The sequence below is a fragment of the Acinetobacter lanii genome, assembly GCF_011578285.1.
Lineage (GTDB): Bacteria > Pseudomonadota > Gammaproteobacteria > Pseudomonadales > Moraxellaceae > Acinetobacter > Acinetobacter lanii.
In genome coordinates, this window is record NZ_CP049916.1 from 1672256 (window position 1) to 1787598 (window position 115343).

The following is a 115343-nucleotide window of genomic DNA, read 5'->3' on the forward strand; positions in this document are numbered from 1 at the left end:
GGGGGGATCTACACACTCAGCTATATCTACGCATTTTAATACCAATCGATCTAAGATTATTCGACCTGCCAAAACGATACAAACTGAATCCACACAGTTGATTCAAAAACAAGCGGTATGGAATGTTTGGGATGGTAACCGAATACTACAAGATCACAATGGTAAGCATGTATTCACCACGGTGTATGAAACGGATAGTTTTATTCCATTGGCACGTCTCGTTTGGTTAGATGATCAGCTGACAAATGCAGCGAATGACGAAGCACCATCAACAGCCAGTATAGAAAAACTGAATCAACTCAAACAAATTGCACTGCAAAATATTGGAGAACTTAAAGGTTTAGATTTAAATCAAACTGAAATAGAACAAGCCAGTAACGACGAACTTCCGAAACCTAAACACAATCAACATCAAGTGTATTGGTATCAAAATGATCATTTGGGAACTCCACGAGAGTTAACTCAGCATAATGGTGAGATTGCATGGGAGGCGGTGTATCAGGCATGGGGCAATACAGTTACCGTTGAGTGGCAAGAGGTTATACAAGCTCAAGAGATAAATCCAATTCAACTGGATGCAGTAGAGCAAAGTTATTTACTGCAGCCACATCGTTTTCAAGGGCAAATCTACGACAACGAAACAGGTTTACATTATAACCGTTTCCGCTACTATGACCCTGATGCTGGGCGGTTTATCAGCCATGACCCGATTGGTTTGTTGGGTGGTGACAATCAGTTTCAGTATGCGCCGAATCCTGTTGAATGGGTAGATCCTTATGGATTAGCATGTTGTGAAAGTCTGACAGATGTAGATTGGACAAGTCATGGAAACAAACATGTACCAGCTAATATAAAATGGGATAAAGTTGTTGAGTCAACTAAAAAAGGTCCGGCTAAATATAAGCCTAATACTAATATTCAAGCCTTGGAAAGAGGAGTTTGGGCTTCTGGTATTGAGATTAATACACCTGGAAGTAAAAACTCTAAATGGAAAATTATGGATTTAGGAGAAATTATTGGTGCAAGTGAAGGTAAAGAAACTACATATATGAGAGTTGAATGTTCACAAGGTGTTATTCATGGTCATCCTATTTCAAAATCAGAATTTAATAAACTATTGAAGAGAAAAAAATAAAATGTTAGATAAAATTAATATCAAAGATGGCATAATTACATGTGATAATATTTCATGGTTAAAAGATAATAACCAAGCAAAATCCAATATTGATTTTTTAACTGAGGACTTACTTCAAATTTCATTTTATAAAAATGAATATATTATTGATGTAGGTTGGTATCCATCAGGTAGAGTAAAAGGTAGTTTTATTATACTGCTAATAAATAATGAAAACTGGTCCAAGCCTTTTTTTAAGGCTAAAACTCGAAATATAAATGAAGTATATAAATATATAGAAATTTGTATAAAAATAATTGATAAAAAATTACACCTAGAGAACTGAATTCGAAGTCTGGAAATATTTATTGGAAAGTGCTTTATTGGATAAAGAAGTATAGGGAATGCGCATGGATAAGAAAACAACGTTTTCCATGTAGTAAGACGAAGGCTAAGCCTGAGTGGTTACAGTTGAAGGGCTAGAGGTAGCTCAAGAAATAAATCCAATTCACTTGAATGCTACTGAGCAAAGCTATTTACTTCAACCGCATCGTTTTCAGGGGCAGATTTATGATGTTGAGACAGGTTTACACTATAACCGTTTTCGTTATTATGACCCTGATGCAGGGCGATTTATTAGTCATGATCCGATTGGATTAGCAGGAGGTGATAATCATTTTCAGTACGTGCCGAATCCTGTTGAGTGGACTGACCCGTGGGGATTGAAAAGCAGAGCTAAAAATAGGGGTTCATTAGATTGGAATAGTGTCAAAAGTCGTGGAGAAAGCCGACATGATCATATTATGAATGGTCATTTTAAAGTCAATCCTGAAAACATACTCAAACTTTATTTAATAAAAACCCTAAGAGTATTATTAATAAATTTTGGAAAAAAAGAATGAAAATTAAGCCTTGTCCTGATAATAAGGCTGAGCCAGGTGATAGAGATGAATATACGATCGAAACCAATAAAATAATTGGTTATGATAGAGATACTGGTGAACAATTGAGTAAATTATTCATAGTTGTTGAAAGAAATACTAATAAACTTGTTACAGCGTTTCCAATTAAATAGTGAGAAAAATATGAGTTTTTGGTATATGGTGTGTCCGAAATGTTATGGTCAGGGGCGTCTAGTTCTTACCGTTGATGAAACAAAAAATATCCCTTTTTTAAATTGTGATGAATGCGAAGCATCTTGGTATTCAGTATTAAGTATACAATCAGAACCTCCATTTTTAGGATATAAAATTAAAAATCATATTGCATCTCTAAGTGAAATCGAAAAATTTGGCTGGCATAAATTGGCTCTTCATGAATATAAAAAATGATTTAAGGGAATTCTTAGGATAGTACCTTAGTTGAACCTATTAACATAACATTCTCAATATGTTTGATTTTTAATTTAAAGATTGTAAGAAGGGATAATTATTGTAAGCGTCCGCTGAATCCCATGCCTATTTTTTAATTTTGGTCGGATTTCCAGCGGTGTGGCAGTAATTCTTCTATTTGGGTGACTTTATGCGTCGGCAGCCTTTTCAGCACATCACTTAAATAGGCATACGGATCCAGTCCATTCAGCTTTGCTGACTGGATTAAAGTCATGATATTGGCAGCTCGTTGGCCGCTGCGCAGCGAGCCAGCAAACAGCCAGTTCTTACGTCCCAACGCCCAGGGGCGCATCTGATTTTCAATCCAGTTATTATCTATAGGCAAATTGCCATCATCCAGATAGCGGCAGAGTGCCTGCCAACGTTTTAGGCTGTAATTGATCGCCTTGGCAGTTGGAGAACTCGATGGCACCGCCAGATAATGTTGGCTGAGCCATTCATACAGTTGTTGCATCACCGTTTGGCTATGCTGTTGCCGGTATTCGCGGCGATGTTCTGCTGTACCATCGGTCTTTTTCCTGAGTTCTGCTTCTATGGCATACAGTTTCTGAATCAGCACTAATGCCTGTTCAGCGATCTGACTTTTCCCGGTCACATACAGTTCATGGAATTTACGACGTGCATGTGCCATGCAGCCCACCTCAATGACCTGGCCTGATTTAAAGCGTGCTTTATAACCACTGTAATCATCACAGACCAGATGACCCTGCCAGCCATTCAGGAACGCTTCAGCATGCTGACCTGAACGACTATCCTGAAAGTCATAGATCACTGCCTGAACTGGATTGTACTGTGTAGTGGCATAGGCCCAGACATAACCTTTCTTCGGTTTTTTCTCATCATCACCCATCCGCATGATGGTGACCGGCGTTTCATCGGCATGGATCACCCGCTGTTGCAGCACCACCTGTTTTAAGGCATTGGCCAGAGGTTCCAGTTCCACACCGCAGCGACCAATCCAGTCAGATAAAGTAGATCTGGACAGATCAATGCCCGCCCGCTGATAGATCAGGCGCTGACGGTACAGCGGCAAATGATCGGCATACTTCGATACCAGCACATGGCTGAGCAATTCAGGTGAAGCAATGCCTTTATCAATCACATAGGCAGGCATCGCTTGCTGAGTCAGAGTGTCGCACTGATCACAGACCCATTTGCCACGGACATGCTGTTCCTTGTAGAACTGTGCCGGTCTGAAATGCAGTTTTTCACTGATATCTTCGCCGATACGACGTAACTGGCAGCCACAACTGCATTGGGTTGATGCAGGTTCATGCTCAATACGGATGGTGTGTAGATGATCTGGCAGCAGTCGACGTTTAGGTTTGTTGACTGTGGCTTTCTGTGTCACTGCATCGGTTTTATCTGCATTTAATCGTTCTAATTCTAGATCAACGGCTGCGATATCTTCTTCGACCGCTTCGTCCCATAGATGGATTTGTTTTGCGGTAAGATGTTCGTTTTTACTGCCGAATTTATGATTTTTAAACAGCGCCAGTTCATGCTCGTATTTTTGATTGAGAATAGAAAGATGCTGAACTTTGGCATCCAATTGCTGGTTTGATTTTTCTAATTCTTGATTTGATTGTGCCAGAGACTTATGCTGCATCGCCAACTGCCGGGTAAATTCCAGCAGTTGTTCATGGGTGAGTTGGCTTAAATCAGGCAGCATTTTCATGACCGCAGTATGCCTGAGGTCATGACGCAGAGGAAATAGAACGTTTGGAGAATAGCAGAATGTAGCAGCCTAGTTTAGAGCATTGTTACCACTTGCTGTCGTCCAATGCGCTGCCAGGGCAAACCCTGAATTAGTGCCTGTAACTGTTCTGGACTGAGAGCTACGTTTTCACCCTGGTGAACTTTAGCCCAGTGGAATTTTCCCTGTTCCAGCCGCCTGGCACACAGCCAGATGCCCAGTCCATCATGTACCAGCACTTTCATACGATGACCACGTTTATTACAGAACAGGTAGGCGCAATGCGGTTTGATTGAGCCAAAGGCTTTCATAATCTGCGCCATGGCCGTATCCATACCCGCACGCATGTCCATGGGCTGGGTAGACAACCAGATTTCATCGATACGGATCATTTGATCAAGCCCTGAAGTAAAAGCAGTAATTCAGTTGCAGACTCCACCGGCCATTCGATTTCGATCATCTGATCCCTTACGGAACCTTGTTCATCATGTAATGGAATCCTGATATGAGCGGTAGCTTTCTTCTCTGGCACAGGTGGCGGAGGTGCTTCTTGTTTGACTGGCGTCGGGTGAAGAATGACGGGAAGGAAGTCGGTCTGTGGAATGGATGAGATTGTTAATGATGGAACCATTGATCTGGACTGACGAATCCATTTATGCAACAGATTGGCATTGATCTGATGTTGCATTGCGACCTTAGCCACCGATGTATCTGGCTGCTGGCATTGCTGAATAAGTTGATGTTTAAATTCAGCCGTGAAGGTTCGACGGGGCTTTTTTAGCGTTGGTGCAGTGTCTATAACTGTCTTTAAATCCATAAATAGGTGTCCACTTAAATTTTAGTGGACACTATCGCGGTATTAATGAGTCAGGAAAAGTGGGGCTCAGCGGACGCTTACTAATTATTCATCACATCCTAAGTTACTCCAGTAAATGAAAAATTGATTCAGGTGAGAATGAGTAGAATCAGCTCAAAGCCTCAACCTCGACCAAGCCTGATGGTAGAGGTGGGCAAGAGATTATACAAACACAGTACTGTTATGATCCATTTGGACGACGGATAGCGAAACAGAGTCAAACCTATAAAAAAGAAATCATTACACAGCAAATTCAAGCAAAAATACAGCACGAAAAAGCTAACTCACAAAACTCAGAACCAACAGTGAACCATCAACTGGGTTCATCGATGAACTTAAGTTTAGGTGGATCTACACAATTAGCTGGATCATCAAACTTAAATACCAGTCGATCTAAGATTATTCGACCTGCCAAAACGATACAAACTGAATCCACACAGCTGGTTCAAAGACAAGCTGTATAGCTAAAAGTTTAAGATGAGCTACAATAGAAAAAACTTTAATCTTTAAGACCATGCCAAAAACATATTCTGTCGATTTACGCGAAAAAGCCATGCAGTTTTATAAAGAGTCAAAGCATAAATCTAAGACGTGCGAAATATTTAATATTGCCAGAACCACGCTCGATGATTGGATCCTGATCGAACAGCAGACTGGTCAACTCAAACAACCTAAGTCTCCAAATGTAGGACGTCCCTCAAAGATTCTGGACCTGCAAGCTTTTGAAGCATTTGTAAAAACAACGCCATTTACCCAAGCTAAAGATCTTATTCATTTGTTTGAACAGAAATTCGGTTATAGCGTTGGCTATCATGTCATTTTAAAAGCTCTAAATAAGATGGGTTGGACGCGTAAAAAAAGAGTTTTCTCTACAAACAAGCCTGCAAGTTAAGCCGTGCTGTATTTGAATGGTGTTTGCCTCAGTGGAAGCAGCAATATGGTGAAAATCACATTCTTTATATCGATGAATCAGGCATCAATACCAATGAAACCGCAGAATATGGTTGGTCTCCAAAAGGTCAACGTTGTCATGCATTTAAGTCAGGTGGGCATGGCACGAGACTCAGTATGATCAGTGCGGTCAGATCAAATGCACCATTCAAGTTTACTCAACCTTTAGTTTTTCACGGTTCGTGTGATCGGAATATTTTTGTCTGTTGGTTGGAATATTTGTTGCAGGATTTAAAGCAAAAGGATGATCAGACTAAGAGTTATTTGCTGATTCTAGATAATGCATCCATTCATAAAGGTCGAGTAATTGATGACTTGGCAGCACGATATCAGATAAGAATTGTTTATCTACCTGCATATAGTCCTGATCTAAATCCTATTGAGAGAGCATGGTCTGTCCTAAAAAGTAAAGTCAGACATATGGTTGCCCATAGCAATAAAACACTTCCCGACGCTTTGGATATTGCATTCAAGATGATGTAGCTTATATTCTATACTTAGCTATATGGAATGTTTGGGATGGGAATCGAATACTGCAAGACCATAATGGTAAGCATGTATTCACCACAGTATATGAAGCGGATAGTTTTATACCTTTGGCGCGTCTGGTTTGGTTAGATGATCAACTGACTCAAGCTGCAAATGATGAAACAGCTTCCAAAACAAATATAGAAAAACTGAATGAGCTTAAACAAATTGCACTACAAAATATTGGAGAGCTTGAGGGATTAGAGGAAGGGCAGACTTTACCACCAGTTGCGAATGATGAACCGCCAAAACATAGCCAACATCAGGTCTATTGGTATCAAAATGATCACTTGGGTACGCCAAGGGAACTGACTTCAAATCATGGTGATATTGCATGGGAGGCGGTGTATCAAGCGTGGGGCAATACGGTTAGCGTTGAGTGGCAAGAAGTTGCACAAGCTCAAGAGATAAAACCGATTCAACTGAATGCAGTAGAGCAGAGTTATTTACTACAGCCTCATCGTTTTCAGGGGCAGATTTATGATGTTGAGACGGGTTTACATTACAATCGTTTCCGATACTATGACCCTGATGCTGGACGTTTTATTAGTCATGATCCTATAGGTTTGTTGGGTGGGGATAATCATTTTCAGTATACGCCTAATCCTGTGGGGTGGGTTGATCCATATGGATTAGCGAAGAAAAAACTAGGGGATTGTGATGATGAATGCGAAGCTAATAAATCTAAAGAAATCGTACTTGAAGCAAAATCCTTTGAAAGCGCAAGAAATTTAGCATTGAAAAAAATTGGAACTTTAATCCCTGGTACGCGGAGCAAACAAATAGGGCGATTAGGTATGGGTAAAGGTAAGGTAACTGGATTTACAGGTACTACAAAAAATCATAATTTTGTTAGATTGAGACTAGATTATGATCCAATAAAAGGAACTCATTTTAACGTTGAGCTTGGAAAAGGCGAATGTGCTGAAAAATATGCAATTAAATTTCCCGGCGATGAAAAAAAATTTGCTACCTTATTAAAAAGGAATACTTGATGAAAAAGCCAACATTCGTAAGTTCAAATGAATTAGTCAAATTTGAAGAAACTGACCTTGAACTAGAATTAGAAAAAATAGGTTTAAAAATATTGAATTGGGGGGTTATTGATCGCAATTCATGTTTTCACATATTTACAAAAGAAGTAAATAGAAATGAACTAATTTCATTGATAAAAAAAAATTTACTAGATAGAGATTCTTCTGATTTATTTAAGATAACTTGGTCAAATATGGATACTTACTCAATAATCTGTGATTCAGACTATTTGATTAAAAATATTAACTCTATTATTGATGAAGATTGGGATTTTTGGATAATAAGTGTTAACAATAAAAAAGTTTTAGAGTACTACCATGAGGGAGAGTTGAGTTTTTATTTAATTGATTAAATTTTATTTAAATAAGAATGCGCTGTATTTCAAAAATGTATGAAGTGGCTAGTCTCATTCCTTTTGAGCTTCTCGTTAGGTTGTATGATCAACTTAAGTAAGTTGCCAATGATCATACCCAAAGGTTAACATTTCATTAGAGTTAATCAAACCAAAGGTATTTCACAGTTAGGTATATTAGTATGAAAAATAAAGATGCTTTAGTCCAAACAATTATTAACTTGGGTGTTTTAGACAAATATTTTTATGATTTTAGTATAAAAATGGGGGCAGAAAATATTGATGAAGAGAAAATTAGTAAAGATTTTTTTGAATTATTTTTAAAACTAAAAGCTGGTCAAATTATTTCTAATGCTATTTATGAATTAAAATATAATACTTGTCTTGATAATGATGATGTTATTCAAATTGAAAATAAAGTCATAAATATTTGAAAATAAATAAAATAATTGGATATTTATAATAATTCTTATATTTTTGATCTTAAGATAAAGTCAACTTAAAAATTGCATTACAAAATATTGGTGAACTTGAGGAATTAGATTCAGAGACAATTAAAGCAAACCATAAAATAATAGCGAATAATGATGAGATTTCTAAACATAGCACCATCAGGTGTATTGGTTTCAATATGATCATTTAGGTTTACGAGAGAGCTAACCTCAAAGACTGAGAATGTCGAGTGGGAATGAGCTATAAATTGGAACTTCAACATTACCAAAGGGATCAAAATGATTAGACAGAAGTTAGAAGCTAAAGATTACAGTATTTTACACGACATACAGACTTGGGAGGATTGGGCAGAAATTGAAGAATGTTATTCTAAATTATCATCTAACTTTTGTACGACAGATGAACAAAGTTATCAAAGGCAAGAAAACAGATTGAATGTGAATATTAATGGAACTACTTGGAAACCTATAACTAGAGAATACTCATGTGATCAAGATATTGATATAGAAGTTTTTTTCAATAACTTGAGAGATAAAGCATATGAGAAATTAGAAAATGTATCTTTAGAGGATCGTATAAAAGAGTTTGATGGATTTAATTTAAGTTGCTTTCATTGTGCAATACGTACTGAAAATTTGGCAATAAGATTATGTCCAATTTGTAATCGAAGATTAACCTCTTTTATTGTCAATTGGGAAAAGGATTGAAATAATTTGATTTAATTAATTTGAATATAGGTTAAATATTTGTTGTCAAGGTTATGTATGTCAGATTTCAATGAAATAGTAAGTAATATTAAATGTAAACAGGATTTCTTAAACTTCATTCAATTATTAATTGAGGATTTACACAAGAATCAATGGGGAAATAATACTTTATCGAGCTATTTGGAAGGAATGGAGGGATGGGTTGATGATATGGATGGATATTTCAAGAATATCCAAGATTATGAAACACTTAGAAGAATTAAAAACAATGAAGTTGATTGGAAAATTTTTGCTTCAATACTAATAGCTTCTTCTATGTACGAATGAATAATTTTATTTAAGGACTTAAAGATGTCCTTAATATAATAAAAATTGTTTTGCATTTAGCACATAAATTTATTGATGTGACAAATGTGCTATTTGCTAACACTTGAATTGAATTTTTGATGAGTAAAATGGTAGATGATAATTTTTGTAGTGTGATCAAAAGCATTTCAAATTTTAAGGTAAGAATGCATTTCGGCATATCCACCAACAATTAAGTATAGCTAAAAGTTTAAGATGAGCTACAATAGAAAAAACTTTAATCTTTAAGACCATGCCAAAAACATATTCTGTCGATTTACGCGGAAAAGCCATGCAGTTTTATAAACAGTCAAAGCATAAATCTAAGACGTGCGAAATATTTAATATTGCCAGAACCACGCTCGATGATTGGATCCTGATCGAACAGCAGACTGGTCAACTCAAACAACCTAAGTCTCCAAATGTAGGACGTCCCTCAAAGATTCTGGACCTGCAAGCTTTTGAAGCATTTGTAAAAACAACGCCATTTACCCAAGCTAAAGATCTTATTCCTTTGTTTGAACAGAAATTCGGTTATAGCGTTGGCTATCATGTCATTTTAAAAGCTCTAAATAAGATGGGTTGGACGCGTAAAAAAAGAGTTTTCTCTACAAACAAGCCTGCAAGTTAAGCCGTGCTGTATTTGAATGGTGTTTGCCTCAGTGGAAGCAGCAATATGGTGAAGATCACATTCTTTATATCGATGAATCAGGCATCAATACCAATGAAACCGCAGAATATGGTTGGTCTCCAAAAGGTCAACGTTGTCATGCATTTAAGTCAGGTGGGCATGGCACGAGACTCAGTATGATCAGTGCGGTCAGATCAAATGCGCCATTCAAGTTTACTCAACCTTTAGTTTTTCACGGTTCGTGTGATCGGAATATTTTTGTCTGTTGGTTGGAATATTTGTTGCAGGATTTAAAGCAAAAGGATGATTAGACTAAGAGTTATTTGCTGATTCTAGATAATGCATCCATTCATAAAGGTCGAGTAATTGATGACTTGGCAGCACGATATCAGATAAGAATTGTTTATCTACCTGCATATAGTCCTGATCTAAATCCTATTGAGAGAGCATGGTCTGTCCTAAAAAGTAAAGTCAGACATATGGTTGCCCATAGCAATAAAACACTTCCCGACGCTTTAGATATTGCATTTAAGATGATGTAGCTTATATTTTATACTTAGCTATAGCAATCACTTACTCAATCAATTCACGACACGTCAAATAGACTTGCAGTGGGATGAGCAAAATCAGCTTAAAGCCTCAACCTCGATGAAGCCCGATGGATGTGGTGGGCAAGAGATTATACAAACACAGTACTGTTATGATCCATTTGGTCGAAGGATAGCGAAGCAGAGTCAAACCTATAAAAAAGAAATCATTACACAGCAAATTCAAGCCAAAATACAGCACGAAAAAGCTAACTCACAAAACTCAAAACCAACAGTGAACCATCAACTGGGTTCGTCAATGAACTTAAGTTTGGGTGGATCTACACACTCAGCTATATCTACGCATTTAAATACCAATCGATCTAAGATTATTCGACCTGCCAAAACGATACAAACTGAGTCCACACAGTTGATTCAAAAACAAGCCGTGTGGAATGTTTGGGATGGTAATCGAATACTGCAAGACCACAATGGTAAGCATGTATTCACCACAGTATACGAAGCGGATAGCTTTGTACCATTGGCGCGTCTCGTTTGGTTAGATAATCAACTGACCCAAGCAGCGAATGATGAATCAACTTCCAAAACAAATATAGAAAAACTGGATCAACTGAAACATATTGCTCTACAGAATCTTGGTGAACTTGAAGGATTACATTTAAGTCAGACTCACATAAAACAAGCCAGTAACGATGAACCTCCGAAACCTAAACACAATCAACATCAATTGTATTGGTATCAAAATGATCACTTAGGTACACCAAGAGAATTGACTTCAAAGAATGGGAATATTGAGTGGGAGGCGGTGTACCAAGCGTGGGGCAATACGGTTACCGTTGAGTGGCAAGAGGTAGCACAAACTCAAGAGCTAAATCCAATTCAGTTGAATGCTACTGAGCAAAGTTATTTATTGCAACCGCATCGTTTTCAGGGACAGATTTATGATGTTGAAACAGGTTTACATTATAACCGTTTCCGCTATTATGACCCTGATGCTGGGCGGTTTATCAGCCATGATCCAATTGGATTAGCAGGGGGTGATAACAATTTTCAGTATGCGCCGAATCCTATTGGATGGATTGATATTCTAGGCTTATCATGTGAAAAAGCTTCTAAAATTGATTGGGGCAGAAAAGGGTTTAGTAAGGGTAAATTAAGTATACATTATCAAAAACATGTTATAGATCAGAAAGAATTTGGAGATATTACTCAAACTCAATATTTGGGAAAAGCTAAAGAATTTGCAAGAGCTTCAAGTGCAGAAATGCAAACAGCGTCAATAGGCAAAACCTTTTTTGTTAAGGCAAATAATGTTACGGGTGAAGTTTTAGTTGGACACATTAAATCTGGAGAAATTAGAACATATTATAAAAATGATGGAAGAAGTATTGATCCATTTCAAGATGCTATTGATCATGCTGTTGAAGAACAAAAAAGATTAGGTAATTGTCCTGATGTTGAAAAGTGTAAATGAGGAATAAATATGAATAGAAATGAAGCCTTTGAGTTGCTTGCAAGGGAAAATTTTTTAAATTTAAGTGAAAAAAATAAAATTGATATTTTAACTGATTTTTGGTTTATTTATGAGGATGATAATAACTATGATATTCAATTATTGACATATTTGAAACAACATTCTCCAGAAGATGTAGAAAAGTATAATAGTATTTTTGATCCAATTATAATTGATGGCTTAAAATTTAAGTATCGAATCTTTAATAATAAATATTTAGCTCAGCTTTTAAATATCGATATTGTCGTAGGAAATGAAAAAGAAGGGATTTTTAAATGTCCTTGTTGTAATTTTTACTCTTTAGATTCTCAAGAGGGTTATGATATATGTGCTATTTGCCTTTGGGAAGATGTAGGTTCAAATCAAAATAATTACTCTAGTGTAAATCGTAGTACATTAGATAATTATAGAATAAATTTTTTTAAAAAAAATAATAAAAAAGAACTTATGGATAAGTATATTCATGATGATTAGATGATTAGATGATTAGATGATTAGGGCTTTGTTGCACAAAGCTGTTCTTAAGGGCTTTTTCAGAAATATAATTTTCAGATGAAGAAACCTACACCTAAAATCTACCGTATAACAAATTGGTCTACATACAACCGAGTGATGTGGTTCTAGGATTTTAGACCACGCCTATAAGTGATAATCTACTCCCCAATAAGCATGGGAAATGCTTGTTTTTGGAGTCAACCATGACACGAAGAAAACGTCGTAATCATTCAGCAGAGTTTAAAGTTAAAGTTGCTCTCGCAGCAATTAAAGGCGACCACACACTCGCTGAACTTTCTACTCAATTCGATTTACATCAAAACCAAATCATCGATTGGAAAAATCAACTGCTTGAGCAATCAGTCAATATTTTTTCACGACCAACAGCACAACAAGAACCAGAGATTGACCTCAAAGCTCTACATGCCAAGATAGGACATCAGGCATTGCAAATTGATTTTTTAGAAGGTGCGCTCAGAAAAATAGGGCAGCTGAGCGGCAAAAAATGATCGATAAGACCCATCAACTTTCGGTACGACAACAATCGCAATTGATTCAAATCAATCGCAGTACGTTGTATTACAAGCCCAAAGAGATTTCATCAACTGATTTGAGTTGGATGCGTCTAATCGATGAAATTCATCTCGACTACCCATTTATGGGCAGTCGAATGATACGAGATATGCTACAGCGTCAAGGACATCAAATAGGTCGGCGTAAAGTCCGACGTTTAATGCGCTTGATGGGAATACATGCCTTGTATCCAAAACCCAATACCAGTAAGCCTAATCTTGCACACCGTATTTTCCCATATCTGTTGAAAAACATGGTCATCGATCACTCTAATCAAGTCTGGTGTACAGATATCACGTACATTCCTATGGCTAAAGGCTTTGTCTATCTGTGTGCAATTATAGATTGGCATAGTCGTAAAGTACTGGCTCATCGAGTATCGATCAGTATGGAAACAGACTTTTGCATAGATGCGTTGCAAGAAGCAATTGTGAAATATGGTTGTCCAGAGGTGTTTAATACAGACCAAGGCAGTCAATTCACAAGCGAGGCATTTTTGAATGAGTTAAAATTGCGAAATATCCGTATCAGTATGGATGGGAAAGGACGATGGATGGATAATGTGATGATTGAGCGTTTATGGCGCAGCGTGAAGCATGAGGAAGTCTATTTGAAGGCTTACGATACGGTTAAACAAGCGAAACAATCACTTGCTGAATATTTGGATTTTTATAACATGATACGTCCTCATTCAAGTTTGAATAAGGCAACACCGGATGAATTTTATGATGAACATTTACTAAAAGTAATGGCAGCATAATTTAAATATTTAGAGCGGATTTATCACTTATAAAACTGAATTGAGTGGTCTAATTAACGGAACCACATTATATGGTTCAATTAAAATTTAGAAGGAAATATATGCAAGGCTTACATTTATATATAAAACCTACAACTTCATTTGAAGCTTTTGTAGAAGTAGTTGGAGAAATTATAGGTTACCCTATTATAAATTATGAAACGGATCGTTATGATGAATATCCCGGTTATGAGATTGATTATGATGAAACTTTAATTACTATACTGGGAGTACCTCCAGATTTAGAAAACTTAAGAGAGATGTTCCCAGAAGAATTCGGCTTTGGTGAAAAAGCCGAAACTTACCAAGTATATATTCGTTTTAAAACATTACCTTTACAGATAAATGATATTTTAAACATTGATTATATATCAGATAAAGATTTTGGTGAAAATTTAATTCAACAATTAATCAACAAAGGTTTTGAGATATCTGACACTTACCCACCCTGTTATTTATCTGATGAAGATGAATAATTAAATATAGATTTTCAAAAATATGGAGTTGAGCTTCTAGATAAAGAATATCAACGGCTTTGTTGCACAAAGGTTTGAAAGGTAGAGCTACCCTAAGTGAACCAAATTTAAGTGGCAACTTGGGTATGAGGACGCCCTAATTCTGTAAATCTGTTGAGTACTGCTACACGTGCATGAATCTCGTTCACCTGACTCGGGAAACGCCTAGCCATTAATTTATCACCTAATAACTTGATGCAATGCATCTTGGTTTCCACCAAACTTCGACGATGATAACCCGACCACTTTTTCCAAAGAGATCTTCCTAGCCGTTTGACTGTTTTCAATAACTCATTGCGCTCTATAGATCTTGCTTGTTGATCTTTCCAGGGCTTTGCATTCCTCCTTGGTGGAATGACCGCATGTGCATCTCGATCTATAATGACTTGTCGGCAGTGCTTTGTGTCATAAGCACCATCTGTATAGACTGAATCAATTTTCTCATCCAATGGGATTTGAGCAAGTAAATCATCTAACACTTGTGAGTCGCTGACATTATTTGTAGTGAGCTGTACAGCACGTATTTGCAAGGTTTCGGCATCTATAGCAATATGAAGCTTACGCCATTGGCGACGATATTCAGGCCCATGTTTCTTACATTTCCATTCGCCTTCACCTAGAAACTTCAAACCAGTAGAATCCACGAGTAGATGGAGACCATCGCTACTTTTTTGATAGCTAATCGCAATATCAATATACTTTTGCCTTCTGCATATAGTTGAATAATCCGGTGCTGTCCAATCTAATCCACAGAGTTTGATGAGGCTCTGAACAAAACCTGTGACCATACGTAAAGAGATTCGGAATAGAGATTTGATCATTAAGCAGCACTGAATAGCTGTATCAGAATAGGTTTGATTTCTTCCGTGTTTACCCTGTTGTTGAGCATACCATTGAGTAGAGGGATCAAACCAAATGGAAATATTTCCACGATTTATTAGAGCACGGTTATATGAGGACCAATTTGTTGTACGATAGATTTTTTTTGGAGCAGGCTTTTTCATTAGGGAATTATATTGCTGAAAAAGCTTTCAGTGGTATGTTTGTGCAACAAAGCCAATATCAACTCCAAAACGGCTTTGTTACATGCATGTTTAAGTTATTCATCTTAATAAATTTTATTTTTGGTGGATAATTAATTACAACTTTTGAAATCATATGGTTATGAAAATTTCGGTAGTGTCTAAATGTGACGTGTTAACCACCTATCTTTCATGTCTTGATTGTATTTTAATAAAAATAGATGCAAGACAGCTTCATGATTTTCTTTCTTCTTCGAAAAGCTTAAAGTTTTCTGTGTAAAACGCCCTAAGCGATTTCTTAATGTGGCATTGAAACGCTCAACATGGTTGGTTAAACCTGTATGTTTACCTACAGAGCGATGGGTATCAGGATCAAATACCTCAGCATAACTTGACCAATAATCACTACAGGTTGCTAAATTAAAGTAGCTTGTGGGAATACGGCAACGTAAATCAGTACACGTTTTATCATTACGCTGACCACACATAAGCCACTACTTGGCGTGTACGATGGCAGAGTGCAATCCAAGTCCAAACCTTATGGCGACGGGCTTTTACGAAACTCCATAACTCATCAAGCTCAAGGACATCTGTTGGATGAGCATCAAGTAATTCGTCACTCAGTTTCCTGCTGTTTACTTTTTTTTATCCAGCCCATCAGTGTTTCAGGTGCAACACCGAATAGACGCTGCATGCCTCTCAAACTGCCTCGTTCAAGATAGGTACTGATAATGAGTTCTTTCTGTTCTTCGGTATATTTAATTTTGGGTTTGAGTACACTAGAGCGCCCACAATCTTTACATCTGAACTGTGCATTTCCACTTTTGTTGTGACCATTCTTATGGATATTGGGTGATTGGCAACGGGTGCAGACATAAGTTGTCTTTTCTATGATCATGTTAAAGGTTTATTGCTCAGACATTTTCACGTCTATTCTAAATTAAAACACGTTGTTTTTGTACACTACCAAAACTATAAATAGGAGACTCAGCTCCTATTTATAGTTGATTTTTAGCATTTAAATTGTAAATTAATGCGAGTGTCTTGGTAAGTTGTCTGGACGAATCACATTAAGATGCAAAGTTGCAGGCTCAAGACAGCCACCTGTAGAGAGTTGTCCGACCATGCTTCGGTAAATCTCTTGCCATGGCGTTTGCGATGGTGGAACATTTGGCGTCCATGCTGCACGGCGTTGCTGTAACTCTTCATCTGAAATCAATACATTTACAGAACGATTGTTGAGATCAATACGTAATTTGTCATTGGTTTTCAGAAGTGCAATACCACCACCTACAGCAGCCTCAGGTGACATATTTAAAATGGATGGACTTGCTGACGTTCCACTTTGACGACCGTCCCCTAAACAAGGGAGTGAATCGATGCCTTTCTTAATTAATTCAGTCGGTGGTGCCATGTTCACCACTTCAGCACTGCCTGGATAACCCACGGTGCCTGCACCACGAATCACCAAAATACAATGCTCATCAATATTCAATTCACCGTCATTGATGCGTGCATGATAATCCTCAGGTCCTTCAAACACGATGGCACGTGCTTCAAAGCTATTTTCTTCATTAGGATTAGACAAATAGGTTTTTCTAAAGGCTTCACCCACGACTGACATTTTCATAATGGCGCTGTCGAAGAAGTTTCCGCTTAAGACAATAAAACCTGCACCATGTTTTAATGGCTCATCATAGGAGAAAATCACGTCAGCATTTGAGGTTTGAGATTGACTGGCAATTTCACCCATGGTTTTACCACTGACAGATGCACAGTCTTCATGCAATACACCCGCTTTTTGCAATTCATGCATTACCGCAGGTACACCGCCAGCACGATGGAAACCTTCGCCTAAGTATTTTCCGGCAGGCATACAGTTTACAATCAATGGAATGTCTTCGCCCACACGTTGCCAATCATCTAGGGTCAGTTCAATTCCCATATGACGTGCAATCGCAATCAAATGAGGCGGGCAGTTACTTGAAGCACCTAAAGCTGATGCAACAGCAATGGCATTTTCAAAGGACTTTTTGGTCATGATTTTCGATGGTCTTAAGTCTTCTTTGACCATTTCACAAATACGTTTACCCGTGATATAAGCCATTTGACCCCGTTCACGGTATGGCGCAGGGATACTGGCACACGTCGGTAAAGACATCCCGAGTGCTTCTGCTAACGCATTCATAGACAGTGCAGTACCCATGGTGTTGCAGTGTCCCACTGAAGGGGATGCCGAAGTGGTCATTTCCATGAACCCTTCGTAGTCAATGTCACCTGCTGCCAACAAATTACGAGCATGCCAAATCACTGTGCCTGAACCGATCAGCTCACCTTTATAATGACCATCTAACATTGGGCCACCAGAGAGCACAATGGCAGGTAAGTCGGTGGTTGCAGCCGCCATGAGGCAAGCAGGGGTAGTCTTATCACAACCTGTTGTGAGGACAACGCCATCCAAAGGATAACCATGTAAAATTTCAACCAGACCCAAATATGCCAAATTACGGTCAAGTGCTGCAGTAGGGCGTCTAGATTGCTCAGCAATCGGATGCACTGGAAACTCCATCGGAATACCACCCGCATCACGGATGCCTGCTTTCACACGTTCTGCCAACTCTTTATGGTGACGGTTGCACGGGGTTAAATCGCTTCCCGTTTGTGCAATACCAATGATTGGACGTCCAGACTGTAGTTCTTCACGTGTCAAACCGTAGTTCATGTAACGTTCAACATAAAGTGCGGTCATGTCTGCATGGGAAGGGTCGTCAAACCATTCCTGACTACGTAAAAAAATCCGTTTACTTTGATCTGTCATGCTAAACCCTTCGATCTTGTTGATTTACAATGCGATATTTATTTGAATGCTGTCAGAGCAGAGCATAGGCGGTGTGACCTATGTCTGCTATTCCACTTAAGCCTAATAAAAGCTGAAATTTAAAGTAATTCGCGTTGTTTTAAATTACGAATCAAAGAGCTAATCCCAAAATTCCATGGTTTGGCTTTATCACTGGTCGTGACAGTATTGTACAAGGTGCCTAATTTTGGACTATGAATACGTACCACATCATCGACTTTATGGGTAAAACCACCGCCTAATTTTTCACGATCTTGGGTAGGCGCAAATAAAGTCCCTAAGAACAAGACAAAGCCATCTGGATATTGATGGTTTTCATTTAATGTTTGCTGTGCTAGATCTGCTGGATCACGGCTAATTTGTGACATTGAGCTGAGACCTTTCAACACAAAATCGTCTGTACCTTTAATCTCAAGTTCAACGTCACATGCACGTACATCATCAAGATTAAAGCTGTCGTCGAATAAACGAATAAATGGGCCAATTGCACATGATGCATTGTTATCTTTGGCTTTGCTGAGTAACAGTGCGCTACGTCCTTCGAAATCACGTAAATTAACGTCATTACCCAAGGTTGCCCCTAAGATTTTACCTTGGCTGTTAGCCACCAAAACCACTTCAGGTTCAGGGTTGTTCCATTCAGACTTCGGATGAATACCAATATTTTGACCCGTGCCTACCGCTGCCAAAACAGGGGCTTTAGTAAAAATTTCTGCATCTGTCCCAATACCCACTTCAAGGTACTGTGACCACATATTTTGTTCAATCAAATACTGTTTAAGTTCAAGCGCTTTGTCAGAACCTGGCTGAATTGATCTTAAGCTGTCGCCAATGACACTTTGCACCACTTGACGAATATTTTGTGCTTTGTCTGCATCGCCAGCGGCTTGTTCTTCAATCACACGCTCTAACATACTTGCTGCAAATGTTACCCCTGCAGCTTTAATCACTTGTAAGTCAATAGGCGCTAGGAAATAGGCTTGACTCGGATTTGGGTTGTCCGTTGTATTTGCCAGTAAATCATCAATCCGACCTACAGACGGTAGCTCAAGATTGGCCAGCACTTGAGCAGGATGATCAATTTCAAGCAATTCAGAAATGGTGCTAAATTCTGATGAAAGATCAAACACTTGATCGTCTTTTAACAAAACAGGCGAAGGTCCAGCGATATGGTGTGGAATCCATGCACGCCCAATCAAGCAACCTTGAGTACCGTCAGTTGGTAATGTGTTTTGAGAATTTAGTGTAAAGTTCATGTAAATCATCCATGTATTTCATAAATTGATAATAGGAGTTACAATCAATAAACACCAATGGTAATAATTTAGTTATCGATAGCTTAAAGTTATCAAAAAAAGGAATTTAGTGATGGGTGAATTAAGTTATTCAAGTTTGAATAATTGGCTTAAGTACAAGCACTTAGTGTTGTTGGAGACCTTATCTCGAACCAATAATATGCACTTAGCAGCTGAACAAATGAACTTAAGTCAGCCCGCAATCAGTAAAATGTTGAAAGAAATTGAAAGCCTATTGGGATTTCAAATTTTTGAGCGATTGCCACGCAGTATGCCTGTGACTGCATTGGGGCAACATGTGATTCAGTACGCACGACGTGTGCTCAATGATGCACGGCATTTTGTTGAAGATATTGAAATGATGCGTCAAGGCGGTCATGGCTTTTTAAAAATTGGCGGTATCTTTGCTGCCACTGCAGTGATTATCCCGAGTTCGATTATAGAAATTAAGAAAAAATGGCCGATGTTATCCATTGATGTGGTGGAGCAAACCAGTGATCATTTGATGGAAATGCTCAGTGAACATACCCTAGACCTTGCTATTGGTCGTTTAACCCAAGTGACGCAACAACAATTTTTTGACTTCCAGCCTTTGGGCCCTGAGCCATTTTGTATTGTGGTCAACAGCGAACACCCGTGTGCCCATAAGACGTTCTGTCAGTTGGAAGAACTGATGAAATGGCCGTGGTTGCTCTATCCTAAGGGAACCCCAATTCGAGAGCGTATGGAAGGGGCATTTACCCGTGCCAAAGTCAATATTCCCTTAAATACCATCAACACCATGTCCATGCAGACTTTCTTACAAATTTTGATGAGTGCACCGATGATTGCTATGTTGCCTGAAGCCATGGTGAGTCAGCAGGTCAAAGAAGGAAAATTAAGTATTTTGCAGACAGATTTGGTGTTAGACGCACAAGACTATGGGATTTTGACGCGTAAAGGCGAACCAATTTCAGAGATTGCTCAGACTTTTATTGATATTTTATTAAACAATGCCAATAAAACGCAGCTCAATACAGTTACTTAATAAAAAAAAGCCGATCTATCAGAATAAACCTGATAGATCGACCGAGTATAAAACCAAAATTCGTTTTAACCTTTAAATAAAGTCTCTGCCACCCCTTGAATGCCCAAACCATGAATGGCAAATACACTGCCACGCAATTGATTGTCACCTGGGAAACGAGGAAGCGGCGGTTGTGACATAGATGTCACATATAAAACATCTAGATTTTTTCCACCAAAAGCCATACTGGTGACTTTTTTCACCGGCATATCGATCACACGCTCAATTTCACCCTGAGGCGAGTAGCGTACAATTTTTCCTGAATAGACTTTTGCGCTCCAGATAAAACCTTCGCTGTCTACAGTAGCACCATCGGCAGAGCCACCATCTTGGGTGTCAATGGTACATAACACTTGTTTATTACTGAGACCTTCGTTCCCGCTGCTGTAGTCGTATGACCAAATTTCACCTTCCCATGTATCGGCAAAGTAAAATTTATCACCGCTTGGACTCCAGCAAACGCTATTCGACGTATTGATATTGCTTTCTAACTTTTCCAAGCTGAAATCCGTATTAAGACGATACAGGGAACCTGTCTTTTCATCTTCCATACGATTCATAGAACCAAAAACAAAACGTCCCTGACGGTCAACCCCACCATCATTCAAACGATTATATGGCATATCAGGTTCAGGGTTGGTAATGAAGGTCAGTTCACCCGTTTCAAAGTCTAGGCTATATAAGCCATCTTCAAGTGCAACAATCGCACCATTATGATTTTCTCTTAATGCATAAGAGCCGACTTTTTGATGGGTTTCCCAAGCACGTAAATTTGCACCCGACTCATCACAGGAAAATAAACGACCGTCAACAATATCGACCCAAAATAAACGTTGTCGAATCGGATCCCAAGTTGGGACTTCACCTAAACGTGTTTTAATGTCGACAAAGACTTTAATTTCCATATCTCAATTCCTGTTGCTTGCGTGCTAATCGCCTAATTTTTTAATTGAACTTTCATTAAAAATTAAATTCGCATGTTAGTCACCTGACCAATGAATACCAATGATTTAAAATGACTATACGATGAACTTAAGTTATCAGTCGAAATTCTAATTCAGGTCAAATCAGAAAAATATTCGACAAATGAATGATATAAAAATAATTTCAATATTAAGTTTGTCTAAATAATAATCACAGGTTATCGGTGTTTAGCGATATGTCATTGGTAATTATGCGCCAGCATGCTTATTTATACAGCATAGCGAAAGTGGATTCGCTCGTAACATATAAGAATGAAGGATGATCGATGAATATTTTAATCACAGGCGGTACTGGTTTTATCGGTAAACAAATTGCTCAGAAACTACTTGATCTCGGCACGATCCAGTTCGATGAGCAAGCCCCTGAACAGATCAAAAAAATCACGTTATTTGATGCTTTTTCAGGAGAAGATTTACCTCAAGACCCACGTATCCAAGTGGTCACAGGTGATATCACCGATCGTGAATTGGTGTCTCAATTGACTCAAGACATTGATGTGGTTTGGCATTTAGCAGCCGTGGTCAGTTCTGCAGCTGAGGCAGATTTTGATTTAGGTATGAACGTCAATTTATATGGTCTATTAAATCTACTCGATAGTATTCGTGCGCATGGCAATCAACCGCGTGTCATTTTTGCCAGTGGTTGTGCCGTATTTGGCGGAGATTTACCTGAAATCGTAACAGATAAGACTGTGGTGACACCGAAGTCGTCTTATGGCATGCAAAAAGCAGTAGGTGAACTTCTGGTCGCAGATTATTCACGTAAAGGCTTTATTGATGGTCGTGTACTGCGTTTACCGACCATCGTGGTTCGCCCAGGTAAGCCGAACAAAGCAGCGTCTACTTTCTTTAGTTCCATTATTCGTGAACCGTTAAAAGGTGAAACAGCCGTATGTCCTGTACAAGCAGATACGCCAGTGTTCATCACCTCACCACGTCGTTGTGTTGAGTCAATGATTCAAGCGGCAAGTTTGTCTCCTGAGCGTTTAGGCGACAATCGTATTATTCCACTGCCTGGTCTAACAGTCACTGTCCACGAGATGTTAGAGGCACTCAAACAAGTCGCAGGTCAATCAGCAGTTGATTTGGTGAAATGGGAAGAAGACAAAACCATTCAACGTATTGTACAAAGCTGGCCCGTTCAGGTTGAAGCTAAATACGCAGAATCTCTAGGTTTTAAAGCAGATAGCAACTTCGAAAGCATTATTCAAGCACATATCGAAGACACCAAAGAGTAATGGCGAGGATCGCCAATAACAGTGAGTTAATATTATGGAAAATACTCAAAACGTGTCTGCTTTAGAACAGCAGACCATTAAAAGGATTACGAAACGGATCATTCCTTTTTTGATCATTTTATTTGTGATGGCGTTTTTAGACAGAACCAATATTGGTTTTGCTGCCTTACATATGAATGAAGCGATTGGTATTACGCAAACCATATTTGGTTTAGGTGCGGGTATTTTTTTCTTAGGTTATTTCATTGCAGAAGTCCCAAGTAATGTCTTGCTTCATCGCTTTGGTGCACGTATTTGGATTGCCCGCATCATGATTACCTGGGGCATTATTGCGGCCCTGATGGGATTTATTCACACGGGCACGCAATTCATTGTCTTACGTTTCCTCTTGGGTATTGCTGAAGCCGGTTTTTTCCCAGGCGTTATTTTTTATCTGACACTGTGGTTTCCCGCACGCTACCGTGCACGTGTGTTTGCAACCTTTTATTTAGGTTTACCAATTGCTCAGATTATTGGTGCCCCTATTTCGGTCGGCTTAATGCAATGGGGTGACACACTTGGCTTTGAAGGTTGGCGTTTGATGTACATCCTTGAGGGCATTCCATCGGTCATTTTAGGTTTAATTTGTTTAAAATATTTGACCAATACACCAAGTGAAGCGAAATGGTTAACTGCAGATCAACGTCAGTGGCTCATGCAAACACTTGAAAAAGAAGAAAGTGAAAAAGAAGAATCTGCAGACGCACATTTAAGCAAAGGCGAACTGATTAAGCAGGTGTTTAAAAATCCGTTGGTATGGATTATGGCGCTGGTGTACTTCGGTATCACCTCAGGTTCCAATGCAATGTTCTTCTTTTTACCAAGTGTACTTGAATCATTCCGTAATACCTTTGGTATGGAAATCAGCTTAATTCAAAATGGTATGCTCACCGCTATTCCATATGCATTTGCTGCTGTGGGGATGATTTTATGGAGTCGTCGCTCCGATCGTAAACAAGAGCGTTATTTCCACGGTGCCAGTGCTGCATTAATGGCTGCGATTGCCATTGCCATCGCGTTGATTGTGAATCAACCATGGGCAATTATCGTGGGCTTTATTTTCCTTGCGATTGGTGTATTCAGTGCAATTAACATTTTCTGGACTTTACCGGGACAAACCTTAACAGGTGTAGGGGCAGCTGCAGGGATTGGCTTAATTAACTCAGTGGGTAACTTAAGTGGTTTCACAGGCCCATATTTAACCGGTTACCTCTATACAACCACAGGTAACTATACCATTGCCTTTATGGTGATCGCTGCATTTGTAGGTATGGGCGGTTTAGGGATGATTTTGTTGGCTAAACTCAAATCAAATGCATTGAAAAAAGAGCAACAACTCAATCCAAATGCTCAAGTTGTGGAGTTGAAATGATGATGCGTATTGGCTTCGTAGGTACGGGGATCATGGGGGCTCCCATGGTGCTTAACCTGCTTAAAGCTGGCTATAGCGTGAAAGTGTGGAATCGATCTGCTTCAAAAGCTGAAAAACTGAGAGCTGCTGGAGCTGAGCTGAGCCTACAACTTCAGGAGGTCGGTACCGACGTTGATGTTTTGATCTGTATGCTTAGCGATGGTAAAACCTGTGATGAGGTTTTATTTAGTGAAAATGGCGCAGTTTCAAAACTCAAGCAAAATACCTATGTGGTGGTGATGAGCTCTATTCCTGTAGAAACAGCGCAGGCACAGCAGCAAAAATGCCAAGCTCTGGGGCTGAACTATCTCGATGCACCTGTTTCTGGCGGTGAAAAAGGTGCGATTGAGGGGACGCTTGCCATTATGGCAGGAGGGGATCCTGAGCATTTTGAACAGGTCAAAGCCATGTTATCCAGCATGGGACGCCCAGTCTTGGTCGGACCTGCAGGTTGTGGTGAATTGTCGAAATTGGTCAATCAAATGATTGTGGCTTCCACCATTGCAACGGTCAGTGAAGGCTTGTTATTGGCCCAACAGGGTGGCGCAGATCCTGCAAAAGTCAAAGAAGCACTTTCAGGTGGTTTTGCTGATTCACCCATTTTGCAACAACACGGTCAACGCATGTTGAATGCACAATTCCAACCGGGCGGTGCGGCTAAAACGCAGTTAAAAGACACTCAGACTGCTGTGAACTATGCACAAAGTCTAGACTTAAATCTTCCGGTGATCAGCTTGGTCAATCAACTTTTTGCATATTTGGTTGAAGCAGGTGACGGAGATTTGGATCATTCTTCACTCATTCGACAGATCCAAAGGTTAAATCACCTAGAACTGTCTTAAACAAAAAAACTAGCTTCCGAGCTAGTTTTTTTTTACCTGAACTGATTGTTCTTATTTGTTATTGTACTTTTCACATATCGAATCAACTTAGCTGTATAACCTATTAGATAACTTTTAGTTATCAAATATTTGAAAAATATAATTGGTACTCATCAAATGCCCCCTCTATATTGCGTTGAGTGAAAAAGTCATGGCCTGCGAGTAATAGAATTTGCCATTGAATCGCTGATTCACTTACTCGAATGGATTCGACTTTTAGACGACTAAAATGTCATAAGGATATGGAATGAGTTTAAAGAAGGTACATAAGCACTCTTGGGTTTCCTTGGCTGTCTGTTGGGTGATATGGGTTGTGATTGCCTACGACCGCGAGTTGATCTTCCGTGCAGCCAATTCAATCTGTGAAGAGTTTACGCTCACTCCAACCGAATGGGGTTATACCATTGCCGCAATTACTTTAGCGCTGGCTTTGCTCGGTATTCCGATTAACGCATTCAGCGATAAACATGCCTCAGGCTGGAAAAGAGCGCTATTCCAATGGCCTTTAATTGTCGGTTTTACTTTCATCTCATTACTTTCAGGCATTACCTCACTCAGTAATTCTTTTTATAAGTTTGCTTCATTGCGTATCTTGGTTTCTTTAGGTTGTGGTGTTGCTGAACCTGTTGGGGTAAGTAACACAGCCGAATGGTGGCCAAAAGAACACCGCGGCTTCGCGATTGGTGCGCATCATGCCGGTTATCCTGTAGGTGCAATGCTCAGTGGTGTAGTGACAGCAGCGATCATCTATTACTTTGGTCCTGAAAATTGGCGCTATGCATTTTTTCTAGGCATTATGCTCGCTGTTCCAGCGTTGACCTTTTGGGTCTGGTATTCAACCAAACAACGTTATGCAGAATTTCATCAATCTTGCTTAGACAATGGCTTCACTCCACCAATGGAGTTGGAACAAGAAAAGCCAGCAATCGCAGCATCAACTGTGAAACAAAGCCCTTTAAAAAAGACACTGCGCTCACGTGGAATTTTGTTTACAGCAGGCAGCACCTTAATCACCCATGTGGTATATATTGGTTTTCTGACGATTTTTCCTGCTTATTTATATAATATTGTGGGTCTCGATTTAGCCAAGGCTGCAGGTTTAAGTGCTGTGTTCACTGTTACAGGTATTTTAGGCCAACTGTTTTGGCCGACGCTTTCCGATAAAATTGGTCGTCGAAAAACCTTGATTTTGTGTGGGATTTGGATGGCAATTGGGATTGCAAGCTTCTGTCTGACTCAAGGCATCGTTTCCGTAATCATTATTCAATTGGTCTTTGGATTCTCTGCCAATGCGATTTGGCCGATCTTTTATGCCACTGCTTCTGATTATGCTGATCAAGACTCAATGGGTACGGCGAACAGCATCATTACCTGTGCACTGTATGTAGGCGGTGCGATTGCGCCTATTTTGATGGGCTATTTATTGACTGAATTTGGTGGATGGCACAGTGCAACCGGTTACACTTGGTGTTTCTTACTGATGTCGGCTTGTGCAATGGTAGGCGTCGCACTACAAATTATTTTAAGTTTGATTGTCCGTAACGAAGAAAAACAACAGCGTTTGCTCGGTAATTAATACGGATTCATAAAGCGTCACTATTACGCCATTAAAATAACATAAAGACTCAATACGCCTTATACACACAAGACCCAGTCAAACTCAATTTGGCTGGGTCTTTTTTATGCTTATCTATGATATGTTGAATATATCAACACACCATCAGATTTACATATTTAAATATATAAATGTATAATGATTTTTTTTGAATTGTTTTTTAAACATGTCTGATCTTTTTTCTCCTGTACAGTTGGGTAACCTTCAACTGAAAAATCGTATTGTTCTCCCGCCTTTAACCCGTTGCCGTAGCAGTCAACCCGGCAATGTACCGAATGATTTAATGTGTGAATACTATACGCAACGTACTTCAGCCGGCTTTATGGTGACTGAAGGCACGCAAATTGAGCCACGTGGTCAGGGTTATGCATGGACACCGGGTATTCACAGCGCCGAGCAAATCGAAGGCTGGAAAAAAATCACCACATCTGTTCATGCCAATAATGGCATCATTTTCTGTCAACTATGGCATGTGGGTCGCGTTTCTCATGTGACTTTACAGCCAAATCAACAGGCACCGATTGCCCCTTCAGCCATTCCTGCCACCAGTGTGAATGTGTTTATTGAAACAGGTCCACAGCAAGGTGAGTTGACCAAACCGAGTATGCCGCGTGCTTTAAGCATTGAAGAAATTCAGGAAGTCGTTCAGTTATATAAAAAAGCAGCTGAAAACGCTAAAACAGCCGGCTTTGATGGGGTAGAACTACACTGTGCCAATGGCTACTTGGTCAATCAATTTATCTCAGCCCATAGTAATCAGCGTGATGACATCTATGGTGGCTCACTTGAAAATCGTCTCAGATTTTTAAAAGAAATCGTGATGGCTGTAAGTGAGGTTTTTGGTTCAGAACGTGTAGGTGTACGCTTTGCTCCATTATTTAGTTCAACCGATGAAGAACGTGTGTATTTGGGGTTGGTAGAAGAAGACCCACATCATACCTATATTGAAGCCTGTAAATTGTTGAACAGTTTAAATATTGGTTATCTATCGATTGCTGAAGCGGATTGGGACAATGCCCCTGATTTGCCTGAGCTTCCGTCAAGAACTTAGACAAGTCTTTACTGCGCCGATTATTTATTCAGGAAAATACACCTTAGAAAAAGCGCAATATATGCTCGATCAAGGTTGGGGGGATTTATTTGGATTCGGACGTGCATTTATTGCCAATCCAGATTTACCTGCACGACTGCAGCATCAATGGCCGTTAAACGAACTTGATCCAACTTCAATGTATGGTGGTACGGAAAAAGGGTATACTTCTTATCCTTATTATCGTTAATATTCGCTATGACACATGAGTATATCCACGGAAGAGTTTCTAAAAGTGATTTCCAACCCCACGCGAAAACTAGTGTTGGAGTGGCTTAAAAATCCAAGTGAATCTTTTCAGGACTATACGCAGTTGTACCCGTATGAACAATACGGGGTTTGTGCCAGCTTAATTCAACAGAAATTAGGGTTATCACAACCAGCAACCTCTTTGAGCATTAAGTTTTTGCAGGATAGTCAGCTCTTATTGGCCACTAAGGTGGGTAAATGGACCTATTATCGGAGAAATGAAGATTTAATCGATCTTGCACTGCAAAACTTATACTCAGAATTAAAGGCTGAACAATAGTTCAGCCTTTTTGATTTTCAATGTAACTTTTAACTCTCAATAATCCCGCTGACCCCATTGACAATCATATCAATCGCAATGGTACCAATCAGTAATGCGGCTACACGACCCACGATGTCGACGTATAAATCAATGTAATTGGAATGCTTGTGTTGCAAGTTATCATGCAAATATTTCATGAGCATCAATAAAGTACAGCTTAAAAACAGGGTAATGAAAATCACCAACATGGTTTGCATCAAATTGAGTTTAATCCCTGTCATCACTGCAGCAGAAACGGTTCCAGGTCCGATCATAAAGGGCATCGCAATGGTACCTGCCAAATGACTCGGTGCGCCTCGGGTTACCCCAATGGTATCTGCACCTTCAAACACATAACGATAACCAATCACGAGGAAAATAATCCCTCCAAAAATCTGGAAGGACTCAAAGCGGACATGCAGGACTTCATTAAAAAATGCTTCGCCTGTTTTGGCAAAGATAACAAACACGATAAAACTGATGAGACTGCCTTGAATCAAGGCCATATTAAACACTTTGGCATCCGAATTTCGGATGATGCCAAGCATATAGATGCTCATCAAGAAGGGATTTAACAGCGAAAAAAACAACGCGAATGCATGTAAACTTTCCGACATCACACTATATCCTTAGCATTAAAATGGGTGTTTTTTAATTTTCACGATCTGGAAAAAGCGGGCGTTTACCTGGGCTAATTCGGTTAATGTGCAAATACATCATATGACGTTCGTATTTATCCAAAATGTCATTGATGACTTGTTCTTTGCTATAACCGACCAAATCGTTGCCTTGAGAACCTTCAAATAAATAGCTTTCTAAACGGTAATAAAATAATCGGCTACTTTTACCGCGAGAACTGAACTGCGGTGCGGCATAACGAACAGGCCAAATGGCATACACAAAGTTTTCTTCTTCACCTAACACGATCTGCAAATCTAAATGATATAAATCAGCATCATCATCCAGTGGTTTTTCATTGACACTGACCTGTACGCCTTTACGATCCAATTCATCGGCAACCGCTTGCATGGCTGGTTTACAGACATCATCGAGCATGACTTTGGTTTGAGACACACTTGGATGTAACATCACACGGCTCAGTCGTTTCTTCCAATTGAAAATATCTACATTCCCTACCACAGGGGCAGCATTTAAACTGGTGCTTGCTTGTCTAAAATCTTCGAGTCGTAAAGACTTGTATAAGCCTGCCATCACAAAGAAAATAACGAAACTGAAGGGTAAACCCATAATAATCGTGGTGTTTTGAAGTGCTGTCACCCCATTTGCCATGAGCATAGCCAAGGTTAATAAACCAATGGCAATCGCCCAGAAGACACTGAGCCATCGCGGTGAATCTTCATCGATACTGCTGAATTTGGTGGTAAAGTTTCCGAGCACCAATGCACCCGAATCGGCGGAAGTGACATAGAACAAGAGACCGGTAATGGTGGCGACACCTGCTACAAAACTGAAGCCTGGATATTGTGCCAACAAGTCATAAAAACCATGCGCAGGGTTTTGTAGCACGGTTTCCGCCAATTGGGTATTGCCGTCAAAAATAACGCTGTATAAAGCACTGTTACCAAAAATCGAGAGCCAAGTCAGGGTAAAGAGCAAGGGAATAATCAGTGTACCCGCCACAAACTCACGGATGGTACGCCCACGTGAAATACGCGCGAGAAATAATCCCACAAAAGGTGACCATGCAATCCACCATGCCCAGAAGAACAATGTCCAACTGTTCATCCATTCTTTAGGTTGTTCAAATGGAAAACTGGTTAAAGAAAGCTTTGGAAATTGGCTAATATAATCACCAAAGTTTTGGATTAAAGCAGCCAATAAAAATTCGGTATTTCCCACCAATAAGATAAAGAGCAATAAGGCAATCGAGACATAAATATTAATTTCAGAGAGCACTCGAATGCCTTTATTGACACCGGCAGTCACTGAAATAATGGTGATGACCACTGCAACAGCAATTAATCCAGATTGAATCCATAAGTTTTCAGGTAAATCGAAGAGTACATGCAAACCATAATTTAGTTGCACCACCCCAATACCACACGTGGTCGCGATCCCGAAAATCGTCCCCAAAACAGCGGCTGTATCGACCGTATGACCAATCGGACCTTCAATTTTCTTACCAAAAATAGGGTACAGGGCTGAACGAATGGTCAATGGGAGATTATAACGATAACTAAAATAACCCAAGGCAACGCCCACTAAAGCGTACATACTCCAACCGGTTAAGCCATAATGGAACAAGGTCCAAACCATCGATTGTCGTGCAGCTTCAAAAGTTTCTGCTTGACCGACTGGGGGCGTCATATAGTGCGAAAGCGGCTCAGCCACTGAGAAGAACATCAGATCAATCCCGATGCCGGCAGAGAACAACATGGCTGACCAACTGAGTAGGCTAAATTCGGGTTTTGAATGTTTTGGCCCTAATTTAATTTCGCCGTATCGTGAACAGGCAATAAACACAATAAAGACAAAATAAACTGTTGCAGCAAGTAAGTAATACCAACTAAATGTTCGAGTGACCCAATTGAGAATATTGACGATCACTTGATTCGCTTGCTCGTTAAATAAAATCGTGACGATTGAAAAAAGTAGAATCAGTGTGGCTGAAAAATAAAACACCACATGATTCAGTCGCGTTGAATCAGAATCCTTTGTCTTATACATACCTGTAACCATTCTCAAAAGAAATGATCTACAGCGAAGTGTGTTTTATTGAATCCATCTTTGATTGATGAGTATTACAAACCTTTTCAAATCCCCAACAAACTGCGCTGTACATCAATAATGTTATCCGACTATAATTTTTATTAATTGAACGTTCAATTAAAATAACGTTTTTTAATGTTAACTTTAATTTACATCGATCTTAAACCGAGATCACGATGTTTTTTTAACCAGGTGTCTTTATGCCTAAAATTGGTATGCAACCGATTCGCCGTCAACAACTGATTGAAGCAACACTCAATTCAATCAATGAATTGGGCTTTGCTGAAACATCAATTCAGCAGATTGCCCAGCGGGCAGGTGTTTCCACTGGCATTATTAGCCATTATTTCAAAGGTAAAAATGGTTTGATTGAGGCCACGATGCGCTATTTGCTGCAACAGCTTGGCGAGAGTGTGAAGTTGAAAAAAGCACAAAGTGGCCCGACACCTGAACAGCGTCTTATGGCCATTGTGCATGCCAATTTTATGGCCCCTCAGACCGATCATGCAGCGATGAAGGTCTGGTTGGCTTTTTGGGCCAATAGTCTGCATCAACCTGAATTACACCGTTTACAGCAGGTCAACCACCACCGTTTGCATTCAAATCTGAAATACGAATTTTTAAAAATTTTAGATCAGGCTGAGGCTGAAAAAGCAGCACAAGGCTTAGCTGCATTGATTGATGGATTTTGGCTACGTGGGGCATTGATGAAAGAAGACATCAATGTCTCGATCGCGATTGAAATCTGTCAACACTATATCCAAACCCAGCTGAGATCATGGACGCACAACAAGGAACAACTCTGATGAATACTGAAATACTTAAACCTTATATCCATGGACAATATACCGATGCGATTGGTCAATCGACGTTTCAAAGCGTGAATCCAGCGACAGGTGAAGTGTTAGCCACCTTACAAGCATGTTCTGAAAAAGATATTCAACGTGCAGTCGCTTCCGCACAAAAAGGTCAAAAAATTTGGGCTGCCATGACAGCGATGCAACGTTCGAGAGTGTTATTTAAAGCTGTGGCACTTTTACGAGAGCGTAATGATGAGTTGGCACGACTTGAATCCTTAGACAGTGGTAAGGCTTTTTCTGAAACCTCAACCGTTGATATTGCGACGGGTGCCGATGTCTTAGAGTATTACGCGGGGATCTTACCGGCACTCGAAGGTCAGCAAATTCCGCTTCGTGAGAGTTCATTTGCTTATACCCGCCGTGAACCTTTGGGGGTGGTCGCAGGCATTGGTGCTTGGAACTATCCAATCCAAATTGCTTTATGGAAATCGGCACCTGCTTTGGCGGCTGGAAATGCCATGATTTTTAAAGCCAGTGAAATTACCCCACTCACGGCGCTTAAACTCGCGGAAATTTATACTGAAGCTGGACTTCCAGACGGTGTATTTAACGTGGTCACAGGCGGTGGCGACGTGGGACAGTACCTCACCACACATCCTGCCATTGCCAAAGTTTCATTCACAGGGGGCATTACGACCGGTAAGAAAGTCATGGCGCAAGCGGCTGAGTCTTCCTTAAAAGAAATTACCATGGAGTTGGGTGGAAAATCTCCTTTGATTATTTGCCCAGATGCAGATTTAGATTTGGCCGCAGATATTGCCATGATGGCGAATTTCTATAGTTCAGGCCAAGTCTGTACCAACGGGACGCGAGTCTTTATTCCACAGCATTTAAAAGCAGCGTTTGAGGCCAAAATATTAGAACGTATGCCTTATATTCGTATGGGAGATCCTTTAGATCCAAACACCAATTTCGGCCCTTTATCTAGCTTTCCGCATATGGAAAAAGTCTTACGTTATATCGAGCTGGGTAAAAAAGAAGGTGCCCGTGTATTGGCAGGAGGCGGGCGTGCTGAACAAGCGGCGTTGTCTCAGGGTGCTTATGTACAACCTACGGTATTTACCGATTGTCATGACAATATGGCCATTGTGCGTGATGAAATTTTCGGTCCTGTGATGAGCATTTTGTCCTACGAACATGAGCAAGAAGTCATTGAGCGTGCCAATAATACCGTCTATGGATTGGCAGCAGGCGTGGTCAGCGCCAATATCAGCACGGCGCACCGCATTATTCATCAAATTGAAGCCGGAATTTGCTGGATCAATACTTGGGGTGAATCGCCAGCAGAAATGCCTGTCGGTGGATATAAACATTCAGGCGTCGGTCGTGAAAATGGTTTAGTAACCTTGCAACATTATACCCAACTGAAATCTGTCCAAGTGGAGTTGAATGCATTTCAATCCGTATTTAGCGCTTAAAGGAGATGAGTATGCAGTATGACTACATTATTATTGGCGCAGGATCTGCAGGCAATGTTTTGGCTGCACGTTTAACTGAAGATCCTGAGGTCAAGGTACTGTTGTTGGAGGCTGGGGGGCCTGATTATCGTTTAGATTTTAGAACTCAGATGCCTGCGGCTTTGGCTTATCCTTTACAAGGCCGACGCTATAACTGGGCGTATTTAACCGACCCTGAACCCCATATGAATAATCGTCGTATGGAATGCGGTCGGGGTAAGGGCTTGGGTGGCTCTTCGTTGATTAATGGGATGTGCTACATCCGTGGTAATGCCATGGATTTAGAGCAATGGGCAAGCTTTAAAGGTTTAGAGCATTGGTCATACGCAGACTGTCTCCCTTATTATAAAAAAGCAGAAAGTCGTGATATTGGGGAAAATGATTACCATGGTGACAGTGGACCAGTGTCTGTCGCTACCCCCAAAACGGGCAATAATGAATTATTTCATGCCATGGTTGAAGCGGGCGTACAAGCCGGTTATCCACGTACCGATGATTTAAATGGCTACCAACAAGAAGGCTTTGGCCCGATGGATCGAACGGTGACACCTCAGGGTCGTCGTTCAAGTACGGCGCGTGGATACTTAGATATGGCCAAAGGTCGTCCTAATCTCACGATTGTGACGCATGCCACCACCAACCGCATTTTGTTTAAAGGGAAACAGGCCATTGGTGTTGAGTATATTAAAGGAATGAATCAGCAACAGCCCATTCAGGTGTATGCAGACAGGGAAGTGTTACTTTGTGCAGGGGCGATTGCATCACCACAAATTTTACAACGTTCTGGGGTAGGGGCGCAGACGCTTTTAAAAGCATTGGATATTCCAGTTGTCCATGATTTGCCGGGTGTTGGTGAAAATCTACAAGATCATTTGGAAATGTATCTCCAGTACCAATGCAAAAAACCGGTCAGTTTATATCCTGCACTGAAATGGTATAACCAACCTATGATTGGCGCTGAATGGTTATTTTTGGGTCAGGGGATTGGAGCAAGCAACCAATTTGAAGCAGGTGGATTTATCCGTTCTTCAGATGAGTTTGATTGGCCCAATATTCAGTATCATTTTTTACCGATTGCGATTAATTACAATGGTACCAATGCCATTCATGAACATGGTTTTCAAGCCCATGTCGGTTCTATGCGTTCACCTTCTCGTGGTCGGATTCGATTAAAATCAAAAGATCCATTTGAACATCCAAGTATCTTATTTAACTATATGAGCACGGAGCAGGATTGGCGTGAATTTAGAGATGCGATTCGAATTACCCGTGAAATTATGCATCAACCTGCTTTAGATCCATATCGGGGGGAAGAAATTAGTCCGGGTAAACATCTTCAAACCGATGCTGAAATCGACGAATTTGTTCGAAATCATGCTGAAACGGCTTACCATCCCTCATGTAGCTGTAAAATGGGTGAAGATGACATGGCGGTGGTCGATGGTTATGGACGCGTGCATGGACTTCAACAGTTACGCCTGATTGATGCTTCGATTATGCCACTGATTATCACGGGGAACTTAAATGCAACCACGATTATGATGGCGGAAAAATTGGCAGACCATATCCGGGATAAAGCGCCATTGCCTCAATCTACAGCACCTTACTATAAGGCGATTGCATGAAGCCCATGAAACCTGATCTTAAAATGTAAATAGCGGTGCATTAAAAAGATCATGTTGTGACACGAGACATACGATACAGGCATGATGTCGTATGTCTCACTTGATCGATACCTGATCAATCAGAGTGTAGGATTGACATGACAATGATAAAACCACCTAAAATCTCACCATGACAATGTCATGTTATGATTTTAATGACTGAACACGCATAAATCGTCATGATAGGTCATGCTCAACTGAATTTGCCACATTACTCTTATAAATAAAAAATAGCGCAATCGCCAATAAGATCAAAGCTGCAATTCTAGAGGGATCGAGTTCAATGATGGCGTTATCAAACCAACCAAAATGATCAATCAATAAACTCATCAGTAATTGTCCACTAATGACTGCGACTGTGGTCGCAGCAGCACCTAATCTAGGCATCGCAAATACGATGGTGAGCATATAAGCAACACCGAAGAACGCACCGATCAATTGCCAGCGTGGGGCAGTAAATAAATTCAGCTCGTATTGTGGTTCAAAAAAGAATGCAATCAGCAGGCTGACCATCGCCCCTAAGGTAAATGTGAGCCATGAACTTTCTAAGACCCCTACGGTAGAGCCCAAACGACCATTAATCGAAGATTGTGCGCATAAAACCGCACCGCTTAAAATGACCAGCAATAACATTATATAAAGCATGTTTTAGTCTTCCTTATTGAATCAGCCACAACGCAGCCAGAATGGCGATGAGTGCCCCAATACGATATTTATCGATTTTTCGTTTTTGGCTACCGAGTAATCCCCAGTGATCAATGATTAAACTGGTTGCTACTTGTCCCAATAAAATACCGACCATGGTAAGACCTACACCAATATGGGGTGTCGCGACCGTTAAACACACCACATAAATCGGGCCGAGTATGCCCCCTGTGAGTTGCCAACGCGGTTGTTGAAACATGAGGGATAATTTGGGACGACAAAAAATAAGCCCAAAAGTTAAAAGAAGGGAACCTAAAGCAAAAATTCCCAAGGTTGCCCAAATATGACCAATTTTTTCACCGAGAGGGCCAAGTAAACCCGCTTCAATAGATAAGCCCATTCCAGCCAGAACCACGAATGGGAAAATCCATAACTGCTTCATGATGTGATCCGATAAAAAAAGAGCACGAATTATAATTGTTTCTTTAAAAGCGATAATGCGTCATTTTTTCAAAACATAGTTGCTATAATCACAACAATAATCGTTTTTTAGGGGAAGCTGAGCATGCAGCTCAATGCATTACGATATTTTGTCATGGTGGCAACCACCGGCAGTTTCTCCGCAACAGCGAAACATTATCAGGTGCCGTCTTCCTCGGTATCTCGATTTATTTCGCAGCTTGAAAAAGAATTGGGACAACAGCTTTTTTATCGTAATACTCGTTCGGTACGCTTAACTGAAATGGGTGAAAAGTATTGTGTCCAAATCAAAGATGTCTTGGATACACTTGATCTAGCCAATGAAGAAATCGCAGGAAAAAATGCCAGTCTTCGCGGTGTGATTAAAATCAATACTGCCGTTGCCTTAGGCAGATCGCATCTTTCTCGCATCATCTATAAATTGCAGGAAGTTTATCCGGACATCTCTGTGGAGCTGATGTTAACGGATCGATTTATTGATTTGGTACAAGAAGGCGTGGATATTGCGATTCGGATTGGTCAACTACAAGATTCCGCCTTGATTGCACGAAAGATTTGCGAGCAACGTTATGTCTTATGTGCAAGTTCTGCTTATTTAGAAAAACAGGGTGTTCCTCAACATCCTCAAGAGATCGAACATCATGCATGTTTGGTTTATAAAGGGGGGGCGGGCAGTCAACTGTGGTATTTCCGCCAAACACTGGATGATAAGCCCATCATTATTGAGCCTCAAGGATCATTAAAAAGTAATAATGTTGAAGTCCTGGTCAATGCAGCCTTAGAAGGAAGAGGGTTGGTGTTATTTCCTACATGGATTTTCGAGCACAGCTATTTTAAAAATGCTGAGCTGATTCCTGTGTTGTCGAATTGGATCAGTAGTGTGGATACTCACTCGGTGGGAATTCATGTGGTGTCACCAGAAAATCGGATTCGCTCCCAAAAAGTCAGAACGGTGATTGATTTTATTTTAAATGAAATTGGTGATCCGCCGTATTGGGATAAATGGATTTAATTTTTATTCCTTCAACGATCATTGCTGTAGCTTTCAAGCTGAAGATTACAGCATCATGATCAAAAGCGTTTAAATCATTCAATCTCAATGTATCAGATTGAAAAATAATAAAAAACAAAGTCAACAAATAAGTAGTAAACGGTATTCGCCATGATTCTCAACGGGTGCTCGATGCACACAAGGTAAAACCTTTTGTTCCGGATGATCGACGGCCAACTTCCATATATGACCTTGCCCTAAATTAATCGGTTGAGCATGTGCTAAGGCTTGATAGTGCAGATCAAAATAATATTCGCTTAAAAAATTTTCAAAACCAGATTCTGGCCCATCATACAATGCCTGAAGTTGCTGTCGAATTTCAGGGATGAGAATTTTTTGTTGTACCTGATCATTGGCAATCAAGTCACTGGCTGCCCCATGATACGTACATAGAAAGGTATCTGTCGCAACAGGTGAACGATCTACATGAAAGGAATAGACATCTGTAGAAATAAAACCCAGTTCATCATCGCGTTCATAGCATTTTAATAAGTTTAAAACAGGTGAGGCACCATGATCTGTGAGTCGCTGTAGATCGTGCAAAATAATACTTCTGGCCTGTTGTCCTGCAACAGAAAGATCAAGCTGGATTAAATCCTCGATCGACACTTCAGTGATGTTGTCTTGCAGTTGCAGCTTGCTCACAATCTCGTTAAAGTCTCCCTGCAATTGTCTTTTCCAACATAAAGCATTGACTTGATCGTGGAATTTGGTAGAAAGCAGTTGATCAAAACTGCTCACAAGCTCAATATGAGGGCAACTTAAATAGATAGGATTCATAATAAAAACAAGAAAAATGACTCGGGAATCATACAAGGCTCTTTAGAAAAGAGAAAATATAAATTATAAAGTTTTAAGTAGTGTCATCATGAATGTTTGGATGAGTATCGAATCGATCCATCCTTTAATGTATGAATGTTCAAATCATTCATAGCATTGAATTGATACGCCCGCTTTTTAAAAATACGACCAGGTTCATCTTTCATGTGACGCCTGACATCATCATGACTTAAGGGATGATTTATATCATGTTTAACCATGTCCAGTTCATAGGCATATTTATGATCTTATTAGGATTAGCTGCCTGTACACCAAAGAAAGTGGATGAAGAACCTTTAACACCTGAGCGATTGGCTGCCCTTGAAAAGAGAGAAGCTGAGTTTATGCAAAAAAGGGAAGCCTATATCAAACAACATGGGCACCCTAAATTTGATCCCCGAAGATTTACTTCAAATATGACACCTATGCTGAAAGCACCCGAAAATCAAACTAAAACAAATCAATAAATTAAAACTACTGACAATAGAGGGCATAGAGTGTTTGCATCAAGGTAAGCACTTTAGTATCCGTTAATTGATAAAAGATTTGTTTACCTTCACGCCGTGTACTCACCATGTCATGTTTTCGTAGCACGGTCAGTTGTTGTGACAGCGTCGGTTGATGAATGTCAGTACAATCCTCAATTTGTTGCACATTAAGTTCACCATCTACCAAAACACATAAAATTTTTAAGCGATCTGGATTCGATAGCACTTTTAAGCAAGCTGTCACCAGATCGACTTGGGAAAAATCAATTTTTGCATGAGTCATGGCAGCGTTCATTTAAAAACCTGAGGTTATAGTGTTGAATCTATGAAGTTAAATCAAGCATAACATAATACAGCTTGAATAATATATTTTTTTATATAATATAAAAATAAATATTAATTTAGGAAAATATGCCCATGCATGATTTTCTCCGTGCTTTTCTTGGTGGTACGTTTTTAGGGATAGCTGTGGTTAGCTATTTGTATGTCAATGGTCGAATTGCAGGCATCAGTGGTTTAATTGCACAGGTATTGAATCCAAAGACGATCTTTAAGACACCTGCCATTTGGTTTTTGGCAGGCCTGATTATAACGCCATTTATTTATCGAATCGGGGCTAGCCCAGCTATAGAACTGAATGCGAGTCCTTTAATGATGATCATTGCCGGAATTTTAGTGGGTTTTGGTACACGTTTAGGCTCAGGTTGTACCAGTGGGCATGGCATTTGCGGTATGAGCCGCCTTTCAAAACGCTCCATCATTGCGACAATGACTTTTATGTTTGCGGGCTTTGTCATGGTGTATTTAATTCGTCATGTCGTAGGAGCATTTTAAGTGAAAAATCTATCTGCTTTATTGTTTGGTGCCTTGTTTTCAATCGGCTTAATGTTTTCCGGCATGTCGAATCCAAAAAAAGTACTCGATTTTCTTGATCTTTTTGGACAATGGGATGCAAGTCTTGCTTTTGTGATGATGGGCGCAATTGCGGTTGCATTCATTCCATTTCAGAAAGCCGTTCGGCAAGTAAAACCTCAGACACTTTTCCATGAGAGCATCGATTTGCCTAAAAACAACCCAATTGATCGAAAATTAATTTTAGGGGCGTTGATCTTTGGTGCTGGCTGGGGAATCGCAGGGATCTGTCCTGCACCGAGTTTTACACTGATCGGCTTAGGGCATTACCAAGCCTTATATTTTGTGCTTTCTATGTTGCTCGGCGTATATATCCATCAAAAATGGAGTGAGAGATCAAAATGATTAAGCGAAAACACAGCCTGATGTCTATCCAACATTTTTTCGATGAAAACACCCATACATTAAAGACATCGACTCTGCATGCGGATCATCTTTCTGCTGCACACTATCTGAAAACGCAGCTGGGCGGTAAAGTGGCGATGAGTCATAAGATTGTTGACGTTCAGGACACTTTTAGCAAAATTTATAATTTAGATATCAAAGCGTTTAACACGTCTCAACCTTTTGATTATCTATTTGATGATGAAGAAGTTTTCTACATTGGTCAGTTGAAGGCATATAACATTCCAACCCCAGGACATACGCCTGCTTGTCTAAGTTACGTGGTAGATGATGCAGTATTTGTGGGAGACACATTATTTATGCCGGATTATGGTACGGCACGCTGTGATTTTCCTAAAGGGAGTGCTGAAGATTTATATGAATCAATCCAACGGATCTATCAACTCCCTGAGGATACTCGCGTATTCTTATGCCACGACTATTTACCTGAGTCTCGACATGAATATCAATGTGCAAGCTCAGTGGGGCTACAAAAGAAACTCAATATTCATATTCATCAAGGCATCACGCAAAAAGCGTTTGTTATGATGCGTCAAGCACGTGATGCGACGCTATCTATGCCAAAACTCATGCTGCCTGCGATTCAAATCAATATGCATGCAGGCAAGTTACCTCAAGTTGAGGAGAATGGAATGGCGTATTTAAAAATACCGCTGAATTGGTTTTAATGCGTTGAACATCATTCATTTGATGATGCTCAACAAGATTTCTTAAATAGTGCTTAAATATTGCTTAACATGATCGAAAATAGAGGTTTGGCGCAACGTCTATTCAGCAAATGAGCAAATTACGCGTATTTCATACATTCAGTTTAAATGTGCTTTAACTTGTTGAAATTCACAGCATTTAACGCTGACCAAGATTGAAAATAGACTGTACCATCCCAAAATCGATTTTTAGGTTTTTAAGAGTGTAATCTACAGTTAATTCTACTGAAACCGTATGAAACATCAACATCGCTATAAAGAGTCTATACATTGAAGACTGATGGTGGCGCAAATTTTTAGCAAATCTTGGCTGAATCAAGCCCTTCTTTAAAATCATATTGATATAGATAAAAGGTACATACAATGAAAGCCGTGATCGTCAAAAAACCGGGTGGTTTTGATCAGTTAAACGTCGTTGAAAAAGCAGAATTGAATGCACCTCAAGCAGGTGAGATTCAAGTCGACATTCATGCCAACTCACTTAATTTCCATGATTTATTGGTGGCAAGAGGTGATTTTCCATCTGAAAATGGACGTGTCATTCTTTCTGATGGTGCAGGTGTGGTCACCGCCGTCGGTGAGGGTGTAACTGAATTTGCAGTCGGTGACCATGTGGTGTCATGTTTCTTCCCGACATGGCAAGATGGGCCTGCAACGCTATCTGACTTTGCAACTGTCCCTGGAGACGGCATTGATGGTTATGCGGTAGAAAGCGTCAATGCACCTGCAACGGCGTTTACCCATGCCCCTAAACACTACAACCATGAAGAAGCAGCCACATTAACAACCGCAGGTTTAACCGCATGGCGTGCTTTAGTGGTCGATGGTCATGTGAAAGCAGGGCAAACGGTACTGGTATTAGGTACAGGTGGTGTGTCAATTTTTGCTTTGCAAATGGCAAAGTCTATGGGGGCACGTGTCATCGCGACAACATCTTCAGAGTCTAAAAAAGCAAAACTTCTTGCACTAGGTGCAGATCAGGTCATTAACTACCGTGAAGACGCCCATTGGGGAGATAAAGTCCTTGAACTGACTCAAGGTCAGGGTGTAGATCTTGTGGTAGAAGTGGGTGGTCCTGCAACCTTAGCTCAATCGATTCGCGCAGCCAAAGTAGGTGGTCATATTGCCTTGATCGGTGTCTTAACAGGCTATGCCGGTGAAATTCCAACGGCAGAATTAATGGCTAAACAATTGTCACTGAAAGGCTTGATCGTGGGGAGTCGAACCCATCAAAAAGACATGATTCAGGCCCTTGAAACTTATGATTGGAAACCTGTGATTGATTCAGTATTCTCACAAGATCAAATCGCAGAAGCATTTCGCCATCAAGAATCCGGTCAGCACTTTGGTAAGATTTGTATTCGTCATAAACAAAGCTGATCTGATTGAAGTATAAAAGCCGAAGTTGACTTCGGCTTTTTTTTAAATTTTTTTAGTGCAAAATTTTGTGGGATTAGATAAGTTAGCAAAAGGATGGTGGAAAAATCAGATGAAATACGACACCATCAGGCGTATTTTCTACACCGACTTCTCCTTGATGCAACTGCATAATAGATTTCACAATGGCGAGTCCCAAACCACCGCTTTTTCCAGAGGCATGACGACTGGTCTCAATTTGGTAAAAGCGATCAAATAAATGAGGCAAATGAACCTCTTCAATCCTGACCTGAGGTGTTAACACTGAGATCATTAGCTTAGATAGTTGTGCTTTCACCTGAATTCTAATGTCACTGTTTTCATGGCCATAATCAATTGCATTGCTGATTAAATTCGCCACAGCCCGTTCAACCAAAATCGGGTGACCTTGAAGACTGAATCTTTGTTCAAGTCCATGCTCAAGATCAAGTTTAAAACCCATCTGTTTTTCTTCTGCCAAGAAACTAAAATACTCGATTAACTCATCCAACATTGGCTTAAGCTGTATGTATTGTTGATCCTGTACATATTCGCCATGCTCAAGATGTGCAATCAGCAGCATACTCTCAATCATCTGATTTAAACGTTCGTATTCCTCTAAATGCGAATACAGCAGATTTTCTAAATCTTGCTGTGTTCGAAAATGGGACAATACAATTTGCGTCTGTCCGACTAAGTTATTCAGCGGTGTGCGTAATTCATGTGCAATATCCGCTGAAAAACGCGCCATCTGTTGATAGCTGCTGTCTATGCGAGTCAGCATGGTATTCATCGCATAGGTGAGTTCATTAACTTCTTTACTCACAGACTGAATATCAAAACGTGAGCTGTGTTGATTTAAGTCAATTTGAGTGGAAGCATCAATCAATTGACGTATGGATCTTAAGAGATAATGTCCTGCAAGCCATGCTGTTAGCGTAGATAACAGCACACCGAATATACTGTACCCAATTAATTTTTGACGATATTGGGTCAGGGTCTGCTGACCTTCAAGCAATTGCTTGCCGGCAATGAGTTGATAGCGTTGACCCTGTATATTGAGTTGTTTCGATGCTAAGCGAGTTGAGGGTTGATCTGTTTGATTATTTTGAAATTTGAGTTCAGGTTGAAAGCTTAACTTCGGCATCTGAATATTCAAGGGATTGATCTCGATGATCACTTGGTCATTTCGACGCAATATCAGCAGATTGTCTTGCTGTCCCAACATATTTTCATACAGTCTAGGATGCTGAATCAGCAGTTCTAAACTGTCGCTGTCTTTTAGAAAAACTTCAATTCGTTCAATACGCGCAGTCAATGCCTGATCTTGCTGCGTTTGAATCATAGTTTGCATATTTCGGTCTGAAAGCAACCCAATGCCGATGAACACCACGCAAGAAATCATGCCGAAGGTCAGTGCCAATAAATGACTGAGTCGAAGACGAATACGGCGTTTCATGCTTGTTCATCGAGTTTATAACCCAAACCGCGAACGGTATGGATAAGTTTAGGGGCAAAATGATCATCGACCTTACTGCGTAAGCGGCGGATGGCAACATCAACCACATTGGTATCAGTATTGAAATTAATATTCCAGACTTTGGAGGCAATTTGACTGCGTGTCAGCACTTGCCCTGAGTGTTCCATCAACAGTTGCAATAAGAAAAATTCTTTTTGGCTTAAATCCAATTTTTGATCATCACGCCAAACTTCATGTTTCAAACGATCCAGTTTAAGATTGGCCATTTGATAACTATCTTGTTCGATACGTGGGCTACGTCTTAATAAACTTTTAATGCGCGCCAAGAGCTCAATATAAGAAAATGGTTTCACCAAATAATCGTCTGCACCCAGTTCTAAACCTTTCACCCGATCCAGCACATGATCTTTTGCTGTGAGCATCAGTACAGGAACTTGGCTCATGGTTCTTAAGGTTTGTAATATTTGCCACCCACCAAATGCTGGCAACATCACATCGAGTAATACCAAATCATAATCAGCTTGCTGTAAGCGTGTTAAAGCACCCAAACCATCATGACAGATAGAGGTCTGATAACCCGATTCTTGTAAACCCTTTGCCAAATATTGGCTAATCTTGACTTCGTCTTCAATAATTAAAATATGCATCTCAGTAGTTTACTGCCTTTTTAAACGACTTAGATGACAAATCCGTAATCTAATTGTCATGCACACAGATCCTTTTTCTTCTTAAGATAGCGCAACACTTAATCACCACATGTTGATGGTTTAAAAATGCACTTTATAAAAAAATCGATGCTCTTGATGATCACCACAACCTGTTGCAGCGCCGTATCTCATGCAGCGTTGAATCAACACTATGTGATGTCCTTAACACTCGCCAATCAACTCAATCAACAAGTGATGCAGCAATGTACACAAGATGCCAAACCTGCTGCGGTGGTGGTGCTTGATCAAGGGGGCAATGTGCTAAGCAGTCAGCGTCATGAGTCAGTGGGGATACATAATTTAATTGCAGCACAGCGCAAAGCATTTACGGCATATTCAACCAAAAGCAATAGCTTAGATTTTATGCGCAATGCCCAAAAGAACCCAGATGCTCAAAATTTAAATAGTTTGCCTGAATTATTGCTACTCGGGGGCGGCGTACCGGTGATTTATCAAGGTCAATTGTTGGGAGCTGTCGGTGTAGCAGGAGCGGGTGGTTCAGTGCAAGACCATCAATGTACTCAAAAGGGCATTGAAACCGTTTTAAAACAACTTTAAATGCAGTGATTTAATCTTTCTTCATTTTTATAGGAACTCAACGAATGAAAAAACTTTGTGTAGCAGCCGGCGGTGTTTTATTTTCAAGTCTTGTTATGGCTCAAAACCCTTTAAGTGTACATGTGCTGAACTTGGAAAATGGTTTACCTTCATCTCATGTGAAAGTCACCTTAGAAGAACAGAAAAATGGCAAATGGGTCAAAATCTCAGAAGCATCGACTAATGAACAAGGGCGTATTACTGCACTTTTCCCAGAGAATAAAAACTTCGATACAGCTATGTATAAAGTGACCTTTAAAACAGGCGATTGGTTTAAACAGCATCAGCAAAAAACATTCTTCCCAGAAGTTCCGGTGATTTTTGAAGTAGATGGTTCAGTCAAGCACTACCATATTCCGTTGCTACTTAGCCCTTATGGCTATTCAACTTATCGTGGAAATTAAAAACGTGTTGATAGACTTCTATTAAAACTTAGTTAAAAAATAAGTTGAGACATTTCAAACGTCTCAACTTATTTTTATTTTAACTTAATTCGATACATTCATCTCATATAGAAAATGATGCAGCGATCTGGTTAAAAGTATTTATTACTCAGGCAAACCATCAATAATAAAGACACGATATTTTGAACCTTTTTGACGATGTTTCATCGCATCTTGGTAAGCTGGGCTGTCATACCATGCACGCGCCGCCGCTTTATCGGGGAAGCGCAAAATAACCGCGCCTTCCATCGGATTACCTTCAAGTACTTCAAAATCGCCGTAGAATGCCAATGGTGTTAAATCATGACCAGGTCTTGCCTTCGGTGCTTTCTCTGCATATTGTGCAAGTTCATCTGGATCTGTGGTTTCTTCGCGGGTAAAGACAACATATGCAGACATAATCAATCACTCCTTAATTTAACAGTTTTAATAGGGCCTCTGCGGTTGCAGCAGATGAAGCCGGGTTTTGTCCGGTGACCAGTAGACCGTCGACTTCAACATGCACTTCCCAGTCTGATGTCTTGGAATAATGTGCACCGTGTTGTTTTAGCATATCTTCAACCAAAAAGGGCACAACTTCAGTCAAACCTACAGCTTCTTCTTCTGAATTACTAAAGCCTGTGACCGACTTACCTGTCACAAGTGCAGCACCATTCGGTGTTTTCACATGGCGTAAAATACCGGGTGCATGGCATACAGCAGCGACAGGTTTACCTGACGCAATACTGTCTTGAATAAGTTGAATGGAATGTGCGTCTTCGGCTAAATCCCAAAGCGGGCCATGCCCACCGGGATAAAACACAGCATCATAATCTGTAATTGAAATTTCACTCAGTTTATGGGTTTGTGCCAATACATGTTGTGCATGTTCATCAGATTGAAAGCGTCTGGTTGTTTCTGTCTGCGCATCTTCTGCATCACTTTTAGGATCAAGAGGCGGTTGTCCACCTTTTGGAGATGCTAAAGTGACTTCAGCACCTGCATCAATAAAGCTATAGTAGGGCGCGGTAAATTCTTCAAGCCAAAATCCTGTCTTTTCACCGGTATTGCCCAACTGATCATGCGATGTTAAAACCATTAAAATTTTCATTAATTCTCTCTTTCATCCGCTTCGAAAAGTGAGTTCAGATGATGAAACACTTCAATATACCCACCACAAGGGGGTATGAAAAGGATTCATGACGGAACACATACGTTTGAATAAAACACGTTTAAAGCTTTGAATCTGTGTCAGATTGTGTAATTCTCGTTATTTATTCTTATGTATCTGAGTGATGTGAGCATACTGTACACAGGTCTCTGAAAACTCAAATCATGATTACCAAAAGAAGAAGCAAACCATTCACTGATTGTTTTAATGTAAAGAAGCACTGTACATGCATCAATCAAATGCAAAGAGTGCTTTAAACGATGAGAGTACAAGTGTAACGCTCAATAGCTTAAGGTAAAGGCAAGTCTAGCGGATTAAACATGCTATTGGATGCGATGCCGATTAATCATCCTCACCTATAGATCAAATCATTGAGGCCAATTGTAATTCAGCTTGAGTTCACTTAATGCCGCAGGTTTTGCGAAATAAAAACCTTGGAAATAATTACAACCATGCGCTTGTAAAAACTCAGCTTGATCAATGGTTTCAATGCCCTCGGCAACCACTTCTAAGCCTAAAGTCTGCGCCATAACAATAATCGCAGCAATGATCGCGCAATCTTGTTTATTGTCGGGTAGATCCTCAATAAAACTGCGATCGAGTTTGATTTCATCCGCAGGTAAGGTGCGCAAATAACTCAGACTCGAATAGCCCGTCCCAAAGTCATCAACAGAGACTTTAATACCTAAATTACGAACTGCCTTAAGTATGTCTAATGAACGGTCAGCACCCTCAATTAACATGCCTTCAGTCACTTCAATTTTTAATAAGTCAGGAGCAAGTTGGGTCTTTTTTAAGGTTTCATTTAATTCATCTAAAAAACCAACACGTTTAAACTGTAAAGGGGATAAGTTCACTGCAACTCTAAGGTTGGAGTGATTTTCTTGATTCCACGCGACAATGTCCTGACATGCCTGTTGTAAAACCCATTGACCAATGGCAACAATCTGACCCGTTTCTTCGGCAAAAGGAATAAACTCAGCAGGAGAGATAAAACCTTTTTGCGGATGTTGCCAACGGATTAATGCTTCAACACTTTTTAATTCACCAGAGTGAGCGTCAACTAAAGGTTGGTAGACCACTTTAAATTGTTCTTGCTCTAGCGCGACCATCAGTTCGTGACGCATCAACACATAATCAACTTTTGGTGTATGAACAGCATTAATCTCATACCAATGCCATGTATTTCCACCTTGTTTTTTGGCTTCATTTACGGCATGTATTGCATAATGCAACAATTGGCTCGATTTTTCGATTTGATCACTATTATTTGCAATGCCGACGCTGGCACTGATGTGCACTTTACGACCATCAATATCGAAGGGGGCTGATAGACTTTTAATGATTTGCTCTGCAAGCATAACCACATGTTCCAAATCGTTATTATTTTTGAGTAAAATACCAAATTCATCCGCTGAAAAATGTGAAATAAGCTCTTCATCTTGAATGAGATGGCGTAAACGATCTGCAACAGCCACCAATACTTGGTCACCTAAGATGTAGCCTAAACTATGATTTAAGGGATTAAATCCATCTAACTCAATATATAGAACCACAGGTTCATACTGATTGAGCGACTTTGAGAAAGCATCCTCTAAACGTTTTTCAAAATGCAAATGATTAATCAGCCCAGTTAGACTATCGTGAGTCTGTTGACGGGCAATATATTCGCTGTCTGCAAGCTGTTGAGTAATATCTTGTTGAATGCCAATAAAATGCTTACAAATATTTTGATCATTAAATACAGGCCCTAAGATCAATTTATTCCAAAACTCTTGTCCATTTTTACGATAATTTTTGATGGTGGTCTGTATTTCAACTTGATTAGCCAAGGCTTCACGGATTTCTTCAATTGATTTTGGATCTGTATCAGGCCCTTGTAGAATGCGGCAGTTTTTTCCGAGCACTTCCTCTTTTCGATATCCGGTAATCTTTTCGAATGCAGGATTGACATATTCAATTTTAAGCTCTGAAGCATCGGTTAAGATGATTCCATGCGGGTTGGCATCCACACTTCTTTTGAGTAACCTCAGTGTATCTTCTGAATTTCTGCGTTCCGTAATATCTCGTACAATCCCAAATACACCCACGACCTGATCATTTTGCTTGATGGGTAAATAAGTCAAATCCAGCCAATAACTTTCATCTAAAGCATTACGACCTTGAATTTCTAGATGCTGGCTATTTCCTGCCATGGCTTGCTGAAAAGCTGTCTCAGTAACAGATTTAAATTCATCTGAAAGAAAACTTTGGTAATGTGTACCTATACACTCGAATGGTTTGAATTTGGTGACGGTCTCTGAGGCTAAGTTAGCATCAACAATTACACCTTCGAGATTGTGTTCAAATATTGCATCAGGATGATAGGTAAAGAAGGAACGATATTTATCATTGAGTGTGAGTCTTTGTTGCCTTTCGACATACAAATCCATACTCAGCGCAATTAAAGAAGCAGCATGACGAATGAGTTGAATATGAGTCGATGTTGGACGCTTATTCGATCGATAATAGGTACCAAAGGTTCCGTAAAGTTTACCTAAAGCATTTACAATAGGGGTAGACCAACAAGCATGGATATTTTCTTGTTTGACGTATTCACTGAAAAGTTGCCAGTTCGGATCGGTCTGTAAATTGTCACAAATCACCAGCTGTCTTTGAAATGCCGCTGCACCACACGCACCCACGTGTTGACCTATTTTAAGATCACTCAGGAGGGCTTGATAACTTGGAGAAAAATGTTTAGCACCACTGACAAGATTTAATGTCTGTTTTTCCTCAGAAAAAAGCATAATAGATACCATGGAATCAGGTATCTGGCTTTCAAGCCATTCACTAATGTTCTGAAAGATGAGTGATAAATCAGCATGTTGCCCAATTAAATCAAAAATTGACTGGGTATCTAAATAATTTGCTGATTGACTCATATGACATACCATCCTAAGGTCACGGTGAATATTTTATTGATTATGATAGCGCTCTGATCTAAAAAAAACGGAATCAAGACTTAGAACATTTATTTTCTGCAAATACAGATGGTTAATTATACTTAAATAAAACAATATTGATGCACAATTATTGTGCTAAATTTCAAAGTTTAGCTTTCGTTATGGACAACACATCCAATTATCTCTACCTGCTTTCATATCAATATCAAAGATGCAGGTAGGTCAGGGTAATTTATTATTCATCTCTCAGACTTCACTAATGCGTATACACACCAATTTATGTTCTTTCATAAACATCATTTTAACTAAAATCTAACCCTACGATTGATTTGAAACCATGTGATTAGATTGATGCGGTTCCTATATAGAGCCCCCCAAAATAAGCTTGATGAGATAAATTAAACTTATGTGTGTATTTGAATTAAAAATTTATATTTCAATAGCTTAAATAGATTCTTAAAAGAAAAATCACTTTAAAGATAAACTTTTACAATGAAGATTTCTGTTTTGCTTTCTGACGTAAAACATATAAGTATAAGCTTTCGACTTTTTCACGCGCCCATGGGGTGGTACGCAAAAATCGCAATGAAGATTTAACACTTGGGTCTATGCAAAAACATCTAATTTCAATTTTACGACTTAAGTCTTCAAACCCACCGTAGTAGTCTAATAATTCATCTAAAATGTCTGCAAGTTTTTTGCCATGTAAAGGGTCATTCGAGGTATTCATCATAGATCAACAATTTTTTGGGAGGAGACTATTATAGCCTGAGCTGATTTAAAAATTCGCATTATTCAATTTTGGATATTCGATTTTAGTCCTTGTTTAGTCATTTCACATATTCATTCTAAGACAAGTACATATATAGACACGTTGTCTGATATCCTATTTAACATAATATACATTATGCGAAGTCTTCTTGTAAGCCCAAAATAGAAATGTCCGGTTTCTCCAAAGTAAAAATGTCCGCTTTTAGAATATGCACTTTTGCAATTTTCTTAGCGGACGGTTTGATATGTTGGTGTCTATGTCGGATAAAGAACTTAAACGATTGTCGGTTTTGCAGGAAATCTGTGATCAACGCATAACTCAATCCCAGGCTGCTCAGCTACTTCATATCTCAGAACGTCAGATCAGACGCTTACTGCACAAATACAAAGCTCAAGGTCCCGCTGCATTAGCCCATGCCGGTCGTGGCCAAATCAGCAATTCCAAAATTCCTGAAGAAATCAGACTCAAGTGTCTCAATATTGTTTCTGACCAACTCCATGGTTTTGGACCCACTTTAGCGCATGAAAAGCTCACCACCGTACATGGATTCGATCTTTCAGTAGAAACCCTGCGTTCTTGGATGATTGCAGCCGATTTATGGATTCCTCGATCCAAGCGCCTGAAACGCCGGTATCAGCCTCGTTACAACCGGGATTGCTTTGGTGAACTGATCCAAATTGATGGCTCACACCATGACTGGTTTGAAGGACGCGCTGCTAAATGCTGTCTGCTGGTGTTTATCGATGATGCCACAGGTAAATTACAGCATTTACGCTTCTGTGAATCAGAATCAACCTTTGACTATATGATTTCGACACGTTTATATATCGAACAGCATGGTAAGCCATTGGCATTTTACAGTGACAAACATTCAGTTTTTAGGGTGAATCAAAGCAGCAAGAAAGACACCAAGATTACCCAGTTTGGACGTGTGCTGAGCACTCTCAATATCGATATCATCTTCGCTAACTCCCCTCAAGCCAAAGGTCGTGTAGAACGCGCCAATAGAACACTTCAAGACCGTTTGATTAAAGAAATGCGCCTGGAAGGTATTAGTTCGATTGAGCAAGCGAATGCCTGGCTGCCGTGCTTTATTAAGCAATTTAATCGTAAATTTGCCAAGATGGCCTTTAATCCCAAGGATCTGCATCGGACTGTCACTGAAACAGCCGAAGAATTAGATGATATTTTTACCTGGCGTGAACCCCGCAGGGTCACTAACAGCCTGACAATTACTTATGATAAATGCGTATATATGTTGGAAAACACAGAAGAAAATCAAAGTTTGATCGGCAAGTATCTTGAGTTCCTGGAATATCCGGATGGTACTGTAGCCATTGAATATCATGGAAGAAAAATCAGTTACAGCCTCTTCGATAAATTAAGTCAGCTCAATCAACGAGAGATCGTTGAGAATAAACGTTTGGGTTCTGTGCTGGCACATATTCAACAACAGCATGAACAACTGGAACAACAAAACAAACGCAATCGTTCTCAAAAGATGCCACGTAGACGAGCACAGAAAACAGCGATTGAACAACGAAATCTGAATCCTGTGCTTGACTTGGAAATTTCCATATAGGACATTTCTATTTGGTTATTAGGTAGGACATTTCTACTTGGGAATAACACCTTATAATTTAGGAAATCCTAGCTATATAGACGCTATCTAAGCCTGATAATTTTAAATATTGGATTCACATATATAGTATGTATAGAAGCCATTCACCAAAATCTCTTTAAGTCTAATCAACACTGGCTAAGCATTCATTTTAAAATGCTCAATGAACGCTGTATTTTTATATTCTTCATGAAAAGCTATACAAAATTTGAGATTTGTTGTTGGGCGACCTATATAGGCTTTAAATCAACAAGCCTTTTTCTTGAATAACACCCTTGATCAATCACCTTTTTTTTACTCATACACATTTGATTCATTTATAGGCTTATTTTTTATATGGGAATTTAGGTATTTGTTTAAGGTGATCCAATTTTTCTATATTTGCTTTGAAAGCTGTTTCATCATTCGCTGCTTGGGTGAGCTGATCATCTAACCAAACGAGATGCGCTAACGGTACTGAACCGTACCGGGTTTGTCGGAGACCAACTTTCTTGAGAGAATGTCCCAATGACAAAACCAAAATATACCCCTGAAATCAGAGAAAGAGCGGTTCAATTATTGATTGAATCTGAAAAAGATTATCCTTCTACTTGGGCTGCAATCACAGCAATTGCACCTAAGATTGGCTGTACTCCTGAAACACTACGTTCCTGGCATCAGAAGTATTTGAATCAACAGAATCCAATCAAAGTACAGCAGCTTTCAGACCAAGAACGCATTAAACAACTTGAACGCGAAAATAAAGAACTGCAACGAGCCAATGAAATTCTACGCAAAGCAGCCGCTTTTTTCGCCCAGGCGGAGCTCGACCGCCCACACAAATAATGGTGGATTTTATCCATAATAATAAAGAGCTGTACGGAGTCGAGGCGATTTGTAGAATTTTACCTATCGCACCTTCAACCTATTACCGAACTTTAGACCTCGCGGACAATCCAGAACATCGAGCGAAACGAGATTTACATGACTTGCATCATGCTGAACAAATTAAACGAATTTGGAAGGAAAGTTCAGGTCGATATGGTGTACGTAAAGTTTGGCAAAAACTGAAACGTGAAGGCTATATTATTGCGCGCTGTACAGTTGCTCGATTGATGCAAAAGCTAGGTATACAAGGTGTTTGGCGAGGTAAGAATAAACAAACGACCCGTAGCCGGGATGATCAAAAACGAGCAGATGACTTGGTGAAACGCAATTTTAGTGCTGATCAGCCTGACCAGCTGTGGGTCGCTGACTTCACGTATATTCAAACAAATTCAGGCTGGGTCTATACCGCCTTTATTATTGATGTGTTCTCACGAGCAATTGTTGGATGGAAAGTATCAACACGTATGAATACAGACATGGTGCTCGATGCACTGGAGCAAGCATTGCATGATCGAGGCATGCCAAAGAACGTGATTCATCATAGTGACAGAGGCGTGCAATATCTTTCCATTCGTTATACCAATCGTTTAGAAGCAGCAAATTTACGAGCATCAGTCGGTACGACCGGTGATTCATACGATAATGCTTTGGCTGAAACGATGAATGGCTTATACAAAACAGAGGTGATTGAATATTTAAAAGCAGATTGGCAAGGTTTAGCGGATGTACAACTTGCGACACTAAATTGGGTAGATTGGTTCAATAAAGAACGTGTACATAGTGCACTGGGTTATGTATCACCTTTTGATTTTGAAGTAATCTACTATGATAAGATTAACCCGTTAGGTCAGGTGGCCTAACTTAAATAAAAAGTCTCCGACAAACCCGGTACGGTTCAGTACAAAGCTATTGGCTTCATACACCGTGGTGAATACATGCTTACCATTATGGTCTTGCAGTATTCGATTGCCATCCCAAACATTCCACACGGCTTGTTTTTGAACCAACTGAGTGGATTTAGTTTGTATCGTTTTAGCCGGTCGAATAATCTTAGATCGGCTAGCATAGAAGTCAGAAGATCCAACTAATTGTGTTGATTCACCTAAACTTAAGTTCATCGATAAACCCAATTGATAGTTAACTGCATGTTCTGAGTTGTGTGAGTTAGCTTTTTCGTGCTGTATTTTTGCTTGAATTTGCTGAGTAATGATTTCTTTTTTATAAGTTTGACTCTGTTTCGCTATTCGTCGACCAAATGGATCATATAGCTAAATAAAAAACATAAGCTACATCATTTTAAAGACGATATCTAAAGCTTCCTGAAAGGTTTTATTATTCTGAGCAACCATATGTCTGACTTTACTTTTTAGGACAGACCATGCTCTCTCAATAGGATTTAGATCAGGACTATATGCAGGTAGATAAACAATTCTTATCTGATATCGTGCTGCCAAGTCATCAATTACTCGACCTTTATGAATGGATGCATTATCTAGAATCAGCAAATAACTCTTAGTCTGATCATCCTTTTGCTTTAAATCCTGCAACAAATATTCCAACCAACAGACAAAAATATTCCGATCACACGAACCGTGAAAAACTAAAGGTTGAGTAAACTTGAATGGTGCATTTGATCTGACCTCACTGATCATACTGAGTCTCGTGCCATGCCCACCTGACTTAAATGCATGACAACGTTGACCTTTTGGAGACCAACCATATTCTGCGGTTTCATTGGTATTGATGCCTGATTCATCGATATAAAGAATGTGATCTTCACCATATTGCTGCTTCCACTGAGGCAAACACCATTCAAATACAGCACGGCTTAACTTGCAGGCTTGTTTGTAGAGAAAACTCTTTTTTTACGCGTCCAACCCATCTTATTTAGAGCTTTTAAAATGACATGATAGCCAACGCTATAACCGAATTTCTGTTCAAACAAAGGAATAAGATCTTTAGCTTGGGTAAATGGCGTTGTTTTTACAAATGCTTCAAAAGCTTGCAGGTCCAGAATCTTTGAGGGACGTCCTACATTTGGAGACTTAGGTTGTTTGAGTTGACCAGTCTGCTGTTCGATCAGAATCCAATCATCGATCGTGGTTCTGGCAATATTAAATATTTCGCACGTCTTAGATTTATGCTTTGACTCTTTATAAAACTGCATGACTTTTTCACGTAGATCGACAGAATATGTTTTTGGCATAATTTTAAAGGTGAGTGTTTTTTCTATTGTAGCTCATCTTCTTAATTTAGCTATAAATACCAAAATTGACGAGAATAGATTTCAGCTTAGACCAGTGTTGATCCGTCAGCATTGTTCGAGGCATAGCGAGAAGTGAATTTGGTTTGGCGATTGAATTTTACTTTCTCGCTATTTTTTTGAACAGCAAATGTCAACAGACCCTATTAAAAGTAAAAAATAAAGTTAAACTCCTCCTGAAATAACATAAAAATAGTCATCATGATTGAGACACCTACTCCCATATAAATAATACTTTTATTATGTAATTTATGTGACATAGCAACTGTATGACCAAAAGGGACAGCCATTGCGAGAAGTTGATTTTTCTTATTCATTACCGACAGCACATTAAAATTATCTAGCACATCATCTTCATAGGCAACATATACATCATCGCCTTCTTCAAAAAACACACCTGTAAATGCAGCATATAAATCTATTTCATCTATTTGAAAGTGAATGTAATAGCCGGGGAACCCTGTAATCCCCCCTAAAGTTGCTGCTGCCCCTATCCCACCTGATTCTAAAAAAATAGATACTAAAGCGGTGCCTGCGGCTTGAGACTGTAATTTCGGGAGTTGCCCGACAATACCATCAACGTATTCAAGGTTTTTAACTTTTCCATGAATCACTTTCATTCTTTTATTGTTCTTCTATATCGACTAATGGTTGAGGATCATAATCTAAGAACTGAGTGTATTGATATACATCATCATACATTCTATTGATTTCATCAATATAGGCCTCGACACCTGCTTTTTCCAATGCGGTTAAGTCATTAACGCCCATTTTTTATAAATTTCCCCTGAATAGATTGTATATCCTCTAAATTGTTTTTTATATTTTGACTTATTCCAATCAAAAAAGTTAGACATTTTCAATGTGCAATTAGCTTATTAAAGTTTAAAAAAAAGACCAACATGTGTCGGTCTTTTTTTTTAAGATTTAACTTATAGCGCAGCTTTGCTCAGTTCACCATTGATCAGACGGTGAATATTCAGTGGATTTTCATCCTTAAGCGCATCTGGTAAGAGTGCTTGTGGGTAGTTTTGGTAGCATACTGGACGTAAGTAACGATCAATTGCTAAGGTACCCACTGAAGTACCACGTGCATCAGAAGTTGCTGGGTATGGTCCACCATGCACCATCGCATCACATACTTCAACACCTGTTGGGTAGCCGTTTAATAATAAACGCCCTGCTTTTTCTTCGAGTACAGGCACAACGTCTGCAAACTCAGTTAAATCCGCATCATCTGCAATCAAAGAGGCAGTCAATTGACCATTCATGCTGCTCAGCGCTTTAATTAATTCTGCTTTATCAGCCACTTCAATGATAATTGTGGTTGGGCCAAAAATTTCTTCTTGAAGCAATTGATCACCTGCAAGCAATAACGATACATCTGCTTTAAACAGTTGTGGTTGTGCTTGATCACCTTGTTGTTCCTGACCTGCTAAATGCTGAATACCCTGATGCCCTTTTAAGTGTGATAATCCAGAACTGTAGCTTTTTAGTGTGCCAGCATTCAACATGGTTTGAGCAGGTTTTGCACGCATGATTTCAGTCAATTTCTCAACCAATTGAGTAAATTCAGGCGATTGAATGCCCAAAATTAAACCTGGATTGGTACAGAACTGACCACAACCCATGACCACTGAATCTGCTAAATCTTGGGCAATTTGAGCACCACGATTTTTTAATGCTTCAGGCAACATCAACATTGGATTAATACTGCTCATTTCAGCAAAAACTGGAATCGGTTGTGGACGTGCAGCCGCCATATCACAAAGTGCGCGACCACCTTTTAATGAACCGGTGAAACCTACCGCTTGGATCAGTGGGTGTTTAACCAAAATCTCGCCGACACCATTACCATACACCATGTTGAATACGCCTTTTGGCATATTGGTTTTGATGACAGCACGTTCGATCGCTTGTGCAACTTGATCTGCAGTCGCCATATGACCACTGTGTGCTTTAACAACCACTGGACAACCTGCTGCCAATGCAGAAGCAGTATCACCACCTGCTGTTGAGAATGCCAATGGGAAGTTACTTGCACCAAAGACAGCGATTGGTCCTACACCAATTTTAATTTGACGTAAGTCGACACGCGGTAAAGGTTTACGATCAGGCATTGCTGTATCAATACGCGCACCCAAGAAATCACCGCGACGTAATACTTTCGCAAATAAACGCATTTGACCACTGGTACGACCACGTTCACCTTGTAAACGTGCCAATGGTAAAGCTGTTTCTTGAGAAATCACTTCAAGGAAATCTTGTCCTAATGCATCAAGCTCATCTGCAATTGCTTCAAGAAACTGAGCACGTTGTTCTGGAGACGTATGACGGAAGCTTTTAAATGCTTCACTTGCTGCTTCGCAAGCTTGGTTGACTTCTTGTTCTGTCGCTTGATAGAACTCGTATGCCAATGCTTCACCCGTGGTCGCATTAAAGCTTTGAAGTACTTTAGTACCTGCAGCGCTACGTTGACCTGCAATGAAGTTTTGTCCAATGATCATGGGATATTCCTTAGAGTGTAATAACTGAACCGATAGGTAACTCAGGTTGAGTGAGACCTAATTTATTTTTAAGTGGACGACCGAACTCTTTCATTTCGATTTCGAACTCATCACCGACTTGCGCCTGCATGCCATCCGCAAATGATAAAGTTGCCGTACCAAAGTAGTGAATATGAACATCACCTGGTTTTAAAAATTGCTGATATTTAAAATGGTGGTACTCAAGGTTACTTAAGCTATGACACATATTGTCTTCACCTGAAAGAAACTCTTTTTCCCAAATCACTTCGCCACCACGACGCAGACGACTTGTACCGACCAAATGTTTTGGTAATTCACCGGTACGAAGTTCTGGTCCATAGCTGCAAAAACGTAATTTAGAATGTGCTAGATAGAGATAGTTACGACGTTCCATAATGTGGTCTGAATATTCATTGCCTAATGCAAAACCAATACGATACGGTTTGCAATCTGGACCAATCACATATAGACCTGCAATTTCGGGTTCTTCGCCGCCATCTTCTGCAAATGGTGGTAAAGGTAAGTCCGTTCCAGGACGAACCACAATTGAACCATCGCCTTTATAGAACCATTCCGGTTGTGCACCGACCAAACCTTCTGCAGGTTTACCCTGTTCAATGCCCCATTGGAACATACGCATCGTATCTGTTACCGATGCTTCATCATTGAGGTTCTGTTGGTGCATTTTGTCACGTGCAGATGCAGAACCTAAATGCGTAAGCCCCGTACCTGATACGAAGCAGTGCGCTGTATCCGGATGATCTAAAGGAGCTAGAACCTTTAAATTTTCTAATAGGTCTTGGTAATTGTATTGGTCATCGGAAAAACCCAAGGCTTCAATTTGTTGCTCTAAGCTATTTTTGTTCTCAATTGCTAGTAGTGCTAAATCACGTACTGTGGTCACAGCATTGACACGTTTTACAACGTTATGTTCAACAACACCAACCGCACGCTGATCTTGAGTATGTTCAAATTGAATAATATTCATTCCAATTCCCTTTACGCTTTTTCACTAACATTAAATTTCTGTGTTTTATTTTTTTCAAACTTTGCGTACACAAAGTAAGTCAAAATCAAGCCGAAGACCATGACACAGGATAAGAAGTACAAACCTGCTGCCATATTTCCGGTATATTCTTTAAGCAGTCCAATACCAAATGGTCCTAAATAACCCCCTAAGTTACCAACCGAGTTGATCAGTGCAATACCCGCTGCTGCACTGGCACCTGTTAAGAAACGACCCGGTAAAGTCCAGAACACGGCTGTGGTGGAGAACAAACAAAATGCCACTGCAGACAGTGCAACCAACTGCATCACAGGTGAACTTAACCACGCACTGAAGAACATTGCACATGCACCGACTGCATACAGGAAACTTAAGTGACCATAACGATCATTCAGCTTGTCGGAGCTACGTGGAATAATCAGTAAGCCGATGATGCCGAATACATAAGGCACACTCGACAAGAAGCCCACTTGTAGGTCAGAACCGCCACTAAATTGTTTAATAATGGTTGGTAACCACAAATTTAGACCGTAAATACTTAAGGTCACAGGTAGATAATATAGAGCGAGGGTTAACACACGTTTATCTTTGAGTGCATGTAAAGGATTGGCGTGACGGGTTTGATCATATTCACTCTCATCTTTCACCAACTCATTTTTCAACCAATCTTTTTGTTGATTGCTCAACCATTTTACTTTTTTGTAATCATCTGGAAGATATAAGTACGTTGGCAAAGCTAACAGTACAGCCGGTAAACCAACCAGAATAAATAACCATTGCCAACCATGCATATTTGCAATGCCATCCATCCCCAACAATGCACCAGCTAGAGGTCCTGCGATCATCATTGCGATCGGTTGAGACAGTACAAACATGCCCATAATCTTGCCGCGATGTCGTACGGGATACCATTGCGTAATCAAATACAAAACACCTGGGAAAAATCCGGCTTCAGCCACACCCAAAAGAAAACGCAAAGCGTAAAAACTTTTGGGTCCCTCAATCAGCGCCATAGCCATGGTGATTAAACCCCACGTCAGCAAGATTCGAGCAAACCATTTTCGTGCGCCAAATTTATCTAGCATTAAATTGCTGGGTACTTCAAACAAGAAATAACCAATAAAGAATAATCCTGCACCTAAACCATAAGCTGCATCACCGATACCGACATCTGCGCCCATATGTAAGTGTGCAAATCCGACTGCGGCACGGTCAATATAGGCAACTAAATAGAGGATGACTAAAGCAGGGATTAATTTATAGGTGACTGTCCGTATTACATTCTTTTCGAAATCCATGTTCGACTCCAATTTCCATTTGATTCTTAGCTTCATGCTGTTGGAAATGTTTTATGTAAAATAAGATATAGTATTACTATTTAAATTACAAACCCTTTTAAAAAGTTTTTATTTGGTGTATTTTGCTCTCAAAATATTTGAATAGTAATACTATATAGGGATATAGAGATGGAACATAAAAAACCATTACGCTCTCAAGCATGGTTTGGTACCACAGACAAAAACGGGTTTATGTACCGCAGTTGGATGAAAAACCAAGGCATTCCTGATCATGAGTTTGATGGTCGTCCTGTGATTGGGATTTGTAATACTTGGTCGGAGCTCACGCCATGTAATGCGCATTTCCGTAAAATTGCAGAACATGTCAAAAAAGGCATTTTTGAAGCCGGTGGCTTCCCTGTTGAATTTCCAGTGTTTTCAAACGGTGAATCTAACTTGCGCCCGACTGCGATGCTGACACGCAACTTGGCGAGTATGGACGTGGAAGAAGCCATTCGTGGCAACCCAATCGATGGCGTTGTGCTCTTGACCGGTTGTGACAAAACCACACCTGCACTATTAATGGGTGCTGCAAGTTGTGATGTCCCTGCGATTGTGGTGACAGGCGGACCAATGCTGAATGGTAAACATAAAGGCAAAGACATTGGTGCAGGCACCATCGTTTGGCAAATGCATGAAGAATTAAAAGCAGGTAAAATTGATCTGAATGAATTCTTGTCGGCTGAAGCGGGCATGTCACGTTCTGCCGGTACATGTAACACCATGGGCACAGCATCTACCATGGCGTGCATGGCTGAAGCACTCGGTACGTCTTTACCGCACAATGCCGCAATTCCTGCTGTTGATTCACGTCGTTATGTATTGGCGCATTTGTCAGGCATGCGTATTGTCGACATGGTCAAAGAAGATTTAACCCTGTCTAAAATTTTGACCAAAGAAGCCTTTGAAAATGCCATTAAAGTGAATGCAGCCATTGGGGGTTCAACCAATGCCGTGATTCATTTAAAAGCCATTGCTGGTCGTATTGGGGTTGATTTAGAACTCGATGATTGGAACCGTGTTGGGCGTGCTATGCCGACTATCGTCGATTTACAACCTTCAGGTCGTTTCCTAATGGAAGAGTTTTATTATAGTGGTGGTTTACCTGCGGTGATTCGCCGTATGGGTGAACATAATCTATTGCCACATCCGAATGCACTGACTGTAAATGGTGAAAGCATTTGGGACAACTGCCAAAACTCGCCGATTTATAATGATGAAGTGATTCGTCAAATTGATAATCCACTACGCAAAGATGGTGGTATGTGTATTTTACGTGGCAACTTAGCCCCGAAAGGTGCTGTGCTAAAACCGTCTGCTGCATCACCTGAATTAATGCAACATCGTGGTCGAGCTGTGGTGTTTGAAAACTTTGACGACTATAAAGCACGCATTGCCGATCCTGATTTAGATGTCGATGAAACATGTGTATTGGTCTTAAAAAATGCAGGACCTAAAGGTTATCCAGGTATGGCTGAAGTCGGCAATATGGGTTTACCGCCTAAGATTTTAGAAAAAGGCATTACCGATATGGTGCGTATTTCTGATGCCCGTATGAGTGGTACAGCCTACGGCACGGTGGTGCTACATGTGGCGCCAGAAGCAATGGCGGGTGGTCCATTGGCAGCTGTTCAAAATGGTGACTTTATCGAGCTTGATGCCTATGCGGGTAAGTTACACCTTGATATTAGTGATGAGGAATTGCAACAACGTTTAGCAAACCTTGAAGCACCTCCTGCGCCGAATTTTATTGGTGGCTACCGTCAACTTTATGTAGATCATGTTCTTCAAGCCGACGAAGGTTGTGATTTTGACTTCTTGGTGGGACGTCGCGGTGCAGATGTACCCCGTCATTCGCATTAAACGAAGCGCAATAAATATGTGAAAATGGATGACCTTGTTTAATCACAAGGTCATCTATACCATACTAAAGGTTAATTGTGATGAATCGCCGAATATGAGTAAAGCTGACTACAAAAATCCTGTTCCAAGTAAAAGCCAACATGCGCTCATTGTTCAACAATTGGGTTTAAAAATCGTTTCTGGTGAGATTGCTGAAAACGAAAAAATTCCCTCTGAGCTTGAACTATGCGAGGAATTTCAGGTGAGTCGTCCTGTCTTTCGTGAAGCAATTCGTGTACTGAATGCCAAAGGTCTCACCTACTCACGCCCCAAAATTGGCACTGTGGTTCGTCCCCGCGATGAATGGTATATGTTGGATCCAGATGTGTTGTTTTGGCTGATCCAATCTACGCCTGAAAATGAGTTTTTTAAAACCCTGTCGACTGTACGTAAAGTGCTTGAACCTGAGTTGGCGTATATCGCAGCGAGTACTGCTACTGAACAAGATATTGAAAGCATTAAAACGGCTTATGATGGTATGGAAAAAGCCAGAACAGTGGCTGAATTCATTCAACCTGATATCGAATTCCATTTAGCCATTGCCAAAGCGACGCATAATGATTTGCTGGCATATATGTCTAAAATGTTGGTTCTTCCCTTACAGCATTCGATTCAAGCAACCAGCTTAAGACCCAATTTACAAAAGCATTCTTTACCACGACATAAAGCAATTATGACTGCGATCGAAAATAAAGATCCGCTGTCTGCTCGACATGCCTCTTTGGTGCAACTTGAAGATGCCAAGATGGCTTATGATTTAATCAAAAAGTAAGCCATAGGCTTATTCGAACAACGTTAGATGAATTTATGAAGACTTTAAAAATTACCTGTGTTGAGAAAGGCGTACTGATCAACAAAGCATTTCAATTTGATTTTCCAAATGAATATACCGAGTATGAACAACTGACTCAGCAAGAGTTTTATGACAAAGTTCACGATCAAGATGTATTGATCATTAGTGATTTAAAAGTCGATGCACGTGTTCTTGAGAATAACCCTAATTTAAAATTATTGGCATTGTGCTCAACCGGTTATGATCATGTAGATGTTGCTTTACTTAAAGCAAAAAACGTCAAAATTGCGAACATTCGAGGTTATGCAGGTGATGCAGTGGCTGAGCATGCCTTCATTTTGATGATGAACCTGATTAAGAACTTTGCGTCTCAAGTCAATGCTGTACAACAAGGTCAATGGTCCGAAGGTTCGGTGTCTTTTTACCTTGCTGCCCCGATTCGAGAATTAAAAAACAAAACTCTAGCGATTTTAGGTAAAGGTGAAATTGGCGCCTCATTGGCAGAAAAGGCAAAAGCCTTTGGCATGAATGTCATTTTCAGTGAACGTAAAAATGCAGTGACATGCCGTGACGGTTATGTACCTTTTGATCAAGCGATTCAGCAAGCCGATGTATTTTCATTACACTGTGAACTCAATGCTGAAACACGCGGTATGATCGATGCGGATGTACTCAGCAAAATGAAAAAAGACAGCATTTTGGTGAATGTTGGTCGAGGCGGATTGGTGAATAATCAGGCTGTTGTAGAAGCGCTTGAAAGTGGTCATCTGGGCGGTTTTGGTGCTGATGTGCTTGATCAAGAACCACCACCTAAAGATCATCCATTATTGAATGTAAAACACCCTAATGTGATGATTACAGCACACATTGCGTGGGCAACAGATGAAGCACAAGAGCGTCTGTTCTCCATTTTAGAAAGCAATGTGAATCAAAATATTCAAGGGCATGACCAAAACCTCGTTTGAGTTAAATGCGCTTTGTGATAATGCAAATAAAAAATGATCTTCATCTGAAGATCATTTTTTTTTGAATATAAAGTGCGTTTTGCATTCCAGCACTCTCATTCCTAGCTTAGTGCTCTATCAATATGCCCATTGAATCAACATTCTAAAAAATCCCGCAATGATGGCTAAGGTTAAAAATCCTCCTAACCATAACACAATAAACCAACCTGTCTGATTCAGCTTCATTTGTGCAACTCCTCAGTGATAACCTCGGTCTCCTACTCGTACTTTATCGCGGAACACCCAATAGGACAGTCCTGTATAAAACAGAATAATGGGAATGAGCACCAATGCACCAATTAAGGCAAACATTTGACTACTTTGCGGAGCGGCAGCCTGCCATATCGTCACTGATGGCGGAATAATATAAGGCCATAAACTGATTAAAAACCCGGTATAGGCCAAAACCACCAAAACTAGGGTATAGATAAATGGGGCAAATTCTTGTCGTTGTTTAAGTGCCCGGAAGATTAAAAATGTAAATAATGCCACCAATACTGGCACAGGACTAAAATAATATAGGTTCGGTGTACTAAACCAACGTTCTGCAATTTCAGCATGTGCCAAAGGTGTATATAGACTCACCGCACCAAATAATATAAATAAACAGACCGTCAGTTTGGGCATCAGCTTAAACATACGATCTTGTAATTCATGATCCGTTTTAAAGATCAGCCAACCACACCCGAGTGTGGCATACAATATGACCACTCCGAGTCCAGTGAATAAGGAAAATGGAGTCAACCAATCTAAGCCTCCTCCAGTATAAATTCCATTTGTGGTTTTGATACCCTGAATATAAGCACCTAAAATCACGCCTTGTAAGAAGGAGCTAACCATTGAACCACCAATAAAAGCTTTGTCCCACAAATGTTTGGTTCTTTTGGCCTTAAATCGAAATTCAAACGCTACACCTCGGAAAATTAATGCCACCACCATTAGAATAATCGGCATATACAATGCAGATAAAACAGTGGAATAGACCAATGGGAATGCAGCAAATAACCCTGCTCCACCTAATACCATCCAAGTTTCATTGCCATCCCAAACAGGTGCGACAGTATTCATCATCACATCACGTTCTTCAGCTGAGGAAATGAATGGAAATAGAATCCCAATTCCTAAATCAAAACCATCCAGAATCACATAGATGAGTACACCTACAGCGATTATCACGATCCAAATCATTGATAAATCAATCATCTTTACGCTCCTGAGGTTGAGAAGAAGATGGCGTTATAGCGTGATCATCATCGATCGTACTCAAAGGTCGATTTGAGGCTTGAATGACATCACGATCACTATGTGCAACTGAATGAATAAATTCCGGTCCTTTGTGCATCATTTTGAGCATGTAATAGATGCCAATTCCAAAAACAACGCAGTACACCAGTACGAAAATAATTAAGGTCAAACCCACTTGCTCTGCAGATACTGGAGATAATGCATCTTTGGTACGTAATACCCCATAGACCACCCAAGGTTGCCTACCGACCTCAGTGGTAAACCACCCTGCAAGTAATGCTATAAAACCTGAAGGTCCCATTAAAATTGCAAAACGATGTAACCATGAAGCATTATATAAACGCTGATTTTTTCTGAGCAATACACCTGACATTGCCAATAAAATCATGAGCACCCCCATCCCCACCATAATGCGGAAACTCCAAAACACCACCAATGAATTCGGGCGATCCTCTGGTGCAAACTCTTTTAGACCTTTGACTTGACCATCCAAAGTATGGGTCATAATCAGGCTACCGAGGTTTGGAATACCAATAGCATATTTGGTTTCTTCGGCTTGCATATCGGGGATACCAAACAGATAAAGTGGCATCCCTTCGTTGACGTTGGTTTCCCAATGTCCTTCAATCGCTGCGAGTTTTGCAGGCTGGTGTTTCAGTGTATTGAGACCATGCATATCTCCAACAAAAACTTGCAATGGTGCAAGAATAAGGATCATCCACATGGCCATAGAAAAGGACGTTTTAACTAATGCATCGCGTCGACCTTTAAGTAGATGCCATGCTGAAGTTGCTGCGACCAATAATCCTGAAACAAGAAAGGCTGCAATGGCCATATGCGCCAACCGATAAGGAAATGACGGATTAAATACGATTGCAAACCAGTCTTGCGGCACGATAATGCCATTTTCGATGCTAAAACCTTGGGGTGTTTGCATCCAGCTATTGGAAGACAAGATCCAGAACATGGAAATACACGTGCCAATTGCCACCATCAACGTGGCAAAGAAATGTGTCTTAGGACCAACACGTCCCCAGCCAAAGAGCATAATGCCTAAGAAACCTGCTTCTAAAAAGAAGGCACTCAAGACTTCATAGGAAAGTAATGGCCCTGTTACACCGCCAGCAATACGAGAAAATTCGCTCCAGTTGGTTCCAAACTGATAACTCATCACCACGCCAGAAACGACACCCATACCAAAGGCTAGAGCGAAAATTTTAATCCAAAACTGAAATAAATCTCGGTAAACAGGATCTTGAGTACGTAACCAACGCCATTCTAAAACGGCTAAGAAACTGGCTAGTCCTATTGAGATTGCAGGAAAAATAATATGAAACGAAACAGTAAATGCGAATTGGATTCGCGCCAATTCAAGTGCAGTAAAACCTAAATCCATATCTTCACCTTATTTATTGAAATTTGCGGGTGAGAAGCTTTGTTATGATTGAGATATGAATAAGATGATAGATAAAGTGTTTATACTTACAAGCTTAGATATGTAAGTACAGAACACCGCTTTTTGGTCGAGGAGCAAGCTTCATTTTTAAAGAAGCGGCTGTTTCAGTCTCCTAAATTCATAAAATTTTTAATTAATTTGGATACTCATGAGTGAGACATCAAAGGGTTGAATTGTTGACTTCTTTTTCTCTGCCAATCTCATCAATCCCGATGAGATTGGCTTAGCTCAATAACAAACTACCTTAGATTTTTTCTTAAAATCTTACCCACTGCAGATTTAGGTAACTGCTCAACAAACTCCACATATTTAGGCAATTTATAATTGGTCAAATGCTCTCTCAAATAAAGTTTAATATCCTCTTGCGTTAAACCATGATGTTGTTTCACTACAAATGCTTTAGGGACTTGTCCTGATTTTTCATCAGCAACCCCAATTACTGCACATTCAAGTACTTGAGGATGTTTAGAGAGTACACCTTCAACTTCATTGGGATAAACATTAAATCCAGACACCAAAACCATGTCTTTTTTACGATCGAGCAATGAAATATAGCCTTGCTCATTCATACAGCCAATATCACCCGTGAGAAAAAAGCCATCTGCGGTAAACACTTCTGCAGTTGCTTCAGGTTGTTTCCAATATCCTTTCATGACTTGAGGTCCACGAATAGCAATTTCTCCTGCTTGATTTAATTCAACGCTTTGACCTGATTCATCAAGAAGGACAATATCTGTACCGGGAAGTGGCAGTCCAATACTGCCACTGAAGCGTCGGCTCAAAGGCGGATTAAAGGTTACTGTTGGGGATGTCTCGGACAAACCATAGCCTTCATAAATATGACAGCCCGTAATTTCATACCACAATGCTGCGATATTTTTTAAAACGGCAGCACCCCCACCTGTGGTGGATTTTAAACGAGAATGATGGGCTGTTTTAAAACGTGGATGATGAATTAAGGCATTAAACAGTGTATTGACCCCTGGAAATACGGTAGGGGGATGTCGTTGATATTGGTCAATCAAAGCATCTAAATCACGAGGGTTGGCAATGAGGACATTGGCAAAACCGCGAAACAATCCATAGCTGAGTAAACAAATGGTAAAACCATAAATATGATACAGCGGTAAAGCACAAAAAATATATTCATCTGGTTCAGCGACACGATCACCAAAATGACTATTAAACACGGTGCTGTTTTGGGCGATATTAAACAGAATATTACGATGTGTCAGTTCAGCACCTTTCGAAATACCTGTTGTTCCTCCGGTATATTGCAGTAACGCAGTATCCTGTTGTGCCAATTCAGGTGACTGGATCTGAATATGCTCTACCTGATCGATCGCTGTTTTAAAATGAATGTGTCTTTGTTTTGCTTCAGTATTGGGTTCATCAAATGTACGGCTACCCTGTTCATTGTGCTGAGGCAAAATAAAATCGAAAGGATCAGTCGATAAAATATATTTCAGTGTTTCGCATTCTGTGAGCTGAGAAAATTGAGCCAAAGTATGATCAAGCAAAATTAAAACTTCTGCACCTGAATCTTTTAGCTGATGTAATAATTCTCTTTGGGTATACATTGGATTGACATTCACCAAAATATAACCCGCACGGAGAATCGCATAGATCGCAATCGGATATTGAATAATATTGGGTAACATCACCGCAATACGACTACCCTTCGCTACACCTAACTGCTGTAGAAATGTGGCTAACTTTTGGCTATAAATGTCAATCTGAGCATAACTAAAAGCATGATCTTCATAGAAAAATGCGGTGCGATCTTTAAATTTTTTTAAATTGTCATCAATCAGATGAACCAAAGTCGTCTCTGGGGCTGGTTCAACCAAATTTGGGTTGATATTCCATTTTTTATATTCTTCCATCCATGGCCGATGAATCATGTAATGCTCCATGTCTTTTGATCGATTTATTGTTTTTATAAAAAGACCCATAATCGAGGTGATCATGGGTCAATTTGTTTAATCAAATTTAAACTCTTCAGGGGTGAGCAAGAATAGACTCTCACCACCGGCCTGAATATTCGCAATATGCGTAGTCGTTCTTGGCAAAATTCGCGCAAAGAAGAATTGTGCTGTTTTGATTTTAGCGGCATAAAATGGATCTGAATCTCCTGCTTCAATTTTTTGCTGTGCTGTCACGGCCATTTTCAACCACAAATAAGCAGAGACGACATAGCCTGAGAAGAACAAGTAATCGACTGATGCAGCACCAATTTCATTGGCAGAGCTTTGAGCCTGTGCCTGAATGGTTTGAGTCAACGTCAACCATTGTTCAGTCAATTGGCGTACTTGTTCAACTTGCTGACTAAACTGAGCATGTTGCTGGTTTTCTTGCACATAGCCTTGAATTTCGTCAGTGAGCGCCGTGAGTAAACTTAATTTAGAACCGAGCACTTTACGGGCCAACAAATCGATGGATTGGATTTCGGTGGTACCTTCATATAGGCTGGCAATACGTGCATCACGAGCGATTTGCTCCATGCCATGTTCGGCAATATACCCATGACCACCGAACACTTGCATGCCATGTTTCGCGGCTTCTACGCCAGTTTCAGTCATCAAGGCTTTTGCAATAGGCGTTAACAATGCCAAACGGTTTTCAGCCGCTTTCTTCTCTTCAGGATTGTCCGTTGCTTCAGCTATATCTGCATAGGTTGCCAAGTAATAGGCTAAAGCACGTGAACCTTCTGCAAAAACTTTCTGTGTGAGCAACATATTACGTACTGCAGGATGCACAATAATCGGATCTGCAGGTTGATTCGGTGCTTGGGCTCCTTCTAGTGAACGCATGGCTAAACGGTCTTTGGCATAAGCCAAAGCCCCTTGATAGGATGACTCCGCTGCTGCTAAACCTTGAATAGCTGTACCAATACGTGCCGAATTCATGAAGGTAAACATGCAATTCAAACCACGATTTTCAGGCCCGATCAAGAAACCTTTGGCATTTTCGAAGTTCAATACACAGGTGGCATTACCATGGATCCCCATTTTATGTTCAATGGCACTACACACCACACCATTTCGAGATGCAACATTGCCCGCTTCATCTAAATTGTATTTCGGTACAATAAACAGTGAAATGCCTTTTGTGCCTGCTGGTGCATCAGGTAACCGCGCTAAAACGATGTGTACAATATTTTCAGCCAGATCATGTTCGCCTGCTGAAATAAAGATTTTTTCACCACTGATGCTATAACTACCATCGCTATTCGGCACAGCTTTGGTTCGAATTAAACCCAAATCTGAACCTGCATGTGATTCAGTTAAACACATCGTACCTGTCCAACGACCAGCAATCAGTGGGACAAGGAATTTTTGTTTTTGTTGATCTGTACCGTGATGCTCAAGCGTACGCATTGCGCCATGAGATAGCCCTGGATACATGCCCCAAGACCAGTTGGTCGCCGTGATAATTTCAGAAATCGCAATACGATAGAGTGTTGGGAATCCTTGACCGCCATATTGTTCATCGCCTGTGAGCGATGTAAAACCCAATTCAACATATTTGTCATATGCCGCTTTAAAACCATCTGGTGTGGTCACGACGCCATTTTCTAAACGACAGCCTTGTTCATCCCCAATGGCATTGATGGGCAATAATTCGTTTTGGCAGAAATCAGCAGCAACTTCTAAATATTGCTCCATTATGTCCATTGAAACTTTATCTGCAAACTTGGCATAGCCTTGATATTTTTGTTCAACATCAAGTAAGTCTTTTAGAACAAACTTCATATCTCTTAATGGCGCAATATAATTTCTCATCGTAATTCCCTTGTATGAGTTTTAATTGGTATATTTATGACAATAAATTTCATAATACGAAATTATGTTTTAAATCGAATATAATATAAGTTCAAGGATAAAATCTAGTCATTCTGTGAATTTTCTCATTCAAAAGCATCAATTCAGATATGAAAAAACCACAGATTCTTCTGTGGCATTTCATTGATCAATCGTTATATGATAAATTTTAATAAACAGAATGTTGTTTCATAAAGCGAAATATTTAATTAAGAGGAGTCATGATGACCACTGCACAAATGAATGGACTTGAATACTTAACTGCGATCAAAAATGGAGAACTCCCTGGTTCTGCCATGTCGCAGATCATTCCCATGCAACTCAGTGTGGTAAGAGAAAATTATGTGGAATATGAAGTCTTTCCGGATGAACGCCATTTCAATTTACAAGGTGGAATTCATGGTGGCTTCTGTGCAACTGTTTTAGATAGCACGACAGGTGCTGCTGTACATACAACCATTGAAGCTGGTGTGAGCTTTTCTACGATTGACTTAAATGTCAAAATGCTAAAAGCCATGAAAACGGGTGAACGCTATACCGCGATTGGTGAAGTGATTCGTGTCGGTCGAAATGTGCTGACTTCAGAGGGTCGTATCGTCGATCAAGACGGTAAAATCTATGCGTTTGGAACAGCAACTTTATTGGTCACAGGGCGCAAATAAAGCTTGATTAAAGCTTTAAAATCCTCGCTTATGCGGGGATTTTTGATGGATTAGACTATTCATTACTTCCAATCAAAAAGACCACAGATCTGTTTAGATCTGTGGTTTCTATCCTCCTGATGCTTACTTTATGCAGCAGGATTTTCAATGACCATGGCTAAACCTTGCCCCAAGCCGATACATAAGCTGATCACAGCATACTTTTTACCTGTACGTTGCAATTGACGTGCTACAGTTAAGGCTAAACGTGCTCCTGAGCACCCCAATGGATGACCAATGGCAATGGCACCACCATTTGGATTCACACGTGGGTCATCAAATGCAACATTTAGCCCTTTCAAGCAAGATAAAACTTGGCTCGCAAAGGCTTCGTTGATTTCGATAATATCCATATCATCCAAAGTCAAACCTGCACGATGAACTGCTTTTTTAATTGCTTCAATTGGGCCCGCACCCATGATGCGTGGCTCAATGCCAGCGGCTGCAGAAGACAGGATACGTGCTAAAGGTTTTAAGCCATACTGTTCCTGAACTTTTTCACTGCCGATAATCAGTGCTGCAGCGCCGTCATTGATTCCTGATGCATTACCTGCTGTTACCACACCGCCTTCAAACAACGGTTTAAGTTTAGACAATGCTTCAAAATTAGAAGATGCACGCGGATGTTCATCTTCTGTCACTTGTTTAGGTGGTAACTTACGACCTTGAGAAACCTCGATTGGCGTAATTTCACCCTCGTAAAATCCTGCTTCTTTTGCTGCTTGGTATTTGGCTTGTGATGATGCAGCAAACGTATCTGCCTGTTCACGCGTAATACCAAATTCTTCAGCAACATTATCACCGGTTTCTGGCATGCTGTGTCCACCAAACTGATCAGTAAACTTACGATTTGGGAAACGTGTACCAATGGTTGTGTCATAAATTTTTGCATCACGTGAATAAGCACTTTCGGCTTTACCCATCACAAATGGTGCGCGTGACATACTTTCGACACCACCTGCAATATAGAGATCACCTTCACCTGCAGTGATTGCGCGTGCAGAATCAATCACTGCACCTAAACCTGAAGCACACAAGCGATTAACTGTTTGACCTGGAACAGTGACTGGCATTCCTGCCAAAAGTGCAGCAAAACGTGCCACATTACGACTGTCTTCACCCGCTTGGTTGGTACTACCAAAAATCACATCTTCTACATCGGCAGCGGGAATGCCTGTTTTTTCAAGGAGATTTTTAATGACTGTCGCAGCCAAATCATCAGGACGTACACTCGCTAAGCTACCTGCATGACGACCGATTGGAGAACGTAAACCATCATAAATATAAGCATTTAACATTAAGGTTATTCCTTTAACTTTTCTTTAGTGTGTTGTTGTATGAATCAATGGAAGTCCAAGCTGTACGCGACGACGTAACCAAGGACTTGGACGGTAACGTGGATCGCGTGTGATCGCGGTCATACGGTCTAATGTTTTCAGAATTTTTTCAGCACCCAATACATCGCCCCATTCGATTGGGCCATACGGATAACCCAGACCTAATTTGACCGCGATATTGATATCTTCAACGGTAGCGACCCCTTGTTGGGCAATATCACAACCGAGATTGACAATCATGGCCAATGCACGTTGCGCCACAAAGCCTACACTTTCTTGGATGACGCTTGTGGTCACTCCATCTAGATTAAACATTGATTGAGCGGCTTGAACCAACGCTGGTCGAGTCACAAAGGTCGGCATTAAGGTCCGGTGCTTATTTAGACCATACAGAAGATCGATACAGACCACTTGTTGTGGTGCAACTTGATAACGCACTGCTGCTGACGTGGCATCCTCACCATAGGTTGCGATCAAAATCAGTGCATCCGTAGACGGGGTATCAGCTTGCTCAACTTGAATATTGAACTGCTGTAAATAGTGCTCCAATGCCTGACGGTCTTCGCTATATTCAGTACCCAGCCACACGCTATGATATTGATCTAACTTTTCAAGCAATGTTGGGGGCACATCGCCTTGTTTATTGCCCGAACTATAGTCATAAAACCCTTTACCTGTTTTACGACCTAACTGTTTGGCAATATAGCGTTGACGTGTAATGACACTTGGACGATAACGTGCTTCTTCATAATATTGGTGGTAGATCGATTCGCTCACGGGGTGTGACACATCCATACCAGTTAAATCACCCAATTCAAATGGCCCCATTTTGAAACCAATCCCGTCACGGTAAATACGATCAATATCGTAAAATGGGGTCACATTTTCATTCAGCATCGCATAGGCTTCACTACCAAATGCACGACCTGCATGATTAATAATAAATCCCGGTGTGTCTTTGGCTTTGACTGGACGATGCCCCATTTTAGTGGAAAGCTGAATCAGTGCATCCACAATGTCAGGATGCGTATTAAAACCTTCAATGACCTCAACCACTTTCATCAGCGGCACAGGGTTAAAAAAGTGATAGCCTGCAATCCGTTCAGGTTGGGTACAATTTGCCGCAATCGCACTGATCGACAAAGATGATGTATTCGATGCCAAAATAGCTTCAGGTTTAACAATCCCTTCGAGTTGCTGCATTAGCTTTTGTTTGATGTCTAGATTTTCAATAATGGCTTCAACAATCAAATCACAATCTTTGAGGTCTTCAATTTGCTCTGCAATCAACAAATGAGCCAAATCTTCAGCCGCTTTTTCATGGCTAAATTTACCTTTGTCTGCCAGTGTGGTTAAGGTTTTGGCTAACTTTTCTCGTGCTTGTTCAGCAGCGCCTGCTTTGGCATCAAAGAGCACCACATTATGTCCAGACTGAATCGCAATTTGCGCAATCCCCGCACCCATTCTCCCGACGCCAATAATGCCAATTTTTTGAATCTGAATCGTCATGCTTATCGTCCTTGATAATTCGGTTTACGTTTTTCAATAAAGGCTTGCATACCTTCCTTTTGATCTTGTGAAGAAAATAGCATCTGGAATGACTTACGCTCTAAAGCTAGCCCTGCATTCAGGGGGACATCTTCAGCCAATAGTGCGACTTCTTTAATTTGTTCTAACGCAATCGGCGGAAGCTTGGCTAAGCCTTCAGCCATTTTGATCGCTGTTACTAGGGTTTCAGCATCTTCAGTTACTTGTGACACTAGACCGATTTGATAGGCTTCAGGTGCAGGCACTAGACACCCTGTCATAATGATACGCATGGCGTGAAATTTACCCACTGCACGGAATAAACGTTGGGTTCCACCAGCACCTGGCATCACACCAACTTTCACTTCAGGCTGTCCAAACTGCGCACTTTTTCCTGCAATAATAATGTCGGCATGCATGGCCAACTCACAACCACCACCGAGCGCATAGCCATTGACTGCTGCAATCACCGGTTTTGAACATTGTGCTATCGCTTGCCAGTAACGTTCTGTACGACGTTGCATCATTTGAATAGATTCGGCTGTCGCCAATTCTTTGAGGTCAGCCCCTGCTGCAAAATCAGTTTCACCGCCCGTCAAAATAATGGCACGCACCTCAACATCATCATTGAGTTCTAAGAATGCAGCTGCAAGTTTTTGGCGTACTTCTGTATTTAAGGCATTTTTAGCCTCTGGACGGTGAATTTTAACCATCGCCACATGAGGCGAAATACGCTCGACCTGAACAACCTGCTCCATAAAAAACTCCATTTATTTTGTATAGCGAAATTTTATTTTATATAAACCTAAAGTTTCTGCTGCGACAAATCAAGCTTTTTTTGAACAATAAAATGGGAAAATAGCTTATTTATAAATTTAGAGTAAAAACTCTTGTCTGTTTGTGGGTTTTGTGATTAATTAATTTCGCAATACGGAATATAAATTTCTTTATATGATTTTATACTTCATTTAAGCAATGATTCATCACAATGCAAAATATAAGATCATCAATAAAGAACTTTAGGGTTATGTGAATCAGTGGATTTAACAACTTGAATAACTGTGAGAAAGAACAACACACTTTCCGAGAGGAATAGAAAGGGAATATCGAAATGGCACAGGAACGCTATTTCAAAAAATAGAGGATAGAAAAATGACCAGTGATACGCTAGTAACTGGGGCTGAAAAACCGGTAAATGCTCCCATAGATCAACCGGTTCAAGCACCAAAGCGCCTATGGATGACGGCTTTCGTTTTTGCGTTCTTAATTTTACTTTGTGATGGCGCAGATATTGGGATTTTGGCATTTAGTTTAACCAGTTTAAAAGCTGAATGGGGACTCAGCACTGTACAAGCAGGTGCATTGGGTAGTTATTCTTTATTGGGCATGGGAATCGGTGGTTTTGTCGGTGGCTGGGCATGTGATCGCTTTGGTCGCGTTCGTGTAATTGTACTCGCGACCATTGCCTTTTCTATTTTGTCTGCTTACTCAGGATTCGCACAATCTTATACAGAATTTGCGATTTTACGCACTTTATCTTGCCTCGGTTTGGGTTGTTTATATATCGCATGCAACACCTTAATGTCGGAATATGTACCCACCAAGTATCGTACCACGGTACTGGCGACATTAATGACCGGTTTTACATTAGGCTCATTAGTCATCACCATGATTTCAGGTTGGATTATTCCTGAATTTGGTTGGCGCATGCTGTATTGGCTTACCATCGCACCTTTAGCCTTAGGTATTTTAATGCACTTCATGGTGCCTGAACCCGAATCTTGGAAACATGTTCGTGCACTGAAAAAATCAGGTCAGATTGTGGATAATGATGCCAAGAAAGGCAATCCATATATCACGATTTTAAAAGACAAGACCCATGGCAAAATGTTTATCCTGTGGTCTTTTAGCTCAGGTTTTCTGTTATTTGGCTACTTCGGTGTAAGCAATTGGTTGCCAAGCTATTTAGAAGCTGAACTCGGGATTAAGTTTAAAGAAATGGCGTTGTATATGGTGGGCACATTTATCACCATGATGTTTGCCAAAATTATTGCCGGTTATGTCGCAGACAAAATTGGACGTCGTATTGTTTTTGCTTTTGGCACCATGGGGACTGCACTGTTTATCCCAGTTGTGGTGTATATGCATACTGCTGAAAATATTGGCATATTGATGCTGATTTTCGGTTTCTTATATGGGATTCCGTATGCCATTAATGCAACTTATCTGACAGAAAGCTTTCCTACGGCAGTACGGGGAACTGCCGTTGGCGGGGCATTTAATATCGGGCGTATTGGTGCGATTTTTGCCCCGATCACCATTGGATATTTAGCCATGCATGATTCGATCGGCACAGGCTTGATCGTCATGGGTGCGGCATATTTCTTGTGTGGTTTGATTCCAGCACTGTTTATTAAAGACCGTTTATACGATCCGCAAAAGGCGGAGTAATTTTAAGGAAGTCAGTATTGGCTTAGTGGATTAGCTTACTGGCTTCTTTTTATTTTTAAGATCACGTTTCCAAAAAATATGAATAGAAAGCGTTTAAATCAGGATTAGGAAATCATCTTTAGGGATAAAAGAATGAAAAAATTAATTTTGGCGAGTTTATGTGGACTTGCATCAGCGCATGTATTTTCAGCAGAAATTTCTGAAGAACGAATCCAGTTTTTAGAATCACAATTGCTTAAAATTCAAGCTGAATTAAATGAGCATAAGTTGGCTCAACAAGAAATCAAATCACAACAGCAAGAGCAACAGCAAGTTCAAGCGAAAGAATCAAAATCTTTAAGCAAACTCTTAGATAACGTTGATGTCTATGGCTTAATCCGTCTCGATGGTGCAGTCGATTTCAAAAGTACACCTGAAGCGCGTGGACGTACCATCAATCAGATTAATAAAGCCCCTTTTAAAGAAGCGGACTCGACACGCTCTGATTTTACAGCCGCAGCAAGCCGTATCGGATTTTTAGCCAAAGATCTTAAGGGCGATCCTAATATTTTTGCCCGTGTTGAAACCGATTTTTGGACCAATGCAGGTAAAGGTGATGGCGGACTTCGAATTCGTCATGCTCATCTTAAATACTATAACTGGACTATTGGTCAGGCATGGTCACTGATGTCTACGCCTGAGATCAGTACGCAAAGTGTGGATTACAGTTTATTATTGGGCGGATCTGTTTTAAGAACACCTCAAGTGAGCTATACATGGATTTTAAATAATCAAAACAGATTAAATGCAGGTATTGAATATATGGCTGGAGGAGATAGATCTTCGGCACTCCCCGCCTTTACCACGAAATTTGTGCATAACTCAGAGCACCTACACTTGCTTGCTCAAGGTTTTATTAATGAGAAACAAGCGCAAACCGCAGAGGGTGATATCAATAAAATGGGTTGGGGTGTTGGCGTAGGTGGACGCTATAGCTTTAATGATCGGCATTCAGTACAAGGGAATTACTTCCATATCGTGGGAGATCAGCGCATTGCATCTTTCTTAACACAAGGTTCAACCACGGATGGTAGTGCTTGGGGTGGTGATTTTTCAGTGGATAGCACCCAAAAACGTCTGCTGCTCAACTCATTTAACAGCTTAAATTTAGGCTATTCACATAAATTCAATCCTAAACTAAAAGCTAACCTTTCAGGCAGTGTGGTTGCATTTGATGACTCAAGTGATTATGCAAAAGCCAACCCAAGCAGTAATAAGATGTTAACCGACTATGTCGCCAATCTTATCTATTCACCAGCACCGAATATTAATTTAGGCTTGGAATATCATCAGGGTAAACGTGAAACTTTTGATCATCAGGAAGCTGATATATCTCGTCTAAATTTATCTGGAACCTATAGTTTTTAAAGCATATGAGACCTTAATACAGCTTTCAATTGCCATAATTGGGCTCATTTTTGTGAAAAATAATGTTGATGCAGTCATAAGTGCAGTCTGATTTATCCGTAAAATATCAAAACATTGAGTGATAAATCAAAACTGCCATCCTTCACGGACTACCGGATGAATGTCTATGTATTAATATCCTTGTTCAATTTCATGCAAGGTGTCTTCATAGGCATGTAATTGTTGATAGGTATTTGGATCTGAAGCACATGCAGTTAAGGTAAATAGCATCATCAGCATAACAGCCGCTTTTTTCATGGGAGACCTCAAAATCAAAGAGATAGACAATTAAGATGTGCAAATAATAATCTCTTATCTGTTTTTTTTATAATATATAAAAGGAATGATCATAATCGTTTTTTTATTTTTTATAATCTAATCATAATGTTAAGTCTTAGAAATGAAAAAAATCCAAACATAAATGAATATATTTGGATACTGATCTTGCACATTTGACTGATTTTCAACAAACATATTTGATCTTTATAAAACTTTATAAGTCACTCCTGCATAGACACCAAATCCATCCCCGGGCGTGAGTCTTGCCGCATCTCGACCTTGATCGTTAAAACCTGGGGTCACGGTTGACGCATATTTTTTATTGGCAATATTTCTAAAATCTAACCACGCCGAATAAGGTTGCTGGGCTTGCTGATAACCGAACGTTGCTCCCCAAATTTGGTAATGATCTGCATAATGCGTGTTGGCATAATCTATGGCTATTTTTGATGCATATTCGGTATTCAGCGCAGCATAAAATCCTTGCGGATGCTGGAACTGTAATTGTGCTTGATAGAAATGTTTTGGAATCCCTGCAAGCTCATTTTTATTAAAAATCGGATCATGTTTGTAGTGAAAATCACTCAAGGTATAACTTTGTTTTAATGAAACTTCACCATAATGATCATGACGCCATAATGATGAGTTTAGCCCAATTTCAAGCCCTTGATGAATCGTATCTGAGGCATTCGACTCAGCGATCACTTGATTGGGTACAGGCTGTAACTCTACTGCCAATAATTCATTTTGCACTTGGGAATAATAGTACGCAATATCCCAATCCCCTAACCATGATTGACCTCGTCCACCGAGTTCAAGCGTATGCGCAGATTGTGTATCAATATGAATTGGTTCACGTTGTCGTCCGATGGACGCTTCATGACCTGCATTATTACCTTCATTAAATTTCTGATCTGAACTCCAAATCATTGACCAAGGATGTGGCGCTTCTACGCTTCGGCTGATATTGGCAAACCATTGAGTCTGTGGCGTCATTTGATAGCGTAGACCGAGACTCGGTGCCCAATTCCATTCACTTAATTCTACTTTTTGGCTTTGCACTGGCCATGTGACTTGGCTTTGCCTTTGCATATAGGCAAGGTTGATACCACTTACCAGCCAAAATTCTGGGTTTAATTCAAACTCATGGTTAAAACTCAAGACATTGTCAGAACCTGTATGTTCAAAATGACGTGTTTCAGTACCTGCTTGAATATTATTTTGATTAACCCGATAACGTTCAATGATCTGTTGATCGCTTGGAATATCAGTGGTACTGCGCAGTCCGATCTTGAAACGATGTTCATGTCCTAACCAAGTTGCTTGTTTTTGGTAATTCATAAACGCCGTAATATCGTCATAATCGACCTGAGTACTGTATATGCCTTCTTGCAGATCCATCGGAAAATGATGGTAGGCCAAACCAAAGTCGAGTGTTCCCTGCTCATGTAAATTAATTTGTGTTTTATTGGCAAGCCACACACTGCCGGGTTGTGGTCGGTTGCTGTTATACAGCACATTATTGGGATTGGCTTGTTTAGGATCATCACTCAGTTGTGCTTTAGTGATTCTTCCCGGAGTTTGATGTTCTGTTTCCCGATAACGTAAATAACTACGGTTTAAAATATCCGGTGTGATTTGATAACCCACATTGGCGGCAATGCCTTTGGCCGAACTTGAAGAATGCTGTTGGAAACCATCGCTGTCGGCATGGGATAGCGATACAAAATAATCTAAATCGCCAATGTGTTGTCCTGAGCTGATGTGGCTGCGTTGATAACCAAAACTGCCCCGCTCATGGTGGATGGCAAGCTTGGCTGCATCTTGCCCTGTTGGTGTGGCAAAGTTAATAGCCCCACCTAAAGTTAAAGCGCCAACACGGTTACCATTGGCCCCCCGATAGACTTCGGCATGATCGACCCATGCAGCATCGAGCAATTCATAAGGTGTGCCACTTGGGCTGGTAAATGGAATGCCATCGAGTAAAACATAGGTACCTGAACCATGTGCGCCTGAACCTCGATTGATGCCCGAACCCCGGATTGAAAGTTTTACACCTTCATTGCCTGCGGATTTTGCATAGACCCCGGGTTGATAACCCAATACATCTTCATTGCTATTGAGTTTACGCTGACGTAACAGCTCTGCATCGATAAAATTGGTCGCGCCATTCACTTGTTGAAGTTGTTGTTTGGCGAGGGTTTTATTTTTTTGATCTGTAGCAGATTGGCTAAGCTGAATGACGGGTAATGTCGTCACTGTAGATTCAGTTTGCGACTCCGTATTTAACTGAATATTGTTCAGCTCAACAGCATGCACAGATGAGGAAAGAATCAGCCATAGACTGCTGAATAGAACAGTCGGTGGTGTTGCAACTTTTAGTATGAATGGCCTCATAACATTCCTTTGTCTTGTCTCTATGTTTTGTTTCTATGGTTTGTCGTTATTGCGCAGATTATTTAGGCTAATCAAAAGCGATAAAATGGCGTTTTATCCGCATCATGTTAAAAAATAATTTAAATAGCAAGCGGCTTTTATGCGCAAAAATAATGCGTTTTTAGATCATGATTCGATCTTTGGCGCTATTTCAAAATTTAGCCTTGATTGTCTGCGAACAGGCACAGTTATTTTTTTTCAATTTTCAAAAAATATTTAAATGAGTGCTAGAAAGAGTCGATTGATTGAGACGTGGCGAATCGCCTGATGCGTTTTAGAGTGCGAATTTGATTTAAAGTCTATTTGGCATTCATTTTGCTTAAAAGTATTACGTTTTATAAAAATAGTAATATTAGGCAGATTGCTTATGAGTTATATCGCACGAGAACTCACGCCCAGAACCAAAATTCTGTTTGGCTTCGGCTCCTTTTTGATTCCTATTTTACTGTGGTGCGCCGTGAGTTATTTGCCTTTTATTTGGCATCCACAAGTCCAAATCACTGACTCAGGCAGTGTGCCTTTTTTACAAGAAGGCAGCCGTGTAGACAAACAAGTCTTTTATAGCGAAGCGCAAACTGCGGTTAATCAAGGCGCCGCACCACCACAAGGAAAATTGGTCAATCCGATTTATTTGCCTGCACCGCATGAAGTGGCCAAAGCTTTAGTGACCGCCTTTAATACAGCACCTCAACAGGAAGGCGCACCGTGGTTCCATGAAAGCCTCTGGCACAGTATCAAATTGGTGTTTAGTGCTTTTATCTTGTCTTCAATTATCGGTGTTCCTTTAGGGATTTTGTGCGGTTTTTCCAACAAGCTTTCGCAATTGACTGAACCTTTTGTTGAATTTTTCCGTTATCTGCCTGCACCTGCTTTTGGGGCACTTGCCGTTGCCATTTTAGGGATCAATGATGCGCCAAAAATTGCCATTATTGTGATTGGAACCTTATTTCAACAAATTCTGATTATTGCCAATACCACACGCTTGGTTGATAAGAGCCTGATTGAAGCCGGTTTTACCCTCGGAACCAACAAACTCAAAAGCTTATTTCATGTGGTGATCCCTGCCGCACTACCAGAAATTTACCGTGATTTGCGTGTGCTACTGGGTTGGGCGTGGACCTATTTAATTGTGGCTGAACTGATCGGCAGTACTTCTGGAATCACGTGGTTCATTACCCAACAAGCGCGTTACCAAAATTTTGACAATGTCTTTGCTGCGATTCTGATTATTGGTGTCATTGGACTGGTCTGCGATGTAGTGCTGATGAAACTCGGACAACGTCTATTTAAATGGAAATTGGGAGCAAAATAATGAATCAAACATCACACCCTCAAGCTGAACCGACTCATGCACGTGTACAACCCGATTTCAACGCCCGTGAATATTTCGATCGGATTTACCAACGCCCTGTGATTTTGGAAGCCAAAAAACTCACGCAAACCTTCAAACATGGCAAAACGCAACGCACCATCTTAAATGCACTCGATTTGAAAATTCATAAACGTGAATTTATTTGTGTGATTGGCCCCTCAGGGTGTGGCAAATCGACTTTTAGCCGTGTGGTGGCTGGCTTAGACCCTTATACCGAGGGTGAAATTTTGGTGGATGGTCAGCCAATTCTAGGCCCAAGTCCTGAACGTGGCATGGTGTTTCAAGGCTATACCTTATTTCCATGGAAAACCGTAAAAGAAAATGTCATGTTTGGCCCACAAATGAAAGGTCAAAGCCATGCCAGTGCTGAAGCCCATGCGCGAGAGTGGATTAATATTATTGGTCTAGAGAAATATGAAAATCAGTACCCACACCAGCTTTCAGGCGGGATGAAGCAACGGGTTGCGATTGCACGCGCCTTGGTCAATGAGCCTAAAATTTTACTCATGGATGAACCTTTTGGTGCACTCGATCCCCATACCCGTCAAAAAATGCAGCGCCACTTGATGGATCTTTGGCAGAACATTGATATCACCATTATTTTTGTCACACATGATATGGATGAGGCAATTTTATTGGCTGATCGTATCGTTGCGTTAAAAGCCAATCCAGGTGAGATCAAAGAAATTATCGAAGTGGATTTACCACGTCCACGTTCGCCTGATGTGATACTCACGCCTGAGTTTAAAGCTTTAAGACAACGTGTTGATCAACTGGTGCATGCTCAAGAGGATGAACTCGACCCAGCATTGGCTGATTTACCGAGCATTCCACGAATGACGCAAGTCAGTCATCGCAAATGAGAGAGCAGCTATGTCGTATTTGTATTTACTCATTGCGGTGATTGCTGAAGTAATTGCCACGTCTGCCTTGAATGCATCCAAAGGCTTTACTCAAGTTGCCCCCACAGTCATAACCTGCATGGGTTATTTGATTGCCATATATTTTCTATCCCTCACCATGAAAAGTATTCCAATGGGCATCACATATGCATTGTGGTCAGGTGCAGGTATTGTCTTTATCTCCACCATTGGTTGGGTGGTGTTTAAACAGCATCTTGATGCCGCCGCGATGATTGGATTGGCTTTTATCTTGTTCGGCATTGTGATTATCAATGTCTTTTCCAAGAGTACCCATGTTTAATCCAGAGCTATCTAAAGTCGATTACTATTAATCCATTAAATCAAAGCCCAGTGAATGACGACTGGGCTTTGATTTATTTTATATGTAAAAGTTAGAACCAACTTTATTTAATGTCTTGCACTAAACTTGGATAAATCAATCCATCGGCATTTTGTTCAGTGGTATACACACCATTGATGACATTGAATTTATTGACATGATAAGTTGAACCATAAATCGACTCAAAACCATCAGCTTTAGTGAATATTTTTTTGTTGTCAGCTAAATTCAGTAAATGTGTCCCTTCAATAAATTGTTCATAGGCTTTTGGATCGACACCGACTTTATTGGCCATGATCTTTACTGCTTCATCATGGGTCGCAGGATCATTGATAAACTTCACCGTTTTGTCCCAGACTTGAATGATTTTTTTCCATTCTTCTTTATGTGCTGACAAATGGCTCATGTTGACGGTCAAAGTGTCATAAATCAGCCCGGGTTTGTCTTTTGAGCTATAAATGATTTTTGACCCTGCGACGGCCTTTAATGCTTGATTTGCCACAGGTTGCCATACTGCAATTGCTGATACATCAGGTGTATTAAACACTTGAGGTAATTCATTGGTCATCGAATTAATCAAGGTATATTGGTTGGGTTGAATTTTGGCATCGCTCATTGCAGTCGATAGTAATAAGTGATCGACCAAACCTTTTTCGACCGCAATTTTCTTGCCTTTTAACTCTTGAATATTGTTGATGCCATTTTTGGCAATAATCACATCATTGCCCGCAGAATAATCAGTCACCATAATCATGGCACCTTGGGTTCCACCTGAGGCAATCACCAAATTATCCCCATTGGTCACGGACAAAGCATCAAGTTGATTGGCTGCAAATGCATTAATGGAAGCTGAGTAATCAAACCACTTAAATTCAACATTGACGCCTGCTTCTTTAAAAAAGCCTTTTTCAATCGCCACTTGCCAAGCGACCCAACCTGGCCAATCACTATAACCAATCGTAATCGGTTTGGTATTCATACTCCCTGTTTCGTTTTTGGTTGGTTCAGGAATTTTGGCGGTATTGTCACACGCCGTAATGAAGAGGCTTAAACAGGTCGAGAGTGCTAAAACGGATTTTTTGATCATGGTGCAATTTCCCCTATGCCATTGCATTCAAATTTTGTATTACTCAGTTGTTTGGATTGAATATAGTCACGCCATCCGCCAAAGTGACTAATATCGGTGGCCTCGGCTAAAGCATATCCTTCACAAATGAAGCCTTTAACCCATGAGCCATCACTTAGCTCTACATTACCAATACCAAGGGGTGCAGGTACTTCCGCGACGATTTGACCAAATGTTGCCAATGGAATATCCCAAACCTCGACTTCAATAGCACGACCTTGAGGATTGAGTTGTAAGCCCGGTTTCGGTGGCTGGGTGTTTTTCAGTGCATATAAGCTGTAATGTGCTGCAGTCTTGGTTTTTTGCAGCAATGTCCCACCGCGTGTCGTTAATTGGAAATTCAAGGGCATTCCCGTCAAATGTGCACCGACCACCGCCAACTTGACACTATGGGCTGAACTGATCTGTGTTGAAGGTTGATACGTCTGCGAAGATGTTCCCAAATTTAAGCCCGTCGCGTGTTGCCATTTTTGTGCAAAATTCGCTAAGGCCTGATCCATCCATGCAGACGCTATAAAGGTCACGCCACTCGGTAAACCATCACCACGAATGGTGTTTGGCAGTGCGAATGCAGATAAATCAGCAAAATTAACAAAGTTGGTATAGGCACCCATATGGCTATTTTTTAGCAGAGGATCGGCTTTGACCTCTTCAATTTTATAAATGGTAGGTGCGGTGGGTACCATTAATGCATCATACGATGCTAAAGCAAGGTTAATTTTTCGTGCTAAATCTGCACGTTCATATTCGGCAGCCATACTGACGACTGCGTTAAATTGATCCGCTTGTGAAATGATTTGATGAATCACCGGATGAGTGACTTCTCTTTTCACCCGTTGTTCTACCGCATAGGTACGCTCTGCCACCCACGCTTTATTGTATAAGGCTGAAGCCAATTGGTTGAATACTGTAAAATCGATGGATTCAACTGTATAACCAAGTTGTTTCACCCGTTCGACTGCAAGTTGAAATGCCTGTTCAGATTCAGCGTCGCCGTAGAATTCAAGCTGGGCAGGAATTGCGATTTTTTGCTTAGAAAATTGTGTAGGTACGTTGCTCGGATGCTGACGTGAGTATTCATCTTTTTCATCATAACCTTGCATGATTTGTGCGACTTGCCATGCATCATCCGTGGTCAATGCAAAAATAGACACCACATCTAAAGTACGACATGCAGGAATCACTCCATAGGTTGAAAACCAGCCTTTGGTCGGTTTTAAGCCCACAATATTATTATGTCCTGCCGGTACACGACCTGAACCCGCCGTATCTGTGCCCAGTGAGAATGGAACCATTCCTTTTGCCACCACGACCGATGAACCTGAGCTTGAACCACCACTGATATACTCTGGGTTAAAGCTATTTTTGACAGCGCCATAAGGTGAACGTGTTCCGACTAACCCTGTGGCAAATTGATCGAGATTGGTTTTTCCCACCACGATTGCACCCGCTCCTTTGAGTTTTGCAACCACGGTGGCATCCTGAGTTGCCAAATATTCAGCTTCTTTACAGGCTGCCGTGGTATAGAACCCTGCAACATCAATATTGTCTTTGACTGCAAAAGGAACACCGTAAAGCGGAAGCTCATCTGCATTTTTGTTTTTTAACGACTCAATTTGAGCAGAAAGCTGTTGTTTTGATGAGATAGAGATCCATGCATGGTCATCATTTTGAATAGAAGCCACATAATTAAATAAATCATCCAATTGAATCTGTTGATGTCGATATGCATTTTTCCAATCGTGTATGGTCCATAAGGTCGTCATGATTGTTCTCCTTGTTCAATTTGATTTTGTGCAATAGGTGGCATCACAGCATCCATCAGTTCTAAGTGAACTTTGATCACCCCTTTTAGCGCAGTGAATTTTTGACTAATCATTTTCAAATCAATACTTTTGCCCTGAAGCAGCATCACTTCTAGAATTTTTTGATCATCGAGTTGAATATGCAGTGAGCTGACCACTTGAGCGATATATTGTTGTTGTAATTCAAAAAGTTGCTGTCTTAATGTTTTAGAGCTTAGGTCATATAAGAGTGTCAGTGTTCCGACCATGACTTCATTGCGTTTGGCTTGATCATCGATTAAATGTTTATTGATCATGTCGACGATGGCTTGCGAGCGACTTTCATAGTGTTGCTCGACGATTTTTTCATCCAAAGCGTTGAGTGTGGTTTCAGGCACAGTGATGCTAATGCGTGCCAATTTGGTTTTAGGCACGTTTTTTATCCTTATATGTGTGAGTTTGTGCTAAGTGAAATCCGGCACGTGACGTCAAAATTTCGATCAGAAAAATGATCAAAGGATGTTTTCTATGGGGAGTTTTTGCAGGTGTGGTCATGTGCATCTCCTAAATAATACTTTTTATAAATTTCGTATTACTAAAGAAATGCAGTATCTGTGCCAATAATTTTTATTGTTTAAATATCATGGTTTTTTAGATAGTGTAGCTAACTCAATCGCCTATAAAACAGCAAAAAAGCACAATTATTGTGCTTTGATTGAGGGAGTGGTTTTTATGATGGTTCAAATTAGCTTATCAAACGTTTTAAGTGCTGTTTTTTTGAATTCGAGCCCGTAGCTCGTCTAAAGTAAGCTTTATCTTTTTTTCACTTTTGGCTTGTACTGCTTGTTGCAATAGCCATTCATCTTCCGAAAGACAATCTTTCAAAATTTTTTTTGCATTTTTCAAGATTCGATTTTGACTTTCGGTACTACGTTGCATTAAGAGTTCTTCTAATTTTCTAGCCATCGTTGGTATTCTCTTTTGTTTTAGACATCCGAAAAACTTACTACAAAGCGTGAATGGACAATCTTGTTCAGTATCCTATATATGCAAACAATAATTAAATGATAGCCAATTTATAGACTTATTTAAAGCTCAGTTTTCTGCTGATTAATTAATAAAATTATATTTATCTTTTAATATATAAAACATAATGTTAGATTAAATTTGATTATTTTTTCAATCTACAACTTTTAACAAAAGAAATTTATTATCATGAAATTAATAGCAATTAAGTTAGAAAATTTTAGGGGTTATCAGGGTATAAATCTGATAAATATTGATTCTAACTTAACAGGAATTATTGGTAAAAATGATGCTGGTAAATCCACAATTTTAGAAGCTTTAGACGTTTTCTTTGAGAACTCATCTTTGGATAAGAATGATAAATGTGTAAGCTGTGCCGAAGAGGATAATGTTTCAATAACATGTATTTTTGATGACAATCCAACCTCTTTAATACTTGATGCTACATCTGTAACTACTTTACAAAATGAGTATTTATTAAATTCAGAAGGTTACTTAGAAATTAAAAAAACTTTTCGAATAAATCAGAAGGTATCAACTGACTTATGCCTGATTGCCAACTATCCAAATAATATTGGCTTAGATAATTTGATCATTTTGAAAAATGCAGAATTAAAAGCATTGATTAAGGCAAAAAATTTAGATATATCTCAAGTTCAAGACCAAAGATCTAATACATCGTTAAGACAATATTTATTCAAATCGGAAACTCTTACTTTTCATTCCAAAGAAATTCCATTAAATAAAGAAGATGCTAAAAATGTTTGGGATGCTTTAAAGAACTTCTTACCTATTTATGCATTATTTAAATCAGACCGCAATAGTAGCGATCAAGATAGTGAAGTCCAAGATCCAATGAAACTGGCAATTAGACACGCACTATCTGAAATTCAACCACAATTACAAGCCGTACAGGAACATATCAAAACAAAAGTTGAAGATGTAGCTGGAAGAACTTTAGAAAAATTATCAGAAATGGATTCAGCTCTAGCAAAAGATTTGATTCCGGATTTTTCAAAAGAACCTAAATGGGAGTCAATTTTTTCAATGGCTTTAGCCTCTGAACAAGGTATTCCTGTCAATAAAAGAGGAAGTGGTGTAAGAAGATTAATTCTTCTAAACTTTTTTAGAGCAGAAGCAGAGAAAAAATTTCGAGAAGCAGATGGTCGTTCAATTATTTATGCAATTGAAGAACCTGAAACTTCACAACATCCAGATTATCAGGAGATGTTGATAAAAGCTCTTTTAGATTTATCCATATTACCAAAAACTCAAATATTAGTAACCACTCATACCCCAGCCTTAGCAGGGCTAATGCCTATATCCAGTTTAAGATACATAACTAAAGATGAAACAAATCAACATGTAATTGCCCACGCTGATTGCAACGACATTTTAAAATCAATTAGTGAAGATTTAGGTATACATCCTTTCGGTAATATTTCTAATCCTCAATGTCGAGGATATATCTTCGTTGAGGGTGTTTCTGATGTTGTATTTTTAAAACATATATTTTCTAAATATGCTGAAAAAGGATTGATTCATAAAGATTACATTGCTGAATTGGATATACAGCTTCTTATTAGTGGTGGAAGTGATAACTTAAAACATTGGGTAAACTATAAACTTATAGAATCATTACAAAAACCTTGGGCAGTTTTTTTTGATTCTGACAACGATGGAAATGACTGTCAAAAATATCAACAAAACTTGGCTAGTCAGTCCAAATATTCCAACATAATTTTTCATTTAACTGCAAAAAGAGAGTGTGAGAATTATCTACATCCTAATGTCATCCTCAGAGTATCTAATAACAGACTTAGCTATACCCCTGACAATTTTTCCGATCAAAAAGTGATTTTAACTCCTCTTTTATCCGATTTTATCGCTATTAAAAAAAGTAATTTAATTGAAAAATTATGGGGAAATAGTACATGCGAGGAAATTATAGAAAGTTGCACAGATCAACAAGGAAATAATGAATTCCTTCAATTTATCAAGAGAATTGAGGGAAAGTTTGGTTTAACTGAACCAGAAAAAAAGACCGCCTAAGCGGTCTTTTTAATTATATTTCATCAAGCCACTGGTGCTAACGTAAACAACACTTGCCCCGTTTTCACCGTTTGCCCTTTTTCAATGGTAATAGCTTCAACTTTCATACGCTCAGGTGCAATAATTGGAATCTCAATCTTCATTGCTTCAATCACTGCAAGCGTTGCACCTTCTTCCACAATATCCCCGGACTGGCATTCAATTTTCCAAATTGAACCCGGCATATGCGACTCAACCGCACAACCGCCATTCGGAATTTCAACACCTGCGCCGTCATCCATAGCATCTAAACTTTCAGACACATATTCTGCAAGACCTGCTTCATGCCAGCGACGACGTTCTGCATCAAAGTTGGCTTGTTGTACAGACTTAAAGGCTGAAATGGATTCCTCATTTTCAATTAAGAAGTCGTTGTACTCTTTTAAGTTCAATATGCCTTCTTCAATACGAAGTTTTAAGCGACCTGCTTTAAAGTCCTCACGCATCTGCATCAGTTCAGTTTCAGAGACTTCATAGAATTTAATTTGGTCAAAGAAGCGCAGTAACCACGGTTTACCTTGCTCAAAGTCGGCATTTTTACGGTAGCGTGACCACATTTGCGTGGTACGACCAACAAACTGATAACCGCCCGGACCTTCCATACCATAGACACACATATAAGCACCGCCAATACCCACGGCATTTTCAGGGGTCCAAGTTCGTGCAGGGTTATATTTGGTGGTGACTAAACGCTGACGTGGATCAAGTGGAGTCGCGACAGGCGCACCGAGGTACACATCGCCTAAGCCCATGACCAAATAACTTGCATCATAGACCACATCTTTCACAGCTTGTTTGTCTTTTAAACCATTAATTCGACGGATAAATTCGATATTGTCCGGACACCATGGTGCATCTGGGCGCACAGTTTGCATATAGCGTTCCGTTGCCAATTGGGTTTGTGAATCTTCCCAAGCGAGTGGTAAATACACGGTACGAGATGGCACTTGCATCTCGGTCACATCAGGGAGTTCCGCTTCAGCGACTTGTAATAAACGCAATAAATTAATTTGATCAAGTTTGATTGAATCAAAATGGATTTGCAGTGAACGGATGCCCGGTGTCAGGTCGATAATGCCCTGAATATTTTGCTTTTGAACCCATTGCATCAAAGCGTGAATACGGAAACGTAAGTTTAGATCAAGTACTAACTCACCATATTCCACCAACATGTAGTTGTTACCCGCAGGACGATACACCACATCAGGCGCACCATTTTCACCTTTTAAGGTATCGAGAACCGCATTTTTTAATGTCGAAAGTTCAGGATAGAACGACTCATCAAATACGACAGCTTTTGTATCTGACGCTTCTACTTGTGCATGATATTTTTCATTGAGTAGTTTAGCTTGGTGATAGCTCACGGGGATAAATTTCACCTTGTCACCGGCTTTAAGCTGACCGAGTTTCCATAGTTCAGAGTTGATCACCACTGCAGGACAAACGAAACCACCGAGACTTGGACCATCGGGACCAAGAATAATTGGCATATCACCGGTGAAATCAATCGCCCCAATGGCATAGGCATTGTCATGAATATTGGATGGATGCAGACCGGCTTCACCACCATCCTCACGTGCCCATTCAGGTTTTGGACCAATCAAACGAATACCGGTACGGCTTGAGTTAAAGTGAATTTCAAAGGTATTGTCAAAGAAGGTATCAATGTCATTTTTGGTAAAGAAATCAGGCGCACCATGTGGGCCATACATCACCGCAATTTCCCATTCATGGCTAAATGACGGCACTTGTTCAGGTGCAAGAGCTTTAATTTCATCGCTTGTAAATGCGGTGATTGGCAGCATATCGCCAATCAGTAAGTTACGCCCTGCATGACCACCAAACTGACCTAAGGTAAAAGTTGATTGTGAACCTAGATATTCAGGCACATTCAAACCACCTTTGATGCCGATATAGGTACGGCAACCTGTGGCGATTTTGCCACATTTTAACACCTGACCTTTACGCACATTGATGGTTTGCCACATCGGTACAGACACACCATCCAATGTTGATGGCATATCACCACCAGCAAGCACGATTTGGCTGTCACAATGGAATTTTAACGTTGGACCTTGTAGCGTACATTCAAGCCCTGCGGTGTTATAGGCATTACCCAGCAATTGGTTTGCAACATTGAGAGATAATGGATCAATCGCACCTGATGGTGGTACCCCGACATCCCAGTAGCCTAAACGACCTGTGACATCTTGCACGGCAGTTTGAATACCGGCTTGCAGGACTTCAATCTTTTGGGTTTTCCATTCAAAAGTATTTAAGAAACGTGTGGTTTGCGTACCGGCTTTAAAGACTTCACCGTCGATGATGTTTTGCAGATATTCAAGATTGGTTTCAATACCGGCTACTGAGGTTTTAGCAAGTGTATCGGTCATCGCTTGAATGGCAGAGGCACGATCATCTGCTGTGACAATGATTTTCGCAATCATCGGGTCATAGAATGACGATACATTCGAGCCCGTTTCCACCCATGTTTCATTTCGGGCATTAGGATCAAACTCAACATATGTCAGTAAGCCAGCACTGGGTTGGAAGTTTTTAATTGGATCTTCAGCATATAAACGTACTTGAATCGAATGACCTTTTGATTCTAATGGTTCAGTTGGCGCAGTCCAATCACCGCTAGCCAAGGTGACCATCCATTCCACCAAGTCCACACCAAAGACTTGCTCGGTCACGCCATGTTCCACTTGTAGACGAGTATTCACTTCCAAGAAATAGAATTCTTGTGTGTCGGTATCCATCACAAATTCAACCGTACCCGCAGAACGGTACTTCACCGACTGCATCAATTGAATTGCGACATTTTGGATATAGGCACGCTGTTCGTCATTGATATGCGGTGCCGGTGTTTCCTCAATCACTTTTTGGTTACGACGTTGTACCGAGCAATCACGCTCACGGAGTGCAATGACATTGCCTTGACCATCGCCAAAAATTTGCACTTCAATATGACGCGCGTTTTGTACAAATTTCTCTAAGTACAACCCTGCATCTTTAAAATTGGCTTGGGCTAAATAGGATACGGTTGCATACGCATCTTTTAGTTCTGCTTCATTCCACACCAAGCGCATACCGATTCCGCCACCGCCGGCTGTACTTTTCAGCATTACTGGGTAACCGATACGCATCGCTTCTGTGAGTGCTTCTGCTTCATCCTTCAATAACTGACTACCTGGCAGTAAAGGTACATTGGCTTGAATGGCAAGTTCACGCGCCGTGTGCTTTAAACCAAAAGCACGCATTTGTGCAGAGTTTGGACCAATAAAAGCAATACCTTGTGACTCACATAAGTCACAGAATTCAGCATTTTCAGACAAGAATCCATAACCCGGATGAATCGCTTGTGCGCCGGTTTGTTTGGCCACCTCTAAAATTTTATCGATATTTAAATAGCTTTGACTCGCTGGTGCTTCACCGATATAGACCGCTTCATCCGCTAAAGTCACATGGAGTGAATCACGATCGGCTTCTGAGTACACTGCAACGGATTGGATGCCGAGTTTTTTCAAGGTACGAATGACACGACACGCAATTGCTCCACGGTTGGCGATTAATACTTTATTAAACATGTTATGCGTCCTCGCCTTCACGGATGATCAATTGAATTTTGGTTGGGTTATAGGCATTACAAGGATTATTCAGTTGTGGGCAATTGGAGATCAACACGATCAAATCCATTTCTGCTTTGATTTCCACATATTTACCCGGTGCAGAAATACCATCATCAAACTTTAGATGACCCTCAGAGGTCACAGGCACATTCATAAAGAAGTTAATATTTGGACCGATGTGACGCACATTTAGACCATGTTTTTTGGCAATTGGATGCTGAGACAGCGCAATCATGAAATTGTTACGGCAACTGTGCATTGGATATTTGTCATGTGCATAGCGAACAGTGTTACTTTCACATGAACATGCACCACCTAAAGTGTCATGGCGACCGCAGTTATCATCATGGATGGTGGCAATTTTATTGCCAAAGTTGGTGTATAAAGCTGTGCCTTTTTCTAAATAGATTTGTTGATTGATTGCCAATGTATCGGTTGCGCTATAACGCTCTTCAGGGTTTGACGCCGAGATAAAGAGCGTATCCACCGCTTGGTTGCCTTCTAAATCCACAATACGAAAATATTGCCCTTTTTTGACTTCGCACATCCATGCTTCACCGGCAGGACAAACTTCGTTTAATACTGTTTTTTTATGATTTTGTGTTGGGTTTACAAGTGCAGTCATGATCTTTTTTCCTTAAGCAGTTAATGCGTAATAGCGATTGGTGTTTTGAAAAGCACGTTGATTTTGTGGACAAGAGTCACGACAAATATCTTTTTTGCTTAGGCTATTTGCTTTAAATAAGGAGAGTTCTATATCTGCGGGTAAATAATGTTCGATATGATCCAAAGTATGTGGTGCAGCGGATAAAAACACCAAGCAGTCCATTTCAAAGCGGAGTTCGATCACTTGATTCGTATTGTCAGATGCCACATAGCTGAGATTGCCATTGTCATCCGGTTGAACTTTAGAAAACAGATTTAAAGTACTGCTCAGGTCTGTTGCAGATAAGCCAAACTTGGTCATCTCAAGGAGTAAAGAGTCTTTGCCATTGCGGTACATGTCGTTACGTGCATCTTGGAAGGTTTTCGTGCCAAATTTTTTTTCAATTTGTTGTGCAGTACTTGGTGCACAAAACGCATCATTCCAACCATGGTCATCTTTGACAATGGAAATCATCGCGCGCCCCAGATCAGATGTAAGAATATGCCCAGTGCTTAAAAATGCCGTATGTTGCCCTTTTAAGCTGTCAGGCATGTTATAGCGTTCGAGCTTGTCTTCACTGTTCACGCAGTACAGTGCGACATTGGCATTTTGACCTAAAGCTTTAAGTTGAAGAATTGCACCTTTTTGGATACGTGCTGACCAATGATGACCACCGGGTAAGATTTCTGTCCATAAAACTTGATTATTGTGAAATGTACTTTCAAAAGTGCCCATTTGTTTAACCTCTATCAGGTGTATTAACAACCTCCCGGGCTTTTATCCCTCCGTGTAGCGAGCGGTTTTTCCTTTCGCCGTGAACTCTCGGTCTCAGGCGTAGTTCAATCTTTTATATCAGATCGCACTACCGGAACCCTAGATCACTTTATGATGAATAGATAAATGCAAATGGCATGCCAAAGTATTACGATTTTATTTTTTTATCATACTGAAATCATATTTAACTGGTCAGCTAAAGGCTTGCTAGATTCAATGAGGGAGAAAGACGTGTAATATGATCTTCGCCTGATGTCAGTTCCAATATAGAGGCATTGAGCACATGTAACTCCTGCGGATGATGGGTCACATACAGCATGGGTAAACGCATTTCATGATGAATCAAGCATAAGAAAGACAAAAGTTCCCGCCGTAAATCAGGATGTAATCCGGACAATGGTTCATCCAACAACAATAATTCTGGTGACGAGAGTAACGCACGTCCGATCGAGACGCGCTGTGCCTCACCACCTGACAGTTGCTGTGGTTTCCGATCAATCAAGTTTTCAAGTTTCAATACATCCACAACCTGATCAAAACTAAATTTTACTGGGGTTGGATGTTTATTTTTGGCGGCATAGTTGAGATTTTGTTGAACACTTAAGTGAGGAAACAACAAGGCTTGTTGAAAAATGAGTGCAATACGACGCTGATATGTCGGTATCTTTCGAGCAGATTGCGCATCAAATAATATGCGATCATGCAGTTGAATACTCCCGTGAATTGGCTGGAGCACACCTGCAAGACACTTGAGTAAAGTACTTTTTCCACTACCTGACTCACCCACAATTCCCACGATTGATTGATCAACCCGACATTGTATATGCAAGTTGAGTGCAGACACTTGGTACTGAAAATCGCAATGCAACATCGTATTAGCTCTTCATTCGTTGTTGATATTGGTACATCATCCAGTAATTTGCCAAAAGTGCAGAAAAAGCCAAAAACAGTGAAACAGCTACCAGTCGCATGGCCATCGCATCACCATTCGGCTGTTGTAATAAGGTATAAATGGCAATGGGAATGGTACGGGTTTCATCAGGAATATTGCCTACAAAGGTGATGGTTGCACCAAACTCACCTAAGCTACGGCTAAAGCCCAAAATGCTACCAATCAGTATGCCTGGTAAAGCTAAGGGTAAATAAATACCGATGAAGATTCTCAATGGATTCGCCCCCAAGGAGCTGGCCACTTGTTCGAGTTGTGGGTTGATGCTTTGAAAGGCCAAACGAATTGGCTGCACCATTAAAGGGAAACCGACGATGACAGAGGCTAAAACTGCACCTTTCCAGTTAAATGCCAATTCAATCCCCCAGTGCAGTAAATATTGCCCAATCATGCCTTGGTTGCCAAAGACCACTAAAAGTAAATAACCCATTACCACAGGAGGTAGCACCATAGGCAAATGTAACAGCGCCTCTACAGCAAACTTGGCTGAAAACTGGTAGCGTGCCAATACCCAAGCCATGGCGATCGCCAAGGGCAAACATAATAAAGTCGCACATGTCGCCACTTTAAGTGATAGCCACACGGCACTTAATTCTTCTGGGGTCAACAGGTCAGTCATACACTTATTTAGCCCAAGGATTTGTCAGGCAGTAAAAAACCATAACGTTTGAATATGAGTTTTACTTGCGCATTGGTTTGGAGAAATTGACTAAATTGCTGAGCCGCTTTATTTTTCTGACCTTGTCGCGTTAAAGCGATTGGATATTCAATGGGATGATGGCTATTCGTTGGAAACGCACCTACGATTTGCATTTTATGACTCATCAACGCATCGGTTTTATACACAATGCCTAAACGACATTCCCCTCGTTCAACAAAAGCCAAAGCTGCTCGAGCATCATCGGCTTCGACGATCCGGCCTTTCAAGCTACTGAGCCATTGCAACTGACTTAAACTTTGTTTGGCATATTTACCCAGTGGTACAGATTCCATTTGCCCCGTACAGAGACGTCCCTGAAGTGATTGGGCAAAGTTAAATGCAGCGCTCGGTTGAAATGCAATTGGCTTACCTTTAGTTTGAATCAGGACCAACTGATTCGAAAGTAACAGATGTACATGGTTAGCTTGAACCTTATTCTTTCCGATCAAATATTGCATCCAGTCTTGATCAGCACTGAGAAAAAGATCGCTTGGTGCCCTTGCCTCAATGTGTTTGGCCAATTGAGAACTTGCCCCATAGACACCGATAATTTTCGTGTTGGGATATTGTTTTTGATACAGCTTAGAAATGTCATTCAATGCACTGCTTAGACTTGCCGCTGCATACACTTTGACAGTCGCTGCATATGTGGAGTTTATACCTAAATATAAAATGATGGGTAAACGTTGCAGCCATTTCATTGCAGTAGCTCGAGACAAGTGAGAGGTTTGAGCGAATATTTGCATTAAATAAAAATGCCACTAAGTACAGCGCCTTTTTGAATGTTTTGATTGGCTGGAATACGGACTAAGCAATTGGCTTGCATGAGGTTGGAAAGCATATGAGATTGTTGTTTGCTTAGGCTATTTAGGTAAAGCTGACCTTGCTCAAACTGCGCGTACATCCTTAAGAAGCGCTCACGTTGATCTGATTTAAGCTCATGTTGAATGATGCCACTGAACCAAGCACATGGTGATTTTTGTCCCTGAAGTGCTTTCATTAACAGGTTCACATACACTTGTATCCCCACATAGACCGCAGCAGGATTGCCCGGTAAGCCCAATAAATAACAAGGGCTATGCTGTTTTCTTGCATATTCAGCAAAAAACATCGGTTTGCCCGGTTTCTGTTTGACTTTCCAAAAAATCTCTTTAAATCCTATATTCAAAGCAACGGGTCGAACAAAATCATAATCACCGACTGAGACTCCACCCGTGGTGAGTATCACGTCATAACGATCTTTTAAGTCGTGGAATAATTGACTGACGGCGTATTCAGTATCTGTAACATGGAAAATATAGACTTGCTGATGCTGTTGCTGAAACCAAGCGCGAATGAGTGGACCATTGGCATCAAAAATTTTTCCGCTTTGTAACTCATCCATCGTGTCTGCAATTTCATCCCCCGTAATTACTACTGCCACTTTGGGTAAAGCATAGACATGAACCGTTTGAACACCTGCCATACTCAAAGATGCAATGGCACCCACACTCAGCTGTTGCCCTGCTTGTCCCAAACATTGCCCCACAGCAACTTCTTCCCCGACATCTCGAATGTCTGCATGTGGTTGTAGTGCAGCGGTGATTTTAATCATGTTTTGATGCTCGATAGCTTGCACAATTTCCTGACGGGCTACCGTCGTGGTATGTACAGGAATCTTGGCTCCTGTAAAGAGTCGCACGGCTTGTCCCTGCTGCAAAACCAGCTCACTGCGCTGTCCAGCTCGAATCTCTCCAATTAGTTCAAAATGTACACCGGCTTCAATCTCACCTTCATGACATAAGGCATAACCATCCACTGCACTTTGGGAAAATAAGGGTAAGTTTATTTGCGAAGAGATCGGTGTTGCCAAATAACGATTCAATGCCTGATCTAACCCAATGCACTCTGTCGTTAAAGCTTGCGTTCTGTCCAAAATGAGCTGTAATGCCTCATCTACTGTGATTAAACCGGGCTCGCTTCCACAAGCAGAATGGTTATCTAGAGCTATCGCTTGATTCATTATTGATACCCTCCCGCATGTGGGATATTTTTTTGCACATCAAACAGATGCACCAATGCAGGTAAAATAGCGCTAAGCGACTCAAAAGCGCCTTGTCGACTACCCGGCAGCGTGATCACTAAACTATTTTCAATATAACCTGCAACCCCACGACTCAAAGCCGCATATGGCGTACGGCGTTGACCAAAATTACGTGATGCTTCCATGAGTCCCGGAATTTCACGTGTCAGTAGCGGTTGAATGGTTTCGACGGTTAAATCTTTCGGTCCCAACCCAGTACCGCCTACAGTGAGAATAAGGGGATATTGTTTTTTTTGATCATGGATGAGCGCCAATAACTGCTTAGGATCATCAGGAATGATGTGATAGGCAATATTGCTAAAGTTCGCTTCTTGCAACAGATCCATCACATTCTGCCCTGCTGTATCTGGTTTTTTACCTGCGGCTACGGTATCCGACAACACAATCACCGAGGCACTTAAACTTTCCTTCAGCACACGGCTAAAGTGCGATTTACCGCCTTTTTTCTTTTCTAGTTTTACTTGATCTAGACACAGGTCTTCAGGTTCACAATGTGGTTTTAACATGTCATATAGCGTTAAACCTGCTAGACTCACTGCCGTGAGTGCTTCCATTTCCACTCCAGTCGGCCCAATCGTTTCAACAATGCCACGAATTTCGACCTGTGCCTCTCCTAAGGTGTATTCAACATCCGCACGATAAATAGGCAGTGGATGACACAGTGGAATCAATTCATCTGTACGCTTAGCCCCTAAAATGCCTGCAATACGGGCGGTTTTTAGTGCATCACCTTTTTCGGTATTGCCTGTTCGAAGTAATTCAATGCAATGCGGGGGCGCATGTAAAATTCCTGTTGCAATCGCAGTGCGATAACTCTCTGCTTTCATTCCCACATTTTTCATTGAATTTGTCCTAGTGAATAAATATTGAATCTAAAAATATCGAACCTAAATATGAATATGTCTTGTTATGCGTCTGCCTTGTCACGCTGACACTGCACACCATGTTGATGCCGATGCATTTGGTGCGATAAGGTGCCATTTAAAGTCATGGCATCTTTCGTCGGCGTTGGATGATCTTTACGAATACAACACCCCTCGACATATTGGCTGCTCCCATCGGCATAAAACTCTTCCTTCCACACCGGAACTTCATGCTTTACCCGTTCCACTGCTTCTTCACAAGCCGCAAAAGCTTCTCGTCGATGGGCCGCATAAGCCACCGCAATAATTGCTGTTTCACCAATAGTGAGTGCACCTATACGATGAACGACGCGGACATAAGAGACGCCGTATTTCTGCTGAATGTCCTGCTCAATCTCTCGAATCATTTTTTCAGCCACAGGTGCATAAGCGGTATATTTGAGTGCGGTTACCGCTTTGCCCTCATGATGATTACGTACCGTACCGATAAACATACCCATACCCCCACACTCAGGAAAATGTTCAATACCATCAAAAAGTTGTTGATCAAATAACATCGATTGAATCCGAGCAAATTGTTTGAGTTGCATCTCATCCTCCTGCAACAGGTGATAGCAGCACCAACTGCGTATTTTGCTTTAAGTGTTGTTGGCGACTGACAATGTCTTCTCCAATCGCACAGGCACAACGTTCTATTGCAGATTGCACCTGCGGATATTGCTCAACAATCTGATTTAAAACGCTTGAAATCGGTGTATCAACGTCACACTCTACGCTCACGTCCTGAGGTAGCTGCCGTTCAATGGCGCCATACGCTTCTATATGGATATGAATGGTGGCCCGTTGATCATGGTCTTGATCATTATTGTATAGGTTCATGCTTATCCTCCGATCATATGCATACTGATTTTTCTGAGATTCTTTTGAGCATGTGCTGTATGTGTTTTATGAGTTGGGACTTGTACGGATAGATTTTCCAATGCGTTTAAATGTTGAATTTCGGCATAGCCGGACTTTTTATGCCAGATATAGTCTTTTAACTGATTCAATAGATCCATTTGGATGGCAGTTTTTTGACATTCAGATTGATCATCAGCCCTCATTAATCGTCCAATATGTTCTTTAATGTTGAGCCCCCTGGTGGCAAACAAACAATTAAACAACTCGCCTTGTGCATTAAGTCTTAAACGATCACACGCCCCACAAAATGAATGACTGATGGTTGAAATAATACCAATGCGTTGACCATTGACTAAATATTGCCGTGCAGGATGAGCCCCCTGATCAGCGACAACATCAACCTGATAATGCTGCTGTAGTTGCTGAAGAATATCGGCTTCAGTGACGACATCTGCTTGTTGCCAATGCTGATCGCCATCTAAGGGCATAAACTCAATGAAACGCAGTTCAACTTGTTGTTGGCGTGCCCATTGCACCAAAGGCAGAATCTGATTTTCATTTTTGCCTTTTAGCAAGACGGTATTGATCTTGATGGGGAAGCCAGCTTTTTTAGCCGCGTCAATACCGTCCAATACAGATGGTAATGATTTTTGGGTGAGTTGCTGAAATTGCTCAGGCACTAAACTGTCTAAACTGATATTTAAGTCATCCAAACCCGCTTGTTTTAATTCAAATGCATAATCTGCCAAATAATGTGCGTTGGTGGTCATGGAAATACGTTTCAGTCCTTTTGAACGTAAAGCCTGTAACTGCGCAATAAAATGCACCACGCCTTGGCGCATGAGCGGCTCTCCCCCCGTAATACGGATATCTTGAATGCCCTGTTGCACCATCAAATCACAAAATACATAGAGCTGTTCAAAACTGAGTAAATCTTGCTTGTTCATCCAGGTGGGATGCTCAGGCATACAGTACACACATTTAAAATTACAACGATCGGTCACGGAAATGCGTAATTTACGCTTCTGCCGTCCATACTGATCTTGAAATACACTGTGCTGTTTAAATGCGTTGATACTGTTCATTGACACGTCCCATGGCGCTTTTTGCACTGAATGAATTCAAATCAAAAAATACGCCCTATTTTCATACCCTATGAATTGCAATATCTGTTCCAACTTTGTGCTTAAGTGTTGTCGTTAACAAAACAATAAAATGACTGATCCATATTTAGATGACCTATTTTCTAGATTGCTTCTATTAGGCTGAATAAGCTGTTTTATTCTCTATATCAATCGCAAAATCAGGATTTAAAAATATTTATATAAAGCTGAGCTGACGATGTTGTTGTAACTCATCAAAAGAATTAATACTGTGAAAAAAAAGGGCGTTATTTTTAAACTTGGCAATTTGCATATTCATTGCGGCAAAACAGACTTTTAAACTGCGCTGTTGTTGTGCTAAATGCTTCTCTAATGTCGCAAGACTGGAGCGCTTTAGTAAGCAAAATGGAAATAGGGCTTTGCCATTCATTTCAACCACGGCGACTTCAGCCTGCGGATGGCTCTGCAACACTTGATGCAGTCGCGATATGACTTTTTGAGGGATATAGGTCACATCACAGGGTACAAACAGCACATAGTCCGACTGCACATGCGACCAAGCGCTTTTCATGCCCATCAAGGGCCCATAAAAACCCGCTTCATCATCTGGAAAAAATTGAATCGATGGAATGATCCGTTGATACATCGAATGATCACGGTGGCTATTGACCCACACCTTAGCCACATGAGATTTCAGTAGTTGGTGGATTTTGATCAGTTGAATTTCATCATCAAATTTTTGTAAGAGTTTATTGATGCCATTCATACGTCGTGCTTGACCACCCGCCAAAATGACCAAGTCAGTCGTTGGATATGTCGCATCTTTATCATTGTTATTCATTGCATATTCTCCATTTGACAGGCTTTAATTAAGCCCCTGATCTCAGGTAAACACGACCCACAATTCCCTCCAGCTTTTAGGCAAGTCGTGACTTGTTTTTCATGCGTGATGTTTTGCGTTTTTATGGTCTCCATAATTTTATATTTGCCCACTTTAAAGCAGCTACACACCAGTGGTCCGTCATTGTTCCCCATTGAGATGGCTTGACCCGCCAACAAGGCTTTGCGATGCATGGCACTGAGGCGTTCACGTTTAAATAAGCTCGCCACCCAATCCCGATCGGGCAATAAAGCTTTTGGGGCAATGTATAAACTTGCAATTAGCACACCATGTTGCAAAATCACGGTGTGTGAAATCTGTGAAGATGCATCTTCTAGATTGAGCCATTCAAAGCTTTCATCCTCAAAGGGCAATAGCGTTTTAATCTGCTGGGTGCTGTGGCTAAACTTTTGACGATCTGCCAGTTCATAGCGAATCGCTTTCTCCGTCATGACTTTGATCCACCACATGCTATTTTTAATCTTTTGCGCTACAACAGTGTCAAAGCCTTGACGAACATATAGCACACCTTGCCATTGCACATAAAACGGTTGAATCATCACAGGCGTGTGTTTAAATTCAGGCTCGCCTGAAATTGGATCAACCACCGGATTGACCACTTTGCCAATTCGGGCATCTGAGGCCACTTGATCATTCCAATGAATCGGTGCAAATATTTGCCCACGGCGAATGTTATCCATAACTTGTGCACGCAACACACATAAGCCCCATTTGGAACGCACTTCGACTAGCTCTGCATCTCGAATGCCATATTTCAGTGCATCTTGGGGATGAAGCTCACAATACGGTTCAGCACGATGTGTAGCCAAATTGGCAGACAATCCTGTACGGGTCATGGTATGCCACTGATCACGTATCCGCCCCGTGTTTAAAATCAAAGGATGCTCGTTATCCACTTGATGTACAGGATCAATGGCGGTGGTAGCAATCAATCTGGCTTTGCCATTGGGGTGGCTAAATTCGCCTTGAGAAAATAAGCGGGCTACATCACTTTCTTTCTGACCTTTCAGCCACACCGGCCATTGGATGGGGGTTAAGGCATCATATTCTGACTTAGACAGTCCTGTTAAACCGTTTAAATTAAAATAGCGAAAATGTTGCGCCTGATCTCGATCGGAAAGAGAGGTATTTCCATAAGCAGACAACTGGGCATGCTCAATAAAAATCTCATGACTATTTTGATAGTCAAAGCCTGCGAAACCGAGTCGTTGTGCCACTTGTGAAATCGCCCACCAATCGGCTTTAGCTTGCCCCGGTGCCTGCAAAAATGCCCTTTGACGTGAAATTCGGCGTTCCGAATTGGTCACTGTTCCATCTTTTTCACCCCAACCGAGCGCGGGAAGCAGAACATCGGCATATTGCGTCGTGTCCGTATCCAGACAAATGTCTGAGACGACCACCAATTCGCATTTGTCTAATGCACGTTTGACTTGATCCGCATCAGGGAGACTAACAACAGGATTGGTCGCCATAATCCAAATGGCTTTAATTTTGCCACTTTCCACCGCATGAAACAGATCGACTGCTTTTAACCCAACAGTCTCTGCCATAGAGGGACTTTGCCAAAAGGATTGCACCAATTCACGATGTTTAGGATTGTCTAACTCCATATGACTCGCCAACATATTGGCGAGTCCTCCGACTTCACGCCCGCCCATGGCATTGGGTTGGCCTGTCATTGAAAATGGTGCAGCGCCCAATTTGCCAATCTTCCCAGTCAGCAAATGGCAATTGATAATACTGTTGGCTTTATCGACCCCGCGAGATGATTGATTGACGCCCATTGAAAATAAAGTCATCACTTTTTCAGTACAGGCAAACTGTGTATAAAATTGTTGTAATTTTTCTAAAGCAATTCCCGTTCGAAGGGACACTGCTTCGATGGACGCTTCAGATTGACTGCTTGCTAACGCCGCTTCTAAACCTTGTGTATGTTGCTCAATAAAGTCTTGATCGATATAACCATGTTGCATCAGGTACTGTAACAAGCCATTGAACAATGCCACATCTTGACCCGGTAAAATGGGAAGATGTAAATCTGCGGTTTCACAGGTACTGGTAAATCGAGGATCAATCACCACCACAAACAGATCACGTTGTTCTTTGGCTTTCATAATCCTTTGATACAATACCGGATGACACCATGCCGTATTGGAACCGACTAAAACCACCATGTCGGTATGTTCAAAATCTTCATAACTTGCAGGAACGAGATCTTCCCCAAATGCGCGTTTATGCGCTGCCACGGCGGAAGACATACATAAACGTGAATTGGTATCAATATTGGCGGTACCTAAATAGCCTTTAACGAATTTATTTGCTACATAATAGTCTTCGGTCAGCAGTTGACCCGAGACATAAAAAGCGATGCTGTCACGCCCATATTGATCAATACACTGTTGCAACTTATTGGCAATGCTGTCGAGCGCATCCTCCCAATTACTGCTTATACGCTGTCCTTGACGACCGAGCATCGGTGCTAAGACACGACTTTGCAAGCCGAGGGTATCAGCAAGATTACTACCCTTGATACAGAGCTTTCCATAGTTGGCGGGATGCTCAATATCGCCTTTCACTGAAACATGTTTTCCTGAAGCTGTAGTGATCACTTGTGCCGTGACCCCACAGCCCACCCCACAATACGGGCACGTGGTTGGTGTGGTTTTCACTTGAGTTGCAGTGGAGCTTTGCAGTTCCACAATCGGGATACTTTTCATTGTCTGCTGAGCTCCTGTTTTGACTAAGATGATGATTTCTTCTATTTTTCAAGCCCAATCAAAAATTCTAAATTTGAGTAAAACTTTCAATACTTAGCTAGCAGGGATGTTTTCATTTAAATCCTGCTGAAGCCTTTTTTAAAAGAAGAATCTTTGCATGAATCAATTAACGCATTCGGAAGAGATTTTTTCATTAACCCGCTTTCTTTAATGCAAAATCTTTACCAAACAGCAGTTTGTTTCGAATAGAAGAGATGGGGGTCTGATCGGCAATCAACTCTGCATACCAAGCACCATCTTCGGTATCGCCAAACAAAACCGCACCCACGACTCTATCCTGTTGAATAATGATTCGCTTATAAATCTGACGTTTTTCATCATTTAAAAGAATGTCTTCAAACGGCATGTCATTGGTATCCGTATTGATCTCTATGCTGCCTGCTGAAAATACATCACAGCCACTGACTTTTAATTGGGTCGGCACTGTCGGGGCTTTGAAGGTCAAACTGCCATGTTCAGCCAAATGCGATGCACAAATAAAGGCTTGTCCCCATAAAGGCTCAACCAAACCAAACGTTTGTCCCCGATGTTCAATACATTCACCTACAGCATAAATACTCGGGTCATAGGTTTGCATGGTGTCATTCACCAATATTCCTCGATGACAGCGTAGCCCAGCGCTTTGTGCGAGGGTAATATTCGGACGAATACCGACCGCAAAGACCACCAAATCTGCCTTTAAAACCCGACCATCGGTTAAACAAATTTGACGCACCTGTCCCGATTCACCGATTAAACATTTTGTATTGGCTTCGGTGATAATCTGAATGCCTTTGGTCTCAATTGAATGTCGCAACATCTGACTGGCTTTCGCATCTAACTGTCGTTCCATAATACGGTCCGTCAGATGCAGCACCGTGACGTTCATGCCACGCTGTTTAAGTCCATAGGCAGCCTCTAGTCCAAGTAAGCCCCCACCAATCACCACAGCATGTTGGTGTGATACCGCATATTCCAACATGCGGTTAACATCATTGATATCACGGAAGCTCATCGCCCCGTTTAAATCTGCACCTGGAATCGGAGGTACAAAAGGTTTAGACCCTGTCGCTAGAATTAAGCGGTCATATTCCACCACAGCGCCTTGTTCGGTGTAGATCTGTTTTCGTGGGCGGTCAATACGTACCGCAGGATCACCTGCAATCAAACGGATGCCTTTGTCAGCGTACCAATCATGTGGGTGCAGCATAATGTCCTGTATGCTTTTTTCACCCGATAACACAGGCGACAACATAATGCGGTTGTAATTGCCCCATGGCTCTTCACCAATCACCGTAATCTCATAACGATCCGGTGCCATATCCAACAAATCTTCGAGGCAACGCATTCCTGCTAAACCATTGCCGATCAAGACCAATTTCATTTTTTCCGGACTGCTTGCGTTATTGGTGATATAGGTTTTTTGAGGTGTAGGACTGACAAAAATTTTTCCCTGTTCAATTTTACTTGGAAAGACCAATAGCTTTTGGTCTTTATCTTCTAAACAACGCCCTGTAGCCAGACTAAAATTTTGTTTATACATCGGCGATGCCACCACACGTTCACCTTGTACATCTCCCACAATACCGCGGGACATCACATAAGCTTGGCTAAAGGGATCTTGGTTACTTAAAGCGTAAACCCGTTGTTCCTGACCCACCCGAAAAATCGCAATGTGTTGATCTTCAATCCATGCACCCACACCTGTATTGGGTGTAATGTCATCTAAATTGCATATTTCGACCCAATCCAATTCATTCATGTCTTTTAAAATTGTCATTTCTGTTCTCCTTGAAAGCTTCGATTAGGCTTCTACCACCGGTATACGATTGGCATTTCGTTCTGCTTCATTTTTAGGACGAATTTGTCCACGAACAGCGGTAAACTGAATATGTGGGTCCTGTTGTTGTTCCGCTTTGGCATTGATAAATGTCTTAAAGCGTTTACGCACTTCAGGGTCTTCAATGGCGGTACGCCATTCATCTTGATACGTGCCGACCACATGTTGCATACGGTGTTCCAATTCCTGTGCAATTCCGAGTGAATCATGCACAATCACATCTTTGAGATAATCGAGTCCACCTTCCATGTTGTCACGCCATACCGAGGTTCGTTGTAAACGATCAGCCGTTTGGATATAGAACATAAAGAAACGGTCGATATATTTGACCAGCGTTTGTGTATCGAGGTCTGATGCCAACAATTCTGCGTGGCGTGGTTTCATGCCTCCATTGCCGCAGACATAGAGGTTCCAGCCTTTTTCAGTGGCAATCACTCCGACATCTTTACTTTGAGCTTCTGCACATTCACGAGTACAGCCCGATACTGCCATTTTGAGTTTATGCGGTGAACGTAAGCCCTTGTAGCGATTCTCTAAATAAATGGCTAAACCGACTGAATCATCTACGCCATAACGACACCAGGTACTGCCGACACAAGATTTCACCGTGCGTAGAGACTTACCATAGGCATGTCCCGACTCGAAACCTGCATCGATCAGCTTTTGCCAAATTTCAGGCAGTTGATGCACTTGTGCACCAAACATATCGACACGTTGTCCACCAGTGAGTTTGGTATAAAGTCCATACGCTTTGGCGATTTGACCGATGGCGATCAGTCCATCTGGCGTGACTTCACCGCCTGCCATACGCGGCACAACCGAGTACGATCCATCTTTTTGAATATTTCCAAGGTAATAGTCATTACTGTCTTGTAGTCCTGCATGGCTCGGTTTAAGCACAAAATCATTCCAACAAGATGCCAAAATATTGGCAATCGTCGGCTTACAGATATCACAGCCGAGTCCATGACCATGTTGTTCGATCAAGTCATCAAAGGTTTTAATTTTATGGACACGAACCAAGTGATACAGCTCTTGACGTGAGTAAGCAAAGTGCTCGCAGAGATGGTTATTTACAGTGACCCCTTGGCGTTGTAATTCAGCTTTGAGTACTTGGGTGACGAGTGGTGCACAACCCCCACATGCAGTGGCTGCTTTGGTACATTTTTTTATTGCTCCCAATGAGGTTGAGCCTTCTGCAATCGCGGAGCAAATATCGGCTTTAGACACGTTGTTACATGAACAGATCGTGGCGCTCTCTGGTAACAAATCCACACCACTGCCCCCGGCTTGGGCATGGGCTTGCTCAAAGCCCGGCATGATTAAACTTTCTGGGTTCTCAGGCAGCGCCAAGCCATTCAACATCATTTGCAACAGATCATTGTATTCCTTGGCACACCCGACCAATACTGCACCGAGTAGCTTAGTTTTTTCTTGATCCACCACAATTTTTTTATAAACTTGTGCGGCTTCATCGGCATAAAAATAGCTCAGCGCATTCGGCGTCATGGCATGTGCATCTCCAACTGATGCCACATCCACACCCATCAGTTTCAGCTTGGTGCTCATATCGGCACCGCTAAATTCATTACATGCTTGCTCCATGACATGTTTCGCTGCAATACGTGCCATATCGTAACCTGGTGCCACTAAACCGAAAATTTTATTATCCCAAAGCGCACATTCACCAATCGCATAAATATCAGCATTCGACGTTTGGCAATAATCATTGATGACAATGCCACCCCTCTCACCGATGGCTAATCCACTTTGACGTGCTAATTCATCACGGGGGCGAATCCCTGCACTGAATAAGATAATGTCGGTTTCAAGTTCAGATCCATCAGCAAACTTCATTGCGTGTTTAGCGGATACACCATCTTCGATAGATGCAGTGGCTTTTTGGGTATGGACATGCACGCCTAGATTTTCGATTTTGGTACGTAACACTTTACCGCCCAAATCATCAATTTGTACTGCCATTAACCGGGGGGCAAACTCCACCACATGGGTTTCAAGATTTAAATCACGCAGTGCTTTGGCTGCTTCAAGCCCCAATAAGCCTCCGCCAATCACCACGCCTGTTTTCGCATTTAGACTGGCTTGTTTCAGTGCATCTAAATGATCAATGGTGCGGTAAACAAAACAATTTTCACGGTCATTGCCCGGAATTGGGGGAACAAAGGCATACGAACCTGTGGCTAAAATCAGTTTGTCATAGTGCAGTACATCACCCTGATCAGTGGTTACGGTTTTATTGATTTGATTAATGTGCGTTGCTTTGGTTTTTAAACGTAGATCAATACCATACGCATCGGCAAAGTCTGTACGGCACAAGGTTAAATCTTTAACAGACTTGCCATTAAAGTATTCAGTTAAATGTACACGGTCATAGGCTAAACGTGGTTCTTCTGCCAATATGGTGATCTCAACCTCATCACCAGCATGTTCCAATACTGCTTCGATAAATTTGTGACCCACCATACCGTGGCCAATCATCACAATTTTCATGGTCTTGCTCCCATCTTTTTTATTTCTGCATTTATTTGTTCAATTGATGTGTTTAAGTGTCTTTGACACGACTTAATGTTGTGCTTCAGCCATGTTGCGTTCATTCACCGCCTGTTCGAACAAGCGTTGTTCTTTTTCTTTATGTTCAACTGAAAAGCGGATCATGAGGACACAACTTGCCGCGATCACCACCAGACCACCCAAGACCATGAGTGTGGTTTGAATATCGAGCATACCTTTGAGTAAAAAACCTGCTGCGACAGCACCGAGATTGCCACCTGCACCAATGATGCCTGCGACACCCCCTAAGGCATCACGGTCGATAAATGGCACTAGCGCATAGGTGGCACCACATGCCATATGGGTGAATAAGGCAAATACGGTCATGACTAAAATCGCAAGCATCGGTGTATTCATTTGTGAAAATAAAATCAGAAACAAGCCTTCGAGCAAAATCATACTAAACAGCACTTTGGTACGACCATCCAGTCCTTTTTTAGTCGCCACTTTGTCAGAAATAATCCCACCCAAAGCACGCGCAAACAATGCAAGAAGACCAAAGATTCCTGCTGCCATCCCGGCTTCTTTTAAACCAAATTTGAAATTGTCGACGTAGTACATCGCGACAATGTTATGAATAAAGATCTCAATCCCAAAACACGCCGCATAAGCACCAAATAAAATCCAAACACGGTAGTTTTTTGCAGCATGCATCAAGATCGCCATACCACCTTTTTTATCTGAACCGACTTGAATCCCTTGGGCACGGAGTTCTTTAAAGTTACCTTGTGGGCAGTCTTGGGTGCATTTCCAATACAACAGCCCCACGATGACCATCATCACACCCGGCACAATCAACGCAATACGCCAACCCATGGCTTGCTCGACACCAAACATCACAATCGCAGAAAGCAGCAATGGCATTAAAGCTTGTGTCGCACCTCCGCCTGCATTGCCCCAACCGGCAGTGGTGGCATTGGCTGTGCCCACTACATTCGGTGCAAACATAATGCTGGTGTGGTATTGGGTAATCACGAAACTGGCACCGATCGCACCAATCAATAAGCGGAAAAACAGAAAGGATTCATAACTGTTGGCAGAAGCCACACCAAACACCGGAATACTGCCGATAATCAGTAACGCGGTATAGGTTTTGCGTGGTCCATATTTGTCGCATAAAGGACCAACAGCCAAACGAACCAAAATGGTAATCGCCACGGCGGCAATATTAATATTGGCAATTTGATCTTTGGTCAGATGAAATTCACCTGCAATCACTGGCATTAAGGGAGCACAAGCAAACCAAGCAAAGAAACACACGAAGAATGCCAGCCAACTTAAATGAAAGGCACGCATTGCGCCTGTAGAGAAGCTAAATAGATTAATTTTTGTTGCTTTTCGAGCATCTCGCTGTATAGACATAACCACGACTCCAGAACTGAACATCTCTATATGGCTGATCTGCACAGCTTAGTGTGTTAGATCAGTCACGATCAGAACGGACGTCGTTGGCCGTTGTAGTAAATTTGATTAAGTCGTCTTTGACTTGTTTAGAATAAAGCAGAATACGTGCCAACTTTTAATGACTCTTTATTAGTCATGTATTTTTAAAGACTTAGCCAAATGAGGAACGATCTTGAAATTTTGAGTTTTGAAAATTCAAAATTTATTCAGGTCCTCATTAAAGTCTCAAGCATGTCATTTTTTTGAATGTGTCTATAAACAGCGCAATGTGCATCAGCATGGTGCAGCTTTGCTTTCAATAGCACATAGAATGCGGTGAATATCCTTTTTTAACATCAATATTAATTCTATTCTGTGAATGCTTTGGCACTTATTTTGCTTACTGTCTACCGTTCACCATCAGGCAACCCTGAGCTGAGTTATGCCAAACCTAAAAATTGCCCTGATTGATGATGATATTGAACGGGCTTCTTTTATCCAAACCTCACTTATCGAACATCAGTTCGAGGTGGTTGCTTGCGTGATGATTGATCATTTAAATCGCACAGATCTACAGCAACTTCAAGCCGATGTGATTCTGCTGGATATGGATCATCCACAGCGTGACGTGATTGAGAGTTGCGTCAGTCAATTTGACCTACCGACGGTTTTATTCACGAAAAACAGCCACAAAGAGACCATTAAACATGCCATTGATGCCGGCGTAACGGCCTATATTGTCGATGGGATTGACCCGACGAAATTAAATAGCATTCTCGAGATCGCCATTGAACAATTTAAAAAACATCGTAAATTGGTCTCGGACTTAGAAGAAACCAAATGCAAATTGGCTGATCGTAAAGACATTGAAAAAGCCAAAGTCCTGCTGATGCAAATGCACCAAATACAAGAACAACAAGCCTTTAGTCTGTTACGTAAAAGTGCCATGAGTCAGCGCATGACCATGGGTGAGATGGCACGTCGTTTGCTCGATGCACAGTCATTGTTGAATGCTCAATTTAAGGAATAATCCATGCCTCAACTTGAAAAAACTGAAATTCAACTGGGATATATTCCACTATTAGACAGTGTTGCGCTGCTCTGGGCGCATCATCAACATTATTTTCAAGATGAAGGCTTAAATGTCACTTTGGTGAAAGAAGCCTCTTGGGCCAGTCTAAGAGATCGTTTGGCTTATGGCATATTGGATGCTGCCCATTGTTTATCCGCCATGTTGCCTGCCGCCGCCTTAGGTGAAGATCAAATTAGCATTCCATTACAAACCGGTTTGATCCTCAGTACCAATCGTGCCTATGTCAGTCTGAGTCAAAAGCACTGCTATGAATGGCATATCTCTGAACAAGATCGCCCCGAAATCTCAGCCTCTAAACTGATGCAAGCCATTCAATCCGGTCAACGTGTCGCATTGGCACATGTGTTTAAGCACTCGATTCATCATTATAGCTTAAGACAATGGTTGGCTTTGGCGAATGAAAGTTTTGCCAAAAATCTACAGCTTTTGACCCTGCCGCCACCGTATATGGTCGAGGCCATTGCAGCAAAAACGATTGATGGTTTTTGTGTGGGTGAGCCGTGGAATATCCAAGCTGAAGTTGAAGGTCATAGCCAAATCATTTTGCAAAGTCAGCAGATCATTCCCAATATTGCAGACAAAGTGCTCGCCACAACCCAAGAATGGGCACAATTACATCCGCATACCTTAACTGCCCTACAAAATGCCATACAACGCGCTCAACACGATTTAGCCACATTGCAGCATCTAGATGAAGTCTGGGCACTTTTAAAAGGCTTAAACATTATTCGCTTTCCATGTTCAGCAAGCATTCATGTGCAGGCATATCATAAAATTCAGCAGATTATTCGTTGTTTTGGCACGCAACACATCCCCCAAGTCGAACATTTTGAATGGATCCTGCAACAAATGAATCACTGGGATGACTTAAATTTAGATGCTGAAAAAATCAAAGCGATCGCTCAATCTTGTATAATATAATTTTACTTAAAACTTAGACTTTAAATCGATTAATTGGTCAGCATCTGCCCTGTAATATGGCAAAAAAAGCAGTCCATTTGAAAATTAATAAAAAATAATTTCGATCATTTTGTTCAATATTATTTTACTATGCAATAGTCACAGATATCCTGAACAAATATAAACAAGTATTTTAAATACATGTTTAATAAATAATTTATTAAATAACAGAGTGAGCTAAATTGATTTCATTGTGCTGTGCTTCTGAATTAGAGCATTGAAACCCATTGCTTATTGATGGGTTTTTATACAGACATAGATTTTGGTCTTTTCGAATAATTGAATCTAAGTCTTATTAGGCATACAATTCAAACTATCTATATGGAGATCACGTCTTGTTGATCTCCTTTTTTTTAAGATTCATTAGGCTTGAAAATGAAAAACGTTAAATTGATTCAGCTATGTTTAATGACTAGCTTGGGTTTAGCCGTAAACAGCTATGCTGCTGAAAAAGACTCTTCGACAACAGCACCAAGTTCACAAGAATTTTTAGTGGGTACTTGGACAGGTGGCGTACCTGATGGCTTAGGCGCACTCAAACCTGTATTAAACAGCCAAGGGATTTACCGTGTCCGTTTAAATGCTGACGGAACCATGCTTCCAATCAATCAGATTAAACTTGCAAATCCGTCTTGGTTGGCTTTTTCGAAGAACAAACAATTCATTTATGCCACCAATGAAGACAATGGTGACAAAGAAGGTCAAGTTTCAGCATTAAAATTCACCAAATCAGGTGATTTACAACTGTTGAATAAAGTGAAAAGTCATGGTCAACAACCGACCCATGCTGAGGTTTCACCTGACAACAAATTCTTGTTGATCTCAAACTACTCTTCTCGTCCAAATCATGCCGGCGTGACTGTTTTCCCAATTAAGAAAGACGGTAGCTTAGGTAAATTGGCTCAAAAAGTCGCGTTTATCAAAGGGAGTCAAGCACTTCCAGATCGTCAAGCCGATGGTCATGCACACTCTACAACATTTAGCCCAGATGGTACTGTGGCATATGTTGCAGATTTAGGCAGTGATTTAATCAAAGCGTATCACTATGATGCTGATGCGAAACAACCTTTAAAACCAGCACCTGAGCTTGACCTTCAATTCCCTGAAGGCAGCGGTCCACGTCATTTGATTTTTAGTAAAAATGGCAACTACTTGTATGCAACCACTGAAATGGATGCACAAGTTATTGTATTCAAAAAAGAATACAATGCCTATAAAATGATTCAAACTCAGAATTTGACTGAAGAAGTAGATGCTGAATCTAAAGGTGGTGCAGGTTTAATCTTCTCCCCTGACCAAAAATTCCTTTATGTTGGTAACCGTAAAAAAGTCAATGAAATCGTGGCTTACTCAGTTGACAGTAAAACCGGTAAATTAACCCTGATCGATCGTTACCCAAGTGGTGGTATTGAGCCACGTGCTTTTGACATTGATGAAACCGGTGAATACTTAGTGGTTGCGAATGTATTTAGTAATACTGTAAGTCAATTCAAACGTGACTTAAAAACCGGTAAATTAAAACCAACCCAAATTGCGTTACAAATTGGTTTACCGACGGATGTAAAATTCATCCCAACCAATCGTTAATCTTTTTTATTCTGAGGTCGAGAGAGATTCATTTTCTCGACTCAGATAAATTGAGATCAGATCAAAAAGACCAACACGTGTTGGTCTTTTTTATTGGCTGGCTTTCACCTAGGTGATTATTTACAAAAACATTAGACCATGAGGCTCAAAGCAGAGCTTTAGAAATCATAAATCGCGGTGAAATTGACACGATTGTCTTCACCGGTGCGGTTATCAAATGTTTTACGCTCACCATACATATATTCCACGCCTAGATTGAGTGGTTTGTAAGGGTTGTAGAACATATTGATCCATCCTTCAGCCAATTGTTTGTTTTGTGCTGCATCTGCATAGACCAATTTTGAGAAATCATTGTCGTCATCGGCACGCATATAACCAAAACCTAAAGTCCCACGAATTTTAGGGGTGAATTGCTGAGTCACACCAATGGCGATAGTATCCAGTTCATTCGGCTTCATATCACCATTTAAGGTCAGTGCATACGCAGAGTTGGTCCACAGCACATTTTTGGTGTCGCCTTTAATGTGGTTATAGTCCAAACGCAGCAGTGTTTTAGGCAAAATTTGTAGCTTGCCGCCTGCACCAATCCCCCACGCTAAAAATTCATCGCCTTTGCCATAAGAGGTTGCTTTTTGGGTCAGGAAAGCACGACCTGAAACCGCTGAACCATTGTCAAAGCGATAATTGACGCGACCTGTCAGTGATGGCAGTTTTAATTTTGCATAAGGATCGGTTTTTACCGTTTCATTCCCTGTAGTGGTAATGGTCTCGGCTTTCGGGTCTTCAATACTGACTGCAAGGTTTAGATTTTTATCCACGGGATAGCTGTATTTAATCTGGGGTACACGGGTCAGTGAGCCACCGACAGACAATGACGCATCGACTGTTTCAGGATAGTTTTCAATCGCATTAAAGTTCGACCAAGTTTGACCAATGAGCCATTGATCCAGTGTAATAAAGGCATGACGAATACGGAAAGTGTCTCGCCCTGTCCCGCCGAAAAAGTCCATCTCGACTTTACCGCCCAAATCATGCTCACCCATGATCGGGGTTTTAAAATTAAAGCCCAAGCGAGTGGCATTTAAAGTACTTTGGAAACGGTCAGAGTTTTTCTTTACATCTGCACTTCCCTCTAAAGGCAGTGCGCTGATTTTGTTGTAAATGGTATCTGCACCTTTGGACTGGTAACTGGCATCAGCACGAATATTCCCATAGATTTCAAGCTCAGCACCATTCTTGGTACTGAATTTATTCCATTCTTTTTTCGTACCCACTGGTGGAGGTGGCGGCGGTGGTGTTTGCGCTACAGCATGTAAATCTTGCTGAATTGAAGCATTGGTATTTTGTTGTTTCTTCATCAGCTCTTGTAATTCTTGCACTTGCTTTTGCAGGCTTGCGACCTGTTGCTCTAAAGTCATTTGTGCATAGCTAGATGAAGCCACCATCAGTATTGAGATACTGAGTACGCTTTTGGCAATGAAACTGACATTTTTTTTCATTTTTAAAGTCCTTTTTTTGAATTTCTTTTACAAGAAAATTCACTTTTGATGATTGGGTCTTCAATGACCGTGTTGCTTGATTCTGTTTTTTTACACGTTTTACTTGAAAATGTGCGGTATAACAAATAAAAAAAAAGATGAAGTCTGACTAAAGACTTCACCCCTAAAGTTAACCTGCTGTTT

The 115343-nt window shown here is 40.7% G+C and carries 109 protein-coding genes, 4 pseudogenes, 1 riboswitch and 1 other annotated feature (2 of these 115 running past the window's edge); of the genes and pseudogenes, 51 read left to right on the forward strand and 62 right to left on the reverse strand.

Annotated features, from left to right (window positions below):
* The 5 genes from G8D99_RS07795 to G8D99_RS07815 all read left to right on the forward strand — a co-directional run.
* Positions 1–1135, forward strand: the end of a protein-coding gene (locus G8D99_RS07795; RefSeq protein WP_166324115.1) for an RHS repeat-associated core domain-containing protein. Its footprint begins 3515 nt before the window's first position; 1135 of the gene's 4650 nt are visible here — the last part of the coding sequence; its start codon lies off the left edge, out of view; it ends in the stop codon at positions 1133–1135.
* Position 1136: 1 nt separating this feature from the next.
* The gene (locus G8D99_RS07800) at positions 1137–1460 is read left to right on the forward strand and encodes a hypothetical protein (protein ID WP_166324118.1); all 324 of its coding nucleotides are present in this window, start codon (positions 1137–1139) and stop codon (positions 1458–1460) included.
* A gap of 115 nt (positions 1461–1575) precedes the next feature.
* The gene (locus G8D99_RS15780) at positions 1576–2016 is read left to right on the forward strand and encodes an RHS repeat-associated core domain-containing protein (RefSeq protein WP_166324121.1); all 441 of its coding nucleotides are present in this window, start codon (positions 1576–1578) and stop codon (positions 2014–2016) included.
* The gene (locus G8D99_RS07810; RefSeq protein ID WP_166324124.1) at positions 2013–2189 is read left to right on the forward strand and encodes a hypothetical protein; all 177 of its coding nucleotides are present in this window, start codon (positions 2013–2015) and stop codon (positions 2187–2189) included. The genes G8D99_RS15780 and G8D99_RS07810 overlap by 4 nt, the downstream gene beginning before the upstream one ends.
* Before the next feature lie 10 nt (positions 2190–2199).
* Positions 2200–2445 (forward strand): hypothetical protein, encoded by a 246-nt coding sequence (locus G8D99_RS07815; RefSeq protein ID WP_166324127.1) that lies wholly within the window; start codon positions 2200–2202, stop codon positions 2443–2445.
* A 133-nt stretch (positions 2446–2578) separates the two neighbouring features.
* Here the strand turns inward: G8D99_RS07815 and tnpC are convergent, their stop codons facing one another.
* The 3 genes from tnpC to tnpA all read right to left on the reverse strand — a co-directional run bounded on the left by tnpC (position 2579) and on the right by tnpA (position 5018).
* Positions 2579–4183: an IS66 family transposase gene (gene tnpC / locus G8D99_RS07820; RefSeq protein ID WP_166322603.1), complete on the reverse strand. Its 1605-nt coding sequence runs from the start codon at positions 4181–4183 to the stop codon at positions 2579–2581.
* A gap of 74 nt (positions 4184–4257) precedes the next feature.
* Positions 4258–4593 (reverse strand): IS66 family insertion sequence element accessory protein TnpB, encoded by a 336-nt coding sequence (gene tnpB / locus G8D99_RS07825; RefSeq protein WP_004783682.1) that lies wholly within the window; start codon positions 4591–4593, stop codon positions 4258–4260.
* A complete protein-coding gene (gene tnpA / locus G8D99_RS07830) occupies positions 4590–5018 on the reverse strand; it encodes an IS66-like element accessory protein TnpA (protein ID WP_004783683.1) in 429 nt (142 codons plus the stop codon). Before tnpA ends, tnpB begins: the two co-directional genes overlap by 4 nt.
* A gap of 553 nt (positions 5019–5571) precedes the next feature.
* On the opposite strand from tnpA, the gene G8D99_RS07835 reads away from it, so the two are divergent.
* The 13 genes and pseudogenes from G8D99_RS07835 to G8D99_RS07900 all read left to right on the forward strand — a co-directional run bounded on the left by G8D99_RS07835 (position 5572) and on the right by G8D99_RS07900 (position 14463).
* Positions 5572–5949: an IS630 transposase-related protein gene (locus tag G8D99_RS07835; protein ID WP_166323678.1), complete on the forward strand. Its 378-nt coding sequence runs from the start codon at positions 5572–5574 to the stop codon at positions 5947–5949.
* A gap of 23 nt (positions 5950–5972) precedes the next feature.
* A complete protein-coding gene (locus G8D99_RS07840; protein WP_166324130.1) occupies positions 5973–6491 on the forward strand; it encodes an IS630 family transposase in 519 nt (172 codons plus the stop codon).
* 113 nt (positions 6492–6604) lie between these two features.
* The gene (locus G8D99_RS15785; RefSeq protein ID WP_264821746.1) at positions 6605–7531 is read left to right on the forward strand and encodes an RHS repeat-associated core domain-containing protein; all 927 of its coding nucleotides are present in this window, start codon (positions 6605–6607) and stop codon (positions 7529–7531) included.
* Positions 7531–7923: a hypothetical protein gene (locus tag G8D99_RS07850; protein ID WP_166324133.1), complete on the forward strand. Its 393-nt coding sequence runs from the start codon at positions 7531–7533 to the stop codon at positions 7921–7923. The genes G8D99_RS15785 and G8D99_RS07850 overlap by 1 nt, the downstream gene beginning before the upstream one ends.
* A gap of 182 nt (positions 7924–8105) precedes the next feature.
* Positions 8106–8357 carry a hypothetical protein gene (locus G8D99_RS07855; RefSeq protein WP_166324136.1) on the forward strand — a complete coding sequence of 84 codons (252 nt, stop codon included), beginning with the start codon at positions 8106–8108 and terminating at the stop codon, positions 8355–8357.
* 297 nt (positions 8358–8654) lie between these two features.
* Positions 8655–9083 carry a hypothetical protein gene (locus G8D99_RS07860; RefSeq protein WP_166324139.1) on the forward strand — a complete coding sequence of 143 codons (429 nt, stop codon included), beginning with the start codon at positions 8655–8657 and terminating at the stop codon, positions 9081–9083.
* Positions 9084–9140: 57 nt separating this feature from the next.
* Complete coding sequence (locus tag G8D99_RS07865; RefSeq protein ID WP_166324142.1) at positions 9141–9410, forward strand: DUF7660 family protein; 270 nt, start codon at positions 9141–9143, stop codon at positions 9408–9410.
* A 271-nt stretch (positions 9411–9681) separates the two neighbouring features.
* Positions 9682–10059: an IS630 transposase-related protein gene (locus tag G8D99_RS07870; RefSeq protein ID WP_166324145.1), complete on the forward strand. Its 378-nt coding sequence runs from the start codon at positions 9682–9684 to the stop codon at positions 10057–10059.
* Between the two features lie 23 nt (positions 10060–10082).
* Positions 10083–10601: pseudogene (locus G8D99_RS15710) on the forward strand (IS630 family transposase).
* A 64-nt stretch (positions 10602–10665) separates the two neighbouring features.
* Positions 10666–12081 carry an RHS repeat-associated core domain-containing protein gene (locus G8D99_RS15790; RefSeq protein ID WP_264821747.1) on the forward strand — a complete coding sequence of 472 codons (1416 nt, stop codon included), beginning with the start codon at positions 10666–10668 and terminating at the stop codon, positions 12079–12081.
* Positions 12082–12090: 9 nt separating this feature from the next.
* A complete protein-coding gene (locus G8D99_RS07890; protein ID WP_166324154.1) occupies positions 12091–12594 on the forward strand; it encodes a CPCC family cysteine-rich protein in 504 nt (167 codons plus the stop codon).
* A 224-nt stretch (positions 12595–12818) separates the two neighbouring features.
* Positions 12819–13948 (forward strand): IS3-like element ISAcsp5 family transposase gene (locus tag G8D99_RS07895; protein ID WP_166322579.1). Its coding sequence is split into 2 segments (ribosomal slippage): positions 12819–13071 and positions 13071–13948, totalling 1131 coding nucleotides; the frame shifts between segments, so codons are not numbered across the junction.
* Positions 13949–14019: 71 nt separating this feature from the next.
* Positions 14020–14463, forward strand: coding sequence for a hypothetical protein (locus G8D99_RS07900; protein ID WP_166324157.1), 444 nt, complete (start codon positions 14020–14022; stop codon positions 14461–14463).
* A 107-nt stretch (positions 14464–14570) separates the two neighbouring features.
* On the opposite strand, the gene G8D99_RS07905 is transcribed toward G8D99_RS07900, so the two are convergent.
* From G8D99_RS07905 to G8D99_RS07930, 5 genes and pseudogenes are all read right to left on the reverse strand, one after another.
* Entirely contained in the window at positions 14571–15506 is a 936-nt protein-coding gene (locus G8D99_RS07905; protein WP_166324160.1) for an IS5 family transposase, read from the reverse strand.
* A gap of 179 nt (positions 15507–15685) precedes the next feature.
* A pseudogene (locus tag G8D99_RS07910) lies at positions 15686–16148 on the reverse strand (IS1 family transposase).
* Positions 16141–16422, reverse strand: coding sequence for an IS1 family transposase (locus tag G8D99_RS07920; protein ID WP_166323682.1), 282 nt, complete (start codon positions 16420–16422; stop codon positions 16141–16143). Before G8D99_RS07920 ends, G8D99_RS07910 begins: the two are co-directional and overlap by 8 nt.
* A 132-nt stretch (positions 16423–16554) precedes the next feature.
* Positions 16555–18342 carry an IlvD/Edd family dehydratase gene (locus G8D99_RS07925; protein ID WP_166324167.1) on the reverse strand — a complete coding sequence of 596 codons (1788 nt, stop codon included), beginning with the start codon at positions 18340–18342 and terminating at the stop codon, positions 16555–16557.
* Between the two features lie 119 nt (positions 18343–18461).
* Complete coding sequence (locus tag G8D99_RS07930) at positions 18462–19637, reverse strand: fumarylacetoacetate hydrolase family protein (RefSeq protein ID WP_166324170.1); 1176 nt, start codon at positions 19635–19637, stop codon at positions 18462–18464.
* A gap of 112 nt (positions 19638–19749) precedes the next feature.
* Between G8D99_RS07930 and G8D99_RS07935 the strand changes: the two genes are divergently transcribed.
* Positions 19750–20703, forward strand: coding sequence for a LysR family transcriptional regulator (locus tag G8D99_RS07935; protein ID WP_166324173.1), 954 nt, complete (start codon positions 19750–19752; stop codon positions 20701–20703).
* A 65-nt stretch (positions 20704–20768) separates the two neighbouring features.
* On the opposite strand, the gene G8D99_RS07940 is transcribed toward G8D99_RS07935, so the two are convergent.
* On the reverse strand, positions 20769–21647 hold the full coding sequence (locus tag G8D99_RS07940) for an SMP-30/gluconolactonase/LRE family protein (RefSeq protein WP_166324176.1): 879 nt from the start codon (positions 21645–21647) through the stop codon (positions 20769–20771).
* A gap of 344 nt (positions 21648–21991) precedes the next feature.
* On the opposite strand from G8D99_RS07940, the gene denD reads away from it, so the two are divergent.
* From denD to G8D99_RS07970, 6 genes and pseudogenes are all read left to right on the forward strand, one after another.
* Positions 21992–22963 (forward strand): D-erythronate dehydrogenase, encoded by a 972-nt coding sequence (denD, locus tag G8D99_RS07945; protein WP_166324179.1) that lies wholly within the window; start codon positions 21992–21994, stop codon positions 22961–22963.
* Positions 22964–22997: 34 nt separating this feature from the next.
* Positions 22998–24374 carry an MFS transporter gene (locus G8D99_RS07950; RefSeq protein ID WP_166324182.1) on the forward strand — a complete coding sequence of 459 codons (1377 nt, stop codon included), beginning with the start codon at positions 22998–23000 and terminating at the stop codon, positions 24372–24374.
* Positions 24374–25255 (forward strand): NAD(P)-dependent oxidoreductase, encoded by an 882-nt coding sequence (locus G8D99_RS07955; RefSeq protein ID WP_166327631.1) that lies wholly within the window; start codon positions 24374–24376, stop codon positions 25253–25255. Before G8D99_RS07950 ends, G8D99_RS07955 begins: the two co-directional genes overlap by 1 nt.
* Positions 25256–25541: 286 nt before the next feature.
* A complete protein-coding gene (locus G8D99_RS07960; RefSeq protein WP_166324185.1) occupies positions 25542–26870 on the forward strand; it encodes an MFS transporter in 1329 nt (442 codons plus the stop codon).
* A gap of 205 nt (positions 26871–27075) precedes the next feature.
* A pseudogene (locus G8D99_RS07965) lies at positions 27076–28189 on the forward strand (alkene reductase).
* Between the two features lie 15 nt (positions 28190–28204).
* Positions 28205–28528, forward strand: a complete 324-nt coding sequence (locus tag G8D99_RS07970) for an ArsR/SmtB family transcription factor (RefSeq protein ID WP_196782904.1) — start codon at positions 28205–28207, stop codon at positions 28526–28528.
* 29 nt (positions 28529–28557) lie between these two features.
* Here G8D99_RS07970 and G8D99_RS07975 read toward each other — a convergent pair whose 3' ends face one another.
* Positions 28558–29166, reverse strand: coding sequence for a MarC family protein (locus G8D99_RS07975; protein ID WP_166324188.1), 609 nt, complete (start codon positions 29164–29166; stop codon positions 28558–28560).
* A gap of 34 nt (positions 29167–29200) precedes the next feature.
* Positions 29201–31237, reverse strand: coding sequence for a choline transporter (locus G8D99_RS07980; RefSeq protein ID WP_166324191.1), 2037 nt, complete (start codon positions 31235–31237; stop codon positions 29201–29203).
* 242 nt (positions 31238–31479) lie between these two features.
* Between G8D99_RS07980 and betI the strand changes: the two genes are divergently transcribed.
* From betI to betA, 3 genes are read left to right on the forward strand one after another with little or no spacing between them, the layout of a single operon-like run.
* The gene (betI, locus tag G8D99_RS07985) at positions 31480–32085 is read left to right on the forward strand and encodes a transcriptional regulator BetI (protein WP_166324194.1); all 606 of its coding nucleotides are present in this window, start codon (positions 31480–31482) and stop codon (positions 32083–32085) included.
* On the forward strand, positions 32085–33557 hold the full coding sequence (gene betB, locus G8D99_RS07990; RefSeq protein ID WP_406741487.1) for a betaine-aldehyde dehydrogenase: 1473 nt from the start codon (positions 32085–32087) through the stop codon (positions 33555–33557). Before betI ends, betB begins: the two co-directional genes overlap by 1 nt.
* A gap of 11 nt (positions 33558–33568) precedes the next feature.
* The gene (gene betA, locus G8D99_RS07995) at positions 33569–35221 is read left to right on the forward strand and encodes a choline dehydrogenase (protein WP_406741488.1); all 1653 of its coding nucleotides are present in this window, start codon (positions 33569–33571) and stop codon (positions 35219–35221) included.
* Positions 35222–35437: 216 nt separating this feature from the next.
* On the opposite strand, the gene G8D99_RS08000 is transcribed toward betA, so the two are convergent.
* On the reverse strand, positions 35438–35905 hold the full coding sequence (locus G8D99_RS08000) for a DMT family transporter (RefSeq protein ID WP_166324200.1): 468 nt from the start codon (positions 35903–35905) through the stop codon (positions 35438–35440).
* A gap of 13 nt (positions 35906–35918) precedes the next feature.
* Positions 35919–36347, reverse strand: coding sequence for a DMT family transporter (locus G8D99_RS08005; protein WP_166324202.1), 429 nt, complete (start codon positions 36345–36347; stop codon positions 35919–35921).
* Between the two features lie 123 nt (positions 36348–36470).
* Between G8D99_RS08005 and G8D99_RS08010 the strand changes: the two genes are divergently transcribed.
* Positions 36471–37397, forward strand: coding sequence for a LysR family transcriptional regulator (locus G8D99_RS08010; protein WP_166324205.1), 927 nt, complete (start codon positions 36471–36473; stop codon positions 37395–37397).
* A gap of 120 nt (positions 37398–37517) precedes the next feature.
* Here the strand turns inward: G8D99_RS08010 and G8D99_RS08015 are convergent, their stop codons facing one another.
* Positions 37518–38216 carry a DUF1826 domain-containing protein gene (locus G8D99_RS08015; RefSeq protein ID WP_166324208.1) on the reverse strand — a complete coding sequence of 233 codons (699 nt, stop codon included), beginning with the start codon at positions 38214–38216 and terminating at the stop codon, positions 37518–37520.
* A 281-nt stretch (positions 38217–38497) separates the two neighbouring features.
* On the opposite strand from G8D99_RS08015, the gene G8D99_RS08020 reads away from it, so the two are divergent.
* The gene (locus G8D99_RS08020; protein ID WP_166324211.1) at positions 38498–38722 is read left to right on the forward strand and encodes a hypothetical protein; all 225 of its coding nucleotides are present in this window, start codon (positions 38498–38500) and stop codon (positions 38720–38722) included.
* 7 nt (positions 38723–38729) lie between these two features.
* On the opposite strand, the gene G8D99_RS08025 is transcribed toward G8D99_RS08020, so the two are convergent.
* On the reverse strand, positions 38730–39026 hold the full coding sequence (locus G8D99_RS08025; protein WP_227554285.1) for an ArsR/SmtB family transcription factor: 297 nt from the start codon (positions 39024–39026) through the stop codon (positions 38730–38732).
* A gap of 134 nt (positions 39027–39160) precedes the next feature.
* Between G8D99_RS08025 and G8D99_RS08030 the strand changes: the two genes are divergently transcribed.
* From G8D99_RS08030 to G8D99_RS08045, 4 genes and pseudogenes are all read left to right on the forward strand, one after another.
* A complete protein-coding gene (locus G8D99_RS08030) occupies positions 39161–39577 on the forward strand; it encodes a YeeE/YedE family protein (protein ID WP_166324217.1) in 417 nt (138 codons plus the stop codon).
* Positions 39578–40000 carry a DUF6691 family protein gene (locus G8D99_RS08035; RefSeq protein WP_166324220.1) on the forward strand — a complete coding sequence of 141 codons (423 nt, stop codon included), beginning with the start codon at positions 39578–39580 and terminating at the stop codon, positions 39998–40000.
* Between the two features lie 74 nt (positions 40001–40074).
* Positions 40075–40728, forward strand: a pseudogene (locus G8D99_RS08040) (MBL fold metallo-hydrolase); the annotation flags it as partial.
* Between the two features lie 402 nt (positions 40729–41130).
* Entirely contained in the window at positions 41131–42147 is a 1017-nt protein-coding gene (locus G8D99_RS08045) for a zinc-dependent alcohol dehydrogenase family protein (protein ID WP_166324223.1), read from the forward strand.
* A gap of 82 nt (positions 42148–42229) precedes the next feature.
* On the opposite strand, the gene G8D99_RS08050 is transcribed toward G8D99_RS08045, so the two are convergent.
* Positions 42230–43621, reverse strand: a complete 1392-nt coding sequence (locus G8D99_RS08050; protein ID WP_166324226.1) for a heavy metal sensor histidine kinase — start codon at positions 43619–43621, stop codon at positions 42230–42232.
* Positions 43618–44289, reverse strand: coding sequence for a heavy metal response regulator transcription factor (locus G8D99_RS08055; protein WP_166324229.1), 672 nt, complete (start codon positions 44287–44289; stop codon positions 43618–43620). The genes G8D99_RS08050 and G8D99_RS08055 overlap by 4 nt, the downstream gene beginning before the upstream one ends.
* A 147-nt stretch (positions 44290–44436) precedes the next feature.
* On the opposite strand from G8D99_RS08055, the gene G8D99_RS08060 reads away from it, so the two are divergent.
* Both G8D99_RS08060 and uraH read left to right on the forward strand, forming a co-directional pair.
* Entirely contained in the window at positions 44437–44907 is a 471-nt protein-coding gene (locus G8D99_RS08060) for a GlcG/HbpS family heme-binding protein (RefSeq protein ID WP_166327639.1), read from the forward strand.
* Positions 44908–44951: 44 nt separating this feature from the next.
* Entirely contained in the window at positions 44952–45350 is a 399-nt protein-coding gene (uraH, locus tag G8D99_RS08065; protein WP_166324232.1) for a hydroxyisourate hydrolase, read from the forward strand.
* Positions 45351–45494: 144 nt separating this feature from the next.
* Here the strand turns inward: uraH and G8D99_RS08070 are convergent, their stop codons facing one another.
* The 4 genes from G8D99_RS08070 to G8D99_RS08085 form a co-directional block, all read right to left on the reverse strand.
* Positions 45495–45788, reverse strand: a complete 294-nt coding sequence (locus G8D99_RS08070) for a DUF1330 domain-containing protein (protein WP_166324235.1) — start codon at positions 45786–45788, stop codon at positions 45495–45497.
* 13 nt (positions 45789–45801) lie between these two features.
* Positions 45802–46479 (reverse strand): type 1 glutamine amidotransferase domain-containing protein, encoded by a 678-nt coding sequence (locus G8D99_RS08075; protein WP_166324238.1) that lies wholly within the window; start codon positions 46477–46479, stop codon positions 45802–45804.
* A gap of 428 nt (positions 46480–46907) precedes the next feature.
* Positions 46908–49463: a bifunctional diguanylate cyclase/phosphodiesterase gene (locus G8D99_RS08080; protein WP_166324241.1), complete on the reverse strand. Its 2556-nt coding sequence runs from the start codon at positions 49461–49463 to the stop codon at positions 46908–46910.
* A 508-nt stretch (positions 49464–49971) separates the two neighbouring features.
* Complete coding sequence (locus G8D99_RS08085) at positions 49972–50214, reverse strand: VF530 family protein (RefSeq protein WP_166327641.1); 243 nt, start codon at positions 50212–50214, stop codon at positions 49972–49974.
* Between the two features lie 298 nt (positions 50215–50512).
* Between G8D99_RS08085 and G8D99_RS08090 the strand changes: the two genes are divergently transcribed.
* Together G8D99_RS08090 and G8D99_RS08095 are read left to right on the forward strand one after the other, a co-directional pair.
* Positions 50513–51838, forward strand: a complete 1326-nt coding sequence (locus G8D99_RS08090) for an ISNCY family transposase (protein ID WP_171522758.1) — start codon at positions 50513–50515, stop codon at positions 51836–51838.
* A gap of 546 nt (positions 51839–52384) precedes the next feature.
* A protein-coding gene (locus G8D99_RS08095) for an IS3 family transposase (RefSeq protein WP_166323496.1) occupies positions 52385–53604 on the forward strand; the annotation gives its coding sequence in 2 pieces (ribosomal slippage) (positions 52385–52661 and positions 52661–53604; 1221 coding nt in all).
* Positions 52660–52776: a sequence feature (AL1L pseudoknot), on the forward strand. Its footprint overlaps the gene before it by 117 nt.
* Here G8D99_RS08095 and G8D99_RS08100 read toward each other — a convergent pair.
* The 8 genes from G8D99_RS08100 to G8D99_RS08135 form a co-directional block, all read right to left on the reverse strand.
* On the reverse strand, positions 53587–53862 hold the full coding sequence (locus G8D99_RS08100) for a hypothetical protein (RefSeq protein WP_166324248.1): 276 nt from the start codon (positions 53860–53862) through the stop codon (positions 53587–53589). The two genes, G8D99_RS08095 and G8D99_RS08100, sit on opposite strands and share 18 nt — an antisense overlap.
* Before the next feature lie 168 nt (positions 53863–54030).
* Positions 54031–54549 carry an IS630 family transposase gene (locus G8D99_RS08105; protein ID WP_166324251.1) on the reverse strand — a complete coding sequence of 173 codons (519 nt, stop codon included), beginning with the start codon at positions 54547–54549 and terminating at the stop codon, positions 54031–54033.
* A gap of 23 nt (positions 54550–54572) precedes the next feature.
* Entirely contained in the window at positions 54573–54950 is a 378-nt protein-coding gene (locus G8D99_RS08110; RefSeq protein ID WP_166324254.1) for an IS630 transposase-related protein, read from the reverse strand.
* 203 nt (positions 54951–55153) lie between these two features.
* Positions 55154–55627: a hypothetical protein gene (locus G8D99_RS08115; protein ID WP_196782882.1), complete on the reverse strand. Its 474-nt coding sequence runs from the start codon at positions 55625–55627 to the stop codon at positions 55154–55156.
* 4 nt (positions 55628–55631) lie between these two features.
* Positions 55632–55778 (reverse strand): hypothetical protein, encoded by a 147-nt coding sequence (locus G8D99_RS15720; RefSeq protein WP_227554287.1) that lies wholly within the window; start codon positions 55776–55778, stop codon positions 55632–55634.
* Positions 55779–55939: 161 nt separating this feature from the next.
* Positions 55940–57514 carry an aldehyde dehydrogenase (NADP(+)) gene (locus G8D99_RS08125; protein ID WP_166324257.1) on the reverse strand — a complete coding sequence of 525 codons (1575 nt, stop codon included), beginning with the start codon at positions 57512–57514 and terminating at the stop codon, positions 55940–55942.
* A 10-nt stretch (positions 57515–57524) separates the two neighbouring features.
* The gene (gene araD1, locus G8D99_RS08130; RefSeq protein WP_166324260.1) at positions 57525–58523 is read right to left on the reverse strand and encodes an AraD1 family protein; all 999 of its coding nucleotides are present in this window, start codon (positions 58521–58523) and stop codon (positions 57525–57527) included.
* An 11-nt stretch (positions 58524–58534) separates the two neighbouring features.
* Positions 58535–59839: an MFS transporter gene (locus tag G8D99_RS08135; protein WP_196782883.1), complete on the reverse strand. Its 1305-nt coding sequence runs from the start codon at positions 59837–59839 to the stop codon at positions 58535–58537.
* A gap of 168 nt (positions 59840–60007) precedes the next feature.
* Between G8D99_RS08135 and G8D99_RS08140 the strand changes: the two genes are divergently transcribed.
* The 3 genes from G8D99_RS08140 to G8D99_RS08150 all read left to right on the forward strand — a co-directional run bounded on the left by G8D99_RS08140 (position 60008) and on the right by G8D99_RS08150 (position 63538).
* Complete coding sequence (locus G8D99_RS08140) at positions 60008–61741, forward strand: IlvD/Edd family dehydratase (RefSeq protein WP_166324263.1); 1734 nt, start codon at positions 60008–60010, stop codon at positions 61739–61741.
* A 94-nt stretch (positions 61742–61835) separates the two neighbouring features.
* Positions 61836–62552 (forward strand): FadR/GntR family transcriptional regulator, encoded by a 717-nt coding sequence (locus G8D99_RS08145; RefSeq protein ID WP_166324266.1) that lies wholly within the window; start codon positions 61836–61838, stop codon positions 62550–62552.
* Between the two features lie 35 nt (positions 62553–62587).
* Positions 62588–63538: an NAD(P)-dependent oxidoreductase gene (locus G8D99_RS08150; RefSeq protein WP_166324269.1), complete on the forward strand. Its 951-nt coding sequence runs from the start codon at positions 62588–62590 to the stop codon at positions 63536–63538.
* A gap of 117 nt (positions 63539–63655) precedes the next feature.
* Here the strand turns inward: G8D99_RS08150 and G8D99_RS08155 are convergent, their stop codons facing one another.
* From G8D99_RS08155 to G8D99_RS08175, 5 genes are all read right to left on the reverse strand, one after another.
* Entirely contained in the window at positions 63656–63763 is a 108-nt protein-coding gene (locus G8D99_RS08155; RefSeq protein WP_166324272.1) for a DUF2474 family protein, read from the reverse strand.
* 12 nt (positions 63764–63775) lie between these two features.
* Entirely contained in the window at positions 63776–64780 is a 1005-nt protein-coding gene (cydB, locus tag G8D99_RS08160; RefSeq protein ID WP_166324275.1) for a cytochrome d ubiquinol oxidase subunit II, read from the reverse strand.
* Positions 64773–66218: a cytochrome ubiquinol oxidase subunit I gene (locus G8D99_RS08165; protein WP_166324278.1), complete on the reverse strand. Its 1446-nt coding sequence runs from the start codon at positions 66216–66218 to the stop codon at positions 64773–64775. The genes cydB and G8D99_RS08165 overlap by 8 nt, the downstream gene beginning before the upstream one ends.
* Positions 66219–66517: 299 nt before the next feature.
* Complete coding sequence (locus tag G8D99_RS08170) at positions 66518–68182, reverse strand: AMP-binding protein (RefSeq protein ID WP_166324281.1); 1665 nt, start codon at positions 68180–68182, stop codon at positions 66518–66520.
* 78 nt (positions 68183–68260) lie between these two features.
* Positions 68261–70063, reverse strand: coding sequence for an acyl-CoA dehydrogenase C-terminal domain-containing protein (locus tag G8D99_RS08175; RefSeq protein ID WP_166324284.1), 1803 nt, complete (start codon positions 70061–70063; stop codon positions 68261–68263).
* Between the two features lie 263 nt (positions 70064–70326).
* Between G8D99_RS08175 and G8D99_RS08180 the strand changes: the two genes are divergently transcribed.
* Positions 70327–70764 carry a PaaI family thioesterase gene (locus G8D99_RS08180; protein WP_166327645.1) on the forward strand — a complete coding sequence of 146 codons (438 nt, stop codon included), beginning with the start codon at positions 70327–70329 and terminating at the stop codon, positions 70762–70764.
* Positions 70765–70892: 128 nt separating this feature from the next.
* Here G8D99_RS08180 and G8D99_RS08185 read toward each other — a convergent pair whose 3' ends face one another.
* Genes G8D99_RS08185 through G8D99_RS08195 form a run of 3 tightly spaced genes read right to left on the reverse strand, consistent with a single transcriptional unit; the run spans position 70893 to position 74425 of the window.
* Positions 70893–72101, reverse strand: a complete 1209-nt coding sequence (locus G8D99_RS08185; RefSeq protein ID WP_166324287.1) for a 3-oxoadipyl-CoA thiolase — start codon at positions 72099–72101, stop codon at positions 70893–70895.
* Positions 72102–72125: 24 nt separating this feature from the next.
* Positions 72126–73649 carry a 3-hydroxyacyl-CoA dehydrogenase gene (locus G8D99_RS08190; protein ID WP_166324290.1) on the reverse strand — a complete coding sequence of 508 codons (1524 nt, stop codon included), beginning with the start codon at positions 73647–73649 and terminating at the stop codon, positions 72126–72128.
* A gap of 2 nt (positions 73650–73651) precedes the next feature.
* Complete coding sequence (locus G8D99_RS08195; RefSeq protein ID WP_166324293.1) at positions 73652–74425, reverse strand: enoyl-CoA hydratase; 774 nt, start codon at positions 74423–74425, stop codon at positions 73652–73654.
* A 394-nt stretch (positions 74426–74819) separates the two neighbouring features.
* Here G8D99_RS08195 and G8D99_RS08200 point away from each other — a divergent pair, with 394 nt between their 5' ends.
* Together G8D99_RS08200 and G8D99_RS08205 are read left to right on the forward strand one after the other, a co-directional pair.
* A complete protein-coding gene (locus tag G8D99_RS08200) occupies positions 74820–76118 on the forward strand; it encodes an MFS transporter (RefSeq protein ID WP_166324296.1) in 1299 nt (432 codons plus the stop codon).
* Between the two features lie 132 nt (positions 76119–76250).
* A complete protein-coding gene (locus G8D99_RS08205; protein ID WP_166324299.1) occupies positions 76251–77525 on the forward strand; it encodes a DcaP family trimeric outer membrane transporter in 1275 nt (424 codons plus the stop codon).
* Between the two features lie 171 nt (positions 77526–77696).
* Here the strand turns inward: G8D99_RS08205 and G8D99_RS15795 are convergent, their stop codons facing one another.
* Together G8D99_RS15795 and G8D99_RS08210 are read right to left on the reverse strand one after the other, a co-directional pair.
* The gene (locus G8D99_RS15795; RefSeq protein ID WP_264821708.1) at positions 77697–77822 is read right to left on the reverse strand and encodes a putative periplasmic lipoprotein; all 126 of its coding nucleotides are present in this window, start codon (positions 77820–77822) and stop codon (positions 77697–77699) included.
* Between the two features lie 225 nt (positions 77823–78047).
* Positions 78048–80240 (reverse strand): TonB-dependent receptor family protein, encoded by a 2193-nt coding sequence (locus G8D99_RS08210; protein WP_166324302.1) that lies wholly within the window; start codon positions 80238–80240, stop codon positions 78048–78050.
* Positions 80241–80646: 406 nt separating this feature from the next.
* On the opposite strand from G8D99_RS08210, the gene G8D99_RS08215 reads away from it, so the two are divergent.
* The 3 genes from G8D99_RS08215 to G8D99_RS08225 are packed head-to-tail and all read left to right on the forward strand — an operon-like array spanning position 80647 to position 82854.
* Complete coding sequence (locus G8D99_RS08215; RefSeq protein WP_166324305.1) at positions 80647–81591, forward strand: ABC transporter permease; 945 nt, start codon at positions 80647–80649, stop codon at positions 81589–81591.
* The gene (locus G8D99_RS08220; RefSeq protein WP_166324308.1) at positions 81591–82514 is read left to right on the forward strand and encodes an ABC transporter ATP-binding protein; all 924 of its coding nucleotides are present in this window, start codon (positions 81591–81593) and stop codon (positions 82512–82514) included. Before G8D99_RS08215 ends, G8D99_RS08220 begins: the two co-directional genes overlap by 1 nt.
* A 10-nt stretch (positions 82515–82524) precedes the next feature.
* Complete coding sequence (locus tag G8D99_RS08225; protein ID WP_166324311.1) at positions 82525–82854, forward strand: DMT family transporter; 330 nt, start codon at positions 82525–82527, stop codon at positions 82852–82854.
* Positions 82855–82957: 103 nt separating this feature from the next.
* On the opposite strand, the gene G8D99_RS08230 is transcribed toward G8D99_RS08225, so the two are convergent.
* The 5 genes from G8D99_RS08230 to G8D99_RS08245 form a co-directional block, all read right to left on the reverse strand.
* A complete protein-coding gene (locus G8D99_RS08230; RefSeq protein WP_166324314.1) occupies positions 82958–83980 on the reverse strand; it encodes an ABC transporter substrate-binding protein in 1023 nt (340 codons plus the stop codon).
* Complete coding sequence (gene atzF / locus G8D99_RS08235) at positions 83977–85785, reverse strand: allophanate hydrolase (protein WP_166324317.1); 1809 nt, start codon at positions 85783–85785, stop codon at positions 83977–83979. Before atzF ends, G8D99_RS08230 begins: the two co-directional genes overlap by 4 nt.
* A complete protein-coding gene (locus tag G8D99_RS08240; protein WP_166324320.1) occupies positions 85782–86237 on the reverse strand; it encodes a CopG family ribbon-helix-helix protein in 456 nt (151 codons plus the stop codon). The genes atzF and G8D99_RS08240 overlap by 4 nt, the downstream gene beginning before the upstream one ends.
* On the reverse strand, positions 86230–86358 hold the full coding sequence (locus G8D99_RS15800; protein WP_264821709.1) for a hypothetical protein: 129 nt from the start codon (positions 86356–86358) through the stop codon (positions 86230–86232). Before G8D99_RS15800 ends, G8D99_RS08240 begins: the two co-directional genes overlap by 8 nt.
* Positions 86359–86565: 207 nt before the next feature.
* The gene (locus tag G8D99_RS08245) at positions 86566–86769 is read right to left on the reverse strand and encodes a hypothetical protein (RefSeq protein WP_166324323.1); all 204 of its coding nucleotides are present in this window, start codon (positions 86767–86769) and stop codon (positions 86566–86568) included.
* Positions 86770–87018: 249 nt separating this feature from the next.
* On the opposite strand from G8D99_RS08245, the gene G8D99_RS08250 reads away from it, so the two are divergent.
* Positions 87019–88881, forward strand: a complete 1863-nt coding sequence (locus tag G8D99_RS08250) for an AAA family ATPase (protein WP_166324326.1) — start codon at positions 87019–87021, stop codon at positions 88879–88881.
* A gap of 23 nt (positions 88882–88904) precedes the next feature.
* Here G8D99_RS08250 and uca read toward each other — a convergent pair whose 3' ends face one another.
* The 16 genes from uca to G8D99_RS08330 form a co-directional block, all read right to left on the reverse strand.
* The gene (gene uca / locus G8D99_RS08255; RefSeq protein WP_166324329.1) at positions 88905–92510 is read right to left on the reverse strand and encodes an urea carboxylase; all 3606 of its coding nucleotides are present in this window, start codon (positions 92508–92510) and stop codon (positions 88905–88907) included.
* Position 92511: 1 nt separating this feature from the next.
* Positions 92512–93177: an urea amidolyase associated protein UAAP2 gene (locus tag G8D99_RS08260; protein ID WP_166324332.1), complete on the reverse strand. Its 666-nt coding sequence runs from the start codon at positions 93175–93177 to the stop codon at positions 92512–92514.
* A 12-nt stretch (positions 93178–93189) separates the two neighbouring features.
* Positions 93190–93933, reverse strand: a complete 744-nt coding sequence (locus G8D99_RS08265; RefSeq protein WP_166324335.1) for an urea amidolyase associated protein UAAP1 — start codon at positions 93931–93933, stop codon at positions 93190–93192.
* A gap of 29 nt (positions 93934–93962) precedes the next feature.
* A riboswitch (guanidine-I (ykkC/yxkD leader) is annotated at positions 93963–94086 on the reverse strand.
* A gap of 82 nt (positions 94087–94168) precedes the next feature.
* Complete coding sequence (locus G8D99_RS08270; RefSeq protein ID WP_166324338.1) at positions 94169–94843, reverse strand: ATP-binding cassette domain-containing protein; 675 nt, start codon at positions 94841–94843, stop codon at positions 94169–94171.
* Positions 94844–94847: 4 nt separating this feature from the next.
* A complete protein-coding gene (gene modB, locus G8D99_RS08275) occupies positions 94848–95531 on the reverse strand; it encodes a molybdate ABC transporter permease subunit (protein WP_166327647.1) in 684 nt (227 codons plus the stop codon).
* Between the two features lie 17 nt (positions 95532–95548).
* On the reverse strand, positions 95549–96322 hold the full coding sequence (gene modA, locus G8D99_RS08280) for a molybdate ABC transporter substrate-binding protein (RefSeq protein WP_166324341.1): 774 nt from the start codon (positions 96320–96322) through the stop codon (positions 95549–95551).
* Positions 96323–96366: 44 nt separating this feature from the next.
* The gene (locus tag G8D99_RS08285) at positions 96367–97623 is read right to left on the reverse strand and encodes a molybdopterin molybdotransferase MoeA (RefSeq protein WP_166324344.1); all 1257 of its coding nucleotides are present in this window, start codon (positions 97621–97623) and stop codon (positions 96367–96369) included.
* Complete coding sequence (gene moaCB / locus G8D99_RS08290; RefSeq protein ID WP_166324347.1) at positions 97623–98546, reverse strand: bifunctional molybdenum cofactor biosynthesis protein MoaC/MoaB; 924 nt, start codon at positions 98544–98546, stop codon at positions 97623–97625. The genes G8D99_RS08285 and moaCB overlap by 1 nt, the downstream gene beginning before the upstream one ends.
* Positions 98547–98611: 65 nt before the next feature.
* Complete coding sequence (locus G8D99_RS08295; RefSeq protein WP_166324350.1) at positions 98612–99157, reverse strand: molybdenum cofactor biosynthesis protein MoaE; 546 nt, start codon at positions 99155–99157, stop codon at positions 98612–98614.
* Position 99158: 1 nt separating this feature from the next.
* The gene (locus G8D99_RS08300; protein WP_166324353.1) at positions 99159–99446 is read right to left on the reverse strand and encodes a MoaD/ThiS family protein; all 288 of its coding nucleotides are present in this window, start codon (positions 99444–99446) and stop codon (positions 99159–99161) included.
* Between the two features lie 2 nt (positions 99447–99448).
* Positions 99449–100552 (reverse strand): GTP 3',8-cyclase MoaA, encoded by a 1104-nt coding sequence (gene moaA / locus G8D99_RS08305; RefSeq protein WP_166324356.1) that lies wholly within the window; start codon positions 100550–100552, stop codon positions 99449–99451.
* Positions 100553–100787: 235 nt separating this feature from the next.
* Positions 100788–101411, reverse strand: coding sequence for a molybdenum cofactor guanylyltransferase (gene mobA / locus G8D99_RS08310; RefSeq protein ID WP_166324359.1), 624 nt, complete (start codon positions 101409–101411; stop codon positions 100788–100790).
* Positions 101408–104188, reverse strand: a complete 2781-nt coding sequence (locus tag G8D99_RS08315; protein WP_166324362.1) for a nitrate reductase — start codon at positions 104186–104188, stop codon at positions 101408–101410. Before G8D99_RS08315 ends, mobA begins: the two co-directional genes overlap by 4 nt.
* Positions 104189–104381: 193 nt before the next feature.
* Entirely contained in the window at positions 104382–106007 is a 1626-nt protein-coding gene (gene nirD / locus G8D99_RS08320; RefSeq protein ID WP_166324365.1) for a nitrite reductase small subunit NirD, read from the reverse strand.
* A 24-nt stretch (positions 106008–106031) separates the two neighbouring features.
* Positions 106032–108578, reverse strand: a complete 2547-nt coding sequence (gene nirB / locus G8D99_RS08325) for a nitrite reductase large subunit NirB (RefSeq protein WP_166324368.1) — start codon at positions 108576–108578, stop codon at positions 106032–106034.
* Between the two features lie 72 nt (positions 108579–108650).
* A complete protein-coding gene (locus tag G8D99_RS08330) occupies positions 108651–110000 on the reverse strand; it encodes an MFS transporter (RefSeq protein ID WP_166324371.1) in 1350 nt (449 codons plus the stop codon).
* 463 nt (positions 110001–110463) lie between these two features.
* Here G8D99_RS08330 and G8D99_RS08335 point away from each other — a divergent pair, with 463 nt between their 5' ends.
* The 3 genes from G8D99_RS08335 (at position 110464) to G8D99_RS08345 (ending at position 113661) form a co-directional block, all read left to right on the forward strand.
* Positions 110464–111051 (forward strand): ANTAR domain-containing response regulator, encoded by a 588-nt coding sequence (locus G8D99_RS08335; protein ID WP_166324374.1) that lies wholly within the window; start codon positions 110464–110466, stop codon positions 111049–111051.
* A gap of 3 nt (positions 111052–111054) precedes the next feature.
* The gene (locus tag G8D99_RS08340; protein WP_166324377.1) at positions 111055–112035 is read left to right on the forward strand and encodes an ABC transporter substrate-binding protein; all 981 of its coding nucleotides are present in this window, start codon (positions 111055–111057) and stop codon (positions 112033–112035) included.
* 414 nt (positions 112036–112449) lie between these two features.
* A complete protein-coding gene (locus G8D99_RS08345) occupies positions 112450–113661 on the forward strand; it encodes a lactonase family protein (RefSeq protein ID WP_166324380.1) in 1212 nt (403 codons plus the stop codon).
* Positions 113662–113819: 158 nt separating this feature from the next.
* Here G8D99_RS08345 and G8D99_RS08350 read toward each other — a convergent pair whose 3' ends face one another.
* Both G8D99_RS08350 and aliA read right to left on the reverse strand, forming a co-directional pair.
* Positions 113820–115160 (reverse strand): DcaP family trimeric outer membrane transporter, encoded by a 1341-nt coding sequence (locus tag G8D99_RS08350; RefSeq protein ID WP_166324383.1) that lies wholly within the window; start codon positions 115158–115160, stop codon positions 113820–113822.
* A gap of 169 nt (positions 115161–115329) precedes the next feature.
* A protein-coding gene (gene aliA / locus G8D99_RS08355; protein ID WP_166324386.1) for a cyclohexanecarboxylate-CoA ligase crosses the window boundary here: on the reverse strand, positions 115330–115343 show its final stretch. The gene runs 1642 nt beyond the window's last position; the window shows 14 of its 1656 coding nt (coding positions 1643–1656); the start codon falls outside the window, past its right edge; it ends in the stop codon at positions 115330–115332.

Coding starts and splice junctions, on each gene's coding strand:
- G8D99_RS07815 (WP_166324127.1), top strand. CDS start 2,200: ATGAGTTTTTGGTATATGGTGTGTCCGAAATGTTATGGTCAGGGGCGT.
- G8D99_RS08345 (WP_166324380.1), top strand. CDS start 112,450: ATGAAAAACGTTAAATTGATTCAGCTATGTTTAATGACTAGCTTGGGT.
- G8D99_RS08150 (WP_166324269.1), top strand. CDS start 62,588: ATGAAGACTTTAAAAATTACCTGTGTTGAGAAAGGCGTACTGATCAAC.
- G8D99_RS08265 (WP_166324335.1), bottom strand. CDS start 93,933: ATGGGCACTTTTGAAAGTACATTTCACAATAATCAAGTTTTATGGACA.
- G8D99_RS08330 (WP_166324371.1), bottom strand. CDS start 110,000: ATGTCTATACAGCGAGATGCTCGAAAAGCAACAAAAATTAATCTATTT.
- betB (WP_406741487.1), top strand. CDS start 32,085: ATGAATACTGAAATACTTAAACCTTATATCCATGGACAATATACCGAT.
- tnpC (WP_166322603.1), bottom strand. CDS start 4,183: ATGAAAATGCTGCCTGATTTAAGCCAACTCACCCATGAACAACTGCTG.
- G8D99_RS07955 (WP_166327631.1), top strand. CDS start 24,374: ATGATGCGTATTGGCTTCGTAGGTACGGGGATCATGGGGGCTCCCATG.
- G8D99_RS07970 (WP_196782904.1), top strand. CDS start 28,205: ATGAGTATATCCACGGAAGAGTTTCTAAAAGTGATTTCCAACCCCACG.
- G8D99_RS07850 (WP_166324133.1), top strand. CDS start 7,531: ATGAAAAAGCCAACATTCGTAAGTTCAAATGAATTAGTCAAATTTGAA.
- G8D99_RS08260 (WP_166324332.1), bottom strand. CDS start 93,177: ATGACTGCACTTGTAAACCCAACACAAAATCATAAAAAAACAGTATTA.
- G8D99_RS08185 (WP_166324287.1), bottom strand. CDS start 72,101: ATGTTAAATGCTTATATTTATGATGGTTTACGTTCTCCAATCGGTCGT.
- G8D99_RS07865 (WP_166324142.1), top strand. CDS start 9,141: ATGTCAGATTTCAATGAAATAGTAAGTAATATTAAATGTAAACAGGAT.
- G8D99_RS07980 (WP_166324191.1), bottom strand. CDS start 31,237: ATGTATAAGACAAAGGATTCTGATTCAACGCGACTGAATCATGTGGTG.
- G8D99_RS08050 (WP_166324226.1), bottom strand. CDS start 43,621: ATGAAACGCCGTATTCGTCTTCGACTCAGTCATTTATTGGCACTGACC.
- G8D99_RS08215 (WP_166324305.1), top strand. CDS start 80,647: ATGAGTTATATCGCACGAGAACTCACGCCCAGAACCAAAATTCTGTTT.
- G8D99_RS08000 (WP_166324200.1), bottom strand. CDS start 35,905: ATGCTTTATATAATGTTATTGCTGGTCATTTTAAGCGGTGCGGTTTTA.
- uca (WP_166324329.1), bottom strand. CDS start 92,510: ATGTTTAATAAAGTATTAATCGCCAACCGTGGAGCAATTGCGTGTCGT.
- G8D99_RS08270 (WP_166324338.1), bottom strand. CDS start 94,843: ATGTTGCATTGCGATTTTCAGTACCAAGTGTCTGCACTCAACTTGCAT.
- nirB (WP_166324368.1), bottom strand. CDS start 108,578: ATGAAAATTGTGATGATTGGCCACGGTATGGTGGGTCACAAATTTATC.
- G8D99_RS08350 (WP_166324383.1), bottom strand. CDS start 115,160: ATGAAAAAAAATGTCAGTTTCATTGCCAAAAGCGTACTCAGTATCTCA.
- G8D99_RS08285 (WP_166324344.1), bottom strand. CDS start 97,623: ATGAATCAAGCGATAGCTCTAGATAACCATTCTGCTTGTGGAAGCGAG.
- G8D99_RS07960 (WP_166324185.1), top strand. CDS start 25,542: ATGAGTTTAAAGAAGGTACATAAGCACTCTTGGGTTTCCTTGGCTGTC.
- G8D99_RS08135 (WP_196782883.1), bottom strand. CDS start 59,839: ATGGATTTCGAAAAGAATGTAATACGGACAGTCACCTATAAATTAATC.
- G8D99_RS08145 (WP_166324266.1), top strand. CDS start 61,836: ATGAGTAAAGCTGACTACAAAAATCCTGTTCCAAGTAAAAGCCAACAT.
- G8D99_RS08015 (WP_166324208.1), bottom strand. CDS start 38,216: ATGAATCCTATCTATTTAAGTTGCCCTCATATTGAGCTTGTGAGCAGT.
- G8D99_RS08170 (WP_166324281.1), bottom strand. CDS start 68,182: ATGATTCATCGGCCATGGATGGAAGAATATAAAAAATGGAATATCAAC.
- G8D99_RS08230 (WP_166324314.1), bottom strand. CDS start 83,980: ATGATCAAAAAATCCGTTTTAGCACTCTCGACCTGTTTAAGCCTCTTC.
- G8D99_RS08220 (WP_166324308.1), top strand. CDS start 81,591: ATGAATCAAACATCACACCCTCAAGCTGAACCGACTCATGCACGTGTA.
- G8D99_RS07930 (WP_166324170.1), bottom strand. CDS start 19,637: ATGAACTTTACACTAAATTCTCAAAACACATTACCAACTGACGGTACT.
- G8D99_RS08010 (WP_166324205.1), top strand. CDS start 36,471: ATGCAGCTCAATGCATTACGATATTTTGTCATGGTGGCAACCACCGGC.
- G8D99_RS08335 (WP_166324374.1), top strand. CDS start 110,464: ATGCCAAACCTAAAAATTGCCCTGATTGATGATGATATTGAACGGGCT.
- G8D99_RS08245 (WP_166324323.1), bottom strand. CDS start 86,769: ATGGCTAGAAAATTAGAAGAACTCTTAATGCAACGTAGTACCGAAAGT.
- G8D99_RS07900 (WP_166324157.1), top strand. CDS start 14,020: ATGGTTCAATTAAAATTTAGAAGGAAATATATGCAAGGCTTACATTTA.
- G8D99_RS08315 (WP_166324362.1), bottom strand. CDS start 104,188: ATGAAAAGTATCCCGATTGTGGAACTGCAAAGCTCCACTGCAACTCAA.
- G8D99_RS08070 (WP_166324235.1), bottom strand. CDS start 45,788: ATGTCTGCATATGTTGTCTTTACCCGCGAAGAAACCACAGATCCAGAT.
- G8D99_RS15795 (WP_264821708.1), bottom strand. CDS start 77,822: ATGAAAAAAGCGGCTGTTATGCTGATGATGCTATTTACCTTAACTGCA.
- tnpA (WP_004783683.1), bottom strand. CDS start 5,018: ATGGATTTAAAGACAGTTATAGACACTGCACCAACGCTAAAAAAGCCC.
- nirD (WP_166324365.1), bottom strand. CDS start 106,007: ATGACAATTTTAAAAGACATGAATGAATTGGATTGGGTCGAAATATGC.
- G8D99_RS08005 (WP_166324202.1), bottom strand. CDS start 36,347: ATGAAGCAGTTATGGATTTTCCCATTCGTGGTTCTGGCTGGAATGGGC.
- G8D99_RS08340 (WP_166324377.1), top strand. CDS start 111,055: ATGCCTCAACTTGAAAAAACTGAAATTCAACTGGGATATATTCCACTA.
- G8D99_RS08045 (WP_166324223.1), top strand. CDS start 41,131: ATGAAAGCCGTGATCGTCAAAAAACCGGGTGGTTTTGATCAGTTAAAC.
- G8D99_RS08295 (WP_166324350.1), bottom strand. CDS start 99,157: ATGCAACTCAAACAATTTGCTCGGATTCAATCGATGTTATTTGATCAA.
- G8D99_RS08115 (WP_196782882.1), bottom strand. CDS start 55,627: ATGAAAGTGATTCATGGAAAAGTTAAAAACCTTGAATACGTTGATGGT.
- G8D99_RS08210 (WP_166324302.1), bottom strand. CDS start 80,240: ATGAGGCCATTCATACTAAAAGTTGCAACACCACCGACTGTTCTATTC.
- cydB (WP_166324275.1), bottom strand. CDS start 64,780: ATGATTGATTTATCAATGATTTGGATCGTGATAATCGCTGTAGGTGTA.
- mobA (WP_166324359.1), bottom strand. CDS start 101,411: ATGAATAACAATGATAAAGATGCGACATATCCAACGACTGACTTGGTC.
- G8D99_RS08195 (WP_166324293.1), bottom strand. CDS start 74,425: ATGGAGCAGGTTGTTCAGGTCGAGCGTATTTCGCCTCATGTGGCGATG.
- G8D99_RS08085 (WP_166327641.1), bottom strand. CDS start 50,214: ATGAATACCTCGAATGACCCTTTACATGGCAAAAAACTTGCAGACATT.
- G8D99_RS07920 (WP_166323682.1), bottom strand. CDS start 16,422: ATGATCATAGAAAAGACAACTTATGTCTGCACCCGTTGCCAATCACCC.
- G8D99_RS08030 (WP_166324217.1), top strand. CDS start 39,161: ATGCATGATTTTCTCCGTGCTTTTCTTGGTGGTACGTTTTTAGGGATA.
- G8D99_RS08140 (WP_166324263.1), top strand. CDS start 60,008: ATGGAACATAAAAAACCATTACGCTCTCAAGCATGGTTTGGTACCACA.
- G8D99_RS07890 (WP_166324154.1), top strand. CDS start 12,091: ATGAATAGAAATGAAGCCTTTGAGTTGCTTGCAAGGGAAAATTTTTTA.
- G8D99_RS07860 (WP_166324139.1), top strand. CDS start 8,655: ATGATTAGACAGAAGTTAGAAGCTAAAGATTACAGTATTTTACACGAC.
- G8D99_RS08225 (WP_166324311.1), top strand. CDS start 82,525: ATGTCGTATTTGTATTTACTCATTGCGGTGATTGCTGAAGTAATTGCC.
- betI (WP_166324194.1), top strand. CDS start 31,480: ATGCCTAAAATTGGTATGCAACCGATTCGCCGTCAACAACTGATTGAA.
- G8D99_RS08250 (WP_166324326.1), top strand. CDS start 87,019: ATGAAATTAATAGCAATTAAGTTAGAAAATTTTAGGGGTTATCAGGGT.
- G8D99_RS07925 (WP_166324167.1), bottom strand. CDS start 18,342: ATGACAGATCAAAGTAAACGGATTTTTTTACGTAGTCAGGAATGGTTT.
- G8D99_RS07810 (WP_166324124.1), top strand. CDS start 2,013: ATGAAAATTAAGCCTTGTCCTGATAATAAGGCTGAGCCAGGTGATAGA.
- G8D99_RS08165 (WP_166324278.1), bottom strand. CDS start 66,218: ATGGATTTAGGTTTTACTGCACTTGAATTGGCGCGAATCCAATTCGCA.
- G8D99_RS08025 (WP_227554285.1), bottom strand. CDS start 39,026: ATGACTCATGCAAAAATTGATTTTTCCCAAGTCGATCTGGTGACAGCT.
- G8D99_RS07835 (WP_166323678.1), top strand. CDS start 5,572: ATGCCAAAAACATATTCTGTCGATTTACGCGAAAAAGCCATGCAGTTT.
- G8D99_RS08205 (WP_166324299.1), top strand. CDS start 76,251: ATGAAAAAATTAATTTTGGCGAGTTTATGTGGACTTGCATCAGCGCAT.
- G8D99_RS07800 (WP_166324118.1), top strand. CDS start 1,137: ATGTTAGATAAAATTAATATCAAAGATGGCATAATTACATGTGATAAT.
- G8D99_RS08080 (WP_166324241.1), bottom strand. CDS start 49,463: ATGAGTCAATCAGCAAATTATTTAGATACCCAGTCAATTTTTGATTTA.
- G8D99_RS07870 (WP_166324145.1), top strand. CDS start 9,682: ATGCCAAAAACATATTCTGTCGATTTACGCGGAAAAGCCATGCAGTTT.
- G8D99_RS08090 (WP_171522758.1), top strand. CDS start 50,513: ATGTCGGATAAAGAACTTAAACGATTGTCGGTTTTGCAGGAAATCTGT.
- atzF (WP_166324317.1), bottom strand. CDS start 85,785: ATGACGACCTTATGGACCATACACGATTGGAAAAATGCATATCGACAT.
- G8D99_RS08125 (WP_166324257.1), bottom strand. CDS start 57,514: ATGATCATTGGACAAAACTTCATTGCAGGTCAACGTAGCGCTGCAGGT.
- G8D99_RS08175 (WP_166324284.1), bottom strand. CDS start 70,063: ATGAGAAATTATATTGCGCCATTAAGAGATATGAAGTTTGTTCTAAAA.
- modA (WP_166324341.1), bottom strand. CDS start 96,322: ATGAAATGGCTGCAACGTTTACCCATCATTTTATATTTAGGTATAAAC.
- G8D99_RS07935 (WP_166324173.1), top strand. CDS start 19,750: ATGGGTGAATTAAGTTATTCAAGTTTGAATAATTGGCTTAAGTACAAG.
- tnpB (WP_004783682.1), bottom strand. CDS start 4,593: ATGATCCGTATCGATGAAATCTGGTTGTCTACCCAGCCCATGGACATG.
- G8D99_RS08060 (WP_166327639.1), top strand. CDS start 44,437: ATGCTCTTGATGATCACCACAACCTGTTGCAGCGCCGTATCTCATGCA.
- moaCB (WP_166324347.1), bottom strand. CDS start 98,546: ATGAAAAATGTGGGAATGAAAGCAGAGAGTTATCGCACTGCGATTGCA.
- G8D99_RS08300 (WP_166324353.1), bottom strand. CDS start 99,446: ATGAACCTATACAATAATGATCAAGACCATGATCAACGGGCCACCATT.
- G8D99_RS08180 (WP_166327645.1), top strand. CDS start 70,327: ATGACCACTGCACAAATGAATGGACTTGAATACTTAACTGCGATCAAA.
- moaA (WP_166324356.1), bottom strand. CDS start 100,552: ATGAACAGTATCAACGCATTTAAACAGCACAGTGTATTTCAAGATCAG.
- G8D99_RS07975 (WP_166324188.1), bottom strand. CDS start 29,166: ATGTCGGAAAGTTTACATGCATTCGCGTTGTTTTTTTCGCTGTTAAAT.
- G8D99_RS08110 (WP_166324254.1), bottom strand. CDS start 54,950: ATGCCAAAAACATATTCTGTCGATCTACGTGAAAAAGTCATGCAGTTT.
- G8D99_RS15720 (WP_227554287.1), bottom strand. CDS start 55,778: ATGGGCGTTAATGACTTAACCGCATTGGAAAAAGCAGGTGTCGAGGCC.
- G8D99_RS07950 (WP_166324182.1), top strand. CDS start 22,998: ATGGAAAATACTCAAAACGTGTCTGCTTTAGAACAGCAGACCATTAAA.
- betA (WP_406741488.1), top strand. CDS start 33,569: ATGCAGTATGACTACATTATTATTGGCGCAGGATCTGCAGGCAATGTT.
- G8D99_RS07855 (WP_166324136.1), top strand. CDS start 8,106: ATGAAAAATAAAGATGCTTTAGTCCAAACAATTATTAACTTGGGTGTT.
- G8D99_RS08200 (WP_166324296.1), top strand. CDS start 74,820: ATGACCAGTGATACGCTAGTAACTGGGGCTGAAAAACCGGTAAATGCT.
- araD1 (WP_166324260.1), bottom strand. CDS start 58,523: ATGAATATTATTCAATTTGAACATACTCAAGATCAGCGTGCGGTTGGT.
- G8D99_RS15800 (WP_264821709.1), bottom strand. CDS start 86,358: ATGACCACACCTGCAAAAACTCCCCATAGAAAACATCCTTTGATCATT.
- G8D99_RS08190 (WP_166324290.1), bottom strand. CDS start 73,649: ATGACGATTCAGATTCAAAAAATTGGCATTATTGGCGTCGGGAGAATG.
- G8D99_RS08075 (WP_166324238.1), bottom strand. CDS start 46,479: ATGAAAATTTTAATGGTTTTAACATCGCATGATCAGTTGGGCAATACC.
- denD (WP_166324179.1), top strand. CDS start 21,992: ATGAATATTTTAATCACAGGCGGTACTGGTTTTATCGGTAAACAAATT.
- G8D99_RS07940 (WP_166324176.1), bottom strand. CDS start 21,647: ATGGAAATTAAAGTCTTTGTCGACATTAAAACACGTTTAGGTGAAGTC.
- G8D99_RS08020 (WP_166324211.1), top strand. CDS start 38,498: ATGATCTTATTAGGATTAGCTGCCTGTACACCAAAGAAAGTGGATGAA.
- G8D99_RS07905 (WP_166324160.1), bottom strand. CDS start 15,506: ATGAAAAAGCCTGCTCCAAAAAAAATCTATCGTACAACAAATTGGTCC.
- G8D99_RS08055 (WP_166324229.1), bottom strand. CDS start 44,289: ATGCATATTTTAATTATTGAAGACGAAGTCAAGATTAGCCAATATTTG.
- G8D99_RS08155 (WP_166324272.1), bottom strand. CDS start 63,763: ATGAAGCTGAATCAGACAGGTTGGTTTATTGTGTTATGGTTAGGAGGA.
- G8D99_RS08100 (WP_166324248.1), bottom strand. CDS start 53,862: ATGAACTTAAGTTTAGGTGAATCAACACAATTAGTTGGATCTTCTGAC.
- uraH (WP_166324232.1), top strand. CDS start 44,952: ATGAAAAAACTTTGTGTAGCAGCCGGCGGTGTTTTATTTTCAAGTCTT.